Source organism: Peribacillus frigoritolerans, from assembly GCF_030676415.1.
In the GTDB taxonomy this organism is placed as follows: Bacteria; Bacillota; Bacilli; order Bacillales; family DSM-1321; genus Peribacillus; species Peribacillus frigoritolerans_A.
This window is the reverse complement of the sequence record NZ_JAUUTW010000006.1, coordinates 57,672-173,014: the sequence shown is the minus strand read 5'-3', so window position 1 is coordinate 173,014 and position 115,343 is coordinate 57,672. Positions and strand designations below refer to the sequence as shown.

Sequence of the window (115,343 nt, the reverse complement as noted above, 5' to 3'; positions counted from 1 at the left end):
CTGTTTATGATATGTTTTGCTTCGTCTTTTGATTTTGGAAAGAAAGAGGTCTCTGCAATTTCATAGAATTGCTCCATTACATTCTCCATTAATACAATTAACAGATCCTCTTTCCCTTTAAAATGAACATAGGCCGTTCCGTATCCCATGTTGGCCCTTTTGATCATTTGGGAAATAAGCGCAGCTTGATAACCTTCTTCAAGAAATATTTCCTTTGCAGCTTCCAATAGCTTTTGACGTGTCATGATCGAGCGTAAATGCCGTTTATCCCCTACTTTGCCATTCTCCATGCTTATTCCTCCCCTTATCTTCTAGCATAAAGGATTTCCATAAAATAAAAAACATTTGTTGGAAAGATCGATTCAATGTTTATAATTTTCTGAATTAACTTATTGACATCGTGTCATATTCTTTGGTACGATTCTCCTAGAATTATTTAGAATACTAATATAGGAGGATGATTATGGTTTCTGAATACACATTGGATCACGCTAAACAAATGGATGAGAATGATGTGCTTAAAGGTTTTCGAGAAGAGTTTTATTTAAAGCCGGATTCCATCTATATGGATGGAAACTCATTGGGACTTCTTTCGAAAAGGGCTGAACGCACTCTTTTGGAATCTTTGGAAGATTGGAAGGAGCATGGGATTGATGGATGGACGCAAGGGAATCACCCATGGTTTTTCATGGCTGAGAAATTGGGTGCAAAGATGTCCCAATTGGTCGGGGCTTCTCCAGAGGAAGTTATCGTAACAGGCTCCACAACTGTAAATCTGCATCAACTTGTAGCTACCTTTTATAAGCCTGAAGGAGTGCGCACAAAAATTTTAGCAGATGAATTAACCTTTCCAACTGATATTTATGCTCTTCAAAGTCAGCTGCGTACACATGGATACGATCCGGAAACCGATCTCATCCGCGTGAAAAGCCGCGATGGAAGATTTCTTGAAGAGGATGACATTATCGAAGCAATGACCGATGACATCGCTTTGATCATCTTGCCAACGGTCCTGTATCGCAGCGGTCAAATATTGGATATGAAACGATTGACTGATGAAGCTCATAAAAGAGGAATAGTGATCGGATTTGACGGATGTCATTCTATCGGTGCCATCTCGCATTCATTCAGCGAATGGGATGTGGATTTTGCGTATTGGTGCAATTATAAACATTTAAATGGCGGCCCTGGCGGTGTTGGCGGTTTATATGTAAATCGAAAACATTTTGGAACGATGCCTGGATTGGCTGGATGGTTCGGCTCCAAAAAAGATAAACAATTCGATATGGAACATACCTTAACACCAGCTGAATCAGCAGGCGCGTATCAAATTGGCACGCCGCATGTGTTAAGTTGTGCACCTTTGATTGGGTCATTGGACATTTTTATAGAAGCTGGAATTGAGAATATTCGCGAAAAATCCCTGAAAATCAATCAATATTTAATGGATTTAGTCGAATTCGAATTGGAAGACATGGGATTTTTCATTGGAACTCCCAGAGAAGACCTACGCCGCGGAGGTCATGTAAGCCTCGAGCATAAAGAAGCTGCACGGATATGCAAGGCATTGAAAGAGAATGGTGTCATTCCCGATTTCCGAGCACCAAACATCATCCGTCTCGCTCCGGTTGCACTATATACTTCGTACGCAGAAGTTTGGGAAGTTGTACAAATACTCAAGAAGATCATGTCAGAAAAACAATATGAAAAATTCAAGAATGAGCGTGAAGTGGTCGCATAACTTGGAATTCCGCCAGACATCCCTCCAATGGTTAGCTAATTCGTTGAGTGCCCATTAGGGAGGGTAAAATCTTTTTGGATAAAAAGGGGATGAACTATGGAGAACAAAAATACTCAATTGAACTTTAAAGATGAGCCTGAAAAAGGATTAAAGCGCGAGCTGGAAACAAATCAGCTTTCCATGATCGCAATGGGCTGTGCCATCGGGACAGGGCTATTCCTTGGCAGCGGGCTTGCCATTCAAGCTGCAGGACCAAGTGTATTGCTCAGTTATGCACTCGGGGCGTTCATTGTCTTACTATTGATGGGCTGTTTAGCCGAAATGACGGTTGCCCATCCTACTTCGGGATCTTTTGGAGCCATTGCTGAAAAGTACATGACTCCTATGGCAGGCTATCTTGTCCGCTATTCTTATTGGATTGGCAATGTTTTGGCTGTTGGGGTTGAAGTAAGTGCAGTCAGCGTGTATATGAATTATTGGTTTCCGACCGTGCCGGGAATCGTATGGATTTTGTTGTTTGCAGGTGTCCTGATTTATGTAAATGCTACCAGCGTGAATACATTCGCTACATTTGAGTATTGGTTCTCCTTTATTAAAATAAGTGCCATTGTTGGTTTTATCCTCCTCGGAGCTTATGTACTATTCGGTTCATCCGAACAACCACATATAGGACCGGAAAACCTTGTGAATGAAGGCGGTTTTTTCCCATTTGGTTTGAAGGGGATGTGGATAGCCGTATTTATATCTTTATTCAGCTTTCTCGGAACTGAAATGATAGCGGTTACATCAGGGGAAGCAAAAGATCCGGATGCAGCTGTTCCAAAAGCATTAAAAGCGACTGTGTTCCGTTTATCCACTTTCTATGTATTGACAATCGGTATCATGTTGATGATCGTTCCTTGGAAAACGGCTGGGATCGAAGAAAGTCCATTCGTAAAAGTAATGGAAATCTTGAACATTCCTGGTGCAACCGGGATCATGAACTTTATTATTTTAACGGCTGCTTTATCTGCCATGAATGCCCAGCTCTATGCTTCAACACGTATGATGTTTTCATTAGCTCGCGGAAAACATGCACCTAGCTTTTTAGGAAAGTTAAACAAAAGGGGCGTGCCGGGAAAAGCACTTGCTGTCTCTACAACGGGGATTTTCATTGCTGCAGGCGTTCATGCGTTACTTCCTGGTTCATCCTATGCATTCATGATGGGGATTTCCATGTTCGGTGCAATATTCACATGGCTCATGATCTTCATTTCCCATTTGTTTTTCAGGGTAAAATGGGAGAAAACCGGCGGACGCAAATTACCGGTAAGGATGATCGGCTTTCCCTATTTAACGATACTAGGAGCCGTTCTTCTATTCAGCTTAATGATTACAACATGGTTTACAGATTTCAAGATCATGCTTCAATTCGGGATACCTTGGTTACTATTTTTAGCTGTTGCTTATTTTGTTTCAAAAAGAAGAAATATTAACCATAATGTAATGGAAGAATCTCTGGAAAAGAAGATAGAATAGAATGGTGGAATAAATCGTTTAGTTTTTTGCATATGAAAAGTGAGGGGATTGCGGAATGAAGAATATCGATAACAATGAACAAACACTAACTGGTCTAGAGAAAGACATTCAAACCGACTTTCAAAAATCGATGTCTTACGGAGATTATCTCCACCTTGATAAGATTTTAACTAGTCAACATAGATGTTCCGATCATCATGATGAAATGCTATTTATCATTATCCATCAAGCGAGTGAGCTATGGATGAAGCTCATTTTACATGAGTTGACAGCAGCAACTGAGTCTATCCGCCAAAACAAGCTGGAACCTTCGTTTAAAATGCTGTCGCGCGTTTCGAGGATCCAGCAGCAATTAATTCAGTCATGGAATGTCCTTTCAACTTTGACACCGGCTGAATATATGGAGTTCAGGGATAAACTGGGACAATCTTCCGGATTCCAATCTTATCAGAATCGTTTGATTGAATTTGCATTAGGAAACAAAAATGTCCATACGCTATCAGTCTATCAGCATCAGACAGATCTATACGAGCAAATGCAGCAGGCCCTTCATGAGCCAAGTATTTATGACGCGGCGATTAATGCTCTTGTGGCGCGCGGATTACCTATTGATCAAGAAGCCATCAGCAGGGATTGGTCACAAAAATATGAACCAAATGCCAGTGTAGAAGAGGCGTGGCTGACAGTTTATCGCGATGTTGAGCAATATTGGGATTTATATGAGCTGGGCGAAAAGTTAGTGGACATTGGCCACCAACAGCAATTATGGCGTTTTAATCATATGACCACAGTGGAAAGGATTATTGGTAATAAACAAGGTACTGGCGGATCATCAGGTGTAACGTATTTAAAAAGAGCACTCGATCAACACTTTTTCCCAGAACTATGGAGTTTAAGAACGAAGCTATAAGATATTCAAGAAACAGCCAGAAGAGATGGAGGTAAATGCATGGGGACATGGATTGATATTTCACAACGTCTGGATGAAAACGTTGCAGTTTGGCCTGGAGATACCCCTTTCTCATACAAAGTCAATTGGAGTAAAGAAGAAAGTGGATCTGTCAATGTAGGTCAAATCAATATGAGTGTCCACACCGGTACCCATATTGATGCACCTTTTCATTTTGATGATGATGGAAAAAGAGTGATTGATTTGGATCTCGAATTATATATGGGAAATGCCCGAGTTATCCATTTACCAAACAAGACAAGCATCGGAGTCGACGAATTATCCAATATAGATTTAGAAGGAGTGACGCGTCTGTTAATTCGCACGGATGCATGGAAAGATCGAAGTGTATTTCCACAAACCATTCCTCATATCCAACCAGAATTGGCGGCATATCTTTCAGAAGTCGGCGTTCGTCTTATTGGACTTGATTTACCATCAGTAGATCCACTGGATAGTAAAGAACTATCTGCCCACCATGAACTTGCCGATCATGGAATTCACATTTTGGAAGGACTTGTATTAGACGGTATCGGGCCGGGTAATTATGAGCTGGCAGCCCTCCCTCTTCCATTAGTTGAAGCAGATGGAAGTCCTGTACGTGCTGTGTTGAAAAAGTTACCCTAACATATAACAGTGTTGGTATTGAATTAACAAAAAAACGAGCCAGATCAAAAAATGATTTGGCTTGTTTTTTTGTTTCATTAAACACCGTATCTTTTTAGTCAAGCCGATTTCCCCTCTCCTCCATTGTCCTGAGATAATCATGACTATCAAATTCATCTCCCTAAACCAAGTACATCTATGTTATAATTTTCAGAATTCATCACTAAAGTGGAGGTCCGAATATGGAAAACTTTTATTTGTTCATCATCATGTGCATCCTTCTCATCATCTTACCTGGTCCAGATACAGCAATAGCAACAAGGAACACCGTTACCGTGGGGACGTCGGGAGGTTTTAAAACGATGTTCGGCACATGCTGTGCCCTGCTTATTCATACATCAGCTGCCGTGTTCGGACTTTCAGCAATCATTGTGAAATCCGCTTTACTATTTTCCATCTTCAAATATGTCGGTGCCGTTTACTTGGTATATCTAGGCTTCAAGACCTTATGGGGATTAAGGAATAAGCAAGTGGCCGCAGCGGCGGAAACGTCAGTCAAAAGCAAGTACGAAAACCAGTCTTGCTTTAAGCAAGGGTTCCTTACCAACCTGCTGAATCCTAAAGTGGCCGTCTTCTTTTTAACGTTTCTGCCTCAGTTCGTGAATCCAGGAAATGATACGTTTTTACCGTTCCTGATCATGGGCATAACGTATACCGTTTTAACTGCGTTGTGGTTTGTATTTTATATCTATCTGCTGAACCAAATCAGTGCTTTTATGAAAAAGCCTAGAACCCAAGCGATTTTCGAGGGTATAACCGGGACGGTCTTGATTGGTTTCGGGATAAAGCTAGCTCTTGAAAAAGCTCATAATTAATTTGAAGATTTGGTGTGGGGTCCATGATTGGGCTTAGTGAGGACTTTTACGGAAAAAGGTCAAATTAAAGGGTATGAGCCCAGTAATACCGAACTCATACCCCACCCATACCTTTATAATAACCGTTTTTACCTTTTTGTGTTCTTTAGTGCTTAAATCACTCAACATACCCATTCACGAAAAATCCAATTGTTTCGAGCTCGTCCTCAGTTAAATCCCGCTTTAATTCTTTAGCCAATTCCTGTTCCATTAAAGCCTGGTTTCCCCTATGTTCGACCACTGCCCTGGCACATTCTTTCATTAGCTTAAGCTCCGCCTCCATCTCCAGTCTCGTGCAAGGCTGATCATGATGGGAGAGTATGTATGTTTCGGCATCATAGGCTTCAATTTTCTTAATGAGCAGAGAAGCCTGTTCAGCCGTATAATTCCATTTTTCAGCATAAAGATTGGCATAAAGGCAGTCTCCCAGAAATAATGTTTTTTCCTCTTGTACATAAATGATGCAGGAATCTTTGGCATGGTCGCCGCCAACATGTTCAATGACACAGGTTAGATTGCCGAGATCGATCGTCATCGTTTTTTCAAAGATGATATCAGGCAGGGGGAAGGTAATCTCTCTATTCGTCCCATGTTCCAATTTGATTGCATCGGCGCAAAATGGAATCTCCGTCCCTTCTTCGACCCGTTCATCAAGGGCCTGATCTTCCCATGAAAGCTGCTGCATATCTTTAATGTTGGTGTATGTTTTTTCCTGACAAATCACCGGAATCCCGATATTCTCCAGTCCGAATACATGGTCCCAGTGTGAATGGGTAAGAACGAGAAAGTTCCCGCTCATATCATTCCGAAGCAATTCGTCCTTAAAGAGCTGTGCATGCCGGACAGAATTACCGGCATCGATGATGAGCGTTTTCTTGTTTCCCGTCACGGCGGCAAGAACCGGGCGATCCGTTTCCTGAACTGGCGGCAGGCAGACAATATGTTTCGATAGATGCTGTAATGATTGCATGTTTCTGTTCTCCTTACGATTGTTATGATTAGCTTGCTCAAGTATAGCAAATTACACATTTATTCATAAGAGAATCTCCGAAAAGGCTAAAAAGACAACAATCACTGAGATTGCTGTCTTTTTCGTCATCATTCAAATGAACCTATTCCAATATACCGTAATTTTCGAGAGGGCATTTAAAAAGGTGGCTTTAAAAAAAGACTCTTCCTTTTTCTGATCTTCAGGCGGTTCTATATATTTTTTATTGTCCGCAACGAGTGTACTATTTGAGATTTTCGACTCGATGACCCCTATCAACTGTGCCGCAAATGCTTCACTATCGATGACCACCATCGATTCTGTATTTAAAAAGGCAGATCGAGAATCCAAATTGTAGGACCCCACTGCACTTAGTCGTTGATCATAGACAACCGATTTACCATGCAAAGAATAAGGCTTTGAATATTCAAAAAGCCTTCCCCCCGTCTCAACGATACTATCCCTAAGAGCCAAGTAACCGGAAAAAGCGATCATATTCGGGGTTGATGCAGCCGAGTTGGTAAGGATGGTCCAATCAGCCTTTGAATCCATTTGCTTCGGTACATATTCCTTCAAGTCATCCGCAGGGACAATATAGGGACTTTGGATGTATACCGATTGATTGGCGTTCGCAGCAATATCCACTAGAGATCTCCACACAATAGGGTGTTTGTTGAAACGTTCGATTGGATTATGAATGAAGGACACTTTTTTAGTAGGTGTTGTAGCCTTGCTCCAATCGACGACTGGGTTAACGAAATCGGTTTCAGTTTGCAAAGCTTTGCTGTATTGTTTCGCTAATGCATCTCTTTCACGTTTTCCTTTTTCCGTTTGCCTTTTCGAGAGGTCCGAAAAAACATCGCTCGTATACGGATGGGTCCATAATTCATGCAAATAGTCCTTCATTTCAACGATTACACTATCTTTCTCCTCTTTAGCATTGAAAATGAGTACATCCCTGTCATAGACAAAATTCCTCGGCGGCTTGCTTGCTAAATACTTATCGGCAATATTTCTCCCTCCGATGATGCCTAACTTTCCATCTACAGTGATGATCTTGTCATGAAGGCGATTATGCCAGGTCCACGGCTTAAATGGCTTCATGGTTTCGTAATATCTTAATTCAATGTTTTCATGCGAAGCCAATGCATAACGGGCACTGCTTAATTGACCTCTGAGTCCATGGGATATTCCATCCAGAAGGATTCGGACTTTGACACCTCGGTCAGCCGCATCGATCAAGGCTCCAAGAAAAAGATCGGTCGATTTGCCTTTTCCAAAAGCATAGTAGGCGATATCGATTGTATGCTGGGCTTCCTGGATCATTCGCATTCGGGCGAGTCCCGACTCATAACCGTCTTCGAGAAGCAGGACTCGATCCACGGTGGCTTCCTTCTCTCCCATATATGCGCTTACTTGTGTAATCGGCCTATTTTCTTCTTTTTCTTCTTTGGGGAAAAGAACCACTGCCGTCACCACTACGTAAAGGAAATATAATAGAAGAACGAGCAGAAATCCTTTAATTGCCGTTTTTACAGTCATTGAGCACTCCCCCCTTTAAGCGATATTTTATTACTATTCGTAATATGAAAAGACTCTATTCAACTTCTGCAGGCGAGCGGGGCCGTTTACCTGTTTTACGTCGAACTTGGAGCATTTATTTTCCTTTTAAATGTGACAAAGTGGTGAACATGAAAGCAGTTGCATAATATGATATAGAAGGAGGGATTTCATGCTTAAACAACCTGATAGAATAAGTATCTTCAATTATTGTTTTGCATTAGGGATATCAGAAGTTTTCTTTTTATCCAGCTTTTATCTTTCCATTCTTGACGTTTCATTATTTGCGATCGCTTTACCATTTTCCGCTTTATTTCTAATGTTCTCCTTGTACCTATTCCTTCGAACGCACAAAGCAGCAAAGACCTTACCCAACCAAATTGAAAGAAGAAGGGAAATTCATGCATTCTATCATCAATCTTTCGGGATTTTCACGATCATTTTTTTCACTTTGCTTTTTGTTGCTTTAGCCTATATTCCCTTGCTGGAAAACGGAGGGCATTTCTATCTTCTTTATTGTTTACCGATGGCCTTGCTTTGTATGATTCCTTCGATTGTTTCTTATAAAGGAATGAAATTATTCAAGTTGGAAACCGGCAGGGATTTAACGAAAACCTAGTTGATTTTCTAAGTTCCGGAATCGATTTCCCGAACTTCATTTATGCTCTTTCCATGTTTTTCAGTTGAATGTATAGGTAAAATGAGGATATAATAAAGATAATTAACATATAAAAAAAGACACTGGTTAAACCAGCGTCTTAATGAACAGCAAACTGCATAAAGAGCAGCGGCTTTCTGTGGTAAGTCAGTTGCTACTCGATCATGAAAGTAACCCTTTTCCTACATACATCTGGCCGGATGGTATGGAGGGGGTTACTTTTTCAATGTAACCGCGATTACTGCGACGATTAAAGAGGCGAATGAAATCATTAGCATCAGTCCGTCCATAATAGAAATCACCAGCGACACCCCCTTTCTGAAAAGGAGTGACCGCTGCCCACTATACCAAATTGCTGTCCATTTACTATTATATCTTTATTTACTTGTTATTTATAGCCAAAAATAGATGTATTTAGTCATCTTATTATATCCATGCTTCACAAAAAAAAAACCCACTTAAAGTGAGAACATTCTTTGCATGTATACTCCTTTATTGTTCCACTACACGGCCATCTTTATAAATATGAAACCACCCAATCGTTCCTGATCCGCCTTGATCGATCCAATCTTGATTAGCTGCTTTATATTTGTAATATGATTTTCCTTTGCCATCTTTCAGCAATCTGCCATCACCGCTGAATACGATCTTGTTACCCAGCTTCTTCTTCCCTAACGCGATTGCGTCTTTCTCCGTGAACTGTTTTCTTTCCACCTTATTTTCATCTAAAGCAGCCCATGTCAGCGGACCGACGATACCATCTGAACTCAAGTTATGATCCACTTGAAACTCCCTAACCACATTTTGTGTTTGGGTACCGAAAATCCCATCAACGCCTACATTATATTTAACATCTTTAAGGCTTTGCTGTAAGTCTTTTACATAACTCGAACGTGAGCCTTTCCTGAGGGTCGGACGTGTTTCCGCCTTCGTTTCGATTTTCTGGATTTGACTGCCCTTTGATGCTGCGTGGGTAATTGAAGTTCCCGTTCCTAGAGGGGCCAACATCAGGGCAACTGTTGGAATCATGACCAATAATTTTTTCTTCAACACATATTACCTCCATTCATATGATCACTCCTGCAGGTTTCTGACACTTCCCTTGGAGCCCATTCATTATAACGTATGGATTTATAATATTGGTGTTTTATTACTTTAATTATAAAAAATGGTAAATAAGATCCACAGTAAGGTGTATTGCTGAAAAGGAATCCCATTATTGACAATACATCGTCCTCATACAGGCTTTATACTTATATATATTGACAGTAAATGTAAATAATCATGATCTGATCGAACACTTATCCTGATGTTTGTCTCGTCTTTATTTGGTTTTGTAAGTTGATCGTTATCCCTGCTTTCTCTCATATTTCTGCCATCCTCAATTTAGATACGAATCGACTTACCCCTTTCATTCAACTTTGATTTCATTTCTACGTTCCATATACCATTTGTAAAACGCGTCAGCCATCTCTATAGACACATGATTAATACCAGCATGATGCACCGGTTTAGCCCGATTGATTGTCCCAATGGATGCAAGGCCGAGCATTTTTTGAATGATATTTCGGGTTACGTTCACTTCAATGATCTTATCTCGTTTTGAAACGAATAAAGATGTGGCCATACTCCCTTTTTTGAATTGAATGAAGTGATCGTTCAAAATGTAGAAGGTATTGAAGAAATCTAACAATCTTGAAACAAATATAATAATTAACAGGATAGCAGATAGCATCCACCATGTTTCCTCCACTTCCAGAACAGTCGGCTTGAAATATAATAAGAAAACCGTTGCAATGATCCAGAGCCAGCTTGGCCACAATATGCGCACCCAAAAGGATTTTATCGGGAGAGGAGTCATCTTCTGTGTTATTTCATAAAATGGCAATATTTCCGAAACCATTTCATATGCCCGTTTAACAGGTAGATAGGGATAGAGTGAGTTGATTTCAAGCGTATCTTCTTCAGAACTTAAACCCCCTGCACTTGTCAGCTTCACTTCGGCAAGTCCGAGTATCCGTTTCATGATGGACTGTTTAATTTCAATTGCCTGCACTTTTTCTTTGGATATAGAAAAGGCAGTTTCATCGATCAGACCTTTCGTAATGTAAATTCGATCATGGTCTGAGGAAACTTGATAATTCCCATATTTTAAAAATGTCCTCACTATTCCGAAAGTGATAGAAGCAATGACGAGAACAATGATAATGAACGTCACCATCCACCAAGAGCCGATTAGCTTTTCAAAAATCCCCACTGCTTCATTTTCCACATGAAAGATTTCATTGATTTTGAAATAAAAAGAACTAATCAAAGGAATAAGGACCAGGAAACTAAGAGATGTAAAGGATGCTTTTATAATATCCTTTTTTGTCGGCTTATAATGATTGGTCCGATTTGAAATTCCTTTTTTAACTTCCGCTTCAACTGAAGCAATATCTTTATATTCGCTAGCATGAATGGTCGCCAATTCTTCCTGGACAGTACTTTTCATATGCGATTCCATCCGATCTGCTTCCTTTTGAGAAATGACTTCGAATCTAACATCAGCATCCCCACCTGCTATTCCTGTTTCAAAATTGACGGATGTCACTTTAAAAATCCGATGGAATAAAGATGTATGACGATTGACGTTTTGAATTTCAGAAAAAGGAATGGTCCGTTCAGATTTACTGAAAATTCCTTTGTATAGATGAAAGGAACGATTATCAAGTTCGAATTTATGAGTGAACCATTTTAAAATAATTGAAATAAGTGTTAATCCGAAAGCTATAAAAAAAACAATCCTGCCGTATGTGATGAAGGTGGATTCAGAACCAGCTTTGATCACAAAGAAATAAATGACAAAGAAAATGGAATTCCTGATTAATTTACAGAAATTAAAGAGCATAAGAAGTGGATTGTATCGTTTTGCTTTCGTCATTGCACCACTTCCTTAATTTTTGCATATTGAGCAATCTGATTCCTTAACTTGATGGCAACCTCTTTTGGTAGCGCTGGTATCGAGTGAGAGGAACCCATCGTTTCAATTGAAACTGAACAGAGTCCGTATTTTCTAAGTAACGGTCCTTGTTTGGTAGCAACCGATTGAATTTTTGTCATTGGGACAAGTTCATGCACTTCATTTAGTACACCTGATTTTAATTGTAAAAACTCTTCATCTGCATCAAAGCGCCAGTTTTTATACAGTAGAAAAGGGCTAATCAAAGACCAGACTGCACCTAGCACAGAGATAGCTGTAATCCAAATCAGAATCCAGCCGATCCACTCTTTCCAAGAAAAACGATAATCTAGGTAAAGTAAGACTCCAAGAATGATGAATGCGATTAGATTTGTGACCATTTCACTTAACATCCACACTTTTATCGCATCCTTGGATAATCTTTTTTGAGGTAAGCTCATTAAAGAATGAATAAAATCACCGCCTATATTTTAAATCAATGTGCTTTATAAACTCATATTTATTTAACCTATTCGGCCAAAAAGATTTCTTCTAGTGAAGGTTCTTTTACATTTACACGCAAAACATCAACCTTACACTGATTGAAAGCTCGAATCATATCAGCAATCTTTTTCTCATCATCAACATTGATAGTCACGTAAGAATCTTTCATTTCCAGTTTTGTCCCAACTGACTCCAGCCACTGATGTAATTTTACTTGTTCTGATTTCGGCACCGAAGAATGCTTAAGCTTGACCGTTATCGTTGACCTATATAAGTCTCTAAGTTCTTCCATTGTGCCAATACTAACAATCTGTCCTTCTTTCATAATCGCAATTCGGGTACATATTTTCTCTACTTCATAAAGATTATGGGATGTCATGAAAATAGTCGCCCCTCTTTTTTGCAGATCCTTGATCAGCTTGTGGATATGGATTGCGGATTCCGCATCCAAACCGGAAGTTGGTTCATCAAGAAAGATTAGCTCAGGTTCATGGATGATGGCTTGTGCAATTCCAAGCTTCTTTTTCATACCGAATGAAAATTTAGCGGCTTTTTTATGAGCATGAGATTCAAGACCAACTAACTGGAGGACTTCAATGCACCTATCTTTTCCTGCTGGATTTCCTGAAAGCGCTGATAAAAATTTCAAATGCTCAACCGCCGTTAACGAGCCATATAATGTGGAGTAATCGGGCATTACCCCAATCCTCTTCTTTACTTGATCATTTGGACCTTTTACACCTAGGAGTGAATAGGTTCCAGAGTTGGGTTGAATAATGCCGGTTAACATATTGATGAAGGTTGATTTACCAGCTCCGTTACGACCTAGAAAACCAAAGATTTCTCCTTTTTCCACGATAAGATCAATTCCTTTTACGATCGGTACCGCTCCATATGATTTCTTTAGCTGCGTTGTTTCGATGGCGTTCATCAGCATTCCCTCCTTTTGAAAATCAGATTGGCGATAACGAGCATGATACCTGCTAATAAAACAATCACCAAAAAGGTATAGTCTTCCCTAATCAAATAATAATAGGGGGTTATGAATTTCATCCAACTCACCCATACATTCGACGTAAAAGAAACCCATAATCCAATAATAGGAAAGGCTAACCCAACCATGATTCCAAGGAACATGGTAAATCCAGGCTTAGGAATGAGAACGGAAAGTAAGATTGTTAAGCTTATTTGGTAGGTTAATAAACTCATTATCTGAGAAAAGATAAAAACATCAATCTTCTGTGAAAAGATGCTGATTAGCAAGAAGGAGATCGTTAGGCAAATAAGCCAAAATAGCCAAATACCTAAAAACTTCCCCAGAATAATGGAGGTTCTTGACGTTCTTGTCACTAAAAATCGGATAGTGCGTTCGTGTGTTTCTCTGTTTAGGCTATCGTGTGATAGTCCCATTACAAATAATTGGCCAAAAAGTAAGATGAGGGTCAAAAGACCAACAGTGTGGATATTTTCAGCTTCCTTCGCTGTAAGTTCAATCCCAGACATTAATAAGTCGGAAAACTTGGCTGAATAATAGGAGGTAACTAATAACATCATTACAATAATAACTGATTTAATTCCTTTGAATAAGTTGATAAATTCTCTTTTACCGATGACATACATACTAGGTTTCTTCCTTCCTGTTAATCACTTTAGCACTATTATAGGTGTTCTTTCTTAAGCTATCAGAAACTTCACCTTAATTTTTCCTTAATTATTAAATAATTGGTAAACGAATGATATGATAATTTATATATCATAATAGAATGGGAGTATCCATATGCAAGAGACACAATTATTGATTGTAGATGATGAAAAAGCAATATTACATATGTTAACAACGATTCTAAAAAGAGAAGAATTTAAATATATAGATACAGCATATACTGCTGAGGATGCTCTGACCTTATGTCAAACAAAACGGTATGACTTAATCCTTCTGGATGTTATGCTCCCAAATCGTAGCGGTTTTGAAATTTGTCCTCTGATTAGGGAAACCACCGATGCCCCCATTTTCTTTCTTACGGCACGTTCAACAGATTTGGATAAACTTTCTGGTTTTGCATTAGGCGCAGACGATTATATTACAAAACCTTTTAATCCACTTGAGGTTGTCGCAAGGGTAAAAGCACATTTACGGCGTCATTCAGGAAGGATATCACACACTTCCCAAACGTTTTACCAGCACGGACAAATCCAAGTAAACACTCTATCTGGAGAAGTAACTGTGAATGGTAGGAAAGTAGAATTGCCAGCTCAGGTTTACCTGCTACTGCTATTCTTCTGTAAATATCCAAATCAGCTCTTTAGTAAAAGCCAGCTTTATGAAAAAGTGTGGGGCGAAGAATTTTTAGGTGAGGATAATACCGTTATGGTCCATATTAGTAAACTTCGGGAAAAGATTGAGGACAATCCAAGTAAGCCGCGTCATCTTATTACTGTAAGGGGACTTGGCTATAAATTTGTTTCTGATAGTGGTAAACATGAACATTCATAAACGCTTCATTTTACCGTTTTTTATCCAATTGATTCTTGTTTTCATCATATTTTTCTTTATTCTATTGTCCATTTGGGCGGTCATTGGCTTTTCCATCATGAATGAAGAAGTTACACAAGATTTATCTAAGGCAGATAGCCTTTTCTTTTCTGATAAGATTACGATACAAGGTAAAAAAGTGACCTTCGATGACGAATTAAAACAGCTGGCAAAGAATCAGAATGGCTGGCTCCTAGTCCTAACAACAAAAGGCGATGTCATTGGAGCTTACAATGCTTCGGAAAATGTACCTTCACATTTTAATAAAAGTGAACTTGCCGGTTTAATGCTACAAAATAGCTCTGATCCTGTGGAATACTTCCATTGGACATTAGATGAAACGTATCCGCAGCCACAAATGCTTATATTCGGTAGAAAAAGTTATGAGACTAGTCTGTTAAACGAGGTTAAGTCAAGAGTCGATTGGGAAAATCATCTTCTTAATCTTTCCGCTGCTACTCTTCAGCAAATCGATGAGAAAGAGGCATGGGTTCAATTAATCAATTCAACCGGCAAGGTGTTAGATGGATATGGCAGGGATAAGGAAGGGATCACATACACGAATCAGGACCTTCAAACCTTATCAGAGAGTGCACACGATTCAGTTGATGCTTTCTTTGATGTAGAGACGGAACAGACAATCATTGTGGGCATAAGCCATTCAGGTTCGACCTCTCTAGAAGAAAACTTGTTCAAAGGCATCAGTAAAAGTGTTTTAATCATCTTTATAGTCTTATTTCTTCTGTTGTTAACGGGTACCTTCTGGTATGCACGTAAATTCGGGGTTCCATTGATTACAATGATGAAATGGATTCAAAATCTTGGAAGTGGTTTATATGAACAGCCACTCGATCTCCATCAGCGACCTATCATGTTAAATAAAAAAGGAAAGCTTAAAAGGAAATATCGGTTATATAAAGATCTGATTACCACCCTTGTACAGTTAACGGAGACCTTACAGCAAAACGAAACTCAACGAAGGAAAATGACTCAAACTAGAGATGAATGGATAAGCGGCCTTTCGCATGATTTAAAAACGCCTCTTGCTTCCATATCAGGTTATGCTCAAATGCTTGAATCTGAAAATTACTGGTGGACAGAAAAAGAGACAAGGGAATTCGCCTTAATCATTGCCGAAAAATCAGGATATATGATGGAATTACTTGAGGATCTAACATTAACATACCGTTTAAGAAATCAAGCTCTGCCCATTATGAAAGAAGAAGTAGATATCATTGAATTCATACGCAGAACCATTATCCATTTCATAAATGATCCAGCTAACAGCTCTATGAAATTCATCTTCCAGCCGAAAAACGAAACAGCTTTAGCATCTATCGATACCAAATGGTTTCAACGGATTATCGATAACCTAATTGCGAATGCTATCCAGTATAATCCTTCTGGTACTACGATTACAGTATCTATTTCTCCTATTGAGGGACACCTTATGGTTATTACGATTGAAGATGATGGCATAGGTATGGACAATGAAACTATAAATAAGCTCTTCCAGCGTTATTACCGTGGTACCAATACAAGTGATTCCGGTCGTGGAACTGGTCTTGGGATGGCCATAACGAAACAATTGGTTCAGCTTCACGGAGGATCCATTAATGTAAAAAGTTCACCGCAAAAAGGCACAACTGTTCGAATCATTCTCCCAGCCTAAATTTGATGAAAATAGGAATCACAGAAATTCATAAGCGTACATATGAATCAAAGTTAAAGTTCGATCAGATTGGGTAACGACAGGATATCGTACCCCTAATACTTGAGACATTGTTTCATCACCCCTTAGCTTAGAACCTTATATGTGTGTCACCTAAAGAGGTTATAACTGTCTCCATACTATGTGACAAGTTTATATAAGTGTTAACTGCTGCTCCAATTGCTAACGATTGTTTTTCATGTACCACTACGAATGGCTTTCCAAAATTCATTATTACCTATGTAATTACATATGTTGTTCGTAGGCAGGTAGGAAACACTTGAATAAAACAAAATAATCCCCTTAAGGGGATTATTTTGTTTTATTGATAATCTGACTGCTGTTGATTCTGCCCTTGCATCCCTGTTCCCATTCCCATCAAGTTAGTGGCAAGCGGCACCATATTTTTCATTTTCCCGCCATTTCCACTCAACATTTGATAAGTAGCAATACCGACTCCAACCGAAGCGACAACTGGTAAAATTTTATCCATGTTTGCCTTCATTTACATCACCTTATTTTATATATTTTTGTTCATTTCCTGAACTCTTATATCTTGTTCAAATAAAACCAAAAAATTCAAGATGTTTGTTACCAAAACAATTAGTAATAAAAACATGTTATAAAGGGAATTTTATTTCAGGAGGGATATGCAAGTACTCTTCAAATGGGAAGTTTATTTTTATGTCGCTAAAATCCAAATTGCTTATCATCAAGTTGTTTATTAAATAGTATAGCCATTCAATGATTGAAAATAATTTAAGATTATTGAGGTGAATATTCATGCCAATGTTAGATGTGGACGGTATTAGCTTGCATTATTCTGTTAAGGGAAAAGGGGTTCCTATTGTTTTTATTCATCCTCCTGTACTGACTAGTGTGAATTTCCAATACCAAATGGAGGAATTATCCGAAGAATTCAAAGTTATCACTTTTGATATTAGGGGTCACGGAAGAAGTCAGTATTCAAGACTGCCAGTAACCTATCCCCTGATTATAGAAGATATCAAACATCTGTTGGATCATTTGAAAATTAAAAAAGCAATCATATGCGGATATTCAACCGGCGGCTCTATCGTATTGGAATATTTGCTGAATTGTGCCGATAGGGCTCTAGGAGGCATCGTAATAGGTGGAATGTCTGAAGTGAGGGATAAATATTTAAAACAAAAGATTTCTTTAGGAATATCACTTGCCAATAAAGACGCAGTTCCACTTCTTGCACTTTCCATTTCATGGAGCAATTCAAATACCGAAAGTTTGTTCAACGAAATGTTTAATGAAGCCCTAAAGGGAGATGCCAGAAATATCGAGCAGTATTACCATTATAGTTTGCATTATAACTGTACCCATCAGCTAAAGAAAATCAACCTGCCCACTTTACTGATCTATGGTAAAAAAGATAAACCACTTTACCATTATGCTAATTTATTGCATGAAAAATTGCCATGTACAGAATTAAAGTTCATTGATCATACAAAGCATCAGATCCCTACAAAAGCCGCTAATGATTTAAATGAAAGTATTAAGCATTTTATCCATACACAAATTGTTTGATTCTATCAACCGATAAATTTATTGGAGTGAAAAAATTGGGAAGAGATAAAAGTAAACTGATTCATTTAATATTACTATTGCTAGTAACTGCAGTTTTTATTTGGTCAGTTATTAAGCCTGAAGGATACTTGATATGGACAATGGAAGTACTTCCTGCCGTTGTATTTCTGATTTTTGTAATGGCTGTATATAATAAATTCCGCCTGACTACATTATCCTATTTCATTATTGCCGTTCTTTCAATCACCATGTTCATCGGTGCCCATTATACGTACTCAAAAGTTCCTCTATTTGATTGGCTAAAAGATCATTACGATCTAAACCGGAACCACTATGATCGGTTTGGACATTTCCTAAAAGGTTTATTTGCGATTGTGATTAGAGAAATAGTAATACGTAAAACCCCTCTAACAAAAGGACCCTGGTTATTTGCTGTCACCTTAAGTTTTGCGCTTGCCATTGGAGCCTTATATGAAATCATCGAATGGATAGGTCCCCTCATTTCAAAAGGCGGAAAAGCATCAAAGGACTTTTTAGGAATACAGGGTGATATTTGGGACGCACAATGGGATATGTCGTTAACATTAATCGGCTCTATCCTTGTATTGTTCACCTTGTCCAAACTTCATGACAAGCTGTTACGAAAAGTGAAAAATCGAGAAGAAAAAAAGATGTAATTATGTGTCCGGCCTACAAACAATAACTGTAAAGGCTTTAAGGAATTACAATCGATTCACGAAGCCTTTTCAGATGATCATCTTCCCTTCTTATCTAAACAAGATATACGAATTATTCTTCCATTTTCCTTTAATGAAAGGCTCTGAAAAAGATAAATAAAAAAATAGTGATCCATATGGATCACTATTTTAGAATTTGATTGTTAATATGATGTTCCATATGTTCTAGATAATCTTTTATTAGCCACTCGAATGATTTTTGTTGATTATTTCCTATATCACAAAGATTAGATAATCTATCATTTGGTGTATTCGTTATTATATGTATGATTTGCTTATTTATAGCACAAAAAAGGTTAACTATCTCATCCATTGGCCGCTCTTGATAATTCTGGACTAATACCCATTGGTCTTGATTATATGATTGTATAACATATGGCTGTTCTTCGTACTGAATCTTGATAAACCTATTCATATTGTTCAATGCAGAATCGCATAGATGTCCTAAAATCTCTTTTTTGGACCATTTGTGTGACATTGGCCGATGATTTAATTCCTTTTCTGTCATCCGATTGAACTCTTCAGGTATAAAACCTATCCAATGATTGATTCCATCTATTACATTTTTCAAGTTGCACTCCCCCCTAAGTTTTACCTAAAGGATTTTTATTCGGCAACCAACTAGAAAATACCTTCTTCTTCAATCAATAGCAATCAACATCATTCAATAACAAACCAAAAGAAAAAACCGAAATCAAAAAATGGATTTCGGTTTTCATTTTTAACCAGTCATGATTGTACTTGCTTACTGCTCTTTTTTTCATTGATAGCTTTTTGATCGATTTTTGTATAGATGCGTTCCACTTCAATTTTGTCATGCAACAGAAGTTCGCGGTTTTCTTTTAGCAGTTCAGTATAAGATTTCCTTCTCCTAGACATTTTTTAATTCACCTCTCAAGTGATTGAATTCCTTTTGCAGGACAACTATCGGTAGCTCATATAGTTGTTTATTATATTTTTTAAAAATCCCGAATTTCAGAAGTTCTTGTATAAGTTCCTCTTTTCTTGCTTCTCCCTTTGCACTTAATTGGGTAATCATCAAGGACCCTCCTTAACAAAAATATAGACTTTTGGTATTTTGGGCTGCCTAGCATCCGATCCCACATGAAGAATCTCCACTTCTTCCTATTGCTTCCCCATAAAAGGGCATGCTCGGCAAAGTCTTCACATTTCCTTAATTGTTCGTAAGTACTGCTTTCATGGTGTATTTTCAATACTCGATCATATACATTACATCCAAATCGCTTCATTTTATCGGAAAGGATATCTATCGCGGCGCAGGGTTTCGAATGGGTCAGGTCGCCGGCACCAAAGAATGCGACTTTCACTCCAGTAAAGTCCACTTGGTCAATTTCTTCATAAAATTCGTTTGCTTCATACGGTAAATCTTCAAGATTCCATGTATATAAACCAATAAAGGCCAAATCAAAATCCTTTAAGGCATCAACTTCAACAGTATCCAATCTTTCCATATATACTTCACAGCCGACAGCCTTCATTCTATTCTTTATGTGTATAGCCATTTTCTCGGTATTACCGGATAAACTGACATAACCAATGAATACCTTCATCTATATCACCTTCCTAATTGAGAATTAATTTCATTACACATCTCACTATAAATGAAAATGATTCTCATTGTCAATTATTTACCTTCGCTAAATATATGCAGGATGAACAAATCAGGAACGGATAATCTTTGCCATCCCTGTATCTGTAATGCTGTTGGAACGTTTTCTTCGAAAAAAAGAGCACGTTTTACTCATTAAGAGTAAACGCGCTCTTGGTTAATCTATTATCCTAAACCTTAAATCTTAGAATTAATAAAATTTCACAATATCTTCGAAAGGTAGGAACGTTTTTTCTTCTTGTTGTTCATTCGGCTCACCAAATGGCATTTGAGCTATCAACGACCATTTCCCTGGAAGATCCCAAGTCTTCATCACTTCCTCATCAATTATTGGATTATAATGTTGTAAAGATGCCCCTATGCCTTCCACTGATAAAGTCATCCATATTGCGTACTGCAGCATAGCACTTCCTTGATGGGACCAATATGAAAACTGTTCTTTATAGGAGGGTGCTTTTTCTTGCATTTGTTCTATCGTTTCTTGATTTTCAAAGAATAGAATGGTGCCCACTCCATCACGAAATCCTTGTAATCGTTCTACAGTTACCGCAATGCTCTCTTCTGGAACGCGGGAACGAAGTGTTTCCTTTACAATATCCCAGAACTTTTCATGCTGGTCATCCATCACTACCACCACTCGTCCGCTTTGCATATTAAATGAAGTTGGTGCATGTAAAGCGGTTTTTAACACTTCATTCATTCTTTCTTTCGTAATATTTTCGTTCTTTTTCACCTTACGGATGGAACGACGATTGATGATTGCTTCTTTTAAATTTGTTGTAGTTGCTGACATTTCGATTCCTCCAAATTATGTTTCATTTACTTTTATTTAATAACTCAAAAGGCTTTTAGCAATTCCCCTTACCATCACATTGCAAGCCATCAAATTCATTCCGTTTATTTTTTGCTGCTACCTTCTCAATGACTTGCGCTAACCTTTCTTTGCTAGCTAGTCCTTGAATGACTTCATCACCAATAATAAATGTTGGGACAGCCCTGATATCTGCTTCTTCATAGGCATGTTTTAGTGCTTCTTGATGCGCTTCACGATACTTCCGTGTCATTAACGCTTCTCTAAAATCATCCTCTGAAAGTTCAACTTCACCCGCTAATTTCGTCAATACTTCAATATCTTCAATATTTTGTTCCTCTTGAAAAAACGCTGTAAATACTCTGTTATGGAACTCGTTCCCTTTACCGTGCTCCTTTGCAAAATGGCACCCTTCGAACGCCAAATGTGTATATGGATGCGGGGAGACACGGGGTAAACGCATATCAATCCCTAGTTTTTTCGCAGCAGGAAGAATGTAAGAATCCCATGAATTCAACTTATCGGGTTCCTTCCATGGATCAATTCTGGAATATGGACTCGGACGCAATTCAAATGGCATCCATTCCACTTCTACATCCTTTTCCTTCACGATTTCGTCCAAAGGACCTTTACCTAAAAAACAAAATGGACATATGAAATCAGAATACGCTTTAATTTTCACTGTCATAATATATTCCCTCACTTTTCATTATTAGCTCAACTTGTAACCAAAACAGTTACAACATAGGACAAAAAAATATTAATATAAGAACATTGCATTTAGTAACTATGCAGTGGATTGCTAGCGATTGTTTCACCACCTGCTGTAATCATTTTAGTTACAGGTCGAAGGAAAGTCAACCATTATTTTTTTTAAAAAAAAGTTTATAGAGAAAGTGTTGCTTTCTCTACAAACTTTTTTATGAAGCTTCCTTACATCTCGACTTGTTCGTTAACGGGTTCTCTCTTTTTCTTTCTCTGTTTTTTCGATTTTTTATAATACAGCAATTCGTATATACATGGAATGACGATAAGTGTGAGCAGTGTAGAAACAGCTAGCCCGCCAATGACAACGATCGCTAAACTTTGTGAAACCAAGCTTCCTGTTTCCGCTTTTTTATATAAAAGTGGCAGCATGGCACAAATCGTTGCTACAGCCGTCATTATGATCGGACGGAACCTTGTGGCTGTCGCTTCGACGATCGCATCACGGATGATCATTTTTTCTTCGTTTTGTTTGACTCGATCCAGAAGCACAATCGCGTTTGTCACAACAATTCCTATTAACATGAGAGCACCCAGCAGTGCTGTAATATCAACTGGAATTCGACTGATAACCAATCCTAAAACCGCTCCAATGGCAGCGAATGGCAAGGAAAATAGAATGGCAATCGGTGCTTTGATCGATTTAAAGGTTATAACCATGATTAAAAAGACAATGCCGATCGATATTAACATCGTAAGGAATAAATCGGAAAAATCATCTGTCTGCTGAGCACTGGCTCCGCCGACTAAAATCTCTACATCATCCGGAATATCAAGGCCTTTGTTCTCTTTATCTCCAAATATCTCAAGATTTATTTTGCTTGCAATATCGGAAAGCTTAGCCGGATCGACCGTTGCCGTTAATTGGAGATATGTTTCTCCATCTTTATGGAACTGCGTTGTTGCACTCTCTTCGCTCTTTAAAGAAGCAACCTTTGACACTGGAGCTAGACCGCCATCTGTCATAATGGGAATACTTTTTAAATCCTCTGGTTTTTTAGGATCTAAGATGGGTTCAAGGACGACAGGTGTCTGCTTATCCTGTAAAGTTATATGGCCGATAGGAGTTTTATTAAGCATGATACCTAACTGTTGACCTATTTGTTCTGTATTGCCTTTAGCTGGATCTACCTTGAATGAATAAATGGTTTTCTTTTCATCTTGGTTCGTTGAAACCTCTTCAATTCCTTTAATATCCTGAATTCTTTCTTTGACCTTATTGGCCGTCTTTTCCAAATCTTCAGCATTACTGCCGATCACATCTATCGTAATGTTCGTCTTTGATGCCCCCATCATAAATGAAGAGGCGGTGGTCGTAAGCTTCGCATCTGGATAGTTTCCTTGTTCCTTTTCCATTTTTTTCAGGATCGAGTCTACATTTGCTTTATCCTTTACCAGGATGCCGAAAATTGCTTCTGTAGGTGATGTGACTTCGCCGTATTGTGCTGTCTCGGCAGAGTTTCCTAATTGCATGAAAATATTATCCACTTCACTCATACCCTGAATCGTTTCTTCGAGTTCAATCGCTTTTTCTTTTACTTTCTCATAGGGCTCATCATTTGGATAAGTTAATGTCACGGAGACATAATCTGCTGAAGAATTATCAATCGCCCCTTTTGGTATGGCAAAATATGTACCAACGGAACCGACAAACAACAGCAAAGCAACAATCAAGACAACCCATTTATGGTTTAGTGACCAAGTAACCAGCTTGGTAAAACGCTTGGCCGGTCGATGTTTTGGCAGCTCTGTCCTTTTCAGCAATCCTGCACTCATTAACGGAACGACCGTTAATGCCACAATTAAAGAAGCCAGCAAAGAATAAGTGACGGTCAAAGCGAATGGAAGAAGAAACTCTTGGAGCCCTCCATTCAATAAAGCTACCGGCAAGAAAACGGCTACAGTCGTAAGGGTTGAAGCTGTTATCGCCACTCCCACCTCTTTCGTTGCATCCATCACCAATTCGACTGAAATCTTCTCCTGCTGCATTTTACGGAAAATATTTTCAATAACAACAATACTATCATCCACCAAGCGCCCGATCGCTACCGCGACACCGCCCAGCGTCAAAATATTCAGCGTCACTCCCGACAATGACAGCAAAAATAGCGTAAAGCCAAGAGATAACGGTATGGATACGATTGTAATGAATGTAGATCGTACATTCCGTAAAAAGACCATGATTACAATCGTAGCGAATAGCGCACCTAGCAGAACTTCTTTTACCATCGTCTGAACGGAAGTCTCCACCATATCAGCTGTAGATAAATAAATGGTCGATTTCTGGTCCCTATACTTTTCATTAATTCCTTTTGCTACTTTTTCAACCTCTTTACTGATTGTGACAGCATTTGATTGACTGTCCTTGATAATGCTTAAGTCAATGCTTTCCTTTCCGTTAAAACGACTGATGAGGTTACCATCCTTCGCTTCTTCAACTTTTGCTATTTCTCCAAGTGTGACATTTGGAGTGACCTTTAAAGCTTTTAATTTTTCAATACTTGTTAAATCCCCGATTACCTTGATGTTACTTGCCTTCCCATCAATCACATTTTCGCCTACTGCCAGAGCTGCATTCTGACCGTTAAGGACGCTCATGACATCTTGAATGGAGACTTTCTTTTTAGCCAATTCTTCATTATCCACTTTGACTGAAAGAACGGATTGGGAAACTCCAAATGTCTGTACATCCGAGACCCCTTTAATATCTTTATACAGAGGCTCTAATTCTTTCTTGGTAAAGTCTATATTTTCAGCTGTTAATCCATCCTTAAAAGTAACAGCTACAAATGAAATGGGAATCATCGATGTATTTAACTGTGTAACAGTAGGCTTTGCCATGCTTTGTGGCAATGCTACATTGCCTAAAGCCTCTTGAACATCAAGTTTCGCTTGTTTCATATCCGATCCTGCTTCAAAGAATAGATCTACTTTTGAAAATCCATCTCCCGTGGTGGAGTATATTGAATTCTTTCCTTTAACTCCCGTAACCGCCCTTTCAATCGGATCTGTAACTTGTGCTTCCATCGTTTTCGAATCGGTGCCCTGTCCCATTGTGATAATCGTAACTTGTGGATTATCAGCAGATGGTAAAAATTCCATCGGCAGTTTAAAATAACTGACAACTCCAATCAACAAAATAAATATGGTTACCAATGAAACGGCAGCCTTGTTCTTAAATGCCCACTTAGTAAAAAACTCCACGCACTAATCACCCCTGAATATAATTTAAAGAAAATAATTCCATTTTAAATCTTACCATATATTACTAATTGTGGATTGTTAATTTTTTATTGATTTTTATATTTTTTTATATCTAACGATGAAGAGACTTTTTCCACATAAAAAAGGCTGCACAGCAGCCTCCAGTTTGTAGACAAAAGGGGTTCTATCTAAATTTCAAGACAGAGTTGATTGGAACGTAATCCGAGACGCCTGCGGGAAAAGCGCGTCCAGGGGAGACCCCGCAGACGCAAAGGCGCCGAGGGCGGACCGCCCGCGGAAAGCGAGTGCCTGGAGTGGAAATCAACGTTCAAGTTGTAAAAATCCTTAAAACCCTGTAGACAAACTCGATTATTTATATCCTTTGAAAAAAAGCATAGCGATAGCCAAGACCATTATACCGATAAGCAATAACGGGCCGATGCCCGAGCTATACACGAAGTAAACCGTGATGTGGCGAAAAATGAGCACCACAAGAAATAGGAATAACAGGAAACACAAAATCATGATCAGAGCGGTATTTTTATTCCGGTACAAGTAACCAGCCCCATTTTAATAGCTTTAATTTCCACTAAGGAAAAAATCATGCGAATGCATGCCGCAAAAACAACATTCCGTTAGGAAACAATATGCAGCCCATGTTTTGTACTATTCTGGAAATCAAATAAAAAAGGGTTGCCGCAGCAACCCGATTCTTCGAAAATGATTAAGACGGTAAAAATGAAACTACAATTCCTGAAGTTCATTGACCGTTACAAACGTATAGCCTTCGTTCGTTAACTCTTGTAAGATCCCTTCAATCGCTTGAAGTTCTTTACCCGTATCATCATACATCGGATGCATCAGGATGATCGAACCTGGTTTTATATTTTCCTTCACATACTTCACTTTGTCAGAAGCGGTAGTGTAATAGCTATCTGGTTCCAGATTCCAGGTAATGGTGTCTCTATCATTTTTATTTAAATAATAAGGCAAACCAAAGATTTTTTTCCCGTTTGGCGGCCGGACATCAATTTTACCCTTATATCCGGTGTTCTGAATTAATTTATCCGTTTTCTCGATTTCCGCCTTGATATAAGAGGGCGACTTAAAAACCATCCGCCTGTGGGAATACGTATGATTGCCAATCTGATGTCCTGCTTCCGCTATTTTTCCCGCTTCCTCTGGATACTTTTCGATTTCGTTACCAATCAGGAAGAATGTAGCTTTTACATCGTATTTATCCAATAACGGAAGGAGCTCATTTACATTCTTCGATGGGCCATCATCAAAAGTCAAAGCGACCACTTTTTCATTCGTCTCGACTTTATCCGTTAATCCACCGAACACCTGATAGGTTCTCGAATTCATTAATTTATACGTACCAAGCAACAGCAGGAAAACAACCAGGATTCCCAATCCAATGAATATCAGTTTCTTTTTCATGCAAATACCTATCTTTCTATTAGCATTTTAATCCAGTGACCTATTATAGCAAATCACTGAACAAAAACACTTTTTACTCTTTTCCGAACGAACCGTCTACATTCACTTTACATGTATCAATTCAAAACGCTCACACACCAGCAGCATATCTTCTTTAAAGGTGTGGCTGATTTTGTCCAGTTCTTCTTTAAAAAATTTTTCATGTGCATCCCACCAGTATGTATAGGTTCCATCGCCTTCCCCTTCTGCAATCGCAAACTCTTCACTCCCTTCATTCATGGGCAATACTTCGACTTTCACTGTTTGTATGATGGCTAAGGGCAAATCCTCCCTGCTTAAAATAATGCTGTAATCACCCGCGGATGGTAATGGTTCATTTTCTTCTTCATAAAAAACATACCCAGAGCACGTAGCCGTTTTTATCCCATCCATCACTAATTGAGCCAAATGATCGGGATCGGCCCCGAATTGCCATGCACTGACTGCCTGGGGTTTTTCTTCTTTTTTCCCCTGCCAAAATTCATTCCAATATAATTCCGCTTTGACATTCATTCTATGATTCTCCCATTCTGTTCTGACATAAAGCAAAGCAAATTTGAATGATTATTATTTTTAAATTTCCGCCCATCTGTCATTCGCTATTTTCAGTTCTGTATTCATGTTCCCATTCACTTAAATACATACGATTCGTGATTTTTTTTGGATTCTCCAGTTTACTAATCAACTCCAAACTGTTTCCGTCTGGATCATTAAAGTGAATTTTAGCGTGGGCGTATTCCCCGTGAGGCATCACGAAAGGTTCAACTGGTTCAAATCCAAATGCCACTCTTGGCGCATAGCCCCTATCTTCAAGCCAAACGACTGAGCTCTTTAAATCTTCCAATGATACTTGAAAAGCGATATGCCGTAGGGAGGGATGATACTCAACCTCCACTTTTTCCGTTTCCCAAAGCCCTAACCAACTTTTATCCTTTTCAATCCATAGAAAAGCCAGGTTGTCTTCAACCTTATGATCCAATTCCAAACCAAGCCCCTCATAAAATTCAATGGAACGATTCAAATTACTAACCGGTAAATGTGCTTCATATAAACCTCTTATCATTGAATAATCCCCTTTTAGTCAGATCTATCTCCCAAGATGCTTCATAACCACATCCTGATTCAATCCCTTTATCTTATTGATCTACGGGGCAATTCTATTTCCCCAGTTAACAACAAAGTGATGACGATAACCCAAAATATAAAGAATGACGAGGAAAAAACCAAAGAAATGATAGAAATCACTTTTTTCTCCGTTTTCTTCAAAATTCCTATGACAGATAGGACGATGCCGGCAATCGTAAGGAAAAATGTTATATAATCACCAGTCACGCTCCCGATATTTTCCATTCTAATAGGTGTAATAAAAACAGTAAAAAAGCAAATGATTCCAATGATGAATGAAATAAAACTAATTACACCGTACCTCTTCTGAATACATGCTTCGTTTTCCATCGAGCTCACCCCTTCAGCAGTTTTTAAATCCTATGGATATCTATTAATATCTCACAAATAATTTTAACATATAATACCAGACGAATTGTTGTGCACTAAAAAAGGGGACAAAAGACTGTGATTAGAGCTTCATTTTCATGCCTTCATGAGTGGCTCTGAATCCTAAACGTTCATAAAAACGCAGCGTTTCTTCCCGCTTTTTATCGGTCGTCAGCTGAATGATATGGCAGCCCCGCTTCCTTGCACGGTCAATCGCATATTGAATCAACTTGCTTCCAATACCTTTCCCTCGTTCTGTGGATGCCGTCCGAACCCCTTCGATCGTAGCTCTCCAACCGCCTTGATGGGTAATATAAGGAGTGAACGTGATTTGCTGCACCCCAACGATTTCCTCACCAAGACATGCTACGATCAATTCATTATTCTCATCTGCATCAATGGATTCAAATGCTTTTAGATAGCTTTCAGGAAGGGGATTTTCATATCGTTCCCTTTCCCTCCCCAATACATCGTCCGCAAGCATCTTCACTATTTTACCTAAGTCTTTTGCTGTCGCATTCCTGAATGTGACCATGCTATCCCTCCTGATATGTACTTAGTATCAACCTTTTTCGTCATGATGAAAACCAATCGTTCATTAATAACTTCTGCTAATGGTTCGGCGGTCCTCTTTTCTGGAGGAAAAATAATGACAGCTGGAAAAATTGGACCAACAAAAAAAGGACCCCTATTAAAAGGAAGTCCGTCCAGTAAATCATCATTAGGTAATTGGTGCAGGATTGAACAGTGCCAGATCATTATGCAGGCCCCAATGCTCTGCCCAGGTTTTCTTTTTACCGCTGGCCACTTCTAAAATAGAGTGAAATATTTCCCACCCAACTTCCTCTATGGTTGCTTCTCCAGTAGCGATGGTTCCAGCATTTATATCAATCAGATCTTTCCATTGCTCGGTCAATGTATTTCGTGTAGATACTTTGATGACGGAAGCCATTGCGAGATTATAAGGGGTGCCTCTTCCAGTTGTAAAAACTTGAAGGTGCATACCGGAAGCGAGCTGTAACGTTCCGCAAACAAAGTCACTAGCTGGTGTAGCTGCAAAAATCAGCCCTTTTTCCATAGTTTTTTCGCCTGGAGCCAGTACGCCTGAAATGGGGCTGCTTCCGGATTTGGCAATGGAACCCAATGATTTTTCCACTACATTGGCCAACCCGCCTTTTTTGTTTCCTGGAGACGGATTGGCACTTCGATCAGCATCACCTAAAGCGAGGTAGTTATCATACCAGTCCATTTCCTTTATTAAAGCTCTCCCTACTTCTTCATTCACTGCACGAGGCGTCAATAGATGAATCGCATCCCGTACTTCCGTGACTTCAGAAAATAGAACGGTTGCCCCTGCCCTAACTAACAGATCTGTAGCATATCCTACTGCAGGGTTAGCTGTTACACCAGAGAATGCATCACTTCCTCCACACTGCGTACCGATGACTAATTCGGAAACCGGAAACGTTTCCCGCTGCCTGCGGTTCAACTTGATCAAACGTTCCTCAGCCATTTCCATAATCGATTGGACCATTCCCGCAAATCCCTGCTGATCCTGAAGTGAAATGATATCTGAATCGTCCCCGCTCGGATTTATACTCATTGGAGACAGTTTTTCACACCCCAATCCAACTACCAAGGCTTCCCCGCCGAAATTCGGGTGCTTCGCAAGGTTCTGTATCGTGCGAATGGGAATGACCGCTTCCGGTGCATTGATTGCAACTCCGCACCCATAGTTGTGATTTATAGCGACAACATCATCAACATTGGGATACTTCGGGAGAAGCTCTTTTTTTATCCGGTTCACGACGAAATCCAGCACGCCTACTACACATTGAACGCTTGTTGTGATGCCTAATATATTCTTGGTTCCAACACTGCCATCTTCATTGCGGAATCCTTGAAATGTATATCCTTCAAGTGGGGGCAAAGTTTTGGGTATATCGTTTGCTACCGGTAATTCCTTTAAATCGGGAGATGCCGGCAGCATCACCAATGATTCGTCAATCCAACAGCCCTTACTGATTGATTCAGCCGCGTAACCGATAACTTCCCCATAGCGTATGATGGCTTCATTCTCGATTATATCCATTAAAGCCACTTTGTGACCTTGTGGTACTCTTTCTTTCAATTCAAGCCCACAAGGGAAAACGGTTCCTTGATCCAATCCCCCCGCATTAACCACGATGGCGACATTGTCCATCCTATTTACCTTAATATAAAGCGGTACCTCCGTCAGTTGCGTTTTCGTATCCACTTTACCACTCCTTCATTCTAATAAAGCAAACAGACTCCACTAAAGATACACGGGCCGGTTATTTTCAGCTAAAATAACTACTTTTTCCCTTATTTTACAAACACCGTTTTAATGGATGTAAAAAACTCTTTTGCTGCTTCTCCTTGTTCCCTGGAGTGGGAGCTGGAGTTTTTCATACCGCCAAATGGCGCCTGTAATTCAACACCTGCGCTCTCAGCGTTAACCCTAATCAATCCCGCTTCCATATCGTTAACAAATGAAAGCAAATGTTGGATATTGGCTGTAAAAATCGAAGCACTAAGGCCGTATTCCACGCTGTTCGCAAGTTGCAGGGCTTCTTCAACTGAATCAGCTTTCAATAAAGCGATCACCGGACCAAAAATTTCTTCCTGTACAATTGTCATATCTGACGTACAGTTATCAAAAATCGTAGGCTCTACATAAAAGCCATTTGCCTGATGGCCTTCTACAGCACGCTTCCCGCCAATTAGAAGTGCAGCGCCTTCTTCCACTCCTTTTTCGATATAGGAAAGAACCGTCTTCAATTGATTTTCGCTAGCACATGGTCCCATCCATGTCCCGCTGTCCAATCCGTCCCCGATGGAAATGCCTTTCGTTTCTTTCACCAGCAACTGCTTGAACTCTTCATAAACTTCAGCTGCAACGATGACACGGCTTGTCGCGGTACATTTTTGCCCCGTTGAACGGAACGCACCTGTAATGACGGCTTCTACAGCCAGATTAAGATCCGCATCCGCTGCAACGATTACCGGGTTTTTCCCGCCCATTTCAAGCTGGTATTTCGCTCCGCGTGCTAACGCCGCTTGTCCAATCCTTTTTCCAACGCCGTTTGAGCCGGTAAAGGTAATGCCGTTTACATCTGCATGATCGGCGATGCCCTGCCCTATGACACTGCCCGGCCCTGTGACCATATTGATTACACCCGCAGGTAAACCGGCTTCTTCAAAACACTCCATGATCTTCGCACAGGTGATGGCCGTCTCGGTGGCTGGCTTGACCACAATCGTATTCCCATATACGAGAGCAGGAGCCATCTTCCAGATTGGGATCGCGATTGGGAAATTCCAAGGTGTTATGACGCCCACTACACCAAGCGGGACGCGCGTCGTAAACATAAGCGCTGAACTGTCGGTGGATGGAATGACATCCCCCACTTTACGCATTCCTTCTCCTGCATAGTATTTCAGGATCGCAATACCGCGTGCCGTTTCCCCTTTTGTTTCAGCAAATGTCTTTCCCATCTCCCTTGTTGCACATTCTGCGATTTCATCAATCCGCTTTTCAAGAATTTGCGCTACTTTATATAGATACTCCCCGCGCTCTGAACCAGCTAGTTTGCGCCATTTTTCTTTTGCCTTTTTCGCAGCCTCCACTGCCCGGTTCAAGTCTTCCTTGGTAGATTTCTGTACATATCCGACAATTGCCTGTTTATCTGCCGGGTTTAAACTTTTTTCAACTTCATTTGAAATGGAAGCAACCCATTCACCGTTAATATAGTTAAGATACGTTTTTGTTTGAACTGTAGTTATCATATATAATCCCACCCTTTTTAGATTGATTGAATTGGAGTTTCTTTTGGAAAACGATCTAAGGCATTTTCTAATATCGTTTGCATTTCTGCATAATGTTCTTTTTCAACCGGAAGAATTGGTAATCTGACTGTTTGCCCAACCGGCATTCCCATAATCTCCATACCTGCTTTAATGAGAGAGACGGCATATCCTTTTCGCTGACGGCGAATGTTGTTGATTGGCATGATTACCTGTTGGTAAATGTCATTGACCGTTTCTTGATCTCCACTCAAAATGCCATTATAGAATTTTCGTGAGATGTGCGGGATGTAATTGGATATCGCTGATGAATATGAGTCAAAACCAAGTGGAACGTAGGCCGACATGGTAACTTCCGCAAGCGGCATTCCGTTAAGCCAGCCGAAACGTTTTCCGAAGGTTTGTGTTAAGAGTCCATTCAACTCCATATTGCCTAGACCGTCTTTGACGCCGACCACCTGAGGGACCTCAGCAAGCGCTTCCAAAGTTGAAAGTGAAAATGACACATTATCACGCTGATATACTATGGAATTTAAATCCGTACTCTCAGCGATGGCTTTGAAATAAGCCGCCAGACCTGCCTGTTCTCCAGTAACGAGATATGGAGGTAATATTAAATAACCATCTGCCCCTCTATCCGCTGATATTCTGGCAAATTCCAGGGAAGTTTGAATATTCCCACCTACCCCTGTGTATACAGGGACTTTTCCAGCCGTGACGGATACGGCTACCTCTACCATCGCTTCATATTCCTCTTTACTTAACGATGGATATTCTGCTGCTGCACATGCCACGAAAATAGCTTCTAGTCCCTCATCTATTAAAAATTGGATATTTTGGGCGAGTGCTTGTTCATCAAGCTTATTACTCGCTGTGAATGGTGCCACGGGAAATCCGAGAATCCCTTTAGGTGCCTTGCGAATCTTATTCATTTTCTATTCCCCCTTGTGTATTATTGTTTTATTGTAAGACAAATAAACCTTTTGGTCAATTGTATTTTTTTTATTTTCTGAAAAATGGAGCATCGCCTCGAACCTCAATAATTTCGCTTCTAATATATACAAAAAAACAAGATAATTAAGGAGTTAAAATGAAAAATGATTTATAAAAAAAGCCATTGACAAACAATTTTATTTGTCTTACCATTGGACAAAACTAAATATTAAGAATTTTTGCAAAGGGGGAGCAGCCAACATTGTAAGCGGTATCAAATAAAAATATAATTAAATACGTTTAAGGAAGTGAGTATATGAACGCTGAAGAAAAAGTTTTTCAAGCAGCTTCTAAACTGCCAAGTGCCCAGAAAAAAACACGCACACGATGGTTCATTGTCTTTATGCTCTTTTTGGTCACCGCCCTGAATTATGCGGATCGTGCGACGTTATCAATCGCGGGTACGGACATGTCTGGTCAGCTTGGTCTCGATTCAGTCATGATGGGCTATGTTTTCTCCGCTTTCGCTTGGTCTTACGTAGCTGGACAAATTCCAGGTGGATGGCTTTTAGACCGTTTTGGCTCAAAAAGAGTTTACTTTTGGAGTATCATGCTATGGTCTACCTTTACTCTTTTACAAGGATTCCTCGGATTTTTCGGTTCTGCCGGAACAGCTGTCATGGTCTTGTTCGGACTGCGTTTTTTAGTTGGATTGGCAGAAGCCCCTTCCTTCCCGGCCAACAGCCGCATCGTTGCTACCTGGTTCCCAAGCCATGAACGCGGAACCGCGGCTGCAACGTTCAATTCCGCCCAGTATTTTGCAACCGTTCTCTTTGCACCGATCATGGGTTACATTACGTATAAATTTGGTTGGGAATACGTCTTCTTCTTTATGGGCGCTTTAGGAATCATCGTTGCTTTCATTTGGCTGAAAACGATTTATAGTCCAAAGGAACATCCGCGTATCAACAAAGCTGAGCTTGAATATATCGAAGCAGGCGGCGCTTTGATCAATATGGATCAAACCAGTACGAATAAGGAGGAAAAGAAAGGCGTCAACTGGAATCATATTAAGCAGCTTTTATCAAACCGTATGCTGCTGGGTGTTTATCTCGGACAATATTGCATTACAACGTTAACGTACTTTTTCCTGACATGGTTTCCTGTATACCTTGTGCAAGAAAGAGGCATGACCATTCTTGAAGTTGGATTCGTCGCTTCCCTTCCGGCCATTTGTGGATTTTTTGGCGGCATTCTCGGAGGGACATTCTCGGATTTCTTGTTACGGAAGGGATTCTCATTGACTGTTGCCCGAAAAGTGCCAATTGTTGTTGGGATGATTCTATCGATGAGCTTGGTAGCTGCAAACTATGTAGATACGGAATGGGTTGTTATTTTCGTTATGGCCCTTGCGTTTTTCGGTAAAGGATTTGGGGCACTCGGCTGGGCGGTAGTGGCCGATACCTCACCAAAAGAAATGTCCGGTGTCAGTGGCGGGCTTTTCAACACATTCGGTAACATTGCCGGCATTACAACACCGATTATCATCGGATATATCATTGCCACGACAGGGTCGTTTAATGGGGCACTAGTCTTCGTATGTGCTAATGCTCTTGTTGCGATTTTAAGTTATTTATTCTTAGTAGGTGAAATTAAACGTGTAGAGTTAAAATCATAGTCAACTAAATATTCTGGTAGGGGGAAAAATTATGAACAATCAATTGCTTAAGGATAATGTGAAAATCGGCACACCGGTCATTTCGGAAATGAGCGTTATTCCAGTTGCGGGCCATGACGGCATGCTTCTGAACTTGAGCGGTGCACATGCTCCTTATTTCACCCGGAACATTGTCATTCTAAAAGACAATGCGGGTAATACTGGTGTAGGTGAAGTTCCTGGAGGCGAAAAAATTCGCCAGACACTCGAAGATGCCAAACAATTGGTTGTCGGCCAGTCCATTGGGACATACAACAACATTCTAAATGCCATCCGTAAGCAGTTTGCGGATCGGGATGCAGGAGGGCGCGGCCTTCAAACGTTCGATCTCCGTATTGCCATACATGCCGTAACAGCATTGGAAGCGGCACTTCTAGATTTAGTTGGCCAACATTTAGGTGTTCCTGTCGCAGCCCTTCTCGGCGAAGGACAGCAGCGTGATAAGGTGGAAATGCTGGGCTACTTATTTTATGTAGGTGACCGCAATAAAACAGATCTTGGTTATTTAAGCGAACCGGAAGCGGAAGACGATTGGATTCGCCTCCGTCATGAGGAAGCGCTGACACCCGAATCGATTGTCCGCTTGGCAGAAGCCGCCCACTCCCGCTATGGATTCAATGATTTTAAATTGAAAGGCGGGGTTTTGCGCGGGGAAGAAGAAATCGAAGCGGTGACCGCACTTGCGGAACGATTCCCTGAAGCCAGGATCACCCTTGACCCAAATGGCGGCTGGCTGCTTGAGGATGCGATTAAGCTTTGCCGGGATCAGCATCATGTTTTGGCTTATGCGGAAGATCCATGCGGAGCGGAAAATGGTTTTTCCGCCCGGGAGATTATGACGGAATTCAGGCGCGCAACAGGCCTTCCCACCGCTACGAATATGATTGCAACGGACTGGAGGCAAATGGGGCACTCCATTCAACTTCAATCCGTGGACATCCCTCTTGCCGATCCGCATTTTTGGACGATGCAAGGCTCCGTCCGCGTCGCTCAAATGTGCAACGAATGGGGATTGACTTGGGGATCACACTCCAATAATCACTTTGACATTTCACTTGCCATGTTTACACACGTTGCAGCAGCCGCACCAGGAAAAATCACTGCGATCGATACCCACTGGATTTGGCAGGATGGGCAGCGTTTGACAAAAGAACCTTTTAAGATTGTCGGCGGAATGGTTGATGTCCCTTCCAAACCCGGACTTGGAATTGAATTGGATATGGAACAAATCGAAAAGGCACATCAGCTTTATAAACGAAAAGGGCTTGGTGCCCGTGATGATTCAATGGCTATGCAATACCTGATTTCTGGATGGGAATTTAATCCAAAATCCCCTTGCCTTGTCAGATGATTTTTTTCCAACGATGCGTGCGTCTCTCTCTTTAGAGCGGCGCATTTTACTTTTTTTGGACATCGACCTTCGCATCCTAACATGCAAATAAGTGTATTATATTATATAATTAGTCTTACAGTAGGAATACATATAGGATTTAACAGAAAAGGGGTTACACAATGGAAGAATCGTCAAAGAAATTAGGCGTACAATCGGTACATCGCAACACTCTTTCACAACAAGTCGTGGATCAAATTGTGCATCTGCTCGTCAGTGGACAAATGAAAGCGGGCGACAAACTGCCTCCTGAAATGGAACTTATGAAAGAACTTGAAGTAAGCCGACCTGTTTTACGGGAGGCTCTCAGTGCACTTGATACACTAGGTGTCATTACACGGAAAACGCGTGAAGGAACCTTTTTTAACGATAAAGTCGGTACACACCCATTCTCTGTCATGCTGGCGCTGGCTACGGATAATTTACCAGCGATCATCGAGGCGCGAATGGCATTGGAGTTGGGATTAGTAACGATGGCTGCCGAGAAGATCACGGACGAACAACTGGAGAAACTGCAAGTTACGATTGACACGATTGCCAATAGTGAAGATAACGATTATGGAGAGGCCGATAAGGAATTCCACAAGATCATTGCTTTAAGTGCAAACAATCCCATTATTGAAGGCATGATCGATTCCTTATTGATTACCCATAATAAAATAAATAGCCTGATTCAATTCAGAGAACGGGAACTGACTGTAAAGTATCATAAAGCCATCTATGCGGCACTTGCTGCACATGATCCGCATGAAGCATTTAGCCAAATGTACAAGCACCTTGATTACGTCCGTCAAAAAGTCCTTCAATATTCTCACGCAAATTAATATATCGTTTTAGAAACTAATGGATCACTCAATGATTCTATTTCATAGGGAAAGTGGATTTTTTCAGGGAACCTATTTTGCTTCCAAGATTTCAGAGTTCAACTTATCTTTTAAATCCAATTGATAGCATAATTCTTTTTGAGAAAAACTGGATAGTAGTTGAACTATCCAGACCCCACTTATCCATTTCGATTGAATGACAATGTCAGGGCTCCCTTATGAAGTCAAAACCTTCCTCTTGCAAATTGTCTGGCTAACCAAAATCCCCATCCATTGAACCTGCCAATGCTTCACACAAAAAAAATGCATCCCTGTTTACTAGCAGGAATGCATGTATCAGTCATAAAGTTTTTGACCATCCTCTTTTTATTCTACGGCTTAATATGCACTCCAACCAGCATCTGCCGTGATGACCGTACCATTAACAAAACTGGAATCGTCTGAGGCAAGGAACAATGCGACTTTAGCGATTTCCTCAGGTTTGCCATTGCGTGGATTGATAGCCATACCCAATTGTTGGCGGGAGATGCCAAACTCATTGATATTGGTCATGCTGGAACCAATATTGGTTTCAACACCGCCTGGTGCTATTGCATTACAGCGGATCCCTTTATTGGCATACATGAAGCCCGTGTTTTTTGTGAACCCAACCACTGCGTGTTTAGAGGCGGTGTATGCTGCGCCTGCTCGAGCACCGTACAAACCGCCAGCAGAAGCAATATTGATGATGATCCCTTTTTGTTTTTCTAAAAAGATTGGCAAAACCTTTCTGGTCGAACGCATGACGCTTGTCGTGTTAATGGCAAAAATCCGATCCCATCTAGAATCTTCTATGTCTCCAGCAGGTTCCATGCCGTCCATGATACCCGCGTTATTAACCAAAATATCCACCGTACCATACGTACTGACAGTGGTATCGATCAAATGTTGAATATCTTCCTCCACCGCTACGTTCGTTTTAATGGCAAAGGCCATTCCGCCATTCGCTTTTATTTCTTCTACCGTCTCGTTCGCACCATCAAGATTTAAATCCGATACGACGACTTTAGCTCCTTCTCTAGCATAATCTATAGCAATTTGTTTCCCCATGCCTGATGCTGCGCCTGTCACTACTGCAACTTTGTCTTGTAATTTCATTTGAACTCCCCCGTTCATTCTGTGAAGTGATACTTATTGTACAGATGTTCATTAACTAACTTCCTTTATAGTATAATTAGTTTGAGTAGGCTTATACAATCAGCAAATGATGACCTCGATGTTGAACAATGAACAGAAAGTGATAATTATGTTTATTAAAATCACAATAACGAACAAAGGGTGAATAAAATGTCTAAAAATAATATTGGGATTGATAGAAGGATCAGGAAGTCCAAAATGGCTTTGAAAGAATCCCTCATATCATTAATGCAAAATAAGGATTTCAGGGATATATCGATTACTGACATTGTAGAACTCGCCGACCTTAATCGGGGTACATTTTATAAACACTATCAGTACAAAGAGGAACTGCTCGAAGAGGTCATGGAGGATGTGATCGCCGATTTGATCATCTCTTACCGGGAACCTTATAAAAACGTTGAAACTTTCACCATCAATGAACTAACGGCTTCAGTCATCAAAATATTTGAACATGTAGCTAACTATGCAAACATTTATACCCTCATCCTAAAGTCGAATGCATGGCCTAAATTACTAGAAAGGATATGTAATGAATTAAAGAAACTTCCATTAGAGGACCTAGAAGATTACCGGCCGAACCATAAGATCAATATAGAACTGGCCTCCAGTTACCAAGCATATGCGATATTAGGCATGATCATCGAATGGGTCAACACTGGCTTTAAATATAGCGCTGACTATATGGCTGAACAGTTGCTGGAAATCCTTAATAATAAATCGGTAAATGCCGTCTTTAAAATAAACCATACATTTTAAAGCAGAAATAAGAGGACTGCATCGGCAACCCTCCTACTGCATTAAAGAGCCTGCCCTTTGAAAGCTCAGGAAATAAGAAACCTTTTTACGGCAGTCAAGAAAGCTGGTAAATTATCTTCATGCACAAAGTGTCCGGCATCCTCTATCGTCACCAATTCGCAATTCGGAATAAGCTCGGAAACTTCCTGCAATTTGTTTTGGGGAATATGGCTCGACCCGCCCCCTATAACAAGCGTCGGCATCATAATATCGGTAAGACGCGCCCACCAATCAGGATTAGGTTCATTAAGCTGCTGTAGAATCGAAGACACAACCTGCCAATCAAACGGCAGTGGGCCAGAAGGTTTAGAAGGAACCTCCATTGATTTATCCGAGAAAGGAGGAGGCGTGTCTTCGACAATCAGCCTTTCTATCCTTGAAGGAAAAGTTTGCGAGAAAAGATAGGAAACTGTTCCCCCCATGGAATGCCCTATTAACGAAAACCTTCCCAAATTAAGCGCATCCGCAAAATGAAGTAAATCATCACACATCAATTCAAAAGTGTATGTATTAGTTCTCGCACTCCCACCGTGGCCCCGTTGATCTAAGGCTAAAACACGATAATTTTCTCCTAATGCGGCAGCCACTTGATCCCATGATTCTGAACTTTTTCCCAGCGCGTGAAGAACAACAAGCGGTGGTGCAGAAACATCCCCGCTCTCCCGATATTGAAACGTGAGTCCATTCAACTCAATTTGATTAACCCGTATTTCCATCTCCATTCATCTCCTAGGTTCGGATTCGTCATTTTGAACCCGATCTATTTAATAAAAACCTCCTAGAATACTATGTTCTCTATAATTAAATTATACTTTTTATGCCTTCACCCATTTATTCGTCCTACACACTATTCATTCCTGTCTTCATCCGATTATTTCGGCCTTCACCACATTTATTCATCCTTTAATCTAGCGGAGTTGGCGGCAGCGAAGTAATCCATGACAAATAACCGAAATTGCTTGGCTACGGGGGTGAAGTAGCGTTTTTCTGACCAGCCGAGCCCAATTGTTCTTTGACAAGCAGGTTCGGTTATCCGGATTTTATGGGATAATGATCCGGTTTGATGGAGCCATGTCAATTCAGATACGAATGCGACCCCCAATCCCTTCCTGACAAGGTCCGAGATGACAGCTGGTTCATCTCCTTCGAATGCGATGTGCTGGACGAATCCCGCTTCGAGGCAAAATTGGTCGGTTAGGCTGCGGAACCCGAAGCCTGTATTCATACTGATGAATGGTTCATCCTTCACTTCTTGGAGTTTAATGCTTTCCCTGCCTGCCAGCCGGTGATTGGGAGGCACGATCAAGTATATTTCTTCGGTGATCAGCGGTTCCCACTTTAAGTCTTGGCCTTCAATCGGAACGGAAGAAATGCAATAATCGATTTCGCCTTCAATTAAAAGCTGCTTCATGGAAGATATGGATTTTAGAAATTGTTGAAAACGGACATCCGGGTATTGAGATAAAAATGTACCCAATAAATCAGGCAGGACCCTGGGAATGGTAACGGCCAAGGTTATGTTCTTTTGGTCTTGATCTGTTAATTCCACTATCTCGCGCCTTCCTTCATTCAGTTCTGCAAAAGCGCGTTCGACCCGGTTCAAGAATATTCGTCCGGCTGCATTGAGCTTGATTTTCCGGTGTTCCCTATCGAACAGTGCGACTCCCAAATCCTCTTCAAGCCGGGATATGGTTTTACTGAGGGATGGCTGAGCAATCTGAAGTTGTTCCGCAGCCCTAGTCATATGTTCCAGCCGTGCTACGGTTTGAAAGTACTGCAGCTGTAATATTTCCATTTTTCCCACTCTTTTCACATAGATTTAAATCTATTATTACATAATCAATTATGTATTATACAGTATCTAAAAAAGCCATTATGATGAAATAATCTCTTAGTTAGAAAGGTCAGGCTCTAATAATGAAAGGTTTACAACTTGTATTTCAAGATATAAAAGCAATGTGGAAACATAAACACGGGAGAATCGCCTTGATTTTCCTTTTGGTCGTTCCATTGATTTACTCAGGTTTCTTCTTGGCAGGATATTGGAACCCTTATGGAAAGTTGGATCAGCTCCCTGTAGCAGTGGTCAATCTCGATAATGGTTCGGAAATGGACGATAAGCCAATCGAGGCTGGAGATGATTTCGTTGAACAATTGAAAAAGCAGAAAGAATTGGACTTTCACTTTGTCACGGCAAAGGAGGCTAATACGGGTCTTGAAGACGGTACCTATTATATGGTTGTCACGGTTCCGGATGATTTTTCGGAAAACGTCACGACTTTAATGGATAAAAAACCGGAAACGGCTAAACTTTTGTATACTGTCAATCCAGGTAAGAACTTCGTTGCCTCACAGATCAGCTCTACTGCTGTTGAAAAGATGACTGCAAAAATCAACGCAAGCATTACGAAAGTCTATTCCGAAGGCATCCTTTCGAAATTCCAGGACGTTTCTAAAGGCTTGGCGGATGCCGGGGATGGAGCGGAAAAGCTTCATCAAGGAACGGCGGATGCGAAAAGCGGCAGCGAGAAATTGAATGATGGCATTCAGGATTTGAATGATGGCGCCCAGAAGCTGCAAACGGGAAGCACCAAGCTCTTGGATGGACAAGAAGCATTAGCGGATGGGGCGGAAGGATTAACATCAGGTTCCCAGAACTTGTATTCTGGCATGAAGCAGCTATCTGATGGACATGACTCATTGGAAAATGGGATCAATGAAGTAAATAAGGGTGTTGAGAACTGGTCAGCCGGAAATGCAAAATTGATGCAAGGGCAAGAACAGGCTGCCGATACAGCGAATACTCTTAAGAAACAATTGGATGCCTATATGAAAAGTCATCCTGATGCAATAAAGGATCAAGACTTCAAGCAAATCGTTGCCCTATCAGAAGGTTTATCCAAAACAGCCGCCACTTTACATGCCGGTCAAAAGCAACTGGGCGAAGGTGCTGCAAAAGTGGCTGATGGACAAGAAACCATTCAAACCGGGATGAATATCTTTGGTGATAAAATGGCACAAGCTACCTCGGGTGCTGAGCAATTATACGAGGGTACGGAAGAATTCGCGAACGGATTCTCTAAATGGACAAATGGTTTCTCCACTTTAAATACAGGAATCGATTCGCTGGCCGGCGGAAGCAGCCAGCTAGCCAGTGGATCGACGGAACTTCAAGACGGACTGGCTTCGCTGGAAACGGGTTCAAACAAGTTATCCTCAAAGCTTAATGAAGCTGCCGATAAAACGGCCAGTCTTCAGTACGACGATTCGACCACTTCGATGTTCTCTGAACCTGTGCAATTGGTCCAATCAAATCTCTCTGAAGTTCCTAACTATGGAACCGGAATTGCTCCTTATTTTCTGTCATTGGCCTTTTATGTAGGCGGCATCATGGCTTCCAATATCTTGCCGCTTGGCCGCAGGCAGAATCTTAAGGTTACCGGAACCGTTCATTTCACGAATAAATTAATGCTGGTATATGTAATTGGTTTGATTCAGGCACTTCTAGTGGATGCAGTCGTCCTTCTTGGATTCCATTTACATGTAGCCAGTGTCCCTGTATTCATTCTATCAAGCATCATCGTTTCATTTACCTTCATGACGTTCATTCTTATGTTGGTGACCGTATTCGGAGTGGTGGGCAAATTCGCAGCCGTGACCCTTCTCGTATTCCAATTGGCTACCTGCGGCGGGACATTCCCAGGCGAATTGGGCATGTCATTATTGACGAAAATCGGTCAATTTTTACCTATGGCCCACTCACTAAAGGAACTTCAAGAGGTCATCTCATTAGGCGGCTGGGAAAACTTGCGGACGCAGATTTGGATCTTACTTGCCTATCTCGTTTCTGCAGCGATCATTGGCTGGATAGCCAGTCATATCCAGCATGCAAAAGTAACTTCAGAGGAAGTGACATCTTGATGTAAAAAAGCGCAGTGCATATTGCACTGCCCCTTTTTTTATATAAGTGTAATCACCGGAAAACATACTGATTGTTTGTTGTAGGTCGAATTATTTTCGTCGTAGGTTGAATTAATTCCGCTGTAGCCTGAATTAAATTCCGTTCCGGGCCTTAAATCGGTGATGAACCGAACTAAATCGACAAAAAGCCCTATGCTGCCTGACTATTCAGGTGGTATAGGGCTTTTTATTGTTTCATTTAAGCGGTTTGATCTTTTTTCATAGCTGGTTTTTCTTCAGCCGGCCATGCGCGCTTAATGAATAATGTCAGAATCAGTGCCACAGCAGCAATGAAGGTGGATACAAGGAAGGAGAAGTTTATTCCATCGAGCATCGCCTGCATTCCGATTTGGGCCTGCATTTGTTCCATCATCTCAGCAGTGGGCTGGCTTGTTAGTTTGCTCATTGCTTTGGTCATTAAAGTCTCACCGGAAGATGCTGCATGGTTTGACATGACCGTAACAAGCAATGCAGTACCGATCGCACCTGAGATTTGGTTCAGCGTATTATTCATGGCTGTACCATGCGGGTTCATTCGTGCTGGCAGTGAGTTCAATCCATTTGTCATGATTGGCATCATTGCCATGGATAGTCCGAATGCACGTACGGAAAACAGGATCACAATATGTGTATAAGAAGTATCCATTGTTAATTTACTGAAGAAATACGTTGTGACCACGGTGATAAGCAAACCGACGGAAGCCAGTACGCGAGCACCGAATTTATCGAAGAGCTTTCCGGTGACCGGTGACATGATGGCCATTAATAGTGCACCCGGCAGCATCAGCAAGCCTGAATCGAATGGTGAAATGCCACGGACTGTTTGTATATACAGCGGCATTAAGATCATCGCTGAGAACATGGCCATATTCAGCACGATTGAAATCGTTGCAGATAAAGCGAACATTGGATGTTTGAAGATCTTGAATTCAAGCATCGGTGTTTCCATTTTAAGTTGGCGCGTAATGAAAAGGATCAGGGAAATGGCACCTACAATCAGTGTTCCATATACCCAAGGGCTATCCCAACCTTTGCTGCCTGCCGAGCTGAATCCGTAAAGCAGGCCGCCAAAGCCCAAGCTAGATAGGATGACCGATAATTTATCGATTTTAATATCGACTTTTTCCTTTTTGTCTTTTAATTTAAAGAAGCCGAAAATAAGCACTAGTAAAGCTAGCGGAGTAATGAAATGGAATAGCATTCTCCAATCGTAATGCTCGATGATCCAGCCTGAAAACGTCGGCCCGATTGCAGGGGCAAACATCATGACTAAACCGAATAATCCCATTGCCGAGCCCCGTTTTTCAACAGGGAAAGCAGTTAAAAGCACGTTCATTAATAACGGCATCATGATTGCAGAACCTGCAGCCTGAACCATACGTGCGCTCAATAATAGCGGGAATGCATGCGCTACACCTGCAACGATCGTCCCGATTGAGAATAGGAGCATGGCTGTCAGGAACAGATTACGGACCGAATATTTTCTTATTAAGAAGGCTGTTGTCGGAATCATGATTCCGTTCACGAGCATGTAGCCTGTTGTCAGCCATTGAACTGTGGAAGTCTCGATTCCCAGGTCTGTTTTGATTGATGGCAGTGCAATATTTAAAAGGGTTGAATTCAGTATCGATATAAACGCTCCGACCATCAATATGGCCAAAATTCCATACGAACCCTTTTTCTCATTTATTTGTGCAGTACTCACTTTTTATCTATTCCCCCATTCAAACTATTGGTTCATTTAATTAGACGAGCGGTATATTCCAATCTCCAAAATCAATAATATACCCCTAGTTCATTTTTTGCAATAAAAATTTACTGGTTTAAATAAGGGTTTGTGCTGTGATAAAAAATAGAGTACGATTACATTTATACAGGCAGTATAATGAAAATTAGGTGATATGATGAAGAATCGAAGGCAGAATGTCATCGATACAGCTCATAAGCTGTTTATTGACAAGGGCTACCAAGCCACGTCCATCCAGGACATTCTAGACGGCAGCGGTATATCAAAAGGTACATTTTATAATTATTTCCCTTCGAAGGGTGAATTATTTATAGCCATTTTCCGTTCCTTCTATACAAAGATTCGCCATGAACGGGAAAAACTGTTGATTGGTCAAGATTCCGCCGATATTGAAATTTTCATCCGGCAACTCGAACTGCAAATGATGGTAAACAAGCAAAGCAAATTGCTTATCCTGATCGAAGAAGTCCGTGTTTCCAACGATGAAGAATTAAAACAATTTATCAATCAGACGCTATTGTTGAGCATACGCTGGATGTATAACCGTTTTCTCGATATATTCGGGGAAAGCAAAAAGCCCTATCTTTTAGATGGCGTCATTATCTTTCATTCGATAATGACGCATATGAATCATTTTAGTTATCGTGCTAATCCCGCCGGTACACCGGACATACAAATTATCCGCTATTGCATGAACCGCATTGTCCATTTAGTCAATGAAGTGGCTGAAAGCGGGGAACAGATCATTGATCCGGAACTAATGGATACGTGGTTTCCAAACTTTACAAACCACCTTGATGCTTGCCATAATGATTTGCTTCATTCCACCACGGAATTGAAAAAAGCGATAAATAAAGCTTTTCCTTGCGATGAAGATCGAACAAGAGCCATTGAATTGGTCGACTTTATCCAAGATGAGCTGATGCAGTCCGACAAACCGCGAAAATTCTTGATAGAAAGTTTGCTGCTCACTTTGAAGACTCAATATGCATCACAGGTCCAAGCATACATGGAGACTTTTGAAGAAAGCATCAATTCTTGCTTGAGCCGATGAAGATTGAAGATACACGCACCTGCCGAAAACGGTAGGTGTTTTTTTATGGCTTTTTGAATTGCCCTGATTTTATAAAAAGAGTTGGTTTTATAAATGGGACCTAAGGAAACACTATCCTTATCATAATAAAGGGAGGTCTAGCTATTTGGGTGTAAAAGAGAATGCTTTGTCCATACTGGCTTTGGGCGGAGTGAATGAAATCGGTAAAAACATGTATGTGGTTCAATATTCTAACGATATCGTCATTATTGACTGTGGTGCAAAGTTTCCTGATGAAAGTTTATTAGGAGTCGATTTGATCATTCCTGATATTTCCTTTCTTCAGGAGAATAAGGAGAAGATCCGTGCTTTGGTTGTGACTCATGGACATGAAGATCATATTGGCGGTATCCCCTATTTCTTGAAAAAATTGAATGTACCCATTTATGCCACACGTTTAACACTTGGTTTGATTGAATTGAAATTAAAAGAACATAACCTTTTGGGGGATACGAAGTTAATCCAGATCGACTCCGATTCAAAGTTGGAATTTGGGGAGATGGTTCTGGAATTTTTCAAAACGAATCATAGTATACCCGATTGCCTTGGAGTCACCATGCATACGCCAGAAGGCACGGTCGTTCATACAGGGGACTTTAAGTTTGACTTGACTCCCATGAATGATCAGTTTCCCGATATTCATAAAATGGCTAAAATCGGGAGTGAAGGTGTCTTGGTTTTATTATCTGAAAGCACGAACGCAGAACGTCCCGGCTCAAGTCCCTCGGAGCATCTGGTTGGCAGCCATATTGAAGAAGCCTTCATGCAGGCAAAACAGAAAGTCATTCTTTCGACCTTCGCATCAAATGTCAATCGCGTTCAACAAGTTGTGAACGCTGCACAGAAGACAAACCGGAAACTCGCCCTGATTGGACGAAGTATGGTGAACGTCGTATCCGTTGCGATTGAACGCGGCTACCTCGAGGTTCCTGAGGGGATGCTTATCCAACCACAAGAAGTCGATAATTATGCACCTGAAAGGGTTGCGGTTTTATGTACAGGAAGTCAAGGAGAGCCGTTTGCTGCCCTTTCTCGCCTTTCCAGTTCGAATTATCGGGATATGAGCATATTGCCTGATGATACAGTGATTCTTGCCTCCACTCCAATACCCGGAAATGAACGGGATGTTTCACGTATCATCGACAACCTATTTCAACTGGGTGCCAAAGTCATTTACGGTTCAGGGACTGTAACGGGCATGCATGTTTCCGGACATGCTTATCAGGAAGAGTTAAAGCTCATGCTTACCCTGATGAAACCTAAATATTTCATCCCTATTCACGGTGAGTATCGGATGTTGCACCAACATCGATTACTAGCTGAATCAGTCGGGGTGGAGAAGGACCATACTTTCATCATCAATAATGGCGATGTGGTGGATATTGAAAACTCCGTTGCCCGTCAAACGAGAAAGGTGGCTGCCGGCAATACCTTTGTTGACGGTGTTGGCGTTGGTGATGTTGGAGAAATCGTACTGAGGGACCGTAAGCAGCTTTCCGAAGATGGAATGCTCGTCATCGTCATAACACTAAGCAAGACGGAAAGAAAAATAGTATCAGGACCCGATACCATTTCCCGTGGATTTGTATATGTTCAAAATTCCGAGGATCTCCTTAGACATGTGAATCGTCTTGTCACGAAAACGGTCAACGACTTACAAAGTGAAAAAATATACCGGTGGAACATCATTAAACAAACCATAAAGAAGGAACTGGGGCAATATCTCTTTAATCAAACTAAGAAAAAACCAATGATTCTTCCGATAATCATTGAGATTTAGCGCCAAAATAAAAGGAACTCGACTTCGTATAGTCGAGTTCCTTTTTTTAATCAAGTTCTGATTTACTGGCTCTTACAGCCATCGCCTTGTTCTTATTCCAAACCTTGAACTTCATGAAAACGGCAGCAAGACCGATGATCACGATGAATAAAAGGCTGATGAAGAACCCTGGACGTATCTCTTTTTCAAGTAGAGTGCCACTGACCGCAGCTAAAATTAAAAGAAGTCCGAAAACAGCCGTAATCTTACTCCACATCTTATTTTCCAAGATTTTGAATGAAGAAAGAATAATGAATGCCCAGTTATACAAAAGTAATATTCCAGCAGATGTTGTAATGTATTCATAAATCTTGCCTGGCAGGAGCAAGGCAGTGATGATCGACCCTAAAAGTCCTAAAGCTCCAAGACCCAGTGAGGGCAGTGGAAGGTCCTTGAATTTCTTGATCTTTTGCATGAATAATGCGGGTGCATTCCCATCATTGGAGAGCGTTACCAATAGATTGGTTACACCAAATAGTGAAGCGGTCATCGTCGAGAAACCGGCAATGATGATCGCACCATTAAAAACGTGCGGGAAAAATGTCAGGTGATAACTGTCCAATGCCGAAACGAATGGGCTTTCTTTTTCACTGAATGCCCCTAACGAAATCATGGTTACGGCTAACCCCAATGAAACCACATATATGATGGTAAGGACCAAGAGCATGATCGTTCCTGCCTTTGGCGCATCTTCTTTCTTTTTAAGCTGCATCGCCATAAGTCCAATGACTTCAATGCCGCCAAACGCATAAAAAGCATAGATAAGGGATGTCCAAAACCCTTTTAGCCCTTTTGGGAATAATTCATTGAACTTATTCGGAAATGATGGCGGTTTGGCTCCTTCAAGACCAAACCAGCCTAAAATGGCACATATTGCAATAATGATAAACATTACGATTGCTGCTGTCTTAATTACAGCAAGGATGTTTTCAACCTTGTCGAATCCTTTTGTTCCCAGCATTACCACCACGATTGAAACAATTGCGAAACCGGATGCAAATAGCCACAACGGTACTTTCGAGAACCAAAATTGAGATAATAGCGAAAGCGCAGTAAGCTGGCTTCCCATGATCAATATATTGGAGGACCAATAATTCCAGCCACAGCTAAAGCCAGCCCATCGTCCAAATGCTTTATTAGCATAATAACAAAAAGAACCCTCTTGAGGATCGGCAGCCGTCATCTTAGCAAGCAGATTATAAACGATGTAGGTACCTAGCGCAGCCAATACAAATGAAAATACAATAGATGGCCCAGTCGTTTTAATCCCTATGGTCGATCCGAGGAAATACCCTGTCCCGATCGTACAGCCTACACCGACCAATGATAGCTGCCACCATTTCATATCGCCTTGTTGTTCACCCGATGCCTTGGAATCTTGACCAACCTTTCCTTTCGCTGAACTGCAATTGGCTTTTGTTGTCATAACATTACCCCCTTCCATCATTCATAGTGTTGATAATGCCACAATGAATTATGCAAGGAAGAAGTTTTCCAAATGATAAATTAAAATCCGAATAAAAATTGAAGTGATATGTAATGTGAGTAAGCATTATGATACGATGGCAGAAATGCCTTGATAAGCAAAATAAACCCCAAAGCCGATCAATGATAATCCAGAGATGATCGAAATGGCCATTAAGCTTTTTTCATTTAAGAACCTGCGAAATCCATTCGTTAATGCCGCTACAAAAAAATCCCAGCAGGTAAGACCAAGAAAGATCATCCCGCTATAAATGAAAAGTTGGGATGTCCCATAACTTGAAGCCGTTTTAGCTAAAACAGATCCATATATCCCCAACCAAAATAAAATGGATAATGGACTGGTCACTGACATGATGAACCCAGTTAAAAAACAGGATATTAAAGAATCTCTATTCCTATATTGATTTAATAATATCGTATTAACCCGTAAAACACTTTCGACCCCAGAATAAATAAGCACAAATCCGCCAAAAAGCCATAGAAAGATCTGGACGATCGGAATTTCTAAAAAGCGTACCATACCTACATATACTAAAATCATGAACAAGGCATCTGCGATCATCGACCCTGCCCCAACGATCCAGGCATGCCAAAACCCGTTCTTGATTCCTTTATCGATACGAGCGGAATTCACCGGACCAATCGGTGCTGCAAGGGTAAGTCCTAAGAAAAAGTAACTCAGCAGTAAATGTACACTCAAAAAGCATCACTCCTTCGAGCTAGTTCATGACTTGTACATTTTATGTGACAACCCCCTGCCTATAACCTCATGCAAGAAAAAATTTAAAAAAGCCGTGGGAAAGCCCGGCTTTTTGGTATGATATTGAAGCCTATCAGGCAGCAGCTTCTTTTTTGTCTGAACTAATGAATTTCAAAACAATCAAGACTATGCCTATACCAATGATCCCTGAAATGATATAGGTCAAATTGATATGATTTTTCATGACAAGGGACATGACCGGAGGGCCTGCCGCAACTCCGATGAACCTTGATGACATATAGAAGGAGGTTATCGTCCCCCGCTGTTCCTTTTTTATATTTTGAGTGATGATTGCGTCGAGTGTCGGCAATAACGCACCAATGGCTATGCCCACTAAACTTGTTACAAGTAATAAAAGGAAAACCTTGTTTTTTGTAAAACCGACAAATATAAGGCTGATTGAAAGGACAGCTAAACTGATCATGATGATCTTTTTCATGATGGGTAATTCACCCTTGATTTTTTTCCCTGCAACATAAGAAGAAACACAAAGGAAAAACAACGGGATCGCTATCACTAAACCTTTTTTGATTCCATGCAAATCATGCATTTTCTCAAGATTGTCAGACAAAAAGAAAAGAACACCGAATAAAACCAACATGACAAATACACCAATCAGGAAAACTGTATATAACCATTTTCCTTCCTGCTTGAATATTTTTTTCGTATCATGCCAGAATTCTTTAAATTTCTTCGGCTCATCCTTCTCCTTTGGTACCTTTATAAAGAAAAAGACCAAGACAATAGATATTAAACTGAAGAATGAAATCGAGAAGAATGGTAAAAACCAAATAAATGCAGCAAACAGGGAACCCAAAATTGGACTAAGTACTTTCCCAAATGTATTCGAAGTTTCTATGATACCCAAACAAGAACTCGTTTTTTCATCATCATCCTTGTATAGATCCCCCACCAGAGGCAAAATGATGGGCGAGGCTCCAGACGCCCCAATCCCTTGCAATACCCTCCCAATGATGATCCATGTATAGGGATTTTCCATTTTCCATGATGCATAACCGGCGATCAAGCCACCGATAAGGGCTAGGATCAGGCTTGGCAGAATCACCATTTTCCGTCCGAATCGATCTGATAAATAACCAGCTATGGGAATTAAAAAAATGGATGCAACGGAATAGCTTGTTATCACCATGCTTGATTGAAGTGATGATATCCCCACCTTTTCCTCGAAAATGGGCAAAACCGGGATAAGCATTGAATTTCCAAGTGTCATTACCAATGGAATCGATGCCATACTGATCAGGCACCACACGCTTACATCTTTATTTTGCTTCTCATGACCTTCCATACTTACACTCCTCATCCATTATAAAAGCAACTTATTGCATAAAAGGTAACCATTTGTGTATCCAATTTGTTTTGCATCATATTTTAGATGTTCTTAAATTATTATGTTATAGCGCAGAAAGATTTATTCAGTAGCGCTTCACCCAAAAATTACCCCTTTTGACCTTTAAAACAAAAAACCCATTCTGTTTAAGAATGGGCTTCCCGCTTTTATAAAAGAATAATATTCCTCTTTTTACAATCGTCTAATATTTGGTCATTCCATACGGAAACCTGAACTTCGCCAATATGAGCTTTCTTCAACAAAAACATGCATAATCTGGATTGCCCTATTCCTCCGCCTATTGAATACGGAAGCTTTCCTTCCAATACGGCCTTATGATATTCGAGCCCCTTACGATTTTCGTTTTTGGATAATCTTAATTGTTTTAACAGTGATTTTTCATCTACTCGAATTCCCATAGAAGAAACTTCAAAAGCACATTCCAAGAGTGGATTCCATAAAACGATATCTCCATTTAGGTCCCAATCATCATAATCTGGTGAACGGCCATCATGCTTTTCCCCTGATTGCAATTCTCCGCCAATTTTCATAATGAAAATTGCACCATATTTCTTCGTTACCACATTCTCTCTTTCCTTCGGAGTCAGATTCGGGTATAAATCCTCCAGCTCCTGGGTCGTAATGAAGTGAATGTCATCAGGTAACACAGGCTTAAGCAGATGGTGGAATTCAAACATATAACGTTCGGTCGATTTAATGACTCTATATATTTTTTTCACTTCTGATTTTAATGTATCTACGTTTCGTTGTTCTTTCGTTATGACTTTCTCCCAGTCCCATTGATCCACAAATAACGAGTGTAAATTATCCAGTTTTTCATCACGTCTTATCGCATTCATATTTGTGTAAATGCCTTCATCAGAAGCCAAACCATACCTAGAAAGAGTGATTCTTTTCCACTTTGCCAAAGATTGTACCACTTCTATTTGTTTATTCTTAATATCCATAGCTTCAAAGGTAAGTATCCGCTCCACACCATTTAAATTGTCATTTATCCCATTACCTTCATTTAAAACGATAGGTGCTGAAACTTTAATAAGGTTTAACGCATTTGACAGTCCTTCTTCAAAATGATCCTTAATTTCATTTATTGCAATATCAGTATGCATGATATCAAGAATTGTTTTGTATTTATTCGGCATCGATAATTCAGGCATAATCATCCTCCAATTCCGCTTTGAACCTGGGGTTTAATAGCGCATGCATAAAAATTGACGTCTTTCCATTTGACTAAATTACATTATGAAGGACTTTTCTGTGTTGTTACAAAAACATCCAGGTCATGACTAGGTAAGCAGCCAACCGGACTATGATTCACCATATCCACTCAAAAAAAGGACTAAAAAGGTGGTACAAGTCCAATTGTTTGAATACATTCAAATAAGCGAAGATGTATCAAACGATGAGGTGATGAATTGGGTGTTTTTTTCAGCTATGTATTATTAGGTTTATCACTGGCGGCTCCTATCGGTCCCATAAACGCTGCTCAATTGGACAAAGGAATCAAGAAGGGTTTTTGGCATGCCTGGATTTTTGGCTGGGGTGCCATTTTAGCGGATTTTGTTTTTATAGCCCTCGTCTTTTTCGGTGTCGTCCACTTTTTGGACAACTCCTTCATGAAGACATTTTTATGGCTTTTTGGATTTTTCGTCCTGACCTATACCGGAATCGAAAGTCTGCTAAGTGCAGGTAAGATTGAAGTGAATGCACGAAAAGCGAAAGATTCCCTTTTTTCTTCATTCCTGACAGGATTCATCATGTCCCTTTCGAATCCTTTATCCATTTTGTTTTGGCTGGGGATTTATGGATCCATACTCGCAAACTCCGCTTCAAAATATGATATGGATCATTTACTTTTATACAGTTCAGGAATCCTTATTGGCCTCTTAACCTGGGATTTCGCAATGGCCATCATCGCCAGCACCTTCAGACGCTTTTTATCCAAACCCATTCTAATGGGCATCTCGATCATTTCGGGTATATCCCTTATAGGGATTGGCATTTACTTTGCCATCCAAGCAGCCAAGGTTTTATTTACATAAAGATTTAAGCATTTACTCGTGAGTTTCAGGCATTTACTCGTGAATTTGGGGGATTTACTCGTGAATCCCAGCCATTTACTCGTGAGTATGGGTACTTTACTCGTGAGTTCGGAATAAATTTCTTTTATATAAACTAGGCCGCCTATATATTGTCCTTCTTTGTCCATGTCGAACACTTATCCCTCATTGTTCATAGCTAAACACAGAGGGAGGATCTCTTGAATGTATAATAATTACGGTTATTACTCTTATAATGATCCATATTATTACGATAATTCTTATGCTAATTTGCCTTATTATGATGACAGACTGCCAGTACAAACACTGGTTCCAGTTGCCACTATTCAGAGCCATTTAAATGCAGGCCGACAAGGTCATTGTTTCAGAAGTTTTTGGGGTAACACCCAGCACCACCTTTATTTTAATGGGCATAAATAATGTTACAGGTATGGTACAGATACTCGAAGGTGGCATTCCAAATGAAGTTCATCATACAGATATAGTTGGATTACAATACCTAGGATTAACCTGCCCTGTCGGTGGCGGCGGCCCGGGGGGGAACTGTTTCCAGCAATTCATTCCTGGTGTTGGCTGGGTATGGATTTGTAGATAAAAACAGACAGCCGATTTATTCGGCTGTCTCTTTTTATCCAAACCTAATCCAATGGGCATTTACTCGTGAGTTCCGTGCATTTACTCGTGAATTTCACGCATTTACTCGTGAGTTTCGCGCATTTACTCGTGAATTTCGGATTAAGCTGCGTTCTTGTTAGATGCTGCGTTCTTTTATTTGCAGGACCATTTTCTTGATGAACGTTTCGATTGCGACATTTTCATATTCTTGTTCCCCGTATTTCCGGACATTCACTTCATTTTCTTTCTCTTCTTTATCTCCAAGAACCAGCATATATGGGATTTTCCCCATCTGCGCTTCCCTGACTTTATACCCCAGCTTTTCATTCCGATCATCAATTTTCACTCTTATGCCTTGATTCTTCAGTTCTTTTTGAACCTTTAAACAATAATTCAAATGAACTTGTGAGACAGGGATGATCTGTACTTGCACCGGGGCAAGCCATACCGGAAAAGCACCGGCAAAATGTTCTATCAGGATTCCAAAAAAACGATCGATCGACCCAAAAATGGCACGATGAATGACGACCGGACGAACTTTTTCATTATTTTCATCGATGTACGTCAGATCAAATTTATCAGGCATTTGAAAATCAAGTTGGATTGTTGCACATTGATGGCTTCGTTTTAAAGCATCTTTAATATGAAAATCAATTTTCGGTCCATAAAATGCCCCGTCCCCTTCATTTACTTGATAATGTATCCCGATGCTTTCCAGTACATTTTTCAAGGCCGTTTCAGAAGCTTCCCAAAGGGAATCTTCGCCCATTGAATCCTCTGGACGAGTCGAGAGCTCCACGGAATACTCGAATCCAAAAGTGCGATACACCTTATCAATCAGATGAAACACTTGTTTAATTTCACTTTCGATTTGATCCTGCCGAACATAAATGTGGGCATCATCCTGACAAAATGTACGGACACGCAGCATCCCGTTCAATGCACCGCTATATTCGTGACGGTGGACTTGACCGAATTCGGCCATCCGGATGGGTAAATCCCTGTATGAATAAAGACTGTTTTTGAAAATAAGCATATGTCCCGGACAGTTCATTGGCTTCATCGCGAATTTTGTTTGATCCACCTCAGTGAAGTACATATTCTCATGGTAATGATCCCAGTGACCCGATTTTTCCCATAATCGCTGGTTCATCATGAAAGGAGTCCGAACTTCGTCGTAATCAGCTTCAGTCTGAAGCTCCCGCGAGAACTTCTCCAATTCATTTCTAACGATTTGTCCTTTCGGTAAATAAAACGGCATTCCAGGGGCTTCCTCCGAAAACATGAATAACTCCAACTGCTTCCCTAATTTACGGTGATCGCTTTTGGCCGCTTCTTCCAGGAATTCAAAATGATCCTGTAAGTCTTTTTTCTTTCGGAAAGCCACGCCATACACCCTTTGAAGAACTTCATTTTGATTGTCTCCCCGCCAATAGGCACCAGATACACGAGTCAATTTGAACGATTTTACAAATGATGTGGATGGAAGGTGCGGCCCTCTGCAAAGGTCGATGAATTCCCCTTGTTGATAGAGCGTTAATTTTTCACCATTAGGGATGTTCTTTGCTATATCCAACTTGAATGACTCCCCCCTGCCCTCGAATAACTTCACAGCTTCTTCATAGGACACTTCGACCCTTTCAATTTCCAGATTTTCACTTATGATATGTTCCATCTCTTTTTCTATAGCTTGTAGATCTTCTGAGCTCAAAGGATGATCTAACTTAAAATCATAGTAAAAACCATCTTCCACAACTGGTCCCATCCCTAATTCCACATTTCGGTATAATCTTTTCACGGCCTGCGCCAAAACATGTGCCGATGTATGTCGTAATACTTGTAATCCTTCATCCGAATCCAGAGTCAAGATCGACAGTTCGGCATCCTTATTAAGCTTGTGACTTAGATCAACCAGTTGCTTATCCAGTTTTCCTGCAACTGCCTTTTTCCTTAAACTTGAGCTGATGGACCCTGCCACACTTTCCACTGTCATCCCTTGCGGATATTCCTTTTGCTGCCCATCCGGGAATTGAACTTTAATCATTTTTTCACCCATCACATAAACACCCCTTTTTTAGTAATAAAAAAACGCACCCATCCCTATGCTAGGGACGAGTGCGTTTACCCGTGGTTCCACCCAATTTCCCATAAGCAAAAAACACTCATGGCTCTGGAGCTTATAACGCAGCTTAGACGATATCAGTTACTCTTGTTCACCGATATAGCTCAAAGGCGGTAAATCAGTTTCCTAAGCCAGGAAGTTCGCAGCTGCCCTTCCCTCTCTGAAGACCGTAAAAATGATTCATGTCCTTATCATGGCAATATTTTTATATACAAAAAAACGCACCCATCCCTAAGTAAGGGACGAGTGCGTTTATACCCGTGGTTCCACCCAATTTCCCATAAGCAAGAAACACTCATGGCTCTGGAGCTTGTAACGCAGCTTAGACGATATCAGTTACTATTTTTCACTGATATAGCTCAAAGGCGGTAAATCAGTTTCCTAAGCCAGGAAGTTCGCAGCTGTCCTTCCCTCTCTGAAGACCGTAAAAATGATTCATATCCTTATCAATGCTTCTAAAATTTAAATGGATTTTTATATTGTTATATATATTACAATATATTCCCATAAGTGACAACCTCAAATTTTTTTATTTCATCACAAACACTAAATTGGTATAATTAGTAAAAAAGGGGTTTCTATGAAAAGATTAAGCAATTGATCTATCGTATTTGCCATGATTGGTACACTATTATTTTGCTGTTCCCTTGCTTTACCAAAAGCCTCCGAGCTGCTTATGATTTCAGGATTCGGTGCGTTACTTATTGGCATGTTATGCAGTTTCGGGGCCATGTCTAAAAATGAAAAAGGAAAGTCGAAATTTTTGGCTGTGGCTGCATTCTTTCTTTTAAGTTTCATTCTCGCTTGGAATGACCCATTTCAAATTATCAGGCTCTTGACCTGGATGAAAAATTAATAAAAATGAAAAATCCGTTCACATGACGGGGTTTTTGATTGATTCAATCTTCATCGGCTATCGTTCGACTTGAATTCTTTATTCTAAGCCATAGCGTAAGTCCAGTGCCCAGAGAATTAGCGCACATCGAAAGCCGAGCAATGATAACGGTGCAAGGATTTGATGCTCCCCAAACATGACAGTGTCTGGCACAATAAGCAATGTGATAAGCGCTAATAAACAGAGAAGCACTCCTGTTGCATAGTAGATCTTGATTTGGAAAAGTGACGCCAAAGGTAAAAAATGAATCCCTACAATAGTGGCGATGACTCCCGGTATAAGATCGGTCTGATTGATTAAGTTACAGATGGCAATGGCAATCCCGATCAGCAAACCTTCGGCAATGAAGACCATATTAAACAATAATCCGATACGCTTCAGACGCCTAGCCCCATTTTCTGAAACTTGATTGGACATTTTTTGTGATGCATGAATTAATGAAATGCCGCCGATGACCATTATGATTCCTACGAAAATGCCTGTGAGTTCCACGTAGGGAAACCCCCACCCCTGCAATCCCATTACACCGGTACCTGCCCAAAGTGTACCGAAGACCGCCATGAAAATGACTCCAATTCCAGAACCGCGAACCGCCTCTTTCATCATCAGTTTCCTTTCATCCACAGTAATATCGTACATAGAATAATAGTATTGGGCACACTCTCCAATTATTCATCATCACAGTCACCTTCAGTTTAACTCCGTGATCCCAAACTGGAAAAAATGATTTAAATACCTTATTGCAAAAATTACCATACTGCGATATTATGTTATTAATTAGTGATTGATTAATCACTAATTAATTAAAATATGGAGGATACCAATGGCCAGACCAAAAAAAGAGAATCGAAAAGATGACATACTGGAAGCTGGTTTGGAGGTTTTTGCAGAAAAAGGCTATTACAATACAACGACTGCCTTAATTGCAGAAAAAGCCGGCATATCCCAGCCATATGTTTTTAAATTCTTTAAAACTAAAGAGGAGTTATTCGTAGCGGCTCTGGATCGAGCATACGAAAGGATCCTTCAAGCTTTCGAAATTGAAACAGAACCCGAAGACCTTGTTAACCATATGATCAAGGTATATGAAGATTTGACTGATTCCAATCCAAATGAAATTGCCTTACAGGTCATAGGACTTTCAGTAACGGAAGATGCAATAAGAAACTCTACGCAGAAAGGGTTATCCAGCATCAGAAATCTCACGTTGGAAAAATTTCAATCCGCTGGAATTCCGAATGCCGAGGACCAAGTGACCACCTTCCTGGCAAGGGGGATACTCTGTAATATTTCCCACTTCATCAATATGCCAGAACTTATAGATGGCGGGAGCAGGTAAGGACCGATTTTCATCGGTTTCTTATTTTAATCATTTATTTAGTGATTGATCAATAAATAAAAAGGGGATGAAAGATATGAAAAAAGCTATTGTATTAGGAGCAACCGGTGGATCAGGTCAAGTCATCGTTTCAGAATTGTTATCCAGGGGAAAAGAAGTCATCGCTTTCGGGCGATCAGAGAGTAAGCTTGAGCAATTAATGAAAGAGCATGACCATTCTCAACAATTAACATACAGAATTGGTGACATCTTTGATTACAAAACCATTGTAGAGGCTGCGGAAGATGCGGAAGTCATTTTCCAATGCGCCAACGTTCCCTATCAAGAGATGGCTTTGAGACTCCTTTCACTTGGAGAAAGTGTAATGAAAGCAGCCGATATTTTAGGAAAGAAGATTGTCATTGTAGACGGGATATATGTTTATGGGCATCAAGTTGCGAAAGGAGATGAAAACCATCCAAAACAGCCACATACAAAAAAAGGGAAAATCAGGGTGGAATTCGAGAAGCTTATATTCAGCCAAAAATGGAAAAATGCCAAAGCATTGATTGTCAGGCTGCCCGACTATTATGGTGCCACTTCACAGAACTCCTACCTTCAGCCAACATTGAATGGGCTGGCAGCAAACAAAATGACCGTTTTTATCGGGGACTTAAAAACACCAAGAGAATATGTCTACTTACCGGATGCAGCAAAAATGATCGTGGAAATAGCAGAAAAAGATGACTCCTATGGAGAAGATTGGAACATCCCTGGGCCTGGGCTAATTTCCGGAAACGAAATCATCCAAATTGCCCGTCAGGTAACGGGACAGAAAAAGATGGTCCTTCCCCTAACAAAAAACATCATTCAGATACTCGGCATATTCAATCCTTTCATGAAAGAAGTAGTGGAAATCATGTATTTAACCAAAGAAGGATTCATTCTGAATGGAGAAAAATATGAAAACCGCATCGGCTCCATCCCTAAAACTCCATACAAAGAAGGAATGGAAGAAACACTGCGACTTTTAATGAGATAATTGCCGCTTTCGTCGATATATTCTTATTTTCGCAGATATATTTCTATTTTCGCTGATATAACTGGATTTTCGACGGTATATTTCTGTTTTAGCGGATATAACTGGATTTTCGACGGTATATTTCTGTTTTCGCAGATATAACTGGATTTTCATATAAATCCCATAAAAAAACCTGAGTCCCCAAAGGGATCTCAGGTTTTTCCATTGGTATCAAGCCACATCTGATTTATCGAATTGACAATCTTTTAATGATATCAATTTGGTCTTATGATAAATCTTGTACCCTAACCAGATCACCAGGAATATCGGTAATCCGATATAGGAGACAGCGACACCATACCAGTCAATGCTGCCGCTTAGGAATGCTTCATAATTCTGTCCTGCTATGACGAGCATGCACAGGGTGAATGAAAGTATCGGACCGAATGGAAACCATTTTGCTTTATACTTCAATTCGTTTAAGTCACCACCCTGTGCAACATAGGCACGTCTAAAGCGATAATGGCTTATGGCGATTCCAATCCAGGCGATGAAGCCGGTTAGCCCGGATGCATTCAATAGCCATGTAAATACATGATCCCCTAAAATGGAGGTCAAGAAGGCGAGTCCTCCAATTAAGGATGTCATGATCAAAGCATTCATCGGGATCCCCCTGCGGTTGACTTTGGCCAGGAATTTGGGAGCTTGATGATCTTTTGCCATCGACCATAACATCCGTGTTGATGCATATAGTCCCGAGTTCCCGGCGGATAGTAAGGAAGTTAACACGACCGCGTTCATGACGGATGCCGCGAATGCCAGTCCTGCCCGTTCAAATACAAGTGTGAAAGGGCTTACAGAAATGTTTTCGACATCTCCGTTCAACAAACTTGGACTCGTATACGGTATTAAGAGGCCGAGTATCAGAATGGCCCCGATGTAAAATAATAGGATGCGCCAAAATACTTGGCGGATCGCATTCGGAACATTTTTTTCGGGTTCTTCACTTTCTCCGGCAGCAATACCTACCAGTTCCGTGCCTTGGAAAGAAAATCCCGCGATTAGAAAGATGCTGATGATTGATAAAAATCCTCCCTTGAATGGTGCCTCATCCATGGTGAAGTTTTCAAATCCGATCACCTTTCCGCCAAAAACCCCCAATATGGTCAATAAACCAATAATGATGAAGCAAATGATGGCGACGACTTTTATTAGGGCAAACCAATATTCAGATTCACCATAGCTTTTAATGGATAGGGCGTTGAGGGTGAAGACGATTCCAAGAAATAATGCACTCCATATAAGGCTGGGTACATCAGGGAGCCAGAATTTCATGATGATGGCTGCAGCAGCTATTTCCACGGCAAGGGTGACTGCCCAGTTAAACCAATAATTCCAGCCAAGTGCAAAGCCGAATGCGGGATCAACAAAGCGTGTGGCGTAGGTGGAAAATGATCCCGACACAGGCATATATGTCGCCATTTCCCCTAAGCTCGTCATAAGGAAATAAACCATGATTCCAATGCAGGCATATGCAGCGAGGGCACCACCGGGGCCTGCGCTCTGGATGGTTGCCCCGCTTGCCAGGAATAATCCGGTTCCTATTGAACCGCCAATGGCAATCATGGTCATATGCCTTGCTTTCAGTTGCCTTTTAACTGTCGGTTCTTGATTATCAATGAGATTCATGTCCATATGGTTCCTACCTCATTTTCTTTTAAAGTTAAAAGTTCAAGAAATATAAGAGTTTTTAACAACCGCTTTGTGAAAGACTGAAATATTTCGCTTTACTTGCTGGGATGCTATCCAGTTTAATTGCCATTGCCTGGTATCGTCTCCCTATTCCCGGCCTGGGTGACTCCATCCTGCTCGTGCTCCATTCCACACCATTGAATTAGAGTAAGGGCAATGATTTCGGCTGTGGAGAACACGTTGTCGAGCAGGATGTATTCATTTGGATAGTGGGCAACCTCGGTTACTCCTGGCCCGAAAACGATTGCAGGCGTTTCACCGACATGTGTCAGCAATCCCCCGTCCGTTCCCCAAGGGGAGGCTTCAATGACCGGGTCCTGTCCGGCAACTTGCCGATATTGATGAACAAGCGCATTCATCAGTTCATGCTCTACATCAATAGCACCTGGTACCCAGCGTGCCCCGAACCATTCCAATACGGTCGGGTTTTCCTTGAACCATTGGTCCACTTCCCCCAGCTGCAATAACCAGGCAGCCATTTCGTCCTTCGCCTGCTCCATCGTTTCCTCCGGCGCAACGCCCATCCTTCCTTCGATTTTCACAAGGTCGGGAACGGATGACGGCCAGTTACCGCCTTCAATGACACCTAGATTGATTGGAATCGGAATAGGCGTGTTCTGATAAAGCGGATCAATGATACGTGCATTTCGCTTTTCTTCCAAGGCACGAATATGATTGATGACGGTCATGCTTTTTTCAATCGCACTAACGCCTTCATACCTTGTTCCGCCATGGGCTGACCGTCCTTTAACATGGATCCGGAACCACATCGAACCCTGCTGTTTCGGGAAGATCCTCATATTCGTCGGTTCAGGGATCAGGGCAGCATCCGCTTTATATCCCCTCAGGACGGCCGCTAATGTTCCGGCCCCGCCGCTTTCTTCTTCAATCACACTTTGAAAAATGACATCTCCTTTTAATTGGATGCCATTTTCCTTCAATGCCTGCATCGCAAGGATCAGCGATACATTTCCACCCTTCATATCGGTTACTCCGCGTCCAAACATTCTTCCATTCTTAATGGATCCGCTATATGGGTCGTCATCCCACTGATCCCGGTCTCCATCCGGAACCACATCGATGTGTCCGTTCAAAATGATGGAACGGCCGCCTCCAGTCCCTTTCATGATACCCACCACATTGGGGCTGTTGGAAAATTCACTGCGTGGAGAATAGAAATAAGAATGCTTTTTCAGCTCGCCGCCGTCAGGTTCCCAACTATCGATCTGCAAACCCATTTCCTGCAGCTTTTGGGCCACGATGGCCTGTGCCCCTGCTTCATTTCCTTGCGTACTCGGGGCTTGTACCATTTTTTGCAATAGGTTTGTTCCTTCTTCCCGATGATCCTTGATCCATTGGTTTATCCGTTTTTTTATATCCGGCACATTTATCCTCCTTAAATACACATATTCTCATAGATTACTGAAAGTCCCATTCCACCTGCCATACACAACGTTACCATTCCGTACTTAACTTGTGAACGCAACATTTCATGCATCAGTGTGACTGTCAATTTTGCACCTGTTGCTCCTACAGGGTGACCAAGTGCTATTGCCCCTCCATTGACATTGACAATATCCTGATTCAAATCTAACTCCTTGATCACTGCAAGTGCTTGGGCAGCAAAGGCTTCATTAAGTTCAATCAGTCCGATATCCTCTAACGATAGACCTGCTTTTGCCAATGCCTTTCGAGTCGCTGGTACGGGTCCAATCCCCATAACTCCAGGTTCAACTCCTGCACTGGCGAAAGCCTTTATTTTCAAGAGCGATTTTAAACCCTTTTCTTCTGCTTGCTGTTTGGACATTAATAGTACAGCTGCAGCTCCATCATTCATAGGACAGGCATTTCCTGCCGTAATGGTTCCTTCATTTTTGAATACTGCTGGGAGACTGGCTAGTTGATCTAGATGAATGTCCTCGCGTACCCCTTCGTCATGGTTGAAGATTTTAAGTCCTTTTCGATCCTTGATTTTAAGCGAAATAATTTCTCTATCAAAGCGACCCTCGACTATAGCTTTCCAAGCCTTCTTGTGGCTTTGATAAGCAAATTGATCCTGTTCTTCACGACGGATACCGTATTTTTCAGCCAAGCGCTCGGCAGTTATTCCCATATGCTCATTTCCCAAGGAACATATTAATCCATCTGCCAGCAGAGCATCCTCCATCGTTACGTTTCCAAATTTACCGCCCCATCTATTTTTCACGATATAAGGCACATTGCTCATGCTCTCCACTCCGCCGGCAATGATTACGTCTTCTTGACCAGCAGCGATAGTTAAAGCGGCGTTGGTAATGGCCTTTAAACCTGATCCACATGCTTTGATTACAACGTGACCTGGGACACTGTGCGGGAAACATGCCATCTGCGACGAAATTCTGGCCGAGTTAAGTCCGCCTCCGTGGACATAGCCATGTCCGAAAATCACTTCATTTACCTTTTCTTTACCTAACCCAGAATTATCCATCAAACCTTCCAATACTTGACGGCCCAATTCGGTAGCTTTAACATTCCGTAGTGATTTGCCAAAGGATCCAACTGCAGTTCGCGCTCCAGCAACGATGACAACCTCATTCATGCTTTTTTCCTCCTCTTACCTATTCAATGGTGTTGACAGCAGCATGGATTTTCAACGTTGCCTCTGTATTCCTTATCACATCATCCACGGTATATGGCGCCATGACTTCCTTGAGCACCAATCCCGCTTCTGTAACTTCCATGACTGCCATATCCGTAATGATTAAATCCACACTCTGCCTTGCCGTCAATGGAAGCGTACATGTCTTCAATATCTTCGATTCACCCTGCTTATTCACGTGATTCATCAGGACGATCACCTTTTTGGCTTTCTGGGCAAGTTCCATTGCTCCGCCCATCCCCGGCACCCGCTTTCCTGGGACGATCCAATTCGCCAAATCCCCTTTTTCACTGACTTCCAGGGCTCCAAGGATGGTGATGTCGATGTATCCTTTCCTGATCATTCCAAATGCAGTTGCACTGTCAAAGTATGAAGCGCCCATTACAGTGGTGATCGGGAACCCTCCCGCGTTACAGAGGGCAGGATCTTCTTTCCCCGGATCAGGACTTGGACCTGTACCGAGAACGCCGTTTTCCGCATGGAATAGCACATGGATATCCTGAGGTATATGGTCGGCCACCAAGGTAGGGATGCCGATGCCTAAGTTGACGATCAATCCGTCTTGGATTTCCTTGGCGGCGCGTTTCGCGATGCGATTTCGTACATCTACTGCCATGCCCATTTCCAATTCACCCCTTTTGTCGGAATCACCATATCTACATAAATGCCTGGTGTGGCAATACATTCCGGATCCAATTCGCCTGCAGGAACGATTTCTTCCACTTCCGCAATCGTGAAAGCTCCAGCCATCGCTACCAGCGGATTGAAATTACATGCCGTCTTGTCGTATACTAAATTCCCCAGTGAATCTGCCTTTTTGGCATGGACGATGCTGACTTCAGCCGTCAAAGCGGTTTCCACCAAATATTCTTTTCCTTCTATCACAATCTTGTCCTTGCCCTCTTCGGCTATCGTACCGATCCCGACATCGACAAAAATCCCGCCTAAGCCTACACCGCCAGCACGAATCCGTTCGGCTAATGTCCCTTGCGGTGAAAATTCGACTTGCAGCTTTCCTTCAGTCATGAGCCTGCCGGCATTAGGATTGGATCCGATATGTGAGGCGATCACTTTCTTTGCTCTTTCAGCAGTCACAAGCCGGCCAATGCCGATATCAGGGAATCCGGTATCATTGCCAATCAAGGTCAATTCCTTGACACCCTTGGCAAGGATACCCTGTACAAGCGTCGGAGGAGTCCCCACTCCGCCAAATCCACCATACATGAGTGTGCATCCATCGGAAATATGCTCCAGTGCTTCTTCCATGGTCACAATTTTGTTTTTCTTCGTAATGACCTGCTTCATACCGTTCCTCCTAAATAGCCTGCATGTCCTCAATCAAACCTTCCGCGTGCAATTCTTGCTGCAACTCTTCGAGGGAAGCTTCCAGTATCTTGACGAGGCGATCGATTTCTTCATTCGTAATGATTAATGGCGGAGATAGGATAACCGCATCGCCAGCGATTCCTTCAATCGCACCTGCAGCAGGATAGATTAACAACCCCTTCGCAAAAGCCTTATTGACAAGCCTTGTAGTCAGGCCGATTTGCAAGTCGAATGGCGTTTTTGAAATCCGATCTGAGACAAACTCAAGCCCTAGGAGCAGCCCTTTCCCTCTTACATCACCAATGATGTCGAATTTCTCAGCCAACCCTTGCAGCTTTTTAAACAGATATAGACCTTTCTCTTCCGCAGCCTGAACCAGGTCATTTCCCTCAATGTAGGAAAGCACTTCCAATGAAACGGCAGCAGATAGAGGGTTTGCACTATATGTGTGTCCAGCCATGATTGATTTTGAGCCTTTTAAAATAGGCTCCATGACACGGTCAGTAACCATTGTGGCTGCCATTGGAGTATAGCCTGCGCTCATTCCTTTACCCAATGCGATGATATCCGGAGTGACTCCCCAGTGTTCCATCGCGAACATTTTTCCTGTCCGTCCGATTCCCGTCATTACCTCATCGGCAATAAAAAGAATGTCATAGTTTTCACAGATTTCCTTAATCCTTTGATAGTAGCCATCCGGCGGTGTTACAGCACCAGCGGATGCTCCGATTATGGGTTCTGCGATGAAAGCGGCGATATTCTCAGAGCCGACCCTTTGAATGGCTGTCTCCAGTTCATTTGCACACTGAAGCTTGCATCCGGAAGTTTCATTATTATAAGGACAGCGATAACAGTAGGGAGCCGAAATGCTAGGGAAATCCTCCAATAGCGGAACAAAACGCTTTCTTCTTGGTACATGGCCGGACATCGATAAAGCGCCCATCGTGATCCCGTGATAACTCGTCCACCTGGAGACGATGCGGTTTTTTCGCTCAAACCCTTTTTCTTGCCAATGTTGAATCGCGATCTTCATCGCCGTTTCGGTCGCTTCCGATCCACTATTCACGAAAAATGACCAATTCAAATCCCCAGGAGCCAACTCACTTAGCTTTTTGGCCAATGCCTCTGCGGCTTCACTCGTAAAATGAGACCTATATGCAAAAGAAACTTTGCGGGCTTGCTCCGTCATTGCCTCGACAACATCTGCTACACCATGGCCAATACTTGCTGTGACCGCTCCTGATGATCCATCTATATACTGATTTCCATCTATATCATAAAGATAAATTCCATTCCCATGAGAGATAGTGGGATAGTCATGATCTAAAGTAGGCTTAATCAAATAATTGCGTGTCATGTCATCTCTCCTTTTAACGTTCGTACCCACTGTGCATGATCTATTAATCAATTAAGTTCTTAACAAGAACCGATCCTACCAACTAAAAGGCTCATCCTGAATCAGGATGGATTCTGTAGGGCAGCCTTCCATGGCATCTTGCATGTCATCATGCAGGATCTCAGGAACTTCGGCAATCCCCTGATTATCGTCCAAGATGACGAAAGCGATCCCTTGATCGTCATAGTCATAAATTTCAGGACCTGTTGAACCGCATGCCCCGCACGCAATACATGTTTCTTTATCAACCCATGTGTATTTAGCCATAGAAACAAACCTCCTACTTGAAAGATAAATCTTTACCCCAAATATTCATGTCCTCATACTTATCCCAAATATTGCAATTTTTCGTTAATCTGCCTCCATATTCATATCCAAGCTGATGAAAGACGGCGTTCATGCCCATTGACAATGAACGCGCTAATGAATAAGAGCAATAAATGTTTTTCCTGAACAATTCTTGTTCCAATGCGGAGATGAGCACCTTCATGAAACCATGCTTTCGATGTTGGGGAATGGTTGCACAGTCCGTTAATTCAGCATTGTGATACATCTCATTCACTTCCGCGGATGCAGCACTCACGATGGTTCCTTCATATTCGATAACACTAAAGATCGTACCTTCCTCCATCACTTTCTTGATATATCGCTCATCATTCATCGGTGTAGGATAGGTTTCAAAGATGGTACCATATAAATTCGCCAGCTCTTGTGCATCTTTCTCCGTAGCAAACCGGAGGATATAATCCTCAGGTATTTGCTGAGATTCAATCAGTCTAGGAATCTCACTGACATCTTTGATGACTTTATCTTCCTTGACCCAAAAGTCGCTTGTTCGCCTTTCATCCGTTAAATAGAAGGCCATGCAATAGGCATCATTCCCTTTGAAATACTTGCTCAATATTCCTTCCAGCATGAATCCCTGACCCAATGCAGCGGATAAATCTTCATTCCTGGCTTTAAGTATCACTTTAGTAAAGCCCTGCTCCTTTGCGATGGCAAGGGCCCTATCGATCGCTTTTTTGATATTTCCCCGATAATCATCCATGCGTAAGCGCTGATTGGCATGATCATGATAGAGTTCCATCGTATAACAATCCCCGGTCTCCATTTGGGTGAAAAAAGGCAGCTTTTGAACAGGCATTATGTACCCTCCCTTATTTAAAGAATTTGGGAGAAGAGATGCATATCATCCGCTTCTCCCAGCATTCTATTTCCAATTGAATAATTTTTTGACAGGTGCCTGAAGAAGCTGATCATACGTAAACTCATCAGGGTATTCACTCACATCATATATGGATAAGGCTTCATCCACCTTTTGATTCATCGAATCAGATACATAGATTCCACATTCAGGACAGTTCAAGGCTGGAACTTGAAGGACTTTTATTGAGCGTTTCCCATCAGGCATGATCCAGTAACAATCCTTCTTTTCGCTTTCCTCCACGTTTGGGGCATTGCACCACAAGCAGTCCATCTTCATTCCTCCTTGCCACCGGATTTCACCGAGCCACTAGCAGCCATGTCGTTCTTTTTTTCTTGGGCTAACCTTAATTTTTCCTTCATTTCATCCCGTTTATCACGGCGATCCTTCAAGGAAGCATGTTCATCAGTGCTTTCATACGCTTTTCTCTTGTCAAGACGACGAAGGCCCTCTGGCACCAAGTTGAATTTCTCGTCCGTCATGAGAGCGGAAATCCCGACGGCTTCTTTCCTATCCGCAGTACCATACACTTCATCAAAGTAAGCATCCGCACTGCCGGCAACATAATTCTTCGGCTCCGGATAACTTGTGATTACTCCTTCAAAGTTCCGTAAAACGACTTTATCCGGACTTTGCGAAAGAAGGTAATTCGGAGTCAAGGCAATTTTTCCGCCTCCGCCAGGAGCATCCACCACAAAGGTTGGCACTGCATATCCTGATGTATGGCCTCGCAGCGCTTCAATGATTTCCAGTCCTTTTGAAACCGGCGCCCGGAAATGGCCAATCCCTTCAGATAGATCACATTGATAAATGTAATAAGGTCTTACCCTTGCTTTAACACAGTCATGCATAAGCTTTTTCATGATATGTACACTATCGTTGATACCAGCCAGGATGACTGCCTGATTACCAAGCGGCACCCCTGCCATCGACAGCATATCACATGCTTTTTTCGCTTCATCCGTCAGTTCAAGTGAATGATTGAAATGCGTATTCAACCAAATCGGATGGTATTTTTTCAGAATATTGCATAAGTTTTCTGTAATCCTCTGCGGGAAAACGACCGGTGCACGTGTGCCGATCCGGATTATTTCAACATGCGGGATGGCACGTAAGTTACTCAATACGTATTCAAGGATCTTATCATTGATTAACAGGCCGTCTCCACCAGAGATCAGCACGTCCCTCACTTCCGGAGTGTTCCGGATATATTCAATCGCCCCGTCAAGCTGCTTCTTGGGAACACCCATGCCAACCTGACCTGAAAAACGGCGTCGCGTACAATATCTGCAGTACATGGAGCATTGGTTCGTTACAAGGAATAGAACGCGATCCGGATAACGATGCGTCAATCCTGGAACAGGGGAATCCTCATCCTCATGCAGCGGATCCTCCAAATCATATCTTGTCTTGTTCATTTCTGCCGAAAGCGGTACCGACTGTAAACGAATCGGACAGCGGGGATCATCGGGATTCATCAAAGAAGCATAATAAGGCGTAATGTTCAACGGAATCGTTTGAGTCGAAATCCGGACTCCTTCCTCTTCATCCGGTGTCAGGTTGACGACCTTTTTCAAATCATCCAGTGTCTTAATCGTATTGGTCAATTGCCAGATCCAATCATTCCACTGCTCTTCCGTTACATCCTTCCATAATTCGATATCATTATAATGCCTGCGTCCACCTAGGTATTCTTTATGTTTTACATCCATTCCCATCAAATTCATTTAAAATGCCCCCCTTATTCTAAGAACTTATAAATATACTATTGCAAGAATGATGCCAACATTAATAACAAGGAAAACATAAGCAAAAGGGGCAAACCGAGCTTAAAATCGCAAGATATTTTTCATTATGCATAATTTTTTGCAGCCAGATTATTTGCGCCAAGCGAAAAAAGAGGGTCTCTTTACACAAGAGCCCTCTTCAAGTTACAGCATGTTCTAGAAAGTGATAGCGTTTCCAAAAAACCTGAATTCACTTTGATTCCTTCGATCCTGCCGTATAAACTTTTTCAATTCCGTACTTGTTTAACTTATATTGCAGTCCCTGTCTTTTAATATTGAGGGCTTCAGCCGTTTTGCTGATATTCCCGTTATACTTCTCAAACATATTGATGATCATTTCCCTTTCCATTTCTTCAAGAACGACAGGTAAATCAATCTTGTTTTTCAATGGGGAAGTATTGCTCTGCGCATTTGCTGTTGTGTAATTTCCAGAAGGGAAAAGATAAGCAGGAAGATGATGTTCATCAATCATATCTTCTCCTGCGTCCATGACGTTAAAGGTCAACTCGATGGCATGTCCCAGTTCACGAATGTTCCCGGGCCATGGATATTGAAGAAGCCGCTGCATCGCCTTTTGACTGATCCCGCGCACTTCCGTAAAAAATGATTTGTTGAACTTTTGAATAAAGTGATTGACGATTTCCGGAATATCCGTTTTACGCTCCAAAAGAGAAGGCATTTGGATCGTTACGACATTTAGGCGAAAAAATAAATCCGAGCGAATGATTCCCCGCTCCAACGCCTCTTCTGGAGAAATGTTCATCGCAGCAATGATCTTCACATTAACCTTTTGCTCCTTCGAACCTCCAACACGGCGCACCTCACCTTCCTGAAGCACTCGCAGCAATTTTGCCTGCAGACCGAGGTCGAGGCTATTCAGCTCATCAAGGAAGAGGGTACCGCCATTTGCCTGTTCAAAAATGCCCATGCGATCCATCGCTCCGGTAAAAGCCCCTTTCGTCGTGCCGAACAGCAGCCCCTCCATCAATTCCTTTGGAACAGCCGCACAGTTTTGCGCGATGAATGGCTGATTTCGCTGAGCACTTACATTATGTATACTTTGCGCGACCAGTTCTTTCCCTGTCCCTGTTGGTCCATAAATCATGACTGGGGAATGTGTACGGGCCGCTTTTTTCGCCAAGGAAATGGCTTGCTGAAAAGCAGGGCTAGTACCGATTAAATCACTAAAATGATAGGTTGCTGTCCCTTCAGAGAACTTATTTTTCTTATGCGTCTCGGCCAGCTGGGAACGCAAATCGACAATTTGGTCGTACATATTCATGACCTTCGTAATATCCTTTGCGATTTCCACTGCCCCAATAATTTCACCATCCCCATACAAAGGATACGTACTATTGATGGACGTTATCTTTTTCTCCTTTAAATTGACATATGTTTGAATGGACTCAATCGTTTCATTGCCTTTTTCCAATGCTACATGCAGTGTACTGGATTCATCAGTCAATGAAGGATACAGCTGAAAAATATTCTCCCCCAGCACCTGTTCGCGATCAAGCCCGTCAATATGTGCCATCATTTCATTGTAAAAAACCGTATCCCCATCCTTATTCACAATATGGACACCCACATTGATCACATTCAATATCCATTCAAATTGAGTGGAAAACTGATTTACTGAAGATTTCATTTCTTCATCTCCGTTCTCTGTCATTTGATAGAATCACCTGTAAATTATAGCATTTAATGGGAAACATTTTTCTCTTTATTCTTATTAAAATCAAACTTCAATACAAAGGCAATAGAATAATAAGGTCAAATAAAGGAATCTCGCATCCAGGAAAGAAAATTAATAGTAGAAAATATAAAAAGAAGAGGTGAGTCGGATTTCGGAAACTAGATTAGAAATGAAACCATGGGAAGATAAAGATCTTGAATTACTATTTCAACTAAATGCCCCAGAAATGATGGAACATCTTGGCGGACCAGAAAGCAATGAACAAATCCTGAAACGCCATCAACGGTATCTACAGATTGGAGAGAAGGGATGCATGTTTAGCATCAACCCGTTTCCAGGGGAGGCAGCCGGTTCCGTTGGCTACTGGCAAACAGTGTGGAACGATGAAAGTGTGTACGAAATCGGTTGGAGCGTCCTCCCTTCCTTTCAAGGAAAAGGAATCGCATCTCATGCCGTGAAGGCACTGATAGAGAAAATCAAAGCCGAACGAAAATACAAATACATTCACGCATTCCCTTCAATCAATAATCCTGCATCAAACGCAATTTGCCGCAAGCTCAAATTCAACCTCATCTCTGAATGTGAATTCGAATACCCGCCAGGGAGCTTTATGCAATGCAATGATTGGTGCTTGGAACTTGAATGAATTCTTCAGATAAATAGGATTTGTATGTAGGAAGGATTATTCCGGGGTAAGTCGAATTATGCCGGTTTTAGGTGAATTATTTCCCGGGAAAGTCGAATTATTCTGGGGGTTGATCGGATTATTCCCGGGTATTATTTCCGCTTAGGCCGAATTACATCCTATCCGCCAACGTTAATCTAACTGGAACTCCTGAACTCCGCACCTTTTAGAATTTCTTTAGCAATTTTATAAGGATAATGAACCTAAATATAAAGTTTTTATATCCTAATGAAGGTTAGGTCGATTCCCTGATTTTAAGTTTAGTAGGTAATTTAATAACGTCGCGCTTTAATTTCAAATCATTATTTAAATATTTTATTAACTCTATTACAGTGCGTTGTCCCAGTTCCATAATCGGTATATCGATTGTGGTTATGGTGGGGGTTGTGACTTGGCAAATGGATTGATTATCATAACCAACTATAGCTAGGCTTTCCGGTATTTTATAGCCCAACGTACTTGCCTTTTTAATAAATCCTGCTGCGACCTGATCATTTCCAGTAAATAAGGCAGTAGGTTTTTCCTTTAATTTAAATATTTCATCACAAATACGGAATCCATCTTCAATATTAAACCCATGTCCAAATATCCAGTCTTCATTGTGTAGTAAATCATTATCTGCTAAAGCTTTTAAAAACCCCTCTTTTCTTTGACTTTGAGCCTGACTATAAGAAGTATCGTAGCAAAAACCTATCTTTTCATGGCCTTTTTTTATTAAATGATTAACAGCTTTGTATGTCGCTTCGAACTCATCATAACCAATAATCGGTATGGAGGCGGAATGATGGTATTCATTACACAATAAAATTGGGCCGTATTTCAAATAAGGCTTTATTAAATTCCATTCATTCTCTAACGCTCCTAAAATAACCCCATCCACTTCTCTATTCTTTAATTTTTCCATAACATCTAATTCAGTTTTCGAATCATAAAAGGTTTGAAAAATAAGAACTTTATAATCATTTTCCAATGCTGCTAGAGATACTCCTTTAATCAATTGTGCAAAGAATGGATGATCGAATCTTGGGACTGATATTGCAATGGTTTGGGTTTTATTTGTCCTAAAATTCCGGGCAAGTGAACTTGGTGTATAGTCAAGCTCTTCAATGACCTTTAAGATTTGTTCCCTTTTTTCTTTTGATACATATGGATGATTATTTAAGACTCTAGATACCGTTGTTTTAGAGACGTTACATAGCTTAGCTATCTCGCTAATTTTAGCCATTTAATCCATCCTTGTAATAAGTAGTTGACATGTTATCGATTTCAGAAGTTATTATGAAACCGTTCCTAATATAACACATATTAACAAAATCTTCCGGAGGTGTATTTTTCATTAAAGTTTGTTGCTACTAAAGCATTTTAGATATTTTTAGCTAATGGAGGGATTGTTATGTTATTGAATAAAAAGGGCGGGTTTCAATTATTGCCAAATGTTGAAAACCCAAAATACATTGTATTCTGTGATTTTGATGAAACCTATTATCCTCACTCCATGAGTCACGAGAGACAGAAAGATTTATATGAACTTGAAAATTACTTAGAAGCAAAAAGTCATGAAGAAGGACTTGTCTTTGGCTGGGTTACTGGGAGTAGTATCGAATCAATATTAAATAAAATGGAACATGGTCGATTCAGATTTTTTCCGCATTTTATAGCCAGTGACTTAGGTACCGAAATCACCTATTTTTCAGAAAAAAACTTTTTGGAAAAGGATCCAGATTGGAATTCACAGATTAATATCGAAGAATTTAATAAAAGGAAAGTTGAAGAAATTTATAATGTTCTACTTAACGGCAATATACCATTAACTCCTCAGACTCAAATGGGAAGTTCACGCTATAAAAGAAATTATTACTATCAAATACAACATGAATCTGTCGACAAGAAGAACTTATCCACCATCCAGAGGGTGGCCAAAGAGTACAGGATAGGGGTAAATATCAATCGTTGTAATCCCCTTGCCGGCGATCCTGAAGATAGTTATGATGTAGACTTTATTCCATTAGGTACTGGAAAAAATGAGATTGTACGTTTTATGCTAGACAAATTCGGGCTGAGTCGGGAGCATGCCTTTGCTTTCGGGGATAGCGGAAATGATCTACTCATGTTAAAAAGTGTTAAACATGGTTACCTTGTAGGGAATGCAACTCAAGAAGCCAAGGAAGCTCATACTAAAATAGCGACAGATACGTACTCTAAAGGAATATTAAAAACTTTGCAATCAATAATTAATATTTGAGGGGAAGTAAAAGTAATTAGAAAACTTGGGGTAACTCCTGCTAACGGGATTGATGCTCTAGCAAGTAAACAATTCATTCCATGTTTCTTGACCTGCAAGCTTATCAGCTGAAATCTTGCTTGCCTTTTGATATTTGAATAATGCCGCCTCGGTTTTTCCCCCGAATTCCCCGTCAAGAGGCCCGGGGTTAAATCCTTCCATATAGAGGGCTGCTTGCAGCATCCATGTGATATTGCCTGTAGCTCCTTTCTTTATGGTGACGATTGCAGTCTTGGTTTTAGGTCCCCATTTTCCATCGACAACCAGCTTTTTATTGAATTGCTTATTCAGCTCCGTTTGTAAACCTTTTATAAGGGCCGATCGAGTTTTGGGACCATAAAACCCATCACCCTCAATATTCGTTTTATATCGGCTATTTAACGTTTTTTGTATCGAAATTATATGACTATCTCCTTTGCTGGTCTTCGGCATTTCCATTTTTTCTAATTTGAAGGGAAGGTGAGGTTCTTTTCCTGCTTGTAATTGTGTATAAGATAACCCGCCTGTCATCTCCAAGTGGGGATAATCCTTGAATGAACTCCAATCCCCGCCCCATTTAAATCCTAAATCCTTACCTATGGCAGCCACGCGCTGCCACTCTGAATTCACTGTCCATATCGCCCTCTTGCCATCATCACTTACAATGAAGAAATCAATAGCCAGTCCAAAATTATGATAAGATTGGCCTGGCTTAGCATTTGTGACAATAGGTTTAGCTGGATTACTATAGTTTTTTCCATTATAGCTATAAACCCGTCCTTGACCATAAAGCGCGGCTTGTTCTGCCAAAGAACGATGGCCTGCACTTATCTGTACAGTGATCCCTTCAGTATAAGCACGTTCCAACATTTCCAATGCTGATGCCTTCACCACAGGATTCATCCCTATGCCCATCTTTTTCACTGATCGATCCAATAATGCTCGTAATGCTACTTTCACTATAATCCCTCCTATTAAGTTCCCATCAGACTTTATATAAGACTTTTTAACGGAAAAGTAGCAGAGTTGGAAAAGTTTGTTCTCATTTATTAGAGAATAGAAGTAATATGTTATTTAATTAACAAACGTTCCAGTTGATTTCAGAAATCCGCTCCCTTTCCGCCGACTGTCTGCCAAGCCTCCTCGCCGGTAAACGGCTGCGGGGTCTCGGCTAGCCAGTTTTTCGGCAGGAGTGTCGCATATTTCTTCTATCCATTAAGGGTTACAGTAAAAAAGCATGAAGGATAATCTAGTCTTAAAACATGGTTCGGGATGAGAGTAGCCTACAGTTTTTTCTTAAGGCTGTTTTCGTAAATTGTTGTTTTTGAATTTGTTGTTTTGAACAACAAGAACATTCTTTCTATAATGGATATATAATAGAATTTAAGGAAGTGTTATTGTTTGAGACCTAATCTATCAAAAGATATTAGCATTGAAAGTTTCAAAGATTTCTATTGGTTGAAAGCGGAATTGCAAACGTTTTGCAGGGAAAACGGGATAAGTTCTACTGGTGGACAGGAGAGATAAAAAGTCCTATTAGTAAAACCAAAATCAACAGGACGGTAGAGCCTCAAGTACATTTAAGCCTTGATCCAGTCATTACAGAAAACCATCGTTGTAGTCAAGTTGTGAGAGCCTTTTTCAAGACTGTTATCCCTAAATTTCTTTTTTAAACATATATTCAAAACTACCTTAAAAGTAACGTAGGGAAAACGCATCGTGATGTTGTAGATGCTCGGTATGAGGAAGAAGAACGAAAGAAAGACCCCACATTCAAGAAAAAGATTGCACCTCAATTTGAATACAATCCATTCACTAGTGACTTCTTTGCTGATCCGAAAAATCAAGGTAAAAGTCGTGCAGAAGCAATTGAAGCCTGGAATAAAATCAAGAAACTTCCTGGAAGCAACAAATATGAACCTAATAATGAAATATAAGGACACCTTAACATTTATACTTTAAAGTGATTTGATTTTTAGAAGTTCCAGTTGATTGGAACGGAAGGTACGAGACTCCTGCGGGAAAAGCGTGGCCAAGGGAGACCCCGCAGGCGAGCGCCGAGGAGGCTCCCGGACCGCCCGCGGAAAGCGAGTGCCTGGAGTGGAAACCCTTACACATACCCTCCTTAAGCCCCTTTCCGCCTACTGTCTGCCAAGTATTGATAACTAAGGTGAAATAGCTTGTTGTTCCTTCACAGTAGAAAGGGAATTTCCCAAAAAAAATTAGACTGCTTCCGTTCGCCCGTTTGCGAATGAAAGTAGTCTATTAATGAATTATTTTATTAATCTCTTTAACTTACGCTCTAATTTCAATAGAGGGGCTTATTGTAAAGTCAGCCTCTGTTTTGTTTTTCACTTCATCAAGTGTGATGCCATTTTGCAATTCAATCAATTCCATGCCAGCTTCTGTAAATTGAAAAACAGCCAGTTCGGTAATCAGGCAATGGACGACTTTTTCTCCCGTCAATGGCAAGGTACAGTTCTTTTTCACTTTGGATTCCCCATGCTTGTTCACATGGTCCATAATGACAACAATTCGTTTTGCGCCTTGGACGAGGTCCATCGCGCCTCCCATTCCTTTTACCATCTTCCCTGGAATCATCCAGTTTGCCAAGTCCCCATTCTCGGAAACTTCCATCCCGCCTAAAATGGCTAGATCGATGTGGCCGCCGCGAATCATCGCGAACGATTCAGCGCTATCAAAAAATGATGCCCCCGATTTTGCCGTTACTGTTTCTTTTCCTGCATTAATCAAATCCGGATCGACTTCATCCTTTTGTGGATAAGGCCCTATTCCCAGTAAGCCATTTTCCGATTGAAGCATGACATTAAAGTCATTTGGAATCATGTTGGCAATCAAGGTCGGCATTCCGATCCCTAAATTTACACACATACCATCTTGGATTTCTTTAACGGCCCGTTCTAAAATTAGTTGTCTAGTCATTCGAATACTCCTCCTTTTTATGCGTTAGCAGTTGTAAGTTTTTCAATTCGTTTTTCATAGTCATTTCCTACAAGCACTTTCTGTACATAAACCCCTGAAGTATGAATTTCATCTGGATCGAGCTCTCCTGTGCCCACAATCTCCTCCACTTCGACAATCGTGACTTTCCCTGCTGTGGCAACGACAGGGTTAAAATTCCTTGCCGTTTTCCGATATACAAGATTACCGAAATGATCTGCTTTCCAGGCTTTTACAAAGGCAAAATCTCCGACAATTCCTTTTTCCATAATGTATGTGCGGCCATCAAACTCTTTATGTTCTTTACCTTTTGCGACTTCCGTTCCTACTCCTGTAGCTGTATAAAAGGCAGGAATTCCCGCTCCGCCCGCTCTTAAACGCTCAGCCAGCGTTCCTTGGGGAACTAGCTCGACCTCCAGCTCACCACTTAAAAATTGCTGTTCAAATAACTTATTTTCCCCTACATAAGAAGCGATCATTTTTTTGATTTGTTTATTTTCAAGCAAAAGACCTAGACCCCAATCATCGACACCACAATTGTTGCTGACAATCGTCAAATCCTTTACACCTTTGTTACGCAAAGCAATGATTAGTTTTTCTGGTATTCCGCTTAATCCGAACCCGCCAACGATAATGGTTGCCCCATCCTCGATTTGTTGAATAGCGCTATCAAAAGATGTTAATAATTTACTCATTTTCCATCATCTCCATTCTTAATACTATTCTATTAAATAAACAGTGAAGTTGCAAAAGCAATGATGAACACGGTCACTGTTTTCAAAACCGTAATCGCAAAGATATCCTTGTAAGATTGACGATGTGTCAGTCCAGTAATGGCAAGTAAGGTAATGACGGCACCATTATGCGGCAGCGTATCCATTCCGCCAGATGCCATGGATGCAATCCGATGAAGCATTTCCGGGCTGATTCCGACACTTTGGGCCACCTGCAAATAATGACCTCCCATTACTTCTAATGCAATCGAAAGTCCACCTGATGCAGATCCGGTAATCCCTGCCAGTACATTGACGGCAATAGCTTCGGATACGAGCGGATTACCGCTTGCATTGAACACCCAGTTTTGAATGACCGAGAACCCAGGAAGCGTTTTCACCACATTCCCAAAACCAACTTCAGATGCGGTATTGAATATGGCAAGCAAAGATCCCATTGCAGCAGCTGTTAATCCACTTGCCAATTTGACCTTGATGCGGCCAACATTCAGAAGCATCGCTGCAATAATTCCGATTGTCAGTGCAACAATCAAAGACCAGGATGAAGTGACTGTGCTTACATCGGCAATGTTGAAAGTTTCCTTCAACATCGATGCATCATACCAGTGCTTAACCGAAATGGCACTGCGGCTGAAAGCAAAATTAAATGCTACGACAAGGATGAGCGGTACAATGGACAGCCAAAAGTTAGGCAGGTTTTGCTGTTCTGCACTTTCTGGTTCATTAATATGACCTTCCCCGTAGCCTTCACCATTTGCCAAAGCCTGTTTACGACGACGTTCTAACCAGAGCATTCCTCCAGTGAATACCATGATCGCGCCAATAATCCCCATTAGTGGAGCTGCATAGGTATCTGTTCCGAAATAATTCGTTGGAATGATATTTTGAATCTGAGGTGTTCCAGGAAGGGCATCCATCGTATAAGTGAAAGCGCCCAATGCTATCGTTCCCGGCAATAATCTCTTTGGAATGTCTGCTTCTTTAAAAATTGCCGCTGCGAATGGATAAACGGCGAATGCCACTACAAACAGTGAAACCCCGCCATATGTCAGAGCCGAACAGGCCAGCACTACAGCAAGAATAGCCTGCTTTGAGCCTAATGATTTTACGATGGTCTTGGCAATGGATGCAGCTGCACCGCTCATCTCCATGACTTTTCCAAATACGGCCCCTAATAAAAATATTGGAAAAAACGCTTTTATATAGTTAGCCGCAAACGTCATATATGTCTCTGTATAACTCGGCAGCAAATGTCCACCGGATAAAATGACCGCCAATAAAGTAACAATCGGCGCTATGATAATGACCGGATAGCCCCGGTAGGCTAAAAAGATTAAAAGTCCCAGCGCCACAACAATGGCTAAAATTTGAATCACCAACTCAATTCCCCCTTTTTCCCCTTGCCCCAAAATAATTTCGGAAGCCCTTAACTATTAATCTCCTAAATTCCACATTTTTTTATTTTTCCGCTTTTACCATCCAAGCCTGCCTTCCCCAAGTCAAGCTGAATGATCTTCCTAAGTGCTTCCCAATTATTGAGAACGCTTTCAACAATCTGTTGAATTCGAAATCCCTTTTCATTTTACGTGGAAAGACAATATAAAATGACAGATAGGCCATTCACTAAAGTAATTATGCAATTATTGTGCCAACTTAAATACAATGAAAAATCTCATCTTTTAAAGCCTTTTCAAACATTTTATTTCCCTTTTTATAAATAAAATCCCTTAAAACTGTCAAGGTTTCAGAACACACAAGTATAAACTCCAAAAAAGTGTAAGCCTTTTCTTACAACATTTAAATTCCCTCGCGTTTTATGTATGGATTTCCTAACACACATAATAATTTGCTAGAGAGAGCTGGTTAAAAACTATAAAAAAGTGCCCTTTGGCTAAAGGACACTTTTTTATAGTTTGACTTTAGTTTTTTTAGTATTAGTACAATTTGTCCACTCCAGGCACTCGTTTTCCGCGGGCGGTCCGCCCTCGGCACCTTTGTGCCTGCGTGGTCTCGTTTGGACATGCTTTCCCGCAGGAGTCACGCACATCCGTTCCAATCTACTTTCTGCATTCATAAACCATATTTATTCATTTTTTCATACAGTGTTGTTCGACTCACCCCGAGTCTCTTTGCCGTTTCCGATTTATTACCAGAAGTCATTTCCAAACATGAAACGATTGCAGCCCGTTCGGTTTCATCCATTACTTCAGCTAAAGTGCGGATCGAGACTGATTCTTTATGACCCGTTATTTCTTTAGGAAGATGCTTGGAACGTATCATTTCCCCTTCTTCAACAATATTCATGGCGCGTTCAATGATATTCTCCAACTCACGAATATTACCCGGCCATTTATAAAGACGAAGCAACCGTAAAGCTTGATCACTCATCCCCGTTACGCGTTTTTTCATGAGGTTCTGGTACTTTTCAACAAAATGATTCACCAGTATGTCAATGTCCTCCGGTCGCTCCCTTAAGGAAGGAACCTGGATTTGCAAGACCTTCAGCCGGTAATACATATCAAGTCGGAATTCCCCTTTCGAGACCATTTCCTCCAGATTACGGTTCGTTGCAGCGATTACCCGTACATCAATAGGAATACTTCCCGTCGAACCGACCCTCTCAATCTCTTTTTCTTGTAAAACACGGAGCAGTTTCACCTGCATATGCAGTGGCAGCTCACCGATTTCATCCAGAAAAATCGTTCCGCCTTCAGCCGCTTCGAACTTACCTGCTTTGCCGCCTTTTTTTGCACCAGTGAAGGAACCCTCTTCATAGCCAAAAAGCTCTGACTCCAGCAGCTCGGCCGGGATGGCAGCACAGTTCACTTTGACAAACACGCCCATTGCGCGTCTGCTGTCATTATGAATGGAATGGGCAAACAGCTCCTTACCTGTTCCGCTTTCGCCCAATATCAACACATTTGAGTCGCTTTTAGCTGCAATTTTGGCTTGATCTTTTACTTCCATGAAAGCAGGACTTCGTCCCATCAAATGATCAAACGTATATGAGGCCTTGTTTCTCTCGCGAAAATCGCCTTTGTACTTTTTCAGCTCTACTTCAAGAGAATTTATCCGCTTGGAAAGAGCGGTAAATTGCCCGACATTCTTAAAAAGGATTTTCCCGACCGCTCCTATTAATTTATCTTGTTTCCGAATCGGGGAGCGGGTCGCAATTATATAATTATCTTTAATTTTTTGTAATTCAGCGACCTCTTGCTTGCCAGTTTTGGCAACCACATGCATACGGGTGTTTTCAATGACCTCCGTTACATGTTTCCCTATAGAGCTTTCCTGATCGACCCCAAGAAAATCCGCATAAGCGTGGCTCAGCATTTGGACATACCCTTCCGTATCAACCATCACCAAGCCGTCATAGGCAAACTCGATAATATCCTTAAACAGAAGTTCTTCATGATTATCTATATTAAGAAAATCACTTTTATTATTTGTAAACAATAGGAGGTAAATCTGATACTCATCATCACCCATTTGAATGATGGCTTTTCTGACAATCCCATTATTATCATTCAAACGGATCGGAGTATTTACAGCTGGTACAAGGTTTTTTTCTAAAATCAAATTTACCTGCAGATCAAATTGATTCTCAGCAAAAGCCTCAGATAATACGCGATTGCTTAGAACGATTTCTTTTTCGTTTTTCGTTACCAAAACACCAAAAGGCAATTCTTCCAATATCGCTTTCACTAATTCCAATTGAATAGTTTTATTATCGCTGGCCATTCCTATTCTCCTTAACCCGTCTGAAGTTTCCTCCATTATATCATAGGAAAATGAAGCCAAGTCATTACCGTTCCACAATCAGCGCAGTTCCCTGTCCGCCACCGATACATAAGGTGGCAAGGCCGGTTTTTGCATCCCTGCGCTTCATTTCATACAATAAAGTCACTAAGATCCGGGCACCGGAAGCACCTACCGGATGACCCAGAGCTATCGCCCCGCCATTTACATTCACTTTCTCCAGCTTCAGTTCAAGGTCCTTAAGTACGGCGAGTGACTGTGCCGCAAAGGCTTCATTCACTTCCATCAAATCAATTTCCTCTATTGTCAATCCCGCTTTTGCCAAAGCTTTCCTTGTCGCAGGCACAGGACCGTATCCCATGATTTTCGGATCAAGCGCGGCATTTGCATATGACTTAATTGTTGCTAATGCTTCCAGCCCCAGCCCGTCTGCTTTTTCTTTAGACATCAGGACTAACATCGCACCCCCATCATTGATTCCGGACGCATTTCCTGCCGTAACCGTTCCATTTTCCTTAAAAGCAGGACGCAGCTTCGTTAGCTGATCTATCGTCAGCCCATGTCGTGGGTGTTCATCTTGATCCACCAAGATCGTCTTTCCTCTGCGTTTATATTCAACAGGTATGATTTCATCTGCAAATCGTCCTTCAAGCTGCGCCTTTTCAGCCTTCATTTGGCTATCTAAAGCAAATTCATCCTGCTTTTCACGGCTGATTTCCCACTGCTCGGCGATATTCTCCGCAGTCACGCCCATATGATATTGATTAAAAACATCCGTTAAGGCGTCATATGTCATTGAATCGACTGCTTCGGCATTACCCATTTTCTGTCCAAAACGATAATTTGGAAGTAAATACGGAGCATTGCTCATGCTTTCAATACCCCCGGCAAGAATCACATCAGCATCACCAAGGGCAATGAATTGTGCCCCCATTATGACCGTACGGAGGCCAGACCCGCAAAGTTTATTAATGGCCATGGCCGGCGTTGTTTCCGGAATTCCTGCATGAATCGCAACCTGACGTGCCACATTTTGCCCTAATCCAGCAGATAGAATATTCCCAACCAATACCTCATCGATCATGTCAGCCGAAATATTTGCCCGCTTAATCGCTTCCTTAGCGGCCACAACTCCCAATTCAACCGCCGACAAATTGGCAAGACTGCCTCCAAACGCACCAACTGGTGTTCTTGCTGCCCCTACAATCACTACTTCTCTCATAATGCTTCCTCCTTCTCCATTTTTAATTTTCCCAGTTTAATAAAATTACGGTCCCTCTCATTGATTTTCTGAGAAACGGTAGATTCTTCATACGTAAAAATCCCTTCTCCCGACTTCGTCCCAAGCTTTCCCTTAGCTACCAAATCACGAATCAAATCAGGGGCTTCCTTACTCTGATCCAATACCGGTGAAACATTATCAATAACACGCTGCCATGTATCAAGTCCGCCAAAATCAGCAATCTCGATCGGCCCGGTAAATGCCCATCGAAAACCTGGTCCAGCCGTTATCGCCGTATCGATATCCTCAGCATCGGCAACACCCTCTTTTAATAGATAAAAGGCTTCCCGCATCAAGGCAGTCTGGAGACGATTGGCAATGAATCCTGCTATTTCTTTTTTCAAGAGAATCGGAGACTTACCGATTTTACGCATTAAATCCATAGTTGTCCTGACGATTTCCGGCTTTGTTTCGTCATGCTGAACAATTTCAACCAATGGAACCAAATGGCCAGGATTAAAGAAATGCGTGATGACCATTCTGTCCGCAAACGAGGCCTTCTCCATCAATTGAGAAATCGGAAAGGTCGATGTATTGGAAGCAACAATTGCATCCGGTTTGATTATTTCCTCCATTTGCTCATATAGCTTTAATTTCAGCTCGATGACTTCCGGAATCGCCTCAATGATAAAATCAGCCTCCCTTACAGCCCCTTCCAAATCAACGCTATACGTAATATTCGCTAAAGCGCCTTGCTTTTCCTCATCAGTCAAAACCCCTTCCTCAATGAGCAGTGATAGATTCTCAGAAATTCGATTTTGGGCAAGGTATAGCAACTCTTCCTTTATATCGTTAATGGTGACGAAATACCCGCTACCTGCAAAAGACTGAGCGATCCCACTCCCCATTACACCTGAACCGATAATGGCTATTTTTTTAATCATCAAGCTTCCCCTTTCCGTTTTAATTACCTGTATTCACTCACTTTTTATTCATGCAATATCTATGCCAATGATAAGGGGAAATAAAATTCTTTTTTTATCTTGAAAATCATGATAGACTCTTACTCATTAACCTAAACCATATTTTTATAACCTTCCCTTTATATTTCCAATAGAGCTTACTCTATGAAATATTCCCTGCTTACTATATAAAATGACAGACCTGGACCATTACATTTTTTATTGGAGGAATGTAATATGGTTAAAGATAAAGTGGCGATAATTACCGGATCTGCTAGAGGAATCGGCTTTGAGATTGGAAAGATATTCGCTGAAAATGGCGCAAAGGTCGTTTTGTCTGACCTTGATCAAAACACGGTTGAAAAAGCTGCTTTAGACCTAAGGAACAAAGGCTTGGAAGTTATCGGCTTAAAGGCAGACGTAACAAGTGAAGACGATATTATCCAATTAATCAAACAAGCTAAAGATACATACGGACGAATAGATATTTTCATAAATAACGCCGGCCTTCAGCATGTTGCTCCAATCGAAGAGTTTCCAACTGAAAAATTCGAACTGATGATCAAAATCATGCTAACCGCGCCATTCATTTCAATTAAGAACGTTTTGCCCATCATGAAAGAACAAGGCTTCGGCAGAATCATCAACATCTCTTCCATTAACGGTCTGATTGGATTTGCCAACAAAGCAGCGTACAATAGTGCCAAACACGGTGTAATCGGATTAACGAAAGTCGCCGCCTTGGAAAGCGCCTCTTTTGGCATAACCGTCAATGCCCTTTGCCCAGGATACGTAGACACGCCTCTTGTCCGCGGTCAATTGGAGGACCTGGCGAAAACAAGACAAGTACCACTGGAAAGCGTTTTGGAAGAGGTCATCTATCCACTTGTCCCACAAAACCGCTTACTTGATGTAAGTGAAATTGCCGACTACGCCATTTTTCTCGCAAGCGACAAAGCACGGGGCATCACAGGCCAGGCAGTCGTGTTAGATGGCGGATATACAGCTCAATAAAAAAAATCCATCTGCAATAAACCCTGAATGAATTACACCAAAAAAGGTGCACTTTATTCGGGGTTTTCTGTCTTCATGGAAACGTGGGAAAATTTGGTGGTGCAAAGAATTCACACATGTTACAGTAATATAGGGATACTTCCCATTTTACAAATATAAAAGGAGGCCTCGTCATGATTATTAAGTGGGTTAGACTGCGATAATTAAAAGCGCAGGCCAAACATCATGCTCCGGAAAGTATTTATTGATCTGCGCCATGGTAACGGCTATTAGATACTATTTAATACGGAGGTAAAAAACATGAGTGAACAGATACTGAAAATAAATAAAGTGGATATATGTACAGAAAGTTTTGGAAACCCTAAGGACCCTCCTGTGCTTTTGATCATGGGAGCGATGTCTTCACTAGACTGGTGGGATGAGGACTTCTGTCTCGGCCTCGCTGATTCGGGGAGGTTTGTCATTCGGTACGATCATCGGGATTTGGGACGATCGGTCAGTTATGAACCCGGTACCTCCAACTATACAATAACGGATATGGCTGACGATGCCGCAGGTGTCCTGGACGCTTATTCCATAGAGCGGGCTTCCATCGTTGGAATGTCCCTAGGCGGTTTGATCGGCCAGATTCTTGCCCTGAGATATCCGGAACGCGTAACTACACTTACGCTGATCGCATCAAGTGTGTTCGGGACTGTAATGGAAAAACTGCCTCCAATGGACCAAAGCATATTGGATCACCACGCGAAGAGTGCTTCCATAGATTGGTCGAATAGGAAGGCGGTCATCGCTTTTCTTGCGGATGGATGGAAAACTTTAGCCGGCTCCAAACCTTTTGAGCAGGAAAGAATATATAAACTGGCAAAAAGAGAGGCGGACCGAGCCAAACAGCTGCCGAGCAGATTTAATCATGCCATGCTTGCTGGCGGAGACGAATATTTCGATAGAATGGGTGAGATCTCCGTACCTGTCCTCATCATTCATGGCACAGAAGATCCAGCCTTGCCATACGAGCACGGACTTGCTCTTGCGAAAGCCATCCCTCAAGCTGAATTAGTGACTCTTGATGGATCAGGGCATGAGATTCATAGTGAAGACTGGGATGAAATTATCGATTCAGTTTTAAAGCTTACTTCGCGATAAAGAGATGGGTCGAAAAAATTAGCCATAAAAGAAGCCGACCAATAAATGGTCGGCTTTTCTTTATACTTTTTTAGCAGAAACCGCCATATCCTTGAACGGCGCCATAACCGTTACCTCCATCACCACCGAAACAAGCAGCTCCAACGATGATTAAAAGGATAAATAAAACGACTATAAAAGCGAAACCGCCGCCAAATCCACCAATATCGTTACCACAATTTGATTCATGACCACAATTTGACAATAGAAACATCTCCTTATTTGTTTTAGGAGGAAATAATTAAATGGGTTAATTTAACTTATGTTCTAATTAGGATAATGACACAAAAATCACCGGAAACTTTTCTTAAACCACCCTCACGACCTGAAATTAACAGTTTAATAGCAACATTATAAAAAAGTTAACGGTTGAATTTCCCTCTATAAACCTCATAGATCTAAACTTTGGTAATGGAAACGAAACTTCGTTTAGACGTCTTAAAAAGAGCCTAGGACTTCTTTGTTCACTCTCCGAAAAATCGAGCAAAGAAGCTCTTTTTGGGTTTATCTGTATTTTTGTAGCCACTGCTTTTCATTGTTTAGCTTTTTGCTTCCCTTTTGAATTCGTCCATTTCTTTACCGCGTTCCATATTTCCTCTAACGCTAAATTATAAGTGTAAACCCTATAAATATTTACCGCTAGTCCGGAAATATAAGTAACCTGTCCAAGCAATTGCCTTATTTTATTAATACTATATTTTGTAACTACTTGAAAATGCTTTTGGCAGTGCTTTAGTACGGTTCGATACTACACTCCATTTCATTTTCGAAAAAAAAATAGTTACAAGAAAGGATTGTGATTTTGTGGGAAATTTCAGTAATAAAAATCCAAAGAACAGCATCTGGGGTTCTGTCTGTTCCGACAGAGAATGGGATTTCGGCAATGATTCAAGATTTGGCAATGATTCAAAATTTGATCCTCATTCAAAATTTAATCATAAAAAGCCATGTAAGGTTTGTAAGTCTCACGACGTTTCTGCTTGCGAATGTAATTTTAAAGCTCCAGCACGCGAACTCGCTGCACCATTAAACAGCGACTGCGTCCTAGTTAATTCAGTTGTAGGCTCAAAAACGGTACAAAAGGTTGCAGAAGCAACATTTCCTTTTACCGCGTTTGCTCCTGTAATACCAGCTGGATCCACTATTGTTTCCGTAGCTGTTGTACCGAATCTATCTGGTGTTGTCCGTAACACGACAATCATTAGGGACAAAGTCGTTAACATCGGGTTTATTCCTGTAACCATTACGGTAACATTTTTGGCACCGGGAACAACCACTCCTGCAACAGCCGTACTTGCAACGAATTTACCATTCCAGGCGCATACAGATTTTCCAGGTGCCTGCCCTGAGGATTCAGTAATAGAACCCCCATTGGTGGTAGAAGGGATCTTTGCTCAACCAGGAGTTTCTTTCGTCACGGGCACGGGAGCTGTCACTACTGATGCTATTTTAGTCAAGATTGTACTACGCACTTCAATTACAGTGACTCGACAAGTTATTGTGGATTCACATGGCGGTATTTGCGACGTAAATGACCGTCGTTGTGAATCTACAACTACTCCAACAACTAATACTCTTCCTTCTACGTAAATGACGGTGTTGAGTTAGTTTTTAGTCTTGACTAGCAAAGCCTTTCTAAATGAAGGCTTTGCTTTTATTTATATTATTTTATAAGAAAGAAAGGAGTGACATTTATATGTCTTATCACGAGGATTGTTCTAAGAAAAAACGCAAGAAAAAACGCTGTGATAATGACCAGCACAAGGATTGTTGTAAGAAAAAACGCTGCGATAATGACCAACACAAGGATTGTTGTAAGAAAAAACGCTGCGATAATGACCAGCACAAGGATTGTTGTAAGAAAAAACGTTGCGATGATGACCAGCACAAGGATTGTTGTAAGAAAAAATGCTGTGATGATGACCAGCACAAGAATTGTTGTAAAAAGAAACGCTGCGATGATGACCATTACTATGATTGTTGTAAGAAAAAATGCTGCGATGATGACCAGCACAAGGATTGTTGTAAGAAAAAATGCTGCGATGATGACCATTACTATGATTGTTGTAAGAAAAAACGCTGCGATGATGACCATTACTATGATTGTTGTAAGAAAAAACGCTGCGATGATGACCATTACTATGATTGTTGTAAGAAAAAGCGCTGCGATGATGACCATTACTATGATTGTTGTAAGAAAAAACACTGCGATGATTACCAGCACAAGGATTGTTGTAAGAAAAAAAGCTGCGATAATGACTATCACGATGATTGTTGTAAGAAGAAAAAATGCTGTGATAATGACCATCATGATGATTGTTGTAAGAAAAAATACTGCGATGATGACCATTACTATGATTGTTGTAAGAAAAAATACTACGATGATGACCATCACAAGGATTGTTGTAAGAAGAAAAAAAGCTGCTCTGATGACCATCACCAGGATTGTTGTAAGAAGAAATGCTGCGATGATGACTGTTGGGGTAATTGGTAGTTTGTTAAATGGAAAGTACTTTGATACCTTACTTGATCAAAGTACTTTTTTTAGTTCCCAAAGATGAGTTATGTCAACCTGGCATGTATCGCTTACCCATTCTGTTCTCCTTAGACTGAATGTATCTTAGTAAACTATTTTTACGGATTTTTTTCGCTCCAGTATACCTTTCCTTAGTTGTGTCTAACAATTGGGGCGCCATTCATATTTACTGGTCGACCGTAATACGAAAGCACCTGTTAGTTGAATAAGAAAAAAAGTTTAATGCCAATAAATGTTGTCGTTATTTTTGCAAACAAGATAAACGCCTTTTTTATCCTTTTTTGACAGGCAAATGGCCAACTGTTTTATTTTTAAATAATCCGTTTTATCAACAATACTTAAATCTGGGGAGTTTTGATAACCACCTTGACCAAGATATTCCGATGTTGTAATGATTGTATAATGGTCTCCTTTGGCTTGTTCTGGGATTTCCTCAAAGCTTTTTATAATCTGTCCATTCTTAATGAATACCATTTTCTCATACAAAGATATACTTTTATAGCCCATTGGGATTTTCCTCTGTACCTCGTTATCCCTAACAAGTTCAGAGTCCGAAAGATATTGTGAATATGAATAAGAGAAACCATTTGCACGAATAAAATATTTATCATTACATTCAATGTTTAATGGATTATTGCCATTTTCCTTAGGATAATCATAAACAACTGCAGGTAAAGTGTCGCTATAAATAACTTTTGGAGCTCCTACCCATTCACCGACATTCTCATAAACTATAGATGAAAGTTTTTTTATTTGGTCTAAAGTCATAGAATTTTCCTTTCTTATTAATGAAATGGACAATTCATTAACCCAATGATTTATACTGGTTAAGATTTTATTATATGCTTCTTTACAATCATATCCTCTTTCTCTATATTCATAATATTTATCCTTTAAATTGGCTTTTACAATATTTAAATCCATATAGTTTTCCTCCCAATAGCATAAAAGGGTTGCCGGTTTCACCCCTTCTTCAACTCTTGCACCCGTTAGTTCTTCAAAAAAAATCGACAATACCCTTTGTTTTTCAAAAAAAGTAATAAATTTACACTTTTATACTGGAACATTTGTTCTATTTGTGTTATTCTTATAAAAACAAATAAAAAGATCAAATCGCTTCCAACGATTTGTTCCGTAATTATAATTAAAGGTCGGTTGTATCCGCGGGCCTTACACGGTTGTACCGCTGAGCCGAGCCATTTGCTAACATCTAGGGTGCCGATGATAAAGACAGCTCCGAACTTCAATAAAGGCACCTGTTAGTTCATTATGAACTGGTAACTTTATAACAAGAACAGCTATTAGATCAATTAACCCTTACTCCCCATCCATCTGCGTGTCCATCTAAGGTTTACTTAATCCATCAAGTTGTTTTTGTATTTCAATAATGTCTTCGTGATTTAAAAGCATTTTTATAAAAAAACAATAACAAGTCCATTCTTCTGAAACAAAAAAAGGCAGCAACCCCTGATATTTAAACATGGTTAGTGTATATTCTCGGCAATCTTTTTCAGTGCCTTTGCACGAGAAACGATAAAGGCTCTCATATACTTCTCTAAAAACAACTTATCAGCTAAAACTCCAATTGGACCGAACGGTGACTTATATTGAAATTTATCTATCATTATAGTTCCACCTGATTCTTCTATAAACTGATGTGTGTGTACGAAGGAATGGAAGGCTCCCTTCACCATGATATCTACAAACTTATTTGGTTTTTCCATTAATGTCACTTGGACTTTCAGCCTTTGTTTAATACCAAAGTGAATGGCTTCCCAAGTTACAGTATCTCCCTCCTCTAATAGCCCTTCCGTCACACCATCAACAGCAATTTCCTTTGTTTCCGCTGTCGTTTTGGTATGGATATCCACGCTCCTCGCAAGGTCAAAACATAATTCAACTGGTGCTTTAATAAATTGTTGATACTCAATAACAGGCATTCCTCAATCTCCTTATATAAGCACTTTCTAACATCATTATAGCTCGTTATAGCAAATATTACCTAGCCCTCATTTCATTATCCTGTCCTGTTTGTTCCATAAGAAAAAGCTGCCTTAAGACAGCTCTTCGGATAAATCTTTCGCCTACTATACTTACTTTTTCATAACGGGGATCCATATTTCGCTTCTAAATGTTGGTGAGCTTATATCTTTATTTTCGTTCCAAAGGATTTCTGGCCCTTCTCTTTGTTCATAGTTAGAGGATGGAAACCATTCGGAATAAATACGTCCCCATACATTTTGCAGTGTTTCAGGAAAGGGTCCGACTGCTTCGAATACCGCCCATGTAGACGCATCAACTTTCAGCTGTGTTAAGTTATCTGGACATTCCCTCGTAGTTGCTGCGCCGATATAATGATCAAGCTCCCCTTTTTCCTCCAACCGGCCTTCGGAAAAGTTCGCAGATGCACTAAGCAGCCCTAATGGCTCGACATTCGATAGGTTTTTAAGTTCATTTATCGTTTTCTCGTCTAAACTTTTCCACATAGATGCAATCTCTGGATTAACCCCGTTAAAAATGATTGGAACTCTTTTTTTAATTCCAATTATGTGAAATGCCTCTTTTTCTTCAATTCGATAGTTCATTTCACTGCCTCCTTTAATGGATAATTGGAAGGACATCGGTGGATAGGCTTTAAGTGAATGGCCATTACTTCTCGCTTCTGATGGTGTGATACCATGCAAATGTTGAAATGCTCTCGCAAACGAGTCTGGTGAACTGTACCCGTACTTTATCGCTATATCAATGACCCTTATCTTGTTATCTTTAAGCTCAAACGCTGCAAGTGTAAGTCGTCTTCGGCGGATATACTCGGAAAGTGAAATACCTGCAAGGAAGGAAAACATCCTTTTAAAATGATATTCCGAGCAATAAGCTAGCCTTGCCACTTCTTTAAAGTCAATTTCATTCGTAAGATTGTCTTCAATGAATTTAATGGCACCATTCATATTTTTGAGCAAATCCATTCAATGACCTCCCTTATATCAACAGAATAGCAGGAGTTGGAACTAATCATCCGACATTCTGTGCACGATTATGCAGGGTCTAATCCCTTTCGCACCTGTTAATGAAAATAACCTTATTGTTTAGATGGGGATTTACGGACTTTTTGCATAAATAACTCTGGTTTATCAATCTGATTAAAACCGTATTTTTTATATAATGAATGTGCATCATTAGTAGCTAACATAAACCTGCGAACCCCTTCTAGTTCGGAATGGTTGGTGATAACATCCATTAACCATTTTGATAATCCTAATTTTCGATAGTGAGGTAATATAAATACATCGCAAAGGTATGCATGTGTTGCTAAATCGGTTATTACCCTTGCAAATCCAACTTGTTCACTACCTTCATTACCTATTTCACCCTTATAAACCCCAAAACATAAGGTCGTATTTTTAATTGACTTTATCACTGTTTCCTTAGGTATTCCCTTTGACCAGTAAGCTTCTTGATTCAAAAACTTATGTATTAAATTTACATCTAAATACTTTTTATTAGTGGAAATCGAAAATCCTTTAATATTCATTTTACATCCCCCTAAACTTTTTTAATTTTCTGTAATTATCAAACCACTGATTTTAATCTTTTGTACTAGCCTGCCACGTTAGTCGAAATGATTAAAAGCTGCTTAAATATAACTTGATCTTTAGCTGACGCACCAGTTAGTTAAGTAAGGGTGTAAGGGATTCTTGGAAGAATTTTAATTACAATAAGTATATCTAAGTAATTCGGAACAAATATTATATATGTTGCAAATTCAAAGGAGGTGGCTAAAATGAACGCACAACGAGCAGAAGAAATTGCTTCTTCACCAAATATGGTTAATGTAACCTATAATGAGGAAAGTATCTACATTGAGCACGTGGATGAACAAAATGGAACAGCTACAATCCATCCCCTTGATGATCCAAATAAAAAACAAAGTGTTTCTGTAACCAGCTTAAAAGAACAGTAATTCCCTCGATTCAATAATAAACCTCCACTCTCGGGTGGTGGTTTATTGTTCGATTAGGTTCAATTACCATTTAATTAATTAATCTATCCCCTTGCTGAACTATCCTGCCCCGTTAGCCATTCATGAAGCGCAAAAATCAGCGCTTCACCACAGAGAATGAAAATTGGTCTCTATGTCGATAATGTTTTAATGGCTGGCGAAGAAGGTCGTTGAACTATGGTGCCTTTGAGCCCATCCGTTAGTCTGACTCCGACGTCCACGGTGTACCACCGACTGTCGCGCCCTTTATGGGTAGCACTCATGGGAGATTAATCCTTTTTTGGTCGTCGCGCTAGCCTCTACTTAATTTGCTATAATTGGAGGTTTTTGTTTAACGATTTACCAAACTCAATCAGATCACTCATAAGGCTCAGCCTTTTTTTAAAAAGCATTTTTACTGGGTCTATTTTGTTGTGATTTTTTCTGGATTTTGAGCTTTTTAATTTTCATGGGAGTTTAAGTATTATTCTTCACATACTTAGTTTTATTTAAGTATCTGATGCATTGAACTGCAATTGTAATACAATTTTTTTCACTGCAAAAATCTAAATTAGTCTCTCTAAACTCTTTTGGACTTTCAACGTAGGAATAGTGGATACTATCTAACACACTAACACACGAGCTTTTCAGATTTAGTCATATGTTCAATAGTAGACTCTTATTTCCAAATAGAATTATCAGCTTTGTTATATCGTTAGATTTTTTAGCATTTCAATATATGCCTTCAATTCTGAATCCGTTAAACCTGAAATACGTTCGAAAAAAATAGATTCTTTTTCTTTTAAAGCTTTTATTGTTTTGTCATGACCAAGGTCGGTTAAAGATAACATTACCCCTCGACGATCTTTAGGGTGGGGTTCACTCTTTACATATCCCAGACCTTTTAATTGCCCTATAAGTCTACTGATAGAGCTACGGTCCATTGCTGTTGATTCAGCTAAAGTCGATGCGTTAGTAGGACCATGTGAAAATAACCAGCGAACAATCAAAAAGGCTGCTGGCTGCAAAGTTGTATCAAATGTAGCTGCAGTTCTGACATTAAGTGCATGTGCCTCACTAATCAACGAATTGAGCTGTTCACCAAGAGCTAACTCCAGTTCTTCTCTCAAATCAGAATTATTAATATCCATAGTTCTCCCTTCTCAACAAAACTAAATGTATTTGACATATGTCAAATAATTAAATATGATTGATATATGTCAAATATATTTAATTGTTAATACTATGTCAAGTTTATATAAGGAGAATGTATAATGCCTGAGTATCCAATAATTGTAATGACTGGTGCTACCAGTGGTATTGGTCAGATTGCTGCAATTGAAATCGCAAAACGTGGTGCACATTTAGTGCTGACTGCTCGTAACAAAGAACGGGCTAAAGCAACTGAGAAATTAATTAGAGAAGCTTCACCAAATACGGAGGTTGATTTCTATTTTGGTGATTTATCGTTAATGCATGATGTTCGCCGTATTGGACTTGAGATAAAACAAAACTATACAAAAATTGATGTACTCATCCACAATGCTGGGCTTCATGGGTTCGAGCAACGTGTTACCTCTGAAGGATTTGCCGAGATGATTGCGGTAAACTATCTAACGCCTTGGCTACTAACAAATCTGTTAAAGGACTCATTGGTAAAAGCAAAAAATGCAAAAATTATTAATGTCGCTTCGGAAGCCTCACGAAATCATGGAGAACTAAAATTACCATATGATCTGACGGACACATCTCCATTTACATTGAGGGGTTCATCTAAAATTTATGGAAAAACAAAGCTTCTAAATATCATGTTTACTGGTGAGTTAGTGCGTCAGTTTTCAGGTACTTTGGTAAATGCCAACGCTCTAAATCCTGGTTTCAATAATACTGGCCTGGGAAGAGAACTTCGTATATCTTCTGTATTGGGAAAAGTCTTAGAATTCCTTAATATCGGAGATCCAAAAAGAGGGGCTGACATCATTGTTCGTTTAGCACTTGATTCCGAATATGAAAGAGTGACAGGAGGATACTTTAATGTTGGAACTGGAGAAAAAATTGATCCGATATATCCAGGAAAAGATGTTTCTATGCAGCAACGTTTGTGGAATGATACAAAAGAATTATTGTTAGAGTATATAAAATGATTTTCTATTCTTCAATGAAGTTACATTTTCCTAAACGGAAATGTATATGGGAATTGGTTAATGCGATTCCAATTTAGACAAATAGTCTATTATTACTCAACTAGTGCTGAAACTTTAGTAAATTCAAGTTCAATTTCACTTCCCGTATTTCTCATTTCCAAACTTTTATATTACGTTTGTTATTGAATTAAACTGCCCCGATAGTTGCAGAAGATGAATTGAGATTCTTTAGTTGGGGAATATACATATAAATGATTCTCAAATTAGTTTGTAAAGCGAATGGCCTCCGTTTCTCACCTATCCCAGGGTTGGTTGCAGTTTATACACCAAAAAGAAGGAATGTAAAGATTTTCTCGTTTTCTGGAAAATTATTTAATTTGATCCATTGGTTTCCAAAGTGTCTGTGGTATTCTACTTACAACAAGAGACAAACATTCTTAGGGGGTTAATGCATGGATTACAATAATATAAAAAGCCTAACTTTTTCTTTAAAGAGAAAGTTAGGCTTTTTTCATTTTTATGTTTGGGTCCGTCCTCGGCCCCAAACCCTTATTAGAAAGCAAAGCAAGTACAACCGATACCCCACTTAGTTCCATCATTTCCTATTACGGTATGAGTGTGTTGATGGAGAGGGTTACTGCAACTATGTTTGTGATCATGGGCATCGTGAGAAAGTATATTGTCGGCTAGGTTAGCACCACCATAACCATAAACTCCCGTCGGTGACCAATCAGGTGATGCTGGCGGCAATTCAGGTGATAAATTTTTAAATTCATCATTTCCATAAACAACCTGCCCACCCATAATGGTGAGTAATGATTCAAGGTCTTTGATTTCTTCTTCTGGCACAGTAAAGTAGTCAGCAGACAATACAGCAATATCAGCAAACTGACCTACTGCAACGGTTCCCTTTTTATCTTCATCACCGGAGAACCATGCACTTCCTTTGGAATATAGTTCCAGGGCTACTTTTCTGTCAAGTTTATTCTTTTCATCGTATATCGAAAGACCACCAATGGTTTTTCCTGCAACCATCCAGTAAAGAGCAACCCAAGGGTTATAGCTGGAAACCCTCGTTGCATCACTACCGGCGCCAACAGGTATTCCCAGGTCTAGCATACGATAAATCGGAGGAGTACGCTTTGCAGCTTCCTTTCCGTATAAATCAACATAGTATTCACCTTGGAAAGCCATGCGGTCTTGGATGGCAATACCGCCATTTAAAGCTTTAACACGTTCCATACTACGATCTGAGATTGTTTCTGCATGGTCGAACCACCAGCGTAGACCATTAAAAGGAATTTCTCTGTTGACTTCCTCAAAAACATTTAAGAAACGTGTTATTGACTCGTCATAAGTCGCATGTAAACGGAATGGCCAACGGTTTTCCACCAATAGAGAAATTACTTTCTTTAAGTCAGCTTCCATCACCGTAGCTAGGTCAGGCCGCGGCATTTGAAATTTTTCAAAATCGGCTGCCGAGAATACTAACATTTCTCCGGCACCATTCATTTTATACTTATCATTTCCTTGACCCGGAGAAACAATTTTTGCCCATGAAGCAAAGTCTTCATATTCATGATCTGGATTTTGCGTAAATAGATTATAAGCAATACGCAAAGTTAATTGATCCTTCTCGGCTAAATGTTCAACAACTTTGTAATCATCAGGATAATTTTGGAATCCGCCACCTGCGTCAATGGCACTTGTGATACCTAATCTATTTAATTCGCGCATAAAATGGCGAGTAGAGTTAATCTGGTCGTCAATATTAAGTACTGGAGCTCTACCCAAACTTGAATATAGAATAGAAGCGTTAGGATTGGCAATTAAAAGACCCGTTGGATTACCTCGTTTATCTCGCTGAATTAAACAGCCCGGAGGATCTGGGGTATCTTTTGTGTATCCCAGAGCACGCAACCCTGCACGATTTACAAGTGCTCTATCATAAAGATGTAGCACAAAGACAGGTGTGTCTTCAGAAACAGCATTAATCTCTTCCAAAGTTGGCATCCGTCTTTCTTTAAATTGAAATTCAGACCAACCTCCAACTACTCTTACCCACTGGGGAGCAGGTGTACGCCTCGCCTGCTCTCTAAGCATTTCCAGAGCAATAGCAAGTGATGGCACACCTTCCCAGCGCAATTCCATATTATAATGAAGACCGCCACGAATAACGTGTATATGAGAGTCATTCAAGCCCGGAATAGCTCTCTTTCTTTTAAGGTCTATTTTTTTGGTTTTTTCTGTGGCACTATCAAGAAGCTCATCTCCACCTACTGCAGTGATTAAACCATCAGTTATGGCGATAGCCGATACCTCAGGTTGAGATGGGTCAAGGGTAGTGATTTTTCCGTTATATAAGATCATATCCGGTAAATTCATGTTTACACCTCGTCTACTTCCTATTATTCTGTAACCATGGATGAAATATTTTACCGAGAATCGGCATTACTACCCATGATAGCAAAGACACTATACATACTGAAACAAAAAAAGTTGACAAAATAGGATACATATTTTTTATTATAGGTCCTATCACTATAGGAACCAACATGCTAAGAGGCCATACACCAAGAACGGTAACAATGGACATTTTCCATTTTGGCGGTGGAACTGGCATTTTCGGAGTAACAAACCAATAAGCCAAACTGCTTTCAGTTTTGTACGTTGGATCAGTAGCTTGAAATAGTTCTGCCTTTTTTAACAAATCTCGACGAATATCTGATTCTTGCCAAGCACGTAGATGCTCATACGTATCAAAGCGAAAAACAACAGTATACTCTCTGGATCCGTTATTGGGGACTATTAGATTTACGCCTAAATGCCCTGGAAATTTAGTAGCGGCAGCTTCGATTTCATGTCTCCACGTTTCAAACTGCTTTTCTCTACCTTCTTGAATTTCCCATGTAACAATTGTTGTTACTGGACCACCAGCATCCATAGTGTCCCCTGTATGAGTTTCCCCGACAGTTACTATTTCTTGATTCATATTTTCCTGCTTGGAGGCGCGCCATGTACCATAGTATATGCGTATTCCACGCCTTGACCATAAGCGCCAGTGTGTTCTTTTACAATTTCCATAACAGCATCATAAGTGTCTTTGCGTGCCCAGTCACGTTGGTATTCAAGTAAAACTTGAATTGCTGTCACTGGAATTGCTCCAGCTTGTTCTACACGACGCATAGCAGCGTTATGTGCTGTCAAACTAGTACCACCTGAAGCATCATCAACTGCATAAACTTCATAACCAGCTTTAATTGCTTCAAGCACAGGGAATGCAAGGCAAACTTCAGTCCAAAGTGCTGCAAATATCAATTTCTTTCTACCTGTTGCTTTAACTGCCTCAACAAATTTTGAATCTTCCCAAGAGTTCATTGAACTACGTTCTATAATTTCATGGTTTGGGAATATGTCAAGAATTTGCGGCCAAAAATAACCAGAAAAGCTTTGTGTTTCAACTGTAGTAAGAATAGTAGGTACATTAAAAGCTTTTGCTGATTTAGCAAGCAGCATAACGTTATTCATTAATGTTTGTCTGTCAATGCTTGCAACTCCAAAAGTCATTTGAGGCTGAAAATCGATCAAAATTAATGCACTGTTCTCCGGGGTTAACAATTCTAAATTACTCATAATAAAACACTCCTTTTTTTTAATTGTTTCATCTTAAAGGCAATTATTAGTTTCAGCTGTAATCGAAAAAATAAAAGCCTTGCTATACTTCTTATTTAAAAAGAGCGCTGATTAAATCAGCGCTAAATTTATGCATTTTGTTTACTGAGATCTCGCTGAGCTCCCATATAGCTTCCAATTACATTTTGATAACCTGGAAGATTACTAGCAAGCAAATTGCCAAAACCTTCGACATCGTTGCGCCAATCGCGTTGTAATTCGCACGCTACGCTAAACCAGTTCATAAGTTGCACGCCATTATGTGCCATACGCGTATTGGCAGCTTCTGCAACTTGTTTACTGAAAGTTCCTGAAGCATCAGTAACAGCAAATACTTCATACCCAGCTTTTATAGCGGAAAGTGCCGGGAAAGCAACGCAAACATCCGTAACTACGCCCGCGAGGATAAGTTGTTTTTTTCCAGTTTTTTCGATTGCTTTTACAAAATCATCATTATCCCATGCGTTAATTTGTCCAGGACGAGCTATTTTTGGCGCGTTAGGAAAAAGATCAACCAATTCTTGCATTAGTGGTCCATTAGGTCCGTTTTCAAAGCTTGTTGTTAAAATAACTGGTAAATCAAAAAACTTAGCAGTGTGAGCAAGAGCCAAAACATTGTTCTTGAATTCATCAACACCATAGTCACGAACTAGTCCAGCCATAAGGCCAGTTTGATGATCCACTAAAAGAACGACAGCATCATCTTTATTAATACGAGAATAGAGATCAGACATTATGTATTCCTCCTAAAATTAAGTAATCGAAGAAAGTTTAAACATTGGAATATATATCATAAATTTCTTCATTTGCCACAATCAGTTTATAGATAAACTTATATTAACGTCAATAATTTTCTTGAAATCAGAAAAAACGTAAGATTTATTTTTAAAAATGCTTGCTCTACTTCTATTTATCTAAAACAAGGGTTTTATCTATCCAATTTATAAATTGTTGTAAATAACGCTGAAGATAACGTTTTGTTTGTTCGTCAGTAAGCACTTTCTGATCGGAATCAATCTTTTCATGTACTTGGGAAATCAGCACTTTTTGAAATGGAAGAACATGAGCTTGCATAGTTTCAAGTATTTCTCTGATTTGCATCTGAGCATAAACAGTACCTAACCCCCCAGGAGTTGCTCCAATTAGGCCAACCGGTTTTCTGCTAAGAACAGCGGATTCCCGAGGTCTTGATGCCCAATCCAATGCATTCTTTAATACGCCTGGAATTCCAGAATTGTACTCTGGACTTACAATAATGATACCGTCAACGTCCTGGATAGCAGATTTAAATGATGTCACTGTTTCTGGAACACTTATTTCTAAGTCTTCATTAAAAAAAGGTAGATTATTTATCTCGATCCAACGAAATTGATGGGAATCATCCATCTCTGTTAATGATTGGGCAATGATTCGATTATAAGAGTTTTTTCGTAAACTACCACAAATAAGGCCTATGGTCTTTGTCATATAATTCCTCCCCTGTTAAAATCACCTCATAGTACCATGATATACCAACATGAAAAAGTGGCTTTATGCCTAATCATCAAACTGTTTAATTTAATGATGTACAAAAAATCCAGGATGTAAGGATTTCCCATTAGTTTCCTTATTATTGGTTTGTGTTTGCAAGCTATGGCAAATAGACTATGTCTATATTATTTTCTCTTCCAATCACTATATATTTCCAGCATACTAGTAACTATAAAAAAATTGGAGGGAGTGCAGAAATGGAAGAAAAGAAAGTCACGTGGTTAGAACTCTTTTATGATTTGTTATTTGTGGCGGCGGTTGCGGCTGCAACTCATGTTTTACTTCATGTTGAAGATGGTCATATCCATGTAGAGTATTTAGTAAAGTTTGTCTTAATTTTCATTCCGATCTGGTGGGCTTGGGTGGGGCAAACCATCTTTGTTAACCGTTTTGGAAAAGATTTATTTTATCAACGAATCTTTTTGATCCTGCAAATGTTTTTTGTCCTAATAATGACATCAAGCTTATCAGCTGATTTTGATCCATATTATCTTTCTTTTTTAATAGGTTATATTGGGTTAAGGGCCGTGACTGCGATCCAATATCTTATTGTCCAGCGGATAGAAGCAGGAGTTCGAAAGCAAGCAGCACTCTTTCTAGGAAGATATTTTTGGATTGGAATCGTTATTTCATTATTATCCGTCTTTTTTGATTCTTGGATTCGGTATGCTGTGTTGTATTTCGGAATTCTTATCGATATTATTATCCCACTGCTAGGAAGAAAGTGTTTAGAAAAGGTTCCGACAAATACAGCCCACTTATTAGAGAGATTTGGTCTATTTTCCATTATTCTCTTTGGGGAAGCTCTTATCAGCACTCTTGCGGTCATTCAACCTAAACAAGGAAATTGGGATTCAATAAGCTTTGCGATCATTTCATTTATCCTCATTATTTCGATGTGGTGGCAATATTTCGATAACATGGAGAAGAAACTCAACAAGTCTAGACAAACTTCCGGTCAAATTATTATTTACGGTCATCTGTTTATTTTAATGTCTTTGAGTATGGTTGCAGCATCCATTAGACTATTATTTTTACATGGGGTCCAATATTCTTTTATCCTATATTTTGTTTTTGGATCTGTATTGCTCTATTTCCTGTCAACTACAATTGTTTTTCATCAATACAGGTTTGAACAACACCGTTTGAAAATTCATCATTTTTGCTTGTTTTTAGGGATTTTAGCAGTCTTTTTTATTATTAATTGGATTGTAGTAGTACCAAATATTATGATAATAGGACAATTAACCCTGTTTTTTATCATCTATGCTAAATTAACAACTACATAAATAAAGCATCAATTAAACCAGTATCAAACTATAGTGCTGGTTTATTTGTATATATTGGTATTTTTTACATTTGACATTAAATCAGTTTATCCATAAGTTGATTGTAATAAAAATGGGTATTGTTAATAATTCCCATGCTTCTTTTTTTAATAAAATTAAAGATCCAATATTTATAGACATAAAAAACTTCGGACAAAGGAAAAAACACCCATAAAGTCGTATATACAATTATCGACAAATTGGCGATGCTTTTTTAAGGTTAGTGTCTAACCAGAAATAAAAATGGGAGTGAAAATAAAATGAGTAAAAAAACGATGGGTATTCACCACATTACTGCAATTGTTGGTCATCCTCAAGAGAATGTTGATTTCTATGCAGGTGTATTAGGTTTACGTTTAGTGAAAAAAACTGTCAATTTTGATGACCCAGGTACCTACCATCTTTATTTTGGTAATGAGGGTGGAAAACCAGGAACAATCATGACATTTTTTCCATGGGCAGGAGCTAGTCAAGGAAAAATTGGTGATGGTCAAGTAGGCGTTACATCTTATGTTGTTCCAAAAGGAGCTATGAAGTTCTGGAAAAAAAGACTGGAATCCTTCAATATTCCTTTTACTGTAAGGGAGCGCTTTAGCGAGGAATACTTGGAATTTGATGACCCTCATGGGCTACACTTGGAAATTGTTGAAAGGGAAGAAGGGGAAGTAAATACATGGACCTTTGGCGGGGTAACACCTGAGGTAGCTATTAAAGGCTTTGGCGGTGCTACTTTATTATCGACCGATCCTGACAAAACGGCTGTATTGTTAGAAAACATATTGGGACTAGAATTAATCGGCAAGGAAGGCAACTTTGCACGTTACCGTTCTTCAGCAGAAATTGGCAATGTCATTGACTTAAAATTAACGCCAATAGGACGCGGGACAATGGGTGCTGGAACCGTACACCACATTGCATGGCGGGCAAAGGATGATCAAGACCAATTGGAATGGCAAAAATATGTTGAGGAAAACGGATATGGGGTAACTCCTGTACGAGATCGAAACTATTTTAATGCGATTTACTTTAAAGAACACGGGGAAATTCTCTTTGAGATTGCAACAGATCCTCCAGGATTTGCTCACGATGAATCTGAAGCGACGATGGGAGAAAAATTAATGTTGCCAGAGCAGTATGAACAGTTTAGAGGGCAGATTAAACAAAGTTTATTACCATTTGAGGTAAGAGAATTAGAGTTGTGAGCTGGTTGGCTGGTACAAATTATGCAAAATCAGGTGAGATTTTTTCCATAGAGAGACCTAATTAATTTCTTAATCAAAGTAATGAAAAGAATGGGAATGGTGAGGTTGCAAAAAACAACAGGGATCCATCATATAACAGCAATGGTGAACGATGCCCAAAGAAGTATTGATTTTTATGCTGGCATACTGGGATTAAGACTTGTAAAAAAGACGATAAACTTTGATCGTCCAGAAGTCTATCATCTTTATTTTGGAAATGAAACTGGTCAACCTGGGTCTGTTATAACTTTTTTTCCGTGGCCAAAGCAGTTAAAAGGTCGAATTGGAACAGGACAGGTTGGAGTAACCAGTTTTATCATCCCGAATCAATCAATTGAATTTTGGGAAAATCGTTTGAAAAAATTTAGAATTAGGTTTATTCAATCAGTACGTTTTGGAGAGAAATATTTACAATTTCAAGATCCGGATGGTCTTGAAATTGAATTAGTGGAACGAAATGAAGGGCCAAAAAATAATTGGAGTTTTGGAGAAGTCGATTCAGAGGTTGCAATTAAAGGGTTTGGTGGAGCTATTTTAATTTCAACTCAGCCTAATAAAACTGCGAATGTGCTTGAAAACGTATTAGGGCTTGAATGTCTTGGGCAAGAAGCGAGCTTCCTTAGGTTTAAATCGGATGGTCAGTTTGGAAATACAATTGATATTAAGCTAACTCCTTCGGTTCGCGGGTTAAAAGGGGCTGGAACTGTTCACCATATCGCATGGAGGGCAAAGGATGACCAAGATCTTTTGAGATGGAGAACACTTCTTCAAGATAAGGAGTATTATCCGACTGAGATTCGTGATCGAAACTACTTCAAAGCTGTGTATTTCCATGAACAAGGCGGTATCCTTTTTGAAATAGCGACCGATCCGCCAGGCTTTTCCGTTGATGAAGCTGTCGCTGAGCTTGGTAATAAACTGATGTTACCATCTTGGCTGGAGCCAAAACGAGAAGAATTAGAAGAAGTCTTACCTACTGTGGAAGTTCGCGTTCTGGAGGGAGATCAATCATGAAACATATATTTAATAAGGGTAAAGATTCAACGAAACCAACGTTATTATTACTACATGGTACTGGCGGAAATGAATTAGATTTATTACCTATAGCGGGAAGAATTGATGACGAGGCTTCAGTGCTAAGTGTCCGCGGAAATGTATTGGAAAATGGAATGCCTCGATTCTTTCGGAGATTAGCTGAAGGTGTATTCGATGAGGAAGATCTGATTTTCCGTACAAAAGAATTAAATGAGTTTCTTGATGATTCTGTTACAAAGTATAATTTTGATCGAGAAAACATGATTGCTATTGGATACTCAAATGGAGCTAATATAGCTGCTAGTTTATTATTTCACTATCAAAATGCATTAAAGGGAGCCATTCTCCATCACCCGATGGTACCGAGAAAAGGAATTGTTCTTCCTGATTTATCAGGAAAATCAGTATTTATTGCTGCTGGTAAAAATGATCCTATATGTTCGCCTATGGAATCTACTGAACTTCAATCCTTATTTGAAAAGGCCAATGCAAAAGTTGAAATTCATTGGGAAAATAGGGGGCATCAATTGACTGTTGATGAAGTTGAAGCTGCGGCTCACTGGTATCGTAGGGTCTTTTAAACTTTAGTAATACAAATTAAATTTTTTGTAAATAACTTAAAATTTGCAGAGTGAAATCGATAAATAAGCCTTGATGTTTTAGGAAGGGCTGTGATTCCTAATTCTAACTTAATTGGAGATACCCCAATTGGAGTTGCTTAGAAATCTCTAATTCGATTTTTCAGTTTAAGTTCTTCAATATTTTCAGTAATTTACACACCTTGGATTAAACAAATAAATTGTAATCTAATAATATTAATTGATTTAATATTATTAGAATAATTTTACAATTCCGATAGTAGGGAATATAATAATCCTATAAACATTTTGCAAAAAAATATTTTAAATGTTTTGAAGTGAAGAGTTTTTTAGATTAGAGAAGCAAGAATATAGATTCATGGGAGGAAATTTATATGGCAAAATTTACTGTAGGTAATGAAAATCATGCTCCAATTGAACTTTATTATGAGGACCATGGTTCAGGGAAACCCGTTGTCTTAATACATGGTTGGCCTTTAAGTGGACGCTCTTGGGAATATCAGGTGCCAGCTCTTATTGAAGCAGGTTACAGAGTCATAACATATGATCGCCGAGGATTTGGAAAATCATCTCAGCCGTGGGAAGGATATGAATATGAGACATTTGCTTCTGATTTACATAAACTGTTAGAACATTTAGATCTTCAAAATGTCACACTTGTTGGTTTTTCCATGGGTGGAGGTGAGGTAGCTCGATACATTAGTACGTATGGAACAGATCGTATTGAAAAGGCTGTTTTTGCTGGAGCAGTTCCTCCTTATTTATACAAATCAGAGGATAATCCTGAAGGAGCATTAGATGATGCAACAATTGAAGAATTCAAAAGTGGCGTGATAAATGACCGCCTTGCATTTCTTGACAAATTTACGAAGGTATTTTTCGCGGCGGGTAATCAAACAGATTTAGTTAGTGAGCCATTCCGTTTATATAATCGGGATATTGCAGCTAGTGCCTCACCTAAGGGAACGCTCGATTGTATAACGGCCTTTAGTAAGACAGATTTTAGAAAGGACTTGGAAAAGTTCAATATACCTACTCTGATTATTCACGGTGACTCTGATGCAACTGCACCTTTTGAGTTAAGTGGAAAACGTACATATGATTCCATTCCTGGTAGTAAGCTCGCTCTAATAAAGGGTGGTCCACATGGATTAAACGCAACTCATCCAAAAGAATTTAATGAAGCGTTACTAACATTTTTAAAAGATTAATAAAGTAATGACAGTTTTACTTAAATGAGAAAGAGCATTCTTTGTTTTTTATAAGGTTTAGAAAAAATCTTAATAATATCGTATGAATCAGGTGTGGAATAACTCCTTATCCATATTCACTTTAGTTGAAATAACAGCACAAAAGGATCTTCGTTTGGGGCTGTTGACAAATACCCCTTTAAACAAAAAAAGATGAACATCTACTGCATGTAGTGTTTATCTTCTTTTTTGTTTACTATATGCTGTGTCCGGTTATGAGATTCTTTAGTTTGTCAACAGTCCCGTTTGAGGCTCCTTTTTCAGTACCGATAATAAACATATGAAACTGGAATATCCCAAATGTTGTAAATTCGCGTTTTGCTGGTGGTACCCCATGCCCATCAAGCTAAGCGCACAAGAGTTAATATAAAAGTGTGTTCTCTTTAATTTGCTATGGTAACACTAAAAATGCGCATGACAAAAAAACCATCAAATAGGTTTTTAAAAAAAATATTAGGCAGCTTTAAGTTTTTGTGACGTACAATCATACACAATACCTAAGATATCAAAGACCGTTTTCTTGTTATAACGATGACATTTCCGTCCGTTTTTCTCCAAAAGGTGAAACAAACGCAGAAAAATTTTTGATAATTCTTTGGCGTCCTTTTGTAACCCTTGATAAAACAATAAATAATAGTCTTTTATTATATAGATGGATTTATATTCACTTAACTCCTTCTTTTTCTTATCTAAAAGTAACTGACGCATTCTAAACATCGTAGATGAACAGAGTAAAATGCTAATAAGTTGCCCATACAAGTGACACTCTAAGCGTTCCCTCTTAATCTCTTTGCACTTGTCAATTTGAAAGAAAGATTTCCATGTCTTAAATAGAATTTCAATCTGCCAACGTAACGAATACAGTTCATGAATATGTTCCGTTGGAACGTCTTCTAAAGAAAGATTTGTAATATATACGTTCATTCCACTTAATCGTTTGCTTCGGTCTCTATAGGTAATGCCCTTCTTCTTTTCTTTTTTTGCTTGTTCTTTCAATCTTTTCTCTGTTTGTACCTCAGTTAGTCGATGAACAATCACTCGGGCGGGTAGTTTTTGATACTGCCCAATGTATGCTTCTGAAATTTCCAATGTTTGACCAGGTTGTAATTGATTCATAAGCTCTTCCGTGTCTAACTGAATAAAGAGAGTACCTTTCTTCACAGTCCCATTTCGAAAAAACTCTGGTTCATCATTCTTACGATATATACGAGAATTCAACTTCAAACGTGAGACATAGTAAGCACCTTCATCATTCATTTTCTGTAAGTCGTGTAAGTCGAAATACCCTAAATCCCTTATGTATAAGTCTTTCGGTTGAATGGTTAGTAGACTCGTGGAACCGAAGGTTTTATCATTTTCTCTCCCTTCTCCTACATAAACGTGGAGGAACTTCCCACTCAATAAGTCATATTCAAGTTGGATTTTAACACCTGCGGTATGGCTACTTCCGCCAGAACCTTGATAATGTGAAGCAAACTTATCTGGAAGTTGAAATGTTGTAGAATCTAGGATCCGAATACGTTTAAAAGTCGTGGAGTATAGATGAAGTATTTCTTGTGTTGAAGGAATTCTATGAGTTAGAAGATTAGCTAGAACTTGTTGAAGAAACTGTACGGCTGAACCATTAAATCGTTGATTAAGCCCTTCGGGGCTCATGAGGACACCTGTTGATGCTTCGAGACGGCTACACAATTGTGTGAGTGGTGTACTCGCGACCTGTTGACTAAGCCATACACATAAAGCAATTAATTCTTGTGCTTGATATTTACTTGTACGTTGAACAAAACCAACTTCTTTAGCTAATTGTTGAAGAGAAGACGGAGATAAGTAGTTTTGAAGCTCTTGAGAAAAGAGATTCATTTCGTCTGAAACAGAAAAACTCATAGAAAACGCCATCCTTCCTGTATATTTCTACAAAAAGAATAGCGTTTTTTTCGTTATGATGATACAAATTCACCTTAGCTTGATGGCGATGTGGCTGTACCCCTAATTTAGCTTATTTAGAAAGGATAACTTTTTGGGGTGTTTGAAGGTATTAAAATCTCTTAAGCTGATGGGCATGTAAGGTGACCCCTACTTGCTAAATTCAGCAATTAAAATATTTTTAAAAGGATCAGGACTATCAGCTTTAAGGCTGTTCAAATTGACGGCCAATGTATGCTTGCCTCCAAGTGTGCCTCCAGCAAAAGTAATAAACCCTGGAATGGTACCTCCGTGTCCCCATATCGAGACACCGTTTGGAAGCTTAGTTTTGAAAATTCCAAGACCGTATTCGCCAAGTTCAGCTGTTCCCGTAGGAACTGCAGTAAGCATTTGTTTTAGTTGCTGTTCTTTCAGCAATTTACCACCAAGTAAGTAAGAGAAGAATTTGTTTAAGTCATCAGCAGTAGAAATCATATCTCCAGCCGAGCTCCCCATACTTGGGTTATAATAAGTAACGTCTTTTAGCTCACTTGCTCCGTCTAGTTGGATATATCCACGGGCATGTTTGGTGCCTGGAATAACGCTTGAATTGCCAGGAAGGAATGTATTCGACAAGTCAAGTGGTTCAACAATCCGGTTTTCAATCTCTTCCGCATAGCTGTTTCCGGTTACTTTTTCAATAAGCATGCCCAGCAATACGTATCCTGTGTTTGAATACGACCAGCCTTTTCCTGGAGCGAAGTCTGGGGGTAGAGAAATCCCCATCTTTATTAATTCTTCAGCCGTATACGATTTTTTTGTATCCATCATATCAAAGTCTTTTGACCTTGTGTATTCAGCGATACCACTTGTATGGTTTAATATCTGCCGGATAGTAATCTGTTTATCATCATATCCGTTTCCTTGAATGACACCAGGAAACCATTTTTCAATGGGGTCGTCTAGATTCAAGCGATTCTCTCCAGCTAATTGAAGTACAACCGTTGCGGTGAACGTCTTCGTCACGCTGCCAATGCGAAAGCTGAAATCTGTTTTCATTGGTTTCTTGGTGCTCAGATCCGCTATCCCCGCGGCATACCCCCACGTTTTTCCACCCTCAGAAGTTTTAACAAGTATCCCAGGGAATCCAAGATGCAATGTATCCCGCATTGCTTGTTTGACGGAATTATGATCTCGTTGAGAGCTTGTTTGTGACGAACTAGATACATTTTGAGTGGGCTCTGCTTTTACAATTGAGGTTGGAGCTGTATATAACAGGGAACTTCCAGCGATTAAAAGGGCCAGACTTGCAAATGTAATTTGACTACGTGTTTTCATAAGGAATTCCTCTCTTCTATTCATATTTTATAGGTGGTTGCTTGCTGTTTTATACTAAACATATAGCTATCATCTTTACCGATGATAAAAGGTCAGCATTGAATTTATAAGCATCTTTATAATGATTATTTTTACAAACGCCATTCTGTTTTAACAAACGGTAAATCTTTCTTTTTTTACATGTATGTTAACCCTAGAAATTACTTCTTTTCCTTGAAACACTCTTGTTACTGGTTTGTTTTTCATAAATAGGCCATACCTGTTTCCCCTTTCACTCCTCTTTATATTTTTAACATACGCAATGAAGATCTTCCCTCCTCATTTATTATTAATGGGTTATAAACTGCTCCTTGATTCTAAGGGTTTTTCTGTCACATACGTTAGTGTCAAAATGTCATGATTTTTATGACATAACTATCAATACAGCCTTATCCACTCAATTTTTGTTGTTCTTTATAAATATGACAGAAGTTCACTATCGACTATGACTCGCCGCTTGCTAGATATTCATCCTAAATTGAATCATAAAAAAATTAGATGATGGTATCCCATCGTCAAGCCAAAATATAACAAGAAATTCAACTTAATAATATCTTTATGGAAACGATTCGAAGCATAACCCAATACATTTGAAGCTTCTGTATTTAAAGAAGGAACCTATTATGAAATATGATAGGTTCCTATTTTGTTATATAGGAGAATCATACCTACCTATCAACTTAAGAAATTAATTGTTCCCAAAAAAGAAAAAATGAACCAAAATCTCATAAATAACTGTAGAGGAATAAACTTTTCGTTATGGGGGCAATTAAAAGTCTTAGCTTGATAGCGATGTGGTGGTACCCCCAATATAAGAAAAATCAACAATCCAATAAATAATTTCAAATAACCATTCATAAATGTTCCCTCCCATATATATCTCCCTCTAATTAATGGGAGCCTCATTATGCCTTAAACCCTTTAGATTAAATTCTATAAAAAGGTATTCGATGGACGAACTTATAAATCTTTCTTAAGCTAACCTGCCCCGTTAGTGCCATAATAAGAGGCCTTTGCAGTAACCCTTGTTATGCACCCGTTAGATGAACAAGCACCACCTCTTCTATAGTACATATCCATCCAGATGCGTAAAAAAAAAGCCAACATCAATTGTTGACTCAATATATATCGACACTAAAGTTTAATTAATCTGTATATCCTATTACTCCTAATTCAATTCTGGAATGCCTAATTAAGTTAACAACCTGCTATTTTCAAAAAACGAATTCCTATGGGCTAAGCAATCTTTACTAAAAAGAGATAAAACATTTAATACTATTACTTATATATTTCATTTTCTAATATAATCACTTTTTCCCCATTCGCTGCTTTCCCTATTTGTTTCGTATTTTCAACCAACCGAAAAATATTATCACAGCATTGTTTGGCACCTATAACCAATAATGGTACACCTATAAAATCAATTTTTAATGCTCTTGATAAATATCCCCCTATAGACATAGCAATAGGTACAGTTGGTGATGTATTGGAGAATACTATTTTTTCGTTAAATTGAAATTTCTCTTCTAGTAGTAAAGTCAATTCTTTTAATGCCGGAACAACAAGTTTTTCTCTTTTGTGTCCAATTGTATAAACTGAGTGGCCATCTTCATCGGTCCCGCGAAAAATTAGCTTCCCAAAATCTTCTTTCGTTAATTTATCAAAATATTTTACATTTAATATTTCTTCCGAAGTTAATTTTCTTTCCGATTGAGGTAATTGTTTTAAATGATATGCGGCAGCCAACGACGTGGTATGTGTACCCCCATAATCATTATAGATATACATCATGACATCATCCCTAATAGTTTTATTTACTACTATTATGGTCATATACTTCATTTCCAATTCAGTTGGTTATTTTTAGCTTTTATTACACTATTTGTGACGAATGCGACATACTCTCCTCTACAACTAACTGCCCCGTTAGTTTCATAAAGGGGTAAAAAATAAAAGAGTACACCTATTAGTCAAGATTGATAAGTGCACTCTTTTATTGTTTTTATTATTTATAAGCTCCCCTTAGTGACTGGGGTATGTATAAGGCCGCAACGCCTCTGATTCCATTCGATGATTTTTTTTAGTAACGAGTTCTAAAATCCTCCCCTCCTAGAGATGGGACAGAAAATTTTATTAGCTTATCATTGATTGTTTCTTTTTTAATCGGGGCAGGCAATACTGTGTTCCTAACATCAGCGACCGTTTTAAGGTCAAAGGATTCTATTGCTTCCCCTTCTTGGTTCATGATTGAGAGAATTCCATCATTACTCGTTTTTAGAATAGGTTGATCACTAATTAAATGAGTATAGTACAAGTCTTCGTTCAGCGTGTAGGAATTAGAGTAGTCCGCTGAATAAAGTTTGCTTTTTTTATCAATTTTGCCTGATTTAAAGTTTTCAAAGCCATAGTTGAATAAAAGCTTGGTATCAGAGTAGGCAACTTTGTCTGAAGGAGCTTTTAGAGTGACAGCAATCAAGTCCTGTTCTCCTCTAGTAGCAGTAGATATCAGGGTGTAGCCGGATTTACTGACGAAACCGGTTTTCCCGCCGGTTATTCCCTTATAGGGGAGTTCGCCTTTTAACATTTTATGATGGGTAACTAGAGTTGTATCCCATGTTTCCACTTCCCATGGTAACTCCTTCTTCCCAAAATACTCACGGAAAGTTTCATTTTTCATTGCATATTGGGTAATTTTCGCAAGGTCACTGGCTGTAGTTACATGGTCTTTGTCAAACAATCCATGGGGGTTTGTAAAATGAGTATCGGTGACGTTTACTTCTTTTCTTAAATACTCATTCAAATCTTCCATGAACAGTTTTTCACTGCCAGACATATGCTCGGCAATTGCGATGGCTGCATCATTTCCGGAGTTGATTAGCATTCCTGCAATTAATTTGGAAAGCTCTATTTCCTCCCCAGGTTCAATAAATACCGAAGACCCGTCTGCCTTCGCTGCTTTTTTGCTAACAGTCACCAGTTCGTTCTGATCCCCGTGTTCTATAGCAAATATAGCAGTGGCAACTTTCGTTAGACTGGCTGGATACATACTTTTTTCCATATTTTTTTCGTATAATACTTTTCCACTTTTCGCATCAATAATGATCCCGGCTTCACTATTGAGTGGTACGTCAGATTCTGCACTTACAGTCGTAGAGGCGAAAGGGATTAAAGCCAAAATGAAGATGAAGAAAAACTTTTTCATATGCCGCTCCTTTGATGATAGTAAAATCCTATATAGTCATAATAAAATAAATCTGAATGTTTAAAGATGTTTTATTGAAAGTGAAATACAAAAGTAATTACCCTTTAATAATTTTGGAAACATTTCGGTTAATGACCTTCATTTTGTTTCCTGAAATAACTTTATAAGGGTTGTAACCCTTTTAGTGGGTCTCCACTTAATCCCCCTTTTTTCTAAATCACTAAATTAGGGGATCTGTGTGTATGTTTTATTTTGACAATATCTTTTCATGAAAAAAACCCTTCAAACTGAAGGGCTCAGACTGTAGACAAACTCGAAGAAAAGCGAGCTTCACTGTTTTTTTATTTAAAAAACGTTCCAGTTGATTTCAGAAATTCACTCCCTTTCCGCCGACTGTCTGCCAAGTCTCCTCGCCGCAAGCGGCTGCGGTGTCTCGGCTAGCCAGTAATTCGGCAGGAGTGTCTCAAATTTCTTCAATCCAATAAGGATTACAGTAAAAGAACATTAAGGATAATCTAGTCTTATTTTTAGGTAGAACCCCATTCTGTCTACAAACTGAAGGGCCAGTTACTTAATAGGTACCTGAATTCTGTTATGTTTTCATTTTCATTCCTATTAACACGCATTCCACTTTTACAATCGGTTTTCTTGATAATATAAATATAATGGTTACAGGTATGACTAATAAAACATAATATTGGCCACTTTCTTTGATCCAATCATAAATAAATGAGTTATAAACATATTCCAGAAAAAACATATGAAAAAGATAAATAACTAATGTAATTGATCCTATTTCAGTAAAAAATGTATGCTTTCTAGGAACAATACAAAAAAAACAATAAGTTGCTGCTCCCATAATTAAATAAACGATTAACTTATATATAAAACCGAGGGCAATGGAACCTTCCATTAATTCCTCATAACCTAAACGACCATAAAACCACTCTCTCCAAGTAATTTCCCCATAGAAATAAATACCTATAAAGATTAACCCTAGTACAACCCAGCCTATTAGGGCATTACTTTTCTTTTTAACCCATTCAAAATGATTTTTTTCTAAAAAATGTCCAATTAAAAAGAAAGGAAAGAAAAAGAACGTTCTCGACAAACTTAACCATTCATTTACCTCACCCATGTAACCAATTATTAGAGATACAATTATTGATAAAACGATTCCATATTTACTTGAGGAAAATATAAACAATAATATATTCCAACAGAATAAACTTATTAAGAACCATAAGGCCCACCTTGGAGTCAAAATCGTGAATTCAATTTGTTCATCAAATAACTTCTGATAATAGAAGGTATAAATCACCTGGAATATTACATAGGGAATTAATATCTTCTTTATTAGCACCCAGAGGTCCGTTTTACTTTTTATCTTTCTTGAAAAATAGCCGGATACTAAAATGAAAGCTGGCATATGGAATGAAAAAACAAACAAATAAATAGTTAAAATCCATTCGTTTTCTTCTACCATTCTGGCTAATGTGTGTCCCAAAACAACTAGTACGATTAAAACAGCTTTCGCATTATCAAAATACGGATCACGTTTCATGAAATCTTACCTCCTATAAAAAAACTACTAATTATATGTCCTAATCCTCAATTATGGTTTGAATGAAAAAGCCGGCTTCCCACTAATAAAGGATTGCCGGCTTTTTACTAAAGGAACTTCATTGGAGTATCTACCATATCATAGCTTGTTTACAGTATAGTTAATGGAAAATAACAGTTTGATAACAGAGACTTAAATCAAAAAACTACCTATATCAGGGGTCCAACCGCCAATTAGGACCTTCTTATGGCGCTAACGCACCCGTTAGTGACTTGCCGGAACGAATTCCAAGCAGTTCCATACGTTTTCGCCTTATCAAAACGGGTAGTGTATTATAGAAGCATGAGTATGATAAACGTCTCTCTATAGGAGGAATGTTCATGAATCCGGTCATTTTATTTGATGGTGAATGCAACTTTTGCGATTCGAGTGTCCAGTTCATTATAAAGCGGGATCCGCAGGGGCTTTTTCATTACGCTTCACTTCAAAGTGAGGCGGGACAAGAGTTGCTGAAGAAATACGATGTTCCTGCAGATATAGATAGCATGGTGCTGATCGAAAGGGATAAGGCCTACTATAAATCGTCTGCAGCCTTGAGGATATGCCGCCGCTTACAAGGGGCATGGAAATTGCTTTACGGCTTCATCATCGTTCCTAGCTTCATCCGGAACTTCGTTTATGATTTCATTGCCAGGAACCGTTACAAATGGTTCGGAAAGAAAGAAGAAAGCTGTATGCTGCCGTCGCCAAGTGTTCGAAAGCGGTTTTTATAAATAGACTTGTAAATATTCATGTTGATTTAATTAAAGACCGTGGAGAAATAGTTCGCACTTAGGGAAGAAAATCAAGTATTTAGGATTCACTTGGAGGATCAATAAAGATTTAATAAAGGCTAATCGAACATCTTCAGAAGTTTGGGTAATGTTGAACGTAATGACCAATTAACTAAAACCATTAAGAAGCTAAGGAATCTTTATTGGCTTTCTAAAATGTTGCTCTTACGATTGCTTGTTGTTGACCAGTTTTATCTCTCATATCATATCTAAAACCTACAGCTATCATCTCCTTATAACAAGAGATTCGACAAAAGGGACTAAAATAAAAGGCATCCAAACTAATGGATGCCTTCTCCTTTTACTCACTATTCTTGACGTCTTTTATTAAATCATCTCTAAATGAATTTGCATCTCTTTCAAAAACTTTTTCAAACCTTTTTTCATACTCTTCGTAGGTTATCTGACCTTTTTCAGTTAGTAATTCTACTATAGCTTTAACCCTCACTCTACTCGACACTAATTCGTTCGTCATATTGGACAATAAAATACCGATTTTCTCATAATCATCATTCATTTTGTCATCCCCTTCGTTTAATCAATACGACAAAAGGAGACGTTTTCCTGCATATAAAAAGCACCCAAATGTATGGGTGCTCAAATTTAATTAAGTTCATAGCGATTATCATATGTTCTTTCTAATTTGCTCAAAACGTAGTATTCCTTTTTTAATGTTTGCAACTGATTCTCCAACTCTGAATTTATGCCGTTACCCATTTTCTCTACAATTTCTTTTTGGGCTTTTTTATTATCAAACATCTTTTTTAGCACATTCGCATGTTCATCAAATATATCCACCTTTTCTCCCCCTTAGTTTTCATACTATTTATATTCAACTAAAAGGCAAGGATTCCTAATTGTTTATTCACTCTAAACTAGGCACAAGACTTACAATCACTTTATTTGTTGTAGATCATGTATTTCTGTATGCCTAGTTTACAAGGAACATAAAAAACTCCTACCCAATGGATAGACGGTTATGATATATATTCAACGAAAGATGGATATCTTCGTCTTCGAGCATGATATAGAGGTTAAAGCGCTTGTATAACGTTCCCTCGCTTTCTTCAAGATTTTTTCAAGCTGCGGTTTTCGTACCGTTTCCCAATCAGGGAGGCAGGAGCAAGGGAAACCCCTGCTATTACCTCCCTATGGATGTGTTTATGACCGTTACAGTTAGCGCACATGATTTTGCTCCTTCATCACTGAATTTTAAAAAAGGTTGTCAATGTAGCTTTCAGGCTTTTCAGCTGTAACGCCCCTTCTTCAAATCCATCAATGAATGAATCGTTGTTTAAAAATGTCGTTGGGTGCTTGACATATTGTTTGTCCGTCTTCTG

At 40.0% G+C, this 115,343-nt stretch carries 107 protein-coding genes, 1 pseudogene and 2 other annotated features (2 of these 110 cut by a window edge); of the genes and pseudogenes, 36 read left to right on the top strand and 72 right to left on the bottom strand.

Translation table 11 applies throughout. The features are described from left to right. On the bottom strand, positions 1–290 hold the start of the coding sequence (locus tag Q8G36_RS08470) for a TetR/AcrR family transcriptional regulator (RefSeq protein ID WP_305159622.1). Its footprint begins 325 nt before the window's first position; the window shows 290 of its 615 coding nt (coding positions 1–290); it begins with the start codon at positions 288–290; its stop codon lies beyond the left edge, outside the window. Positions 291–463: 173 nt separating this feature from the next. On the opposite strand from Q8G36_RS08470, the gene kynU reads away from it, so the two are divergent. From kynU to Q8G36_RS08445, 5 genes are all read left to right on the top strand, one after another. Continuing rightward, positions 464–1,741 carry a kynureninase gene (gene kynU / locus Q8G36_RS08465; protein WP_305159621.1) on the top strand — a complete coding sequence of 426 codons (1,278 nt, stop codon included), beginning with the start codon at positions 464–466 and terminating at the stop codon, positions 1,739–1,741. A 96-nt stretch (positions 1,742–1,837) separates the two neighbouring features. Then, on the top strand, positions 1,838–3,259 hold the full coding sequence (locus tag Q8G36_RS08460; RefSeq protein ID WP_305159620.1) for an amino acid permease: 1,422 nt from the start codon (positions 1,838–1,840) through the stop codon (positions 3,257–3,259). Positions 3,260–3,314: 55 nt separating this feature from the next. Beyond that, entirely contained in the window at positions 3,315–4,169 is an 855-nt protein-coding gene (gene kynA / locus Q8G36_RS08455) for a tryptophan 2,3-dioxygenase (RefSeq protein ID WP_305159619.1), read from the top strand. 39 nt (positions 4,170–4,208) lie between these two features. Further along, positions 4,209–4,835: an arylformamidase gene (gene kynB, locus Q8G36_RS08450; protein WP_305159618.1), complete on the top strand. Its 627-nt coding sequence runs from the start codon at positions 4,209–4,211 to the stop codon at positions 4,833–4,835. A gap of 221 nt (positions 4,836–5,056) precedes the next feature. Next, a complete protein-coding gene (locus tag Q8G36_RS08445; RefSeq protein ID WP_305159617.1) occupies positions 5,057–5,689 on the top strand; it encodes a LysE family translocator in 633 nt (210 codons plus the stop codon). Between the two features lie 157 nt (positions 5,690–5,846). Here Q8G36_RS08445 and Q8G36_RS08440 read toward each other — a convergent pair whose 3' ends face one another. Further along, positions 5,847–6,698 (bottom strand): MBL fold metallo-hydrolase, encoded by an 852-nt coding sequence (locus tag Q8G36_RS08440; RefSeq protein WP_305159616.1) that lies wholly within the window; start codon positions 6,696–6,698, stop codon positions 5,847–5,849. Positions 6,699–6,830: 132 nt separating this feature from the next. Then, a complete protein-coding gene (locus tag Q8G36_RS08435) occupies positions 6,831–8,258 on the bottom strand; it encodes a phospholipase D-like domain-containing protein (protein WP_305159615.1) in 1,428 nt (475 codons plus the stop codon). Between the two features lie 190 nt (positions 8,259–8,448). On the opposite strand from Q8G36_RS08435, the gene Q8G36_RS08430 reads away from it, so the two are divergent. After that, positions 8,449–8,895 (top strand): hypothetical protein, encoded by a 447-nt coding sequence (locus Q8G36_RS08430; RefSeq protein ID WP_305159614.1) that lies wholly within the window; start codon positions 8,449–8,451, stop codon positions 8,893–8,895. 531 nt (positions 8,896–9,426) lie between these two features. On the opposite strand, the gene Q8G36_RS08425 is transcribed toward Q8G36_RS08430, so the two are convergent. The 5 genes from Q8G36_RS08425 to Q8G36_RS08405 all read right to left on the bottom strand — a co-directional run bounded on the left by Q8G36_RS08425 (position 9,427) and on the right by Q8G36_RS08405 (position 13,999). Next, complete coding sequence (locus tag Q8G36_RS08425) at positions 9,427–9,987, bottom strand: peptidoglycan-binding domain-containing protein (RefSeq protein WP_305159613.1); 561 nt, start codon at positions 9,985–9,987, stop codon at positions 9,427–9,429. A 358-nt stretch (positions 9,988–10,345) separates the two neighbouring features. After that, a complete protein-coding gene (locus Q8G36_RS08420; RefSeq protein ID WP_305159612.1) occupies positions 10,346–11,857 on the bottom strand; it encodes a PH domain-containing protein in 1,512 nt (503 codons plus the stop codon). Next, entirely contained in the window at positions 11,854–12,288 is a 435-nt protein-coding gene (locus Q8G36_RS08415; protein ID WP_370694026.1) for a PH domain-containing protein, read from the bottom strand. The genes Q8G36_RS08420 and Q8G36_RS08415 overlap by 4 nt, the downstream gene beginning before the upstream one ends. Before the next feature lie 116 nt (positions 12,289–12,404). After that, positions 12,405–13,310: an ABC transporter ATP-binding protein gene (locus tag Q8G36_RS08410; RefSeq protein WP_305159611.1), complete on the bottom strand. Its 906-nt coding sequence runs from the start codon at positions 13,308–13,310 to the stop codon at positions 12,405–12,407. Beyond that, on the bottom strand, positions 13,310–13,999 hold the full coding sequence (locus Q8G36_RS08405) for an ABC transporter permease (protein ID WP_305159610.1): 690 nt from the start codon (positions 13,997–13,999) through the stop codon (positions 13,310–13,312). The genes Q8G36_RS08410 and Q8G36_RS08405 overlap by 1 nt, the downstream gene beginning before the upstream one ends. 157 nt (positions 14,000–14,156) lie before the next feature. Here Q8G36_RS08405 and Q8G36_RS08400 point away from each other — a divergent pair, with 157 nt between their 5' ends. Next, positions 14,157–14,873, top strand: coding sequence for a response regulator transcription factor (locus tag Q8G36_RS08400; protein ID WP_305159609.1), 717 nt, complete (start codon positions 14,157–14,159; stop codon positions 14,871–14,873). Further along, entirely contained in the window at positions 14,860–16,584 is a 1,725-nt protein-coding gene (locus Q8G36_RS08395) for a sensor histidine kinase (protein WP_305159608.1), read from the top strand. The genes Q8G36_RS08400 and Q8G36_RS08395 overlap by 14 nt, the downstream gene beginning before the upstream one ends. 361 nt (positions 16,585–16,945) lie before the next feature. On the opposite strand, the gene Q8G36_RS08390 is transcribed toward Q8G36_RS08395, so the two are convergent. Continuing rightward, complete coding sequence (locus Q8G36_RS08390) at positions 16,946–17,128, bottom strand: hypothetical protein (RefSeq protein WP_289334457.1); 183 nt, start codon at positions 17,126–17,128, stop codon at positions 16,946–16,948. A gap of 278 nt (positions 17,129–17,406) precedes the next feature. Here Q8G36_RS08390 and Q8G36_RS08385 point away from each other — a divergent pair, with 278 nt between their 5' ends. Together Q8G36_RS08385 and Q8G36_RS08380 are read left to right on the top strand one after the other, a co-directional pair. Next, positions 17,407–18,180 carry an alpha/beta fold hydrolase gene (locus Q8G36_RS08385; protein WP_305159607.1) on the top strand — a complete coding sequence of 258 codons (774 nt, stop codon included), beginning with the start codon at positions 17,407–17,409 and terminating at the stop codon, positions 18,178–18,180. Between the two features lie 26 nt (positions 18,181–18,206). Then, positions 18,207–18,857, top strand: a complete 651-nt coding sequence (locus Q8G36_RS08380) for a DUF2238 domain-containing protein (protein WP_370694022.1) — start codon at positions 18,207–18,209, stop codon at positions 18,855–18,857. A 184-nt stretch (positions 18,858–19,041) separates the two neighbouring features. Here Q8G36_RS08380 and Q8G36_RS08375 read toward each other — a convergent pair whose 3' ends face one another. The 15 genes from Q8G36_RS08375 to kdgD form a co-directional block, all read right to left on the bottom strand. Further along, positions 19,042–19,488, bottom strand: a complete 447-nt coding sequence (locus tag Q8G36_RS08375) for a DinB family protein (RefSeq protein WP_305159605.1) — start codon at positions 19,486–19,488, stop codon at positions 19,042–19,044. Positions 19,489–19,646: 158 nt separating this feature from the next. Continuing rightward, on the bottom strand, positions 19,647–19,796 hold the full coding sequence (locus tag Q8G36_RS08370; protein ID WP_305159604.1) for an FbpB family small basic protein: 150 nt from the start codon (positions 19,794–19,796) through the stop codon (positions 19,647–19,649). After that, positions 19,789–19,956, bottom strand: a complete 168-nt coding sequence (locus Q8G36_RS08365) for a Fur-regulated basic protein FbpA (RefSeq protein WP_305159603.1) — start codon at positions 19,954–19,956, stop codon at positions 19,789–19,791. Before Q8G36_RS08365 ends, Q8G36_RS08370 begins: the two co-directional genes overlap by 8 nt. After that, on the bottom strand, positions 19,877–20,488 hold the full coding sequence (locus Q8G36_RS08360) for a flavodoxin domain-containing protein (protein WP_305159602.1): 612 nt from the start codon (positions 20,486–20,488) through the stop codon (positions 19,877–19,879). The genes Q8G36_RS08365 and Q8G36_RS08360 overlap by 80 nt, the downstream gene beginning before the upstream one ends. Positions 20,489–20,737: 249 nt before the next feature. Further along, on the bottom strand, positions 20,738–21,340 hold the full coding sequence (locus Q8G36_RS08355; RefSeq protein ID WP_305159601.1) for a nitroreductase family protein: 603 nt from the start codon (positions 21,338–21,340) through the stop codon (positions 20,738–20,740). Between the two features lie 55 nt (positions 21,341–21,395). Further along, positions 21,396–22,046 carry a DsbA family oxidoreductase gene (locus Q8G36_RS08350; protein ID WP_305159600.1) on the bottom strand — a complete coding sequence of 217 codons (651 nt, stop codon included), beginning with the start codon at positions 22,044–22,046 and terminating at the stop codon, positions 21,396–21,398. A 245-nt stretch (positions 22,047–22,291) separates the two neighbouring features. Next, a complete protein-coding gene (locus Q8G36_RS08345) occupies positions 22,292–25,327 on the bottom strand; it encodes an efflux RND transporter permease subunit (RefSeq protein WP_305159599.1) in 3,036 nt (1,011 codons plus the stop codon). Between the two features lie 744 nt (positions 25,328–26,071). Beyond that, positions 26,072–26,770 (bottom strand): polysaccharide deacetylase family protein, encoded by a 699-nt coding sequence (locus Q8G36_RS08340; RefSeq protein WP_305159598.1) that lies wholly within the window; start codon positions 26,768–26,770, stop codon positions 26,072–26,074. Between the two features lie 102 nt (positions 26,771–26,872). After that, positions 26,873–27,322, bottom strand: coding sequence for an ASCH domain-containing protein (locus tag Q8G36_RS08335; RefSeq protein WP_305159597.1), 450 nt, complete (start codon positions 27,320–27,322; stop codon positions 26,873–26,875). 79 nt (positions 27,323–27,401) lie between these two features. After that, entirely contained in the window at positions 27,402–27,872 is a 471-nt protein-coding gene (locus tag Q8G36_RS08330; protein WP_305159596.1) for a VOC family protein, read from the bottom strand. A 68-nt stretch (positions 27,873–27,940) separates the two neighbouring features. After that, positions 27,941–28,264 (bottom strand): hypothetical protein, encoded by a 324-nt coding sequence (locus Q8G36_RS08325; protein WP_305159595.1) that lies wholly within the window; start codon positions 28,262–28,264, stop codon positions 27,941–27,943. Between the two features lie 121 nt (positions 28,265–28,385). After that, a complete protein-coding gene (locus Q8G36_RS08320; RefSeq protein ID WP_305159593.1) occupies positions 28,386–28,838 on the bottom strand; it encodes a GNAT family N-acetyltransferase in 453 nt (150 codons plus the stop codon). Positions 28,839–29,024: 186 nt separating this feature from the next. Continuing rightward, the gene (garD, locus tag Q8G36_RS08315; protein ID WP_305159592.1) at positions 29,025–30,560 is read right to left on the bottom strand and encodes a galactarate dehydratase; all 1,536 of its coding nucleotides are present in this window, start codon (positions 30,558–30,560) and stop codon (positions 29,025–29,027) included. Positions 30,561–30,649: 89 nt separating this feature from the next. Continuing rightward, positions 30,650–32,113, bottom strand: a complete 1,464-nt coding sequence (gene gucD / locus Q8G36_RS08310; RefSeq protein WP_305159591.1) for an alpha-ketoglutaric semialdehyde dehydrogenase GucD — start codon at positions 32,111–32,113, stop codon at positions 30,650–30,652. 17 nt (positions 32,114–32,130) lie between these two features. Continuing rightward, positions 32,131–33,063: a 5-dehydro-4-deoxyglucarate dehydratase gene (gene kdgD / locus Q8G36_RS08305; protein ID WP_305159590.1), complete on the bottom strand. Its 933-nt coding sequence runs from the start codon at positions 33,061–33,063 to the stop codon at positions 32,131–32,133. Between the two features lie 317 nt (positions 33,064–33,380). Here kdgD and Q8G36_RS08300 point away from each other — a divergent pair, with 317 nt between their 5' ends. The 3 genes from Q8G36_RS08300 (at position 33,381) to Q8G36_RS08290 (ending at position 36,995) form a co-directional block, all read left to right on the top strand. Continuing rightward, a complete protein-coding gene (locus Q8G36_RS08300; protein ID WP_305159589.1) occupies positions 33,381–34,742 on the top strand; it encodes an MFS transporter in 1,362 nt (453 codons plus the stop codon). Positions 34,743–34,773: 31 nt separating this feature from the next. Then, on the top strand, positions 34,774–36,132 hold the full coding sequence (gudD, locus tag Q8G36_RS08295; RefSeq protein WP_305159588.1) for a glucarate dehydratase: 1,359 nt from the start codon (positions 34,774–34,776) through the stop codon (positions 36,130–36,132). Between the two features lie 161 nt (positions 36,133–36,293). After that, the gene (locus Q8G36_RS08290) at positions 36,294–36,995 is read left to right on the top strand and encodes a FadR/GntR family transcriptional regulator (RefSeq protein WP_305159587.1); all 702 of its coding nucleotides are present in this window, start codon (positions 36,294–36,296) and stop codon (positions 36,993–36,995) included. 378 nt (positions 36,996–37,373) lie between these two features. Here Q8G36_RS08290 and Q8G36_RS08285 read toward each other — a convergent pair whose 3' ends face one another. Continuing rightward, entirely contained in the window at positions 37,374–38,132 is a 759-nt protein-coding gene (locus Q8G36_RS08285) for an SDR family oxidoreductase (RefSeq protein WP_305159586.1), read from the bottom strand. 189 nt (positions 38,133–38,321) lie between these two features. Here Q8G36_RS08285 and Q8G36_RS08280 point away from each other — a divergent pair, with 189 nt between their 5' ends. After that, complete coding sequence (locus Q8G36_RS08280; protein WP_305159585.1) at positions 38,322–38,930, top strand: TetR/AcrR family transcriptional regulator; 609 nt, start codon at positions 38,322–38,324, stop codon at positions 38,928–38,930. A gap of 65 nt (positions 38,931–38,995) precedes the next feature. Here Q8G36_RS08280 and Q8G36_RS08275 read toward each other — a convergent pair whose 3' ends face one another. Together Q8G36_RS08275 and Q8G36_RS08270 are read right to left on the bottom strand one after the other, a co-directional pair. Then, a complete protein-coding gene (locus Q8G36_RS08275; protein WP_305159584.1) occupies positions 38,996–39,685 on the bottom strand; it encodes an alpha/beta fold hydrolase in 690 nt (229 codons plus the stop codon). Positions 39,686–39,861: 176 nt separating this feature from the next. Continuing rightward, positions 39,862–40,764, bottom strand: a complete 903-nt coding sequence (locus Q8G36_RS08270) for a LysR family transcriptional regulator (protein ID WP_305159583.1) — start codon at positions 40,762–40,764, stop codon at positions 39,862–39,864. Positions 40,765–40,886: 122 nt separating this feature from the next. Between Q8G36_RS08270 and Q8G36_RS08265 the strand changes: the two genes are divergently transcribed. Then, positions 40,887–42,890, top strand: a complete 2,004-nt coding sequence (locus Q8G36_RS08265) for a YhgE/Pip domain-containing protein (RefSeq protein ID WP_305159582.1) — start codon at positions 40,887–40,889, stop codon at positions 42,888–42,890. A 238-nt stretch (positions 42,891–43,128) separates the two neighbouring features. Here Q8G36_RS08265 and Q8G36_RS08260 read toward each other — a convergent pair whose 3' ends face one another. Further along, a complete protein-coding gene (locus tag Q8G36_RS08260; RefSeq protein ID WP_305159669.1) occupies positions 43,129–44,577 on the bottom strand; it encodes a DHA2 family efflux MFS transporter permease subunit in 1,449 nt (482 codons plus the stop codon). A gap of 256 nt (positions 44,578–44,833) precedes the next feature. On the opposite strand from Q8G36_RS08260, the gene Q8G36_RS08255 reads away from it, so the two are divergent. After that, a complete protein-coding gene (locus Q8G36_RS08255; RefSeq protein WP_305159581.1) occupies positions 44,834–45,730 on the top strand; it encodes a TetR/AcrR family transcriptional regulator in 897 nt (298 codons plus the stop codon). A gap of 145 nt (positions 45,731–45,875) precedes the next feature. Then, positions 45,876–47,549, top strand: coding sequence for a ribonuclease J (locus tag Q8G36_RS08250; RefSeq protein WP_305159580.1), 1,674 nt, complete (start codon positions 45,876–45,878; stop codon positions 47,547–47,549). Between the two features lie 46 nt (positions 47,550–47,595). On the opposite strand, the gene Q8G36_RS08245 is transcribed toward Q8G36_RS08250, so the two are convergent. The 4 genes from Q8G36_RS08245 to asnA form a co-directional block, all read right to left on the bottom strand. Beyond that, the gene (locus tag Q8G36_RS08245; RefSeq protein WP_305159579.1) at positions 47,596–49,014 is read right to left on the bottom strand and encodes an amino acid permease; all 1,419 of its coding nucleotides are present in this window, start codon (positions 49,012–49,014) and stop codon (positions 47,596–47,598) included. Between the two features lie 126 nt (positions 49,015–49,140). Beyond that, complete coding sequence (locus Q8G36_RS08240) at positions 49,141–49,773, bottom strand: LysE family transporter (RefSeq protein ID WP_305159578.1); 633 nt, start codon at positions 49,771–49,773, stop codon at positions 49,141–49,143. 133 nt (positions 49,774–49,906) lie between these two features. Next, positions 49,907–51,139, bottom strand: a complete 1,233-nt coding sequence (locus Q8G36_RS08235) for an MFS transporter (RefSeq protein ID WP_305159577.1) — start codon at positions 51,137–51,139, stop codon at positions 49,907–49,909. Between the two features lie 209 nt (positions 51,140–51,348). After that, positions 51,349–52,359 (bottom strand): aspartate--ammonia ligase, encoded by a 1,011-nt coding sequence (asnA, locus tag Q8G36_RS08230; RefSeq protein ID WP_423806844.1) that lies wholly within the window; start codon positions 52,357–52,359, stop codon positions 51,349–51,351. A gap of 258 nt (positions 52,360–52,617) precedes the next feature. Here asnA and Q8G36_RS08225 point away from each other — a divergent pair, with 258 nt between their 5' ends. Both Q8G36_RS08225 and Q8G36_RS08220 read left to right on the top strand, forming a co-directional pair. After that, complete coding sequence (locus Q8G36_RS08225) at positions 52,618–53,244, top strand: LysE family transporter (protein ID WP_305159576.1); 627 nt, start codon at positions 52,618–52,620, stop codon at positions 53,242–53,244. Between the two features lie 358 nt (positions 53,245–53,602). Further along, positions 53,603–53,857, top strand: a complete 255-nt coding sequence (locus Q8G36_RS08220) for a hypothetical protein (RefSeq protein ID WP_305159575.1) — start codon at positions 53,603–53,605, stop codon at positions 53,855–53,857. Between the two features lie 156 nt (positions 53,858–54,013). Here the strand turns inward: Q8G36_RS08220 and thrS are convergent, their stop codons facing one another. Together thrS and Q8G36_RS08210 are read right to left on the bottom strand one after the other, a co-directional pair. Then, positions 54,014–55,921, bottom strand: coding sequence for a threonine--tRNA ligase (gene thrS / locus Q8G36_RS08215; RefSeq protein ID WP_370694025.1), 1,908 nt, complete (start codon positions 55,919–55,921; stop codon positions 54,014–54,016). 60 nt (positions 55,922–55,981) lie between these two features. Then, positions 55,982–56,203, bottom strand: a binding site (T-box leader). A gap of 31 nt (positions 56,204–56,234) precedes the next feature. Then, positions 56,235–56,458, bottom strand: a binding site (T-box leader). 475 nt (positions 56,459–56,933) lie between these two features. Then, positions 56,934–57,500 (bottom strand): DUF7010 family protein, encoded by a 567-nt coding sequence (locus Q8G36_RS08210; protein ID WP_305274991.1) that lies wholly within the window; start codon positions 57,498–57,500, stop codon positions 56,934–56,936. 217 nt (positions 57,501–57,717) lie between these two features. On the opposite strand from Q8G36_RS08210, the gene Q8G36_RS08205 reads away from it, so the two are divergent. Further along, entirely contained in the window at positions 57,718–58,233 is a 516-nt protein-coding gene (locus Q8G36_RS08205; protein ID WP_305159572.1) for a TetR/AcrR family transcriptional regulator, read from the top strand. Between the two features lie 76 nt (positions 58,234–58,309). Continuing rightward, entirely contained in the window at positions 58,310–59,254 is a 945-nt protein-coding gene (locus Q8G36_RS08200) for an SDR family oxidoreductase (protein WP_305159571.1), read from the top strand. Positions 59,255–59,464: 210 nt separating this feature from the next. On the opposite strand, the gene Q8G36_RS08195 is transcribed toward Q8G36_RS08200, so the two are convergent. From Q8G36_RS08195 to Q8G36_RS08145, 11 genes are all read right to left on the bottom strand, one after another. Then, complete coding sequence (locus tag Q8G36_RS08195) at positions 59,465–60,928, bottom strand: amino acid permease (protein WP_305159570.1); 1,464 nt, start codon at positions 60,926–60,928, stop codon at positions 59,465–59,467. A 116-nt stretch (positions 60,929–61,044) separates the two neighbouring features. Further along, positions 61,045–62,370 (bottom strand): peptidase, encoded by a 1,326-nt coding sequence (locus Q8G36_RS08190; RefSeq protein WP_305159569.1) that lies wholly within the window; start codon positions 62,368–62,370, stop codon positions 61,045–61,047. 11 nt (positions 62,371–62,381) lie between these two features. Then, positions 62,382–63,563 carry a thiolase family protein gene (locus Q8G36_RS08185; protein ID WP_305159568.1) on the bottom strand — a complete coding sequence of 394 codons (1,182 nt, stop codon included), beginning with the start codon at positions 63,561–63,563 and terminating at the stop codon, positions 62,382–62,384. A 19-nt stretch (positions 63,564–63,582) separates the two neighbouring features. Then, the gene (locus Q8G36_RS08180) at positions 63,583–64,245 is read right to left on the bottom strand and encodes a 3-oxoacid CoA-transferase subunit B (protein ID WP_305159567.1); all 663 of its coding nucleotides are present in this window, start codon (positions 64,243–64,245) and stop codon (positions 63,583–63,585) included. Then, entirely contained in the window at positions 64,230–64,928 is a 699-nt protein-coding gene (locus tag Q8G36_RS08175; RefSeq protein ID WP_285847228.1) for a CoA transferase subunit A, read from the bottom strand. The genes Q8G36_RS08180 and Q8G36_RS08175 overlap by 16 nt, the downstream gene beginning before the upstream one ends. A 10-nt stretch (positions 64,929–64,938) precedes the next feature. Continuing rightward, entirely contained in the window at positions 64,939–66,306 is a 1,368-nt protein-coding gene (locus tag Q8G36_RS08170) for an aspartate aminotransferase family protein (RefSeq protein ID WP_305159566.1), read from the bottom strand. Positions 66,307–66,381: 75 nt separating this feature from the next. Continuing rightward, the gene (locus Q8G36_RS08165) at positions 66,382–66,612 is read right to left on the bottom strand and encodes a ferredoxin (RefSeq protein WP_061464616.1); all 231 of its coding nucleotides are present in this window, start codon (positions 66,610–66,612) and stop codon (positions 66,382–66,384) included. A gap of 13 nt (positions 66,613–66,625) precedes the next feature. Next, positions 66,626–67,489, bottom strand: coding sequence for a putative beta-lysine N-acetyltransferase (ablB, locus tag Q8G36_RS08160; RefSeq protein WP_305159565.1), 864 nt, complete (start codon positions 67,487–67,489; stop codon positions 66,626–66,628). A gap of 66 nt (positions 67,490–67,555) precedes the next feature. Further along, a complete protein-coding gene (locus Q8G36_RS08155; protein ID WP_063232442.1) occupies positions 67,556–67,822 on the bottom strand; it encodes a YokU family protein in 267 nt (88 codons plus the stop codon). 2 nt (positions 67,823–67,824) lie between these two features. After that, entirely contained in the window at positions 67,825–69,261 is a 1,437-nt protein-coding gene (gene ablA, locus Q8G36_RS08150) for a lysine 2,3-aminomutase (RefSeq protein ID WP_305159667.1), read from the bottom strand. 265 nt (positions 69,262–69,526) lie between these two features. Further along, positions 69,527–71,008 carry a sigma-54 interaction domain-containing protein gene (locus Q8G36_RS08145; protein ID WP_305159564.1) on the bottom strand — a complete coding sequence of 494 codons (1,482 nt, stop codon included), beginning with the start codon at positions 71,006–71,008 and terminating at the stop codon, positions 69,527–69,529. A 193-nt stretch (positions 71,009–71,201) separates the two neighbouring features. Between Q8G36_RS08145 and Q8G36_RS08140 the strand changes: the two genes are divergently transcribed. Continuing rightward, positions 71,202–71,678, top strand: coding sequence for a GNAT family N-acetyltransferase (locus Q8G36_RS08140; protein ID WP_305159563.1), 477 nt, complete (start codon positions 71,202–71,204; stop codon positions 71,676–71,678). 274 nt (positions 71,679–71,952) lie between these two features. Here the strand turns inward: Q8G36_RS08140 and Q8G36_RS08135 are convergent, their stop codons facing one another. Beyond that, on the bottom strand, positions 71,953–72,942 hold the full coding sequence (locus Q8G36_RS08135; protein WP_305159562.1) for a LacI family DNA-binding transcriptional regulator: 990 nt from the start codon (positions 72,940–72,942) through the stop codon (positions 71,953–71,955). Between the two features lie 168 nt (positions 72,943–73,110). On the opposite strand from Q8G36_RS08135, the gene Q8G36_RS08130 reads away from it, so the two are divergent. Further along, a complete protein-coding gene (locus tag Q8G36_RS08130; protein WP_305159561.1) occupies positions 73,111–73,959 on the top strand; it encodes an HAD-IIB family hydrolase in 849 nt (282 codons plus the stop codon). Positions 73,960–74,016: 57 nt separating this feature from the next. On the opposite strand, the gene Q8G36_RS08125 is transcribed toward Q8G36_RS08130, so the two are convergent. Beyond that, positions 74,017–74,937: a peptidoglycan-binding protein gene (locus tag Q8G36_RS08125; RefSeq protein ID WP_305159560.1), complete on the bottom strand. Its 921-nt coding sequence runs from the start codon at positions 74,935–74,937 to the stop codon at positions 74,017–74,019. 441 nt (positions 74,938–75,378) lie between these two features. On the opposite strand from Q8G36_RS08125, the pseudogene Q8G36_RS08120 reads away from it, so the two are divergent. Continuing rightward, positions 75,379–75,914 (top strand): annotated as a pseudogene (locus Q8G36_RS08120) (DUF6434 domain-containing protein). A gap of 358 nt (positions 75,915–76,272) precedes the next feature. On the opposite strand, the gene Q8G36_RS08115 reads toward Q8G36_RS08120, so the two are convergent. The 6 genes from Q8G36_RS08115 to Q8G36_RS08090 all read right to left on the bottom strand — a co-directional run bounded on the left by Q8G36_RS08115 (position 76,273) and on the right by Q8G36_RS08090 (position 83,597). Further along, positions 76,273–76,920, bottom strand: coding sequence for a 3-oxoacid CoA-transferase subunit B (locus tag Q8G36_RS08115; protein WP_370694020.1), 648 nt, complete (start codon positions 76,918–76,920; stop codon positions 76,273–76,275). A 17-nt stretch (positions 76,921–76,937) separates the two neighbouring features. Next, positions 76,938–77,633: a CoA transferase subunit A gene (locus Q8G36_RS08110; protein WP_305159559.1), complete on the bottom strand. Its 696-nt coding sequence runs from the start codon at positions 77,631–77,633 to the stop codon at positions 76,938–76,940. Between the two features lie 32 nt (positions 77,634–77,665). Beyond that, the gene (locus Q8G36_RS08105) at positions 77,666–79,051 is read right to left on the bottom strand and encodes a GntP family permease (protein ID WP_305159558.1); all 1,386 of its coding nucleotides are present in this window, start codon (positions 79,049–79,051) and stop codon (positions 77,666–77,668) included. Between the two features lie 691 nt (positions 79,052–79,742). Then, positions 79,743–81,413, bottom strand: coding sequence for a sigma-54 interaction domain-containing protein (locus tag Q8G36_RS08100; RefSeq protein WP_305159557.1), 1,671 nt, complete (start codon positions 81,411–81,413; stop codon positions 79,743–79,745). A gap of 64 nt (positions 81,414–81,477) precedes the next feature. Beyond that, positions 81,478–82,653, bottom strand: a complete 1,176-nt coding sequence (locus tag Q8G36_RS08095; RefSeq protein WP_305159556.1) for an acetyl-CoA C-acetyltransferase — start codon at positions 82,651–82,653, stop codon at positions 81,478–81,480. Further along, the gene (locus Q8G36_RS08090; protein ID WP_305159555.1) at positions 82,650–83,597 is read right to left on the bottom strand and encodes a 3-hydroxyacyl-CoA dehydrogenase family protein; all 948 of its coding nucleotides are present in this window, start codon (positions 83,595–83,597) and stop codon (positions 82,650–82,652) included. Before Q8G36_RS08090 ends, Q8G36_RS08095 begins: the two co-directional genes overlap by 4 nt. 255 nt (positions 83,598–83,852) lie before the next feature. On the opposite strand from Q8G36_RS08090, the gene Q8G36_RS08085 reads away from it, so the two are divergent. After that, positions 83,853–84,629, top strand: a complete 777-nt coding sequence (locus Q8G36_RS08085) for a 3-hydroxybutyrate dehydrogenase (protein WP_305159554.1) — start codon at positions 83,853–83,855, stop codon at positions 84,627–84,629. A gap of 300 nt (positions 84,630–84,929) precedes the next feature. Next, on the top strand, positions 84,930–85,772 hold the full coding sequence (locus Q8G36_RS08080) for an alpha/beta fold hydrolase (RefSeq protein WP_305159553.1): 843 nt from the start codon (positions 84,930–84,932) through the stop codon (positions 85,770–85,772). Between the two features lie 70 nt (positions 85,773–85,842). Here Q8G36_RS08080 and Q8G36_RS08075 read toward each other — a convergent pair whose 3' ends face one another. Further along, entirely contained in the window at positions 85,843–86,016 is a 174-nt protein-coding gene (locus Q8G36_RS08075; RefSeq protein ID WP_305159552.1) for a YjcZ family sporulation protein, read from the bottom strand. A 599-nt stretch (positions 86,017–86,615) separates the two neighbouring features. On the opposite strand from Q8G36_RS08075, the gene Q8G36_RS08070 reads away from it, so the two are divergent. Continuing rightward, complete coding sequence (locus Q8G36_RS08070; RefSeq protein ID WP_305159551.1) at positions 86,616–87,401, top strand: hypothetical protein; 786 nt, start codon at positions 86,616–86,618, stop codon at positions 87,399–87,401. A 155-nt stretch (positions 87,402–87,556) separates the two neighbouring features. Then, positions 87,557–88,372, top strand: a complete 816-nt coding sequence (locus Q8G36_RS08065) for a hypothetical protein (RefSeq protein WP_305159550.1) — start codon at positions 87,557–87,559, stop codon at positions 88,370–88,372. A 194-nt stretch (positions 88,373–88,566) separates the two neighbouring features. Here the strand turns inward: Q8G36_RS08065 and Q8G36_RS08060 are convergent, their stop codons facing one another. The 4 genes from Q8G36_RS08060 to Q8G36_RS08045 form a co-directional block, all read right to left on the bottom strand. After that, positions 88,567–89,271, bottom strand: a complete 705-nt coding sequence (locus tag Q8G36_RS08060; RefSeq protein ID WP_305159549.1) for a hypothetical protein — start codon at positions 89,269–89,271, stop codon at positions 88,567–88,569. A gap of 560 nt (positions 89,272–89,831) precedes the next feature. Next, complete coding sequence (locus tag Q8G36_RS08055; protein ID WP_305159548.1) at positions 89,832–90,287, bottom strand: SRPBCC family protein; 456 nt, start codon at positions 90,285–90,287, stop codon at positions 89,832–89,834. A 153-nt stretch (positions 90,288–90,440) separates the two neighbouring features. Further along, the gene (locus Q8G36_RS08050) at positions 90,441–91,313 is read right to left on the bottom strand and encodes an AraC family transcriptional regulator (protein WP_305159547.1); all 873 of its coding nucleotides are present in this window, start codon (positions 91,311–91,313) and stop codon (positions 90,441–90,443) included. 113 nt (positions 91,314–91,426) lie between these two features. Continuing rightward, positions 91,427–91,879 (bottom strand): GNAT family N-acetyltransferase, encoded by a 453-nt coding sequence (locus Q8G36_RS08045; protein ID WP_305159546.1) that lies wholly within the window; start codon positions 91,877–91,879, stop codon positions 91,427–91,429. A 249-nt stretch (positions 91,880–92,128) separates the two neighbouring features. Between Q8G36_RS08045 and Q8G36_RS08040 the strand changes: the two genes are divergently transcribed. Beyond that, positions 92,129–92,308 carry a small acid-soluble spore protein H gene (locus Q8G36_RS08040; protein ID WP_305159545.1) on the top strand — a complete coding sequence of 60 codons (180 nt, stop codon included), beginning with the start codon at positions 92,129–92,131 and terminating at the stop codon, positions 92,306–92,308. Positions 92,309–93,033: 725 nt separating this feature from the next. Here Q8G36_RS08040 and Q8G36_RS08035 read toward each other — a convergent pair. Continuing rightward, positions 93,034–93,477, bottom strand: coding sequence for a MarR family winged helix-turn-helix transcriptional regulator (locus Q8G36_RS08035; RefSeq protein WP_305159544.1), 444 nt, complete (start codon positions 93,475–93,477; stop codon positions 93,034–93,036). Between the two features lie 123 nt (positions 93,478–93,600). Here Q8G36_RS08035 and Q8G36_RS08030 point away from each other — a divergent pair, with 123 nt between their 5' ends. Then, positions 93,601–94,470 carry an SDR family NAD(P)-dependent oxidoreductase gene (locus Q8G36_RS08030; protein WP_305159543.1) on the top strand — a complete coding sequence of 290 codons (870 nt, stop codon included), beginning with the start codon at positions 93,601–93,603 and terminating at the stop codon, positions 94,468–94,470. A gap of 552 nt (positions 94,471–95,022) precedes the next feature. Here Q8G36_RS08030 and Q8G36_RS08025 read toward each other — a convergent pair. The 5 genes from Q8G36_RS08025 to Q8G36_RS08005 form a co-directional block, all read right to left on the bottom strand. Continuing rightward, entirely contained in the window at positions 95,023–96,855 is a 1,833-nt protein-coding gene (locus tag Q8G36_RS08025) for an amidohydrolase (protein ID WP_305159542.1), read from the bottom strand. Between the two features lie 13 nt (positions 96,856–96,868). After that, positions 96,869–97,462 (bottom strand): antibiotic biosynthesis monooxygenase, encoded by a 594-nt coding sequence (locus Q8G36_RS08020; RefSeq protein WP_305159541.1) that lies wholly within the window; start codon positions 97,460–97,462, stop codon positions 96,869–96,871. Then, positions 97,459–98,103, bottom strand: a complete 645-nt coding sequence (locus Q8G36_RS08015; RefSeq protein WP_053535280.1) for a hydrolase — start codon at positions 98,101–98,103, stop codon at positions 97,459–97,461. The genes Q8G36_RS08020 and Q8G36_RS08015 overlap by 4 nt, the downstream gene beginning before the upstream one ends. 128 nt (positions 98,104–98,231) lie before the next feature. Then, positions 98,232–98,876, bottom strand: a complete 645-nt coding sequence (ycaC, locus tag Q8G36_RS08010; RefSeq protein ID WP_305159540.1) for an isochorismate family cysteine hydrolase YcaC — start codon at positions 98,874–98,876, stop codon at positions 98,232–98,234. Positions 98,877–99,048: 172 nt separating this feature from the next. Next, the gene (locus Q8G36_RS08005) at positions 99,049–99,609 is read right to left on the bottom strand and encodes an NADPH-dependent FMN reductase (protein WP_305159539.1); all 561 of its coding nucleotides are present in this window, start codon (positions 99,607–99,609) and stop codon (positions 99,049–99,051) included. A gap of 260 nt (positions 99,610–99,869) precedes the next feature. Here Q8G36_RS08005 and Q8G36_RS08000 point away from each other — a divergent pair, with 260 nt between their 5' ends. From Q8G36_RS08000 to Q8G36_RS07980, 5 genes are all read left to right on the top strand, one after another. Further along, positions 99,870–100,961, top strand: coding sequence for a low temperature requirement protein A (locus Q8G36_RS08000; protein WP_305159538.1), 1,092 nt, complete (start codon positions 99,870–99,872; stop codon positions 100,959–100,961). A 299-nt stretch (positions 100,962–101,260) separates the two neighbouring features. After that, positions 101,261–102,202 (top strand): ring-cleaving dioxygenase, encoded by a 942-nt coding sequence (locus Q8G36_RS07995; protein WP_305159537.1) that lies wholly within the window; start codon positions 101,261–101,263, stop codon positions 102,200–102,202. A 105-nt stretch (positions 102,203–102,307) separates the two neighbouring features. Beyond that, positions 102,308–103,255 (top strand): ring-cleaving dioxygenase, encoded by a 948-nt coding sequence (locus tag Q8G36_RS07990; protein WP_305159536.1) that lies wholly within the window; start codon positions 102,308–102,310, stop codon positions 103,253–103,255. Further along, entirely contained in the window at positions 103,252–103,857 is a 606-nt protein-coding gene (locus Q8G36_RS07985; protein WP_305159535.1) for an alpha/beta hydrolase, read from the top strand. The genes Q8G36_RS07990 and Q8G36_RS07985 overlap by 4 nt, the downstream gene beginning before the upstream one ends. Before the next feature lie 392 nt (positions 103,858–104,249). Next, on the top strand, positions 104,250–105,086 hold the full coding sequence (locus Q8G36_RS07980; protein ID WP_305159534.1) for an alpha/beta fold hydrolase: 837 nt from the start codon (positions 104,250–104,252) through the stop codon (positions 105,084–105,086). A 492-nt stretch (positions 105,087–105,578) separates the two neighbouring features. Here the strand turns inward: Q8G36_RS07980 and Q8G36_RS07975 are convergent, their stop codons facing one another. From Q8G36_RS07975 to Q8G36_RS07955, 5 genes are all read right to left on the bottom strand, one after another. After that, complete coding sequence (locus Q8G36_RS07975; RefSeq protein ID WP_305159532.1) at positions 105,579–107,009, bottom strand: IS4 family transposase; 1,431 nt, start codon at positions 107,007–107,009, stop codon at positions 105,579–105,581. 189 nt (positions 107,010–107,198) lie between these two features. Continuing rightward, positions 107,199–108,365 (bottom strand): serine hydrolase domain-containing protein, encoded by a 1,167-nt coding sequence (locus Q8G36_RS07970; protein ID WP_305159531.1) that lies wholly within the window; start codon positions 108,363–108,365, stop codon positions 107,199–107,201. 1,317 nt (positions 108,366–109,682) lie between these two features. Continuing rightward, complete coding sequence (locus Q8G36_RS07965; protein WP_305159665.1) at positions 109,683–110,195, bottom strand: DUF3189 family protein; 513 nt, start codon at positions 110,193–110,195, stop codon at positions 109,683–109,685. A gap of 289 nt (positions 110,196–110,484) precedes the next feature. Then, positions 110,485–111,606 carry a D-alanyl-D-alanine carboxypeptidase family protein gene (locus Q8G36_RS07960; RefSeq protein WP_305159530.1) on the bottom strand — a complete coding sequence of 374 codons (1,122 nt, stop codon included), beginning with the start codon at positions 111,604–111,606 and terminating at the stop codon, positions 110,485–110,487. A 592-nt stretch (positions 111,607–112,198) separates the two neighbouring features. Next, positions 112,199–113,170, bottom strand: a complete 972-nt coding sequence (locus Q8G36_RS07955; protein WP_305159529.1) for an acyltransferase family protein — start codon at positions 113,168–113,170, stop codon at positions 112,199–112,201. Positions 113,171–113,550: 380 nt separating this feature from the next. Between Q8G36_RS07955 and Q8G36_RS07950 the strand changes: the two genes are divergently transcribed. Then, positions 113,551–113,943 carry a thiol-disulfide oxidoreductase DCC family protein gene (locus tag Q8G36_RS07950; protein ID WP_137020835.1) on the top strand — a complete coding sequence of 131 codons (393 nt, stop codon included), beginning with the start codon at positions 113,551–113,553 and terminating at the stop codon, positions 113,941–113,943. 361 nt (positions 113,944–114,304) lie between these two features. Here the strand turns inward: Q8G36_RS07950 and Q8G36_RS07945 are convergent, their stop codons facing one another. The 3 genes from Q8G36_RS07945 to Q8G36_RS07935 all read right to left on the bottom strand — a co-directional run. Beyond that, positions 114,305–114,520 carry a hypothetical protein gene (locus Q8G36_RS07945; RefSeq protein WP_305159528.1) on the bottom strand — a complete coding sequence of 72 codons (216 nt, stop codon included), beginning with the start codon at positions 114,518–114,520 and terminating at the stop codon, positions 114,305–114,307. An 86-nt stretch (positions 114,521–114,606) separates the two neighbouring features. Further along, positions 114,607–114,801: a hypothetical protein gene (locus Q8G36_RS07940; RefSeq protein WP_305159527.1), complete on the bottom strand. Its 195-nt coding sequence runs from the start codon at positions 114,799–114,801 to the stop codon at positions 114,607–114,609. Positions 114,802–115,205: 404 nt separating this feature from the next. Next, on the bottom strand, positions 115,206–115,343 hold the 3' portion of the coding sequence (locus Q8G36_RS07935) for a hypothetical protein (protein WP_305159526.1). It continues 81 nt past the right edge of the window; 138 of the gene's 219 nt are visible here — the last part of the coding sequence; its start codon lies off the right edge, out of view — the gene reads right to left on this strand; its stop codon occupies positions 115,206–115,208.

Coding starts and splice junctions, on each gene's coding strand:
- kynU (WP_305159621.1), top strand. CDS start 464: ATGGTTTCTGAATACACATTGGATCACGCTAAACAAATGGATGAGAAT.
- Q8G36_RS08460 (WP_305159620.1), top strand. CDS start 1,838: ATGGAGAACAAAAATACTCAATTGAACTTTAAAGATGAGCCTGAAAAA.
- kynA (WP_305159619.1), top strand. CDS start 3,315: ATGAAGAATATCGATAACAATGAACAAACACTAACTGGTCTAGAGAAA.
- kynB (WP_305159618.1), top strand. CDS start 4,209: ATGGGGACATGGATTGATATTTCACAACGTCTGGATGAAAACGTTGCA.
- Q8G36_RS08445 (WP_305159617.1), top strand. CDS start 5,057: ATGGAAAACTTTTATTTGTTCATCATCATGTGCATCCTTCTCATCATC.
- Q8G36_RS08440 (WP_305159616.1), bottom strand. CDS start 6,698: ATGCAATCATTACAGCATCTATCGAAACATATTGTCTGCCTGCCGCCA.
- Q8G36_RS08435 (WP_305159615.1), bottom strand. CDS start 8,258: ATGACTGTAAAAACGGCAATTAAAGGATTTCTGCTCGTTCTTCTATTA.
- Q8G36_RS08430 (WP_305159614.1), top strand. CDS start 8,449: ATGCTTAAACAACCTGATAGAATAAGTATCTTCAATTATTGTTTTGCA.
- Q8G36_RS08420 (WP_305159612.1), bottom strand. CDS start 11,857: ATGACGAAAGCAAAACGATACAATCCACTTCTTATGCTCTTTAATTTC.
- Q8G36_RS08415 (WP_370694026.1), bottom strand. CDS start 12,288: ATGTTAAGTGAAATGGTCACAAATCTAATCGCATTCATCATTCTTGGA.
- Q8G36_RS08410 (WP_305159611.1), bottom strand. CDS start 13,310: ATGAACGCCATCGAAACAACGCAGCTAAAGAAATCATATGGAGCGGTA.
- Q8G36_RS08405 (WP_305159610.1), bottom strand. CDS start 13,999: ATGTATGTCATCGGTAAAAGAGAATTTATCAACTTATTCAAAGGAATT.
- Q8G36_RS08400 (WP_305159609.1), top strand. CDS start 14,157: ATGCAAGAGACACAATTATTGATTGTAGATGATGAAAAAGCAATATTA.
- Q8G36_RS08395 (WP_305159608.1), top strand. CDS start 14,860: ATGAACATTCATAAACGCTTCATTTTACCGTTTTTTATCCAATTGATT.
- Q8G36_RS08390 (WP_289334457.1), bottom strand. CDS start 17,128: ATGAAGGCAAACATGGATAAAATTTTACCAGTTGTCGCTTCGGTTGGA.
- Q8G36_RS08385 (WP_305159607.1), top strand. CDS start 17,407: ATGCCAATGTTAGATGTGGACGGTATTAGCTTGCATTATTCTGTTAAG.
- Q8G36_RS08370 (WP_305159604.1), bottom strand. CDS start 19,796: ATGTCTAGGAGAAGGAAATCTTATACTGAACTGCTAAAAGAAAACCGC.
- Q8G36_RS08365 (WP_305159603.1), bottom strand. CDS start 19,956: ATGATTACCCAATTAAGTGCAAAGGGAGAAGCAAGAAAAGAGGAACTT.
- Q8G36_RS08360 (WP_305159602.1), bottom strand. CDS start 20,488: ATGAAGGTATTCATTGGTTATGTCAGTTTATCCGGTAATACCGAGAAA.
- Q8G36_RS08355 (WP_305159601.1), bottom strand. CDS start 21,340: ATGTCAGCAACTACAACAAATTTAAAAGAAGCAATCATCAATCGTCGT.
- Q8G36_RS08350 (WP_305159600.1), bottom strand. CDS start 22,046: ATGACAGTGAAAATTAAAGCGTATTCTGATTTCATATGTCCATTTTGT.
- Q8G36_RS08340 (WP_305159598.1), bottom strand. CDS start 26,770: ATGAAAAAGAAACTGATATTCATTGGATTGGGAATCCTGGTTGTTTTC.
- Q8G36_RS08335 (WP_305159597.1), bottom strand. CDS start 27,322: ATGAATGTCAAAGCGGAATTATATTGGAATGAATTTTGGCAGGGGAAA.
- Q8G36_RS08330 (WP_305159596.1), bottom strand. CDS start 27,872: ATGATAAGAGGTTTATATGAAGCACATTTACCGGTTAGTAATTTGAAT.
- Q8G36_RS08325 (WP_305159595.1), bottom strand. CDS start 28,264: ATGGAAAACGAAGCATGTATTCAGAAGAGGTACGGTGTAATTAGTTTT.
- Q8G36_RS08320 (WP_305159593.1), bottom strand. CDS start 28,838: ATGGTCACATTCAGGAATGCGACAGCAAAAGACTTAGGTAAAATAGTG.
- gucD (WP_305159591.1), bottom strand. CDS start 32,113: ATGATAACTACAGTTCAAACAAAAACGTATCTTAACTATATTAACGGT.
- kdgD (WP_305159590.1), bottom strand. CDS start 33,063: ATGAATAAGATTCGCAAGGCACCTAAAGGGATTCTCGGATTTCCCGTG.
- Q8G36_RS08300 (WP_305159589.1), top strand. CDS start 33,381: ATGAACGCTGAAGAAAAAGTTTTTCAAGCAGCTTCTAAACTGCCAAGT.
- gudD (WP_305159588.1), top strand. CDS start 34,774: ATGAACAATCAATTGCTTAAGGATAATGTGAAAATCGGCACACCGGTC.
- Q8G36_RS08290 (WP_305159587.1), top strand. CDS start 36,294: ATGGAAGAATCGTCAAAGAAATTAGGCGTACAATCGGTACATCGCAAC.
- Q8G36_RS08285 (WP_305159586.1), bottom strand. CDS start 38,132: ATGAAATTACAAGACAAAGTTGCAGTAGTGACAGGCGCAGCATCAGGC.
- Q8G36_RS08280 (WP_305159585.1), top strand. CDS start 38,322: ATGTCTAAAAATAATATTGGGATTGATAGAAGGATCAGGAAGTCCAAA.
- Q8G36_RS08275 (WP_305159584.1), bottom strand. CDS start 39,685: ATGGAAATACGGGTTAATCAAATTGAGTTGAATGGACTCACGTTTCAA.
- Q8G36_RS08270 (WP_305159583.1), bottom strand. CDS start 40,764: ATGGAAATATTACAGCTGCAGTACTTTCAAACCGTAGCACGGCTGGAA.
- Q8G36_RS08265 (WP_305159582.1), top strand. CDS start 40,887: ATGAAAGGTTTACAACTTGTATTTCAAGATATAAAAGCAATGTGGAAA.
- Q8G36_RS08260 (WP_305159669.1), bottom strand. CDS start 44,577: ATGGTCGGAGCGTTTATATCGATACTGAATTCAACCCTTTTAAATATT.
- Q8G36_RS08255 (WP_305159581.1), top strand. CDS start 44,834: ATGAAGAATCGAAGGCAGAATGTCATCGATACAGCTCATAAGCTGTTT.
- Q8G36_RS08245 (WP_305159579.1), bottom strand. CDS start 49,014: ATGACAACAAAAGCCAATTGCAGTTCAGCGAAAGGAAAGGTTGGTCAA.
- Q8G36_RS08235 (WP_305159577.1), bottom strand. CDS start 51,139: ATGGAAGGTCATGAGAAGCAAAATAAAGATGTAAGCGTGTGGTGCCTG.
- asnA (WP_423806844.1), bottom strand. CDS start 52,359: ATGCCTGAATTATCGATGCCGAATAAATACAAAACAATTCTTGATATC.
- Q8G36_RS08220 (WP_305159575.1), top strand. CDS start 53,603: ATGCAGGCCGACAAGGTCATTGTTTCAGAAGTTTTTGGGGTAACACCC.
- thrS (WP_370694025.1), bottom strand. CDS start 55,921: ATGATTAAAGTTCAATTCCCGGATGGGCAGCAAAAGGAATATCCGCAA.
- Q8G36_RS08210 (WP_305274991.1), bottom strand. CDS start 57,500: ATGATGAAAGAGGCGGTTCGCGGTTCTGGAATTGGAGTCATTTTCATG.
- Q8G36_RS08205 (WP_305159572.1), top strand. CDS start 57,718: ATGGCCAGACCAAAAAAAGAGAATCGAAAAGATGACATACTGGAAGCT.
- Q8G36_RS08200 (WP_305159571.1), top strand. CDS start 58,310: ATGAAAAAAGCTATTGTATTAGGAGCAACCGGTGGATCAGGTCAAGTC.
- Q8G36_RS08195 (WP_305159570.1), bottom strand. CDS start 60,928: ATGGACATGAATCTCATTGATAATCAAGAACCGACAGTTAAAAGGCAA.
- Q8G36_RS08185 (WP_305159568.1), bottom strand. CDS start 63,563: ATGAATGAGGTTGTCATCGTTGCTGGAGCGCGAACTGCAGTTGGATCC.
- Q8G36_RS08180 (WP_305159567.1), bottom strand. CDS start 64,245: ATGGGCATGGCAGTAGATGTACGAAATCGCATCGCGAAACGCGCCGCC.
- Q8G36_RS08175 (WP_285847228.1), bottom strand. CDS start 64,928: ATGAAGCAGGTCATTACGAAGAAAAACAAAATTGTGACCATGGAAGAA.
- Q8G36_RS08170 (WP_305159566.1), bottom strand. CDS start 66,306: ATGACACGCAATTATTTGATTAAGCCTACTTTAGATCATGACTATCCC.
- Q8G36_RS08165 (WP_061464616.1), bottom strand. CDS start 66,612: ATGGCTAAATACACATGGGTTGATAAAGAAACATGTATTGCGTGCGGG.
- ablB (WP_305159565.1), bottom strand. CDS start 67,489: ATGCCTGTTCAAAAGCTGCCTTTTTTCACCCAAATGGAGACCGGGGAT.
- Q8G36_RS08155 (WP_063232442.1), bottom strand. CDS start 67,822: ATGGACTGCTTGTGGTGCAATGCCCCAAACGTGGAGGAAAGCGAAAAG.
- ablA (WP_305159667.1), bottom strand. CDS start 69,261: ATGGATGTAAAACATAAAGAATACCTAGGTGGACGCAGGCATTATAAT.
- Q8G36_RS08145 (WP_305159564.1), bottom strand. CDS start 71,008: ATGACAGAGAACGGAGATGAAGAAATGAAATCTTCAGTAAATCAGTTT.
- Q8G36_RS08140 (WP_305159563.1), top strand. CDS start 71,202: ATGAAACCATGGGAAGATAAAGATCTTGAATTACTATTTCAACTAAAT.
- Q8G36_RS08135 (WP_305159562.1), bottom strand. CDS start 72,942: ATGGCTAAAATTAGCGAGATAGCTAAGCTATGTAACGTCTCTAAAACA.
- Q8G36_RS08130 (WP_305159561.1), top strand. CDS start 73,111: ATGTTATTGAATAAAAAGGGCGGGTTTCAATTATTGCCAAATGTTGAA.
- Q8G36_RS08115 (WP_370694020.1), bottom strand. CDS start 76,920: ATGACTAGACAACTAATTTTAGAACGGGCCGTTAAAGAAATCCAAGAT.
- Q8G36_RS08110 (WP_305159559.1), bottom strand. CDS start 77,633: ATGAGTAAATTATTAACATCTTTTGATAGCGCTATTCAACAAATCGAG.
- Q8G36_RS08100 (WP_305159557.1), bottom strand. CDS start 81,413: ATGGCCAGCGATAATAAAACTATTCAATTGGAATTAGTGAAAGCGATA.
- Q8G36_RS08095 (WP_305159556.1), bottom strand. CDS start 82,653: ATGAGAGAAGTAGTGATTGTAGGGGCAGCAAGAACACCAGTTGGTGCG.
- Q8G36_RS08090 (WP_305159555.1), bottom strand. CDS start 83,597: ATGATTAAAAAAATAGCCATTATCGGTTCAGGTGTAATGGGGAGTGGG.
- Q8G36_RS08085 (WP_305159554.1), top strand. CDS start 83,853: ATGGTTAAAGATAAAGTGGCGATAATTACCGGATCTGCTAGAGGAATC.
- Q8G36_RS08080 (WP_305159553.1), top strand. CDS start 84,930: ATGAGTGAACAGATACTGAAAATAAATAAAGTGGATATATGTACAGAA.
- Q8G36_RS08060 (WP_305159549.1), bottom strand. CDS start 89,271: ATGGATTTAAATATTGTAAAAGCCAATTTAAAGGATAAATATTATGAA.
- Q8G36_RS08055 (WP_305159548.1), bottom strand. CDS start 90,287: ATGCCTGTTATTGAGTATCAACAATTTATTAAAGCACCAGTTGAATTA.
- Q8G36_RS08050 (WP_305159547.1), bottom strand. CDS start 91,313: ATGGATTTGCTCAAAAATATGAATGGTGCCATTAAATTCATTGAAGAC.
- Q8G36_RS08045 (WP_305159546.1), bottom strand. CDS start 91,879: ATGAATATTAAAGGATTTTCGATTTCCACTAATAAAAAGTATTTAGAT.
- Q8G36_RS08040 (WP_305159545.1), top strand. CDS start 92,129: ATGAACGCACAACGAGCAGAAGAAATTGCTTCTTCACCAAATATGGTT.
- Q8G36_RS08035 (WP_305159544.1), bottom strand. CDS start 93,477: ATGGATATTAATAATTCTGATTTGAGAGAAGAACTGGAGTTAGCTCTT.
- Q8G36_RS08030 (WP_305159543.1), top strand. CDS start 93,601: ATGCCTGAGTATCCAATAATTGTAATGACTGGTGCTACCAGTGGTATT.
- Q8G36_RS08025 (WP_305159542.1), bottom strand. CDS start 96,855: ATGAATTTACCGGATATGATCTTATATAACGGAAAAATCACTACCCTT.
- Q8G36_RS08020 (WP_305159541.1), bottom strand. CDS start 97,462: ATGAATCAAGAAATAGTAACTGTCGGGGAAACTCATACAGGGGACACT.
- Q8G36_RS08015 (WP_053535280.1), bottom strand. CDS start 98,103: ATGAGTAATTTAGAATTGTTAACCCCGGAGAACAGTGCATTAATTTTG.
- ycaC (WP_305159540.1), bottom strand. CDS start 98,876: ATGTCTGATCTCTATTCTCGTATTAATAAAGATGATGCTGTCGTTCTT.
- Q8G36_RS08005 (WP_305159539.1), bottom strand. CDS start 99,609: ATGACAAAGACCATAGGCCTTATTTGTGGTAGTTTACGAAAAAACTCT.
- Q8G36_RS08000 (WP_305159538.1), top strand. CDS start 99,870: ATGGAAGAAAAGAAAGTCACGTGGTTAGAACTCTTTTATGATTTGTTA.
- Q8G36_RS07995 (WP_305159537.1), top strand. CDS start 101,261: ATGAGTAAAAAAACGATGGGTATTCACCACATTACTGCAATTGTTGGT.
- Q8G36_RS07985 (WP_305159535.1), top strand. CDS start 103,252: ATGAAACATATATTTAATAAGGGTAAAGATTCAACGAAACCAACGTTA.
- Q8G36_RS07980 (WP_305159534.1), top strand. CDS start 104,250: ATGGCAAAATTTACTGTAGGTAATGAAAATCATGCTCCAATTGAACTT.
- Q8G36_RS07975 (WP_305159532.1), bottom strand. CDS start 107,009: ATGAGTTTTTCTGTTTCAGACGAAATGAATCTCTTTTCTCAAGAGCTT.
- Q8G36_RS07970 (WP_305159531.1), bottom strand. CDS start 108,365: ATGAAAACACGTAGTCAAATTACATTTGCAAGTCTGGCCCTTTTAATC.
- Q8G36_RS07965 (WP_305159665.1), bottom strand. CDS start 110,195: ATGATGTATATCTATAATGATTATGGGGGTACACATACCACGTCGTTG.
- Q8G36_RS07960 (WP_305159530.1), bottom strand. CDS start 111,606: ATGAAAAAGTTTTTCTTCATCTTCATTTTGGCTTTAATCCCTTTCGCC.
- Q8G36_RS07955 (WP_305159529.1), bottom strand. CDS start 113,170: ATGAAACGTGATCCGTATTTTGATAATGCGAAAGCTGTTTTAATCGTA.
- Q8G36_RS07950 (WP_137020835.1), top strand. CDS start 113,551: ATGAATCCGGTCATTTTATTTGATGGTGAATGCAACTTTTGCGATTCG.
- Q8G36_RS07945 (WP_305159528.1), bottom strand. CDS start 114,520: ATGAATGATGATTATGAGAAAATCGGTATTTTATTGTCCAATATGACG.